General features: G+C 66.9%; 66 protein-coding genes and 1 tRNA gene (1 of these 67 only partly in view). 33 read left to right on the top strand and 34 right to left on the bottom strand.

Features of this window, described 5'->3' with window-relative positions:
- Positions 1-176: 176 nt before the first annotated feature.
- Complete coding sequence (locus tag ACLD0W_RS13755; protein WP_410308051.1) at positions 177-959, bottom strand: ParA family protein; 783 nt, start codon at positions 957-959, stop codon at positions 177-179.
- A gap of 336 nt (positions 960-1,295) precedes the next feature.
- Between ACLD0W_RS13755 and ACLD0W_RS13750 the strand changes: the two genes are divergently transcribed.
- Entirely contained in the window at positions 1,296-2,639 is a 1,344-nt protein-coding gene (locus tag ACLD0W_RS13750; protein ID WP_410308050.1) for a cytochrome P450, read from the top strand.
- 3 nt (positions 2,640-2,642) lie between these two features.
- On the opposite strand, the gene gorA is transcribed toward ACLD0W_RS13750, so the two are convergent.
- The gene (gene gorA / locus ACLD0W_RS13745; RefSeq protein WP_410308049.1) at positions 2,643-4,031 is read right to left on the bottom strand and encodes a glutathione-disulfide reductase; all 1,389 of its coding nucleotides are present in this window, start codon (positions 4,029-4,031) and stop codon (positions 2,643-2,645) included.
- A gap of 30 nt (positions 4,032-4,061) precedes the next feature.
- On the bottom strand, positions 4,062-5,627 hold the full coding sequence (locus ACLD0W_RS13740; protein ID WP_410308048.1) for an FMN-binding glutamate synthase family protein: 1,566 nt from the start codon (positions 5,625-5,627) through the stop codon (positions 4,062-4,064).
- Positions 5,628-5,827: 200 nt separating this feature from the next.
- On the opposite strand from ACLD0W_RS13740, the gene ACLD0W_RS13735 reads away from it, so the two are divergent.
- The gene (locus ACLD0W_RS13735) at positions 5,828-6,469 is read left to right on the top strand and encodes a lytic transglycosylase domain-containing protein (protein WP_410308047.1); all 642 of its coding nucleotides are present in this window, start codon (positions 5,828-5,830) and stop codon (positions 6,467-6,469) included.
- 22 nt (positions 6,470-6,491) lie between these two features.
- On the opposite strand, the gene ACLD0W_RS13730 is transcribed toward ACLD0W_RS13735, so the two are convergent.
- A complete protein-coding gene (locus tag ACLD0W_RS13730) occupies positions 6,492-6,809 on the bottom strand; it encodes a Rieske (2Fe-2S) protein (RefSeq protein WP_410308046.1) in 318 nt (105 codons plus the stop codon).
- 44 nt (positions 6,810-6,853) lie between these two features.
- Positions 6,854-9,226, bottom strand: a complete 2,373-nt coding sequence (gene ppsA, locus ACLD0W_RS13725) for a phosphoenolpyruvate synthase (protein ID WP_410308045.1) — start codon at positions 9,224-9,226, stop codon at positions 6,854-6,856.
- A gap of 209 nt (positions 9,227-9,435) precedes the next feature.
- Here ppsA and ACLD0W_RS13720 point away from each other — a divergent pair, with 209 nt between their 5' ends.
- Positions 9,436-10,254 carry a pyruvate, water dikinase regulatory protein gene (locus ACLD0W_RS13720; protein ID WP_410308044.1) on the top strand — a complete coding sequence of 273 codons (819 nt, stop codon included), beginning with the start codon at positions 9,436-9,438 and terminating at the stop codon, positions 10,252-10,254.
- A 20-nt stretch (positions 10,255-10,274) separates the two neighbouring features.
- On the opposite strand, the gene prpD is transcribed toward ACLD0W_RS13720, so the two are convergent.
- The 6 genes from prpD to ACLD0W_RS13690 form a co-directional block, all read right to left on the bottom strand.
- Positions 10,275-11,759 carry a 2-methylcitrate dehydratase gene (prpD, locus tag ACLD0W_RS13715; RefSeq protein WP_410308043.1) on the bottom strand — a complete coding sequence of 495 codons (1,485 nt, stop codon included), beginning with the start codon at positions 11,757-11,759 and terminating at the stop codon, positions 10,275-10,277.
- Between the two features lie 102 nt (positions 11,760-11,861).
- On the bottom strand, positions 11,862-13,043 hold the full coding sequence (gene prpF, locus ACLD0W_RS13710) for a 2-methylaconitate cis-trans isomerase PrpF (RefSeq protein ID WP_410308042.1): 1,182 nt from the start codon (positions 13,041-13,043) through the stop codon (positions 11,862-11,864).
- A gap of 16 nt (positions 13,044-13,059) precedes the next feature.
- Entirely contained in the window at positions 13,060-15,654 is a 2,595-nt protein-coding gene (acnD, locus tag ACLD0W_RS13705; protein ID WP_410308041.1) for a Fe/S-dependent 2-methylisocitrate dehydratase AcnD, read from the bottom strand.
- 1 nt (position 15,655) lies between these two features.
- Positions 15,656-16,783: a 2-methylcitrate synthase gene (gene prpC / locus ACLD0W_RS13700; protein ID WP_410308040.1), complete on the bottom strand. Its 1,128-nt coding sequence runs from the start codon at positions 16,781-16,783 to the stop codon at positions 15,656-15,658.
- Positions 16,784-16,811: 28 nt separating this feature from the next.
- Positions 16,812-17,705: a methylisocitrate lyase gene (prpB, locus tag ACLD0W_RS13695; protein WP_410308039.1), complete on the bottom strand. Its 894-nt coding sequence runs from the start codon at positions 17,703-17,705 to the stop codon at positions 16,812-16,814.
- On the bottom strand, positions 17,705-18,382 hold the full coding sequence (locus tag ACLD0W_RS13690; protein ID WP_410308038.1) for a GntR family transcriptional regulator: 678 nt from the start codon (positions 18,380-18,382) through the stop codon (positions 17,705-17,707). Before ACLD0W_RS13690 ends, prpB begins: the two co-directional genes overlap by 1 nt.
- Before the next feature lie 192 nt (positions 18,383-18,574).
- On the opposite strand from ACLD0W_RS13690, the gene ACLD0W_RS13685 reads away from it, so the two are divergent.
- The gene (locus tag ACLD0W_RS13685) at positions 18,575-19,726 is read left to right on the top strand and encodes an anthranilate synthase component I family protein (protein ID WP_410308037.1); all 1,152 of its coding nucleotides are present in this window, start codon (positions 18,575-18,577) and stop codon (positions 19,724-19,726) included.
- A gap of 36 nt (positions 19,727-19,762) precedes the next feature.
- Here ACLD0W_RS13685 and thrH read toward each other — a convergent pair whose 3' ends face one another.
- The 3 genes from thrH to ACLD0W_RS13670 all read right to left on the bottom strand — a co-directional run bounded on the left by thrH (position 19,763) and on the right by ACLD0W_RS13670 (position 22,533).
- Complete coding sequence (thrH, locus tag ACLD0W_RS13680; RefSeq protein WP_410308036.1) at positions 19,763-20,380, bottom strand: bifunctional phosphoserine phosphatase/homoserine phosphotransferase ThrH; 618 nt, start codon at positions 20,378-20,380, stop codon at positions 19,763-19,765.
- Positions 20,381-20,494: 114 nt separating this feature from the next.
- Positions 20,495-21,469, bottom strand: coding sequence for an HTH-type transcriptional regulator CysB (gene cysB, locus ACLD0W_RS13675; protein ID WP_410308035.1), 975 nt, complete (start codon positions 21,467-21,469; stop codon positions 20,495-20,497).
- Between the two features lie 146 nt (positions 21,470-21,615).
- Positions 21,616-22,533 (bottom strand): 5'-nucleotidase, encoded by a 918-nt coding sequence (locus tag ACLD0W_RS13670; protein ID WP_410308034.1) that lies wholly within the window; start codon positions 22,531-22,533, stop codon positions 21,616-21,618.
- 230 nt (positions 22,534-22,763) lie between these two features.
- Here ACLD0W_RS13670 and ACLD0W_RS13665 point away from each other — a divergent pair, with 230 nt between their 5' ends.
- Positions 22,764-23,435 carry a hypothetical protein gene (locus ACLD0W_RS13665; protein ID WP_410308033.1) on the top strand — a complete coding sequence of 224 codons (672 nt, stop codon included), beginning with the start codon at positions 22,764-22,766 and terminating at the stop codon, positions 23,433-23,435.
- A gap of 77 nt (positions 23,436-23,512) precedes the next feature.
- Here ACLD0W_RS13665 and ACLD0W_RS13660 read toward each other — a convergent pair whose 3' ends face one another.
- Together ACLD0W_RS13660 and ACLD0W_RS13655 are read right to left on the bottom strand one after the other, a co-directional pair.
- Positions 23,513-24,193 (bottom strand): hypothetical protein, encoded by a 681-nt coding sequence (locus ACLD0W_RS13660; RefSeq protein ID WP_410308032.1) that lies wholly within the window; start codon positions 24,191-24,193, stop codon positions 23,513-23,515.
- A gap of 175 nt (positions 24,194-24,368) precedes the next feature.
- Entirely contained in the window at positions 24,369-24,821 is a 453-nt protein-coding gene (locus ACLD0W_RS13655) for a DUF2489 domain-containing protein (RefSeq protein WP_410308031.1), read from the bottom strand.
- 112 nt (positions 24,822-24,933) lie between these two features.
- Between ACLD0W_RS13655 and ACLD0W_RS13650 the strand changes: the two genes are divergently transcribed.
- Genes ACLD0W_RS13650 through mtnC form a run of 5 tightly spaced genes read left to right on the top strand, consistent with a single transcriptional unit; the run spans position 24,934 to position 28,328 of the window.
- Positions 24,934-25,374 (top strand): hypothetical protein, encoded by a 441-nt coding sequence (locus ACLD0W_RS13650; protein WP_410308030.1) that lies wholly within the window; start codon positions 24,934-24,936, stop codon positions 25,372-25,374.
- 20 nt (positions 25,375-25,394) lie between these two features.
- A complete protein-coding gene (gene mtnA, locus ACLD0W_RS13645) occupies positions 25,395-26,432 on the top strand; it encodes an S-methyl-5-thioribose-1-phosphate isomerase (RefSeq protein ID WP_410308029.1) in 1,038 nt (345 codons plus the stop codon).
- Positions 26,429-27,058, top strand: coding sequence for a methylthioribulose 1-phosphate dehydratase (locus ACLD0W_RS13640; RefSeq protein ID WP_410308028.1), 630 nt, complete (start codon positions 26,429-26,431; stop codon positions 27,056-27,058). The genes mtnA and ACLD0W_RS13640 overlap by 4 nt, the downstream gene beginning before the upstream one ends.
- A 29-nt stretch (positions 27,059-27,087) precedes the next feature.
- Complete coding sequence (locus ACLD0W_RS13635) at positions 27,088-27,633, top strand: 1,2-dihydroxy-3-keto-5-methylthiopentene dioxygenase (RefSeq protein WP_410308027.1); 546 nt, start codon at positions 27,088-27,090, stop codon at positions 27,631-27,633.
- Between the two features lie 8 nt (positions 27,634-27,641).
- Positions 27,642-28,328 carry an acireductone synthase gene (gene mtnC / locus ACLD0W_RS13630; protein WP_410308026.1) on the top strand — a complete coding sequence of 229 codons (687 nt, stop codon included), beginning with the start codon at positions 27,642-27,644 and terminating at the stop codon, positions 28,326-28,328.
- Position 28,329: 1 nt separating this feature from the next.
- On the opposite strand, the gene ACLD0W_RS13625 is transcribed toward mtnC, so the two are convergent.
- Complete coding sequence (locus tag ACLD0W_RS13625) at positions 28,330-29,448, bottom strand: methyltransferase (RefSeq protein WP_410308025.1); 1,119 nt, start codon at positions 29,446-29,448, stop codon at positions 28,330-28,332.
- 141 nt (positions 29,449-29,589) lie between these two features.
- Here ACLD0W_RS13625 and ACLD0W_RS13620 point away from each other — a divergent pair.
- Positions 29,590-29,666 (top strand) — tRNA-Pro (locus tag ACLD0W_RS13620).
- A gap of 292 nt (positions 29,667-29,958) precedes the next feature.
- On the opposite strand, the gene ACLD0W_RS13615 is transcribed toward ACLD0W_RS13620, so the two are convergent.
- Positions 29,959-31,185, bottom strand: a complete 1,227-nt coding sequence (locus tag ACLD0W_RS13615) for a serine hydrolase domain-containing protein (protein WP_410308024.1) — start codon at positions 31,183-31,185, stop codon at positions 29,959-29,961.
- A gap of 120 nt (positions 31,186-31,305) precedes the next feature.
- Between ACLD0W_RS13615 and ACLD0W_RS13610 the strand changes: the two genes are divergently transcribed.
- Both ACLD0W_RS13610 and ACLD0W_RS13605 read left to right on the top strand, forming a co-directional pair.
- Entirely contained in the window at positions 31,306-31,623 is a 318-nt protein-coding gene (locus tag ACLD0W_RS13610) for a DUF962 domain-containing protein (protein WP_204427290.1), read from the top strand.
- Positions 31,620-32,048 (top strand): group III truncated hemoglobin, encoded by a 429-nt coding sequence (locus ACLD0W_RS13605; protein WP_410308023.1) that lies wholly within the window; start codon positions 31,620-31,622, stop codon positions 32,046-32,048. The genes ACLD0W_RS13610 and ACLD0W_RS13605 overlap by 4 nt, the downstream gene beginning before the upstream one ends.
- Positions 32,049-32,297: 249 nt before the next feature.
- Here the strand turns inward: ACLD0W_RS13605 and ACLD0W_RS13600 are convergent, their stop codons facing one another.
- Genes ACLD0W_RS13600 through trmH form a run of 3 tightly spaced genes read right to left on the bottom strand, consistent with a single transcriptional unit; the run spans position 32,298 to position 35,103 of the window.
- Positions 32,298-33,692: a DegQ family serine endoprotease gene (locus ACLD0W_RS13600; RefSeq protein WP_410308061.1), complete on the bottom strand. Its 1,395-nt coding sequence runs from the start codon at positions 33,690-33,692 to the stop codon at positions 32,298-32,300.
- A gap of 60 nt (positions 33,693-33,752) precedes the next feature.
- Entirely contained in the window at positions 33,753-34,418 is a 666-nt protein-coding gene (locus tag ACLD0W_RS13595) for a class I SAM-dependent methyltransferase (protein ID WP_410308022.1), read from the bottom strand.
- Positions 34,402-35,103, bottom strand: a complete 702-nt coding sequence (gene trmH / locus ACLD0W_RS13590) for a tRNA (guanosine(18)-2'-O)-methyltransferase TrmH (protein ID WP_410308021.1) — start codon at positions 35,101-35,103, stop codon at positions 34,402-34,404. The genes ACLD0W_RS13595 and trmH overlap by 17 nt, the downstream gene beginning before the upstream one ends.
- A 100-nt stretch (positions 35,104-35,203) precedes the next feature.
- Between trmH and ACLD0W_RS13585 the strand changes: the two genes are divergently transcribed.
- Positions 35,204-36,409: a CaiB/BaiF CoA transferase family protein gene (locus ACLD0W_RS13585; protein WP_410308020.1), complete on the top strand. Its 1,206-nt coding sequence runs from the start codon at positions 35,204-35,206 to the stop codon at positions 36,407-36,409.
- A 19-nt stretch (positions 36,410-36,428) separates the two neighbouring features.
- Here ACLD0W_RS13585 and ACLD0W_RS13580 read toward each other — a convergent pair whose 3' ends face one another.
- Together ACLD0W_RS13580 and ACLD0W_RS13575 are read right to left on the bottom strand one after the other, a co-directional pair.
- Complete coding sequence (locus ACLD0W_RS13580; RefSeq protein ID WP_410308019.1) at positions 36,429-38,036, bottom strand: hypothetical protein; 1,608 nt, start codon at positions 38,034-38,036, stop codon at positions 36,429-36,431.
- Positions 38,037-38,098: 62 nt separating this feature from the next.
- The gene (locus tag ACLD0W_RS13575; protein WP_410308018.1) at positions 38,099-39,712 is read right to left on the bottom strand and encodes a GMC family oxidoreductase; all 1,614 of its coding nucleotides are present in this window, start codon (positions 39,710-39,712) and stop codon (positions 38,099-38,101) included.
- Between the two features lie 413 nt (positions 39,713-40,125).
- Between ACLD0W_RS13575 and ACLD0W_RS13570 the strand changes: the two genes are divergently transcribed.
- The 9 genes from ACLD0W_RS13570 (at position 40,126) to pelG (ending at position 52,968) form a co-directional block, all read left to right on the top strand.
- Positions 40,126-40,704 carry an HNH endonuclease gene (locus ACLD0W_RS13570; protein WP_410308017.1) on the top strand — a complete coding sequence of 193 codons (579 nt, stop codon included), beginning with the start codon at positions 40,126-40,128 and terminating at the stop codon, positions 40,702-40,704.
- 128 nt (positions 40,705-40,832) lie between these two features.
- Entirely contained in the window at positions 40,833-43,601 is a 2,769-nt protein-coding gene (locus ACLD0W_RS13565; protein WP_410308016.1) for a bifunctional glycoside hydrolase 114/ polysaccharide deacetylase family protein, read from the top strand.
- Entirely contained in the window at positions 43,564-44,448 is an 885-nt protein-coding gene (locus ACLD0W_RS13560; protein ID WP_410308015.1) for a hypothetical protein, read from the top strand. Before ACLD0W_RS13565 ends, ACLD0W_RS13560 begins: the two co-directional genes overlap by 38 nt.
- Positions 44,445-47,216, top strand: coding sequence for a tetratricopeptide repeat protein (locus tag ACLD0W_RS13555; protein WP_410308014.1), 2,772 nt, complete (start codon positions 44,445-44,447; stop codon positions 47,214-47,216). The genes ACLD0W_RS13560 and ACLD0W_RS13555 overlap by 4 nt, the downstream gene beginning before the upstream one ends.
- 21 nt (positions 47,217-47,237) lie before the next feature.
- Positions 47,238-47,753: a hypothetical protein gene (locus tag ACLD0W_RS13550; RefSeq protein ID WP_410308013.1), complete on the top strand. Its 516-nt coding sequence runs from the start codon at positions 47,238-47,240 to the stop codon at positions 47,751-47,753.
- Positions 47,753-49,093, top strand: a complete 1,341-nt coding sequence (locus ACLD0W_RS13545; RefSeq protein WP_410308012.1) for a PelD GGDEF domain-containing protein — start codon at positions 47,753-47,755, stop codon at positions 49,091-49,093. Before ACLD0W_RS13550 ends, ACLD0W_RS13545 begins: the two co-directional genes overlap by 1 nt.
- Complete coding sequence (locus tag ACLD0W_RS13540) at positions 49,086-50,078, top strand: hypothetical protein (protein ID WP_410308011.1); 993 nt, start codon at positions 49,086-49,088, stop codon at positions 50,076-50,078. The genes ACLD0W_RS13545 and ACLD0W_RS13540 overlap by 8 nt, the downstream gene beginning before the upstream one ends.
- Positions 50,075-51,598, top strand: coding sequence for a GT4 family glycosyltransferase PelF (gene pelF / locus ACLD0W_RS13535; RefSeq protein WP_410308010.1), 1,524 nt, complete (start codon positions 50,075-50,077; stop codon positions 51,596-51,598). Before ACLD0W_RS13540 ends, pelF begins: the two co-directional genes overlap by 4 nt.
- Positions 51,598-52,968: an exopolysaccharide Pel transporter PelG gene (gene pelG / locus ACLD0W_RS13530; RefSeq protein WP_410308009.1), complete on the top strand. Its 1,371-nt coding sequence runs from the start codon at positions 51,598-51,600 to the stop codon at positions 52,966-52,968. Before pelF ends, pelG begins: the two co-directional genes overlap by 1 nt.
- A 194-nt stretch (positions 52,969-53,162) precedes the next feature.
- Here the strand turns inward: pelG and ACLD0W_RS13525 are convergent, their stop codons facing one another.
- The gene (locus tag ACLD0W_RS13525; RefSeq protein ID WP_410308008.1) at positions 53,163-53,489 is read right to left on the bottom strand and encodes a hypothetical protein; all 327 of its coding nucleotides are present in this window, start codon (positions 53,487-53,489) and stop codon (positions 53,163-53,165) included.
- Between the two features lie 84 nt (positions 53,490-53,573).
- Between ACLD0W_RS13525 and ACLD0W_RS13520 the strand changes: the two genes are divergently transcribed.
- The 4 genes from ACLD0W_RS13520 to ACLD0W_RS13505 all read left to right on the top strand — a co-directional run bounded on the left by ACLD0W_RS13520 (position 53,574) and on the right by ACLD0W_RS13505 (position 62,944).
- Entirely contained in the window at positions 53,574-59,171 is a 5,598-nt protein-coding gene (locus ACLD0W_RS13520) for an alpha-2-macroglobulin family protein (protein ID WP_410308007.1), read from the top strand.
- A gap of 40 nt (positions 59,172-59,211) precedes the next feature.
- Positions 59,212-61,518: a penicillin-binding protein 1C gene (gene pbpC, locus ACLD0W_RS13515; RefSeq protein ID WP_410308006.1), complete on the top strand. Its 2,307-nt coding sequence runs from the start codon at positions 59,212-59,214 to the stop codon at positions 61,516-61,518.
- 129 nt (positions 61,519-61,647) lie between these two features.
- Positions 61,648-62,169: a lipocalin family protein gene (locus ACLD0W_RS13510; protein ID WP_410308005.1), complete on the top strand. Its 522-nt coding sequence runs from the start codon at positions 61,648-61,650 to the stop codon at positions 62,167-62,169.
- A gap of 133 nt (positions 62,170-62,302) precedes the next feature.
- On the top strand, positions 62,303-62,944 hold the full coding sequence (locus ACLD0W_RS13505) for an SDR family oxidoreductase (RefSeq protein ID WP_410308004.1): 642 nt from the start codon (positions 62,303-62,305) through the stop codon (positions 62,942-62,944).
- 48 nt (positions 62,945-62,992) lie between these two features.
- Here ACLD0W_RS13505 and ACLD0W_RS13500 read toward each other — a convergent pair whose 3' ends face one another.
- Complete coding sequence (locus ACLD0W_RS13500; RefSeq protein WP_410308003.1) at positions 62,993-64,606, bottom strand: BCCT family transporter; 1,614 nt, start codon at positions 64,604-64,606, stop codon at positions 62,993-62,995.
- 172 nt (positions 64,607-64,778) lie between these two features.
- Between ACLD0W_RS13500 and ACLD0W_RS13495 the strand changes: the two genes are divergently transcribed.
- Positions 64,779-66,695, top strand: coding sequence for a PHB depolymerase family esterase (locus tag ACLD0W_RS13495; RefSeq protein ID WP_410308002.1), 1,917 nt, complete (start codon positions 64,779-64,781; stop codon positions 66,693-66,695).
- A 233-nt stretch (positions 66,696-66,928) separates the two neighbouring features.
- Positions 66,929-67,618 (top strand): TetR/AcrR family transcriptional regulator, encoded by a 690-nt coding sequence (locus ACLD0W_RS13490; RefSeq protein ID WP_410308001.1) that lies wholly within the window; start codon positions 66,929-66,931, stop codon positions 67,616-67,618.
- A gap of 12 nt (positions 67,619-67,630) precedes the next feature.
- Here the strand turns inward: ACLD0W_RS13490 and ACLD0W_RS13485 are convergent, their stop codons facing one another.
- Positions 67,631-69,013: a succinylglutamate desuccinylase/aspartoacylase family protein gene (locus ACLD0W_RS13485; RefSeq protein ID WP_410308000.1), complete on the bottom strand. Its 1,383-nt coding sequence runs from the start codon at positions 69,011-69,013 to the stop codon at positions 67,631-67,633.
- Positions 69,014-69,053: 40 nt separating this feature from the next.
- The gene (locus tag ACLD0W_RS13480) at positions 69,054-70,985 is read right to left on the bottom strand and encodes an ATP-binding cassette domain-containing protein (protein ID WP_410307999.1); all 1,932 of its coding nucleotides are present in this window, start codon (positions 70,983-70,985) and stop codon (positions 69,054-69,056) included.
- A 214-nt stretch (positions 70,986-71,199) separates the two neighbouring features.
- Here ACLD0W_RS13480 and ACLD0W_RS13475 point away from each other — a divergent pair, with 214 nt between their 5' ends.
- The 3 genes from ACLD0W_RS13475 to ACLD0W_RS13465 are packed head-to-tail and all read left to right on the top strand — an operon-like array spanning position 71,200 to position 74,156.
- On the top strand, positions 71,200-72,219 hold the full coding sequence (locus ACLD0W_RS13475; protein ID WP_410307998.1) for a phospholipase: 1,020 nt from the start codon (positions 71,200-71,202) through the stop codon (positions 72,217-72,219).
- A 12-nt stretch (positions 72,220-72,231) separates the two neighbouring features.
- Positions 72,232-73,536 carry a peptidyl-prolyl cis-trans isomerase gene (locus ACLD0W_RS13470; RefSeq protein ID WP_410307997.1) on the top strand — a complete coding sequence of 435 codons (1,305 nt, stop codon included), beginning with the start codon at positions 72,232-72,234 and terminating at the stop codon, positions 73,534-73,536.
- Positions 73,533-74,156 (top strand): hypothetical protein, encoded by a 624-nt coding sequence (locus ACLD0W_RS13465; RefSeq protein WP_410307996.1) that lies wholly within the window; start codon positions 73,533-73,535, stop codon positions 74,154-74,156. The genes ACLD0W_RS13470 and ACLD0W_RS13465 overlap by 4 nt, the downstream gene beginning before the upstream one ends.
- Positions 74,157-74,169: 13 nt before the next feature.
- Here ACLD0W_RS13465 and mscK read toward each other — a convergent pair whose 3' ends face one another.
- The 7 genes from mscK to ACLD0W_RS13430 form a co-directional block, all read right to left on the bottom strand.
- Positions 74,170-77,601 (bottom strand): mechanosensitive channel MscK, encoded by a 3,432-nt coding sequence (gene mscK / locus ACLD0W_RS13460; protein ID WP_410307995.1) that lies wholly within the window; start codon positions 77,599-77,601, stop codon positions 74,170-74,172.
- A gap of 61 nt (positions 77,602-77,662) precedes the next feature.
- The gene (locus ACLD0W_RS13455) at positions 77,663-78,592 is read right to left on the bottom strand and encodes a PA2778 family cysteine peptidase (RefSeq protein WP_410307994.1); all 930 of its coding nucleotides are present in this window, start codon (positions 78,590-78,592) and stop codon (positions 77,663-77,665) included.
- A gap of 13 nt (positions 78,593-78,605) precedes the next feature.
- The gene (locus ACLD0W_RS13450; protein ID WP_410307993.1) at positions 78,606-78,983 is read right to left on the bottom strand and encodes a PA2779 family protein; all 378 of its coding nucleotides are present in this window, start codon (positions 78,981-78,983) and stop codon (positions 78,606-78,608) included.
- A gap of 35 nt (positions 78,984-79,018) precedes the next feature.
- Positions 79,019-81,229, bottom strand: a complete 2,211-nt coding sequence (gene selD / locus ACLD0W_RS13445) for a selenide, water dikinase SelD (protein WP_410307992.1) — start codon at positions 81,227-81,229, stop codon at positions 79,019-79,021.
- Positions 81,230-81,242: 13 nt separating this feature from the next.
- Positions 81,243-82,346 (bottom strand): tRNA 2-selenouridine(34) synthase MnmH, encoded by a 1,104-nt coding sequence (gene mnmH / locus ACLD0W_RS13440; RefSeq protein ID WP_410307991.1) that lies wholly within the window; start codon positions 82,344-82,346, stop codon positions 81,243-81,245.
- Between the two features lie 57 nt (positions 82,347-82,403).
- Positions 82,404-83,279, bottom strand: a complete 876-nt coding sequence (locus ACLD0W_RS13435; protein WP_410307990.1) for a MaoC/PaaZ C-terminal domain-containing protein — start codon at positions 83,277-83,279, stop codon at positions 82,404-82,406.
- 142 nt (positions 83,280-83,421) lie between these two features.
- On the bottom strand, positions 83,422-84,114 hold the full coding sequence (locus ACLD0W_RS13430; protein WP_410307989.1) for a TetR family transcriptional regulator: 693 nt from the start codon (positions 84,112-84,114) through the stop codon (positions 83,422-83,424).
- 180 nt (positions 84,115-84,294) lie between these two features.
- Here ACLD0W_RS13430 and ACLD0W_RS13425 point away from each other — a divergent pair, with 180 nt between their 5' ends.
- A protein-coding gene (locus tag ACLD0W_RS13425) for a flavin reductase family protein (protein ID WP_410307988.1) crosses the window boundary here: on the top strand, positions 84,295-84,503 show its start. It continues 907 nt past the right edge of the window; only the first 209 of its 1,116 coding nucleotides appear in the window; it begins with the start codon at positions 84,295-84,297; the stop codon falls past the right edge of the window.

Here is an 84,503-nt window from a genome sequence, read left to right as displayed (position 1 = left end):
CGTTTGACAGGGAGCCTACAGGGACGTACTCGCGGCGTTCCCGGAAGGCCCCCACACAGATCCGCGTCCCGGATAGAGATCTCCCGCATCGATTTCCCACCAAAGCGTGATGAACCATGAAAAAGCCCGCGCACGATAGTACAAGCGGCGGGCTTTTACCAATCCGGAGTGGGCGTTCAGCGGGCCGCCAGTTCCCGATACAGCGCCAGGTATTCCTCGGTGAGTTTGTGGCGCGGGTTCCAGTTGACCAGCGGCGTGGCCAGTTCGTGGGACTCGCGCATGGCGACGCTGGCGGACAGCCGGCTGGCCAGCATCGGCAGGCCCTCTTCCTCCAGCGAGGCCACCAGATCCTGGGGCAGCCGCGCGCGGGGCTGGAACTGGTTGACCACGATGCCTTCCAGCATCAGGTCCTCGTTGTGGTCCTCGCGCACCTCCTGGATGTTCTCCAGCAGCGTGTACAGGGCCTTGCGGGAGAAGGCGTCGCAGTCGAACGGAATCAGCACCCGGTCGGCGGCGATCAACGCGGACAGCGTGTAGAAATTGAACGCCGGCGGCGTGTCCACGTAGATGGCGTCGAATTCCCGCCCCAGGCTTTTCAGCAGGCCGCGCAGCTTGTAGATCTTATGCTTGGACTCCAGCAGGTGCTCCATTTCGCCCAGGCCGGCGTCGGACGGCAACAGGTAAAGATTCTCGAAACGGGTGGTGTGCACATAGTCCCGGGGCGCTTTTTCCTTGAGCTTGAACGACAGGGTCTGGGAGAAAAAAGTGCCGATGTTCGGGGTCGGGGCGCTGTCGTGGCCGTAGGCCTGCATGCCGAGCAGATACTGGCTGGCGTTGCACTGCGGGTCCAGGTCCACCACCAGGGTCTTGCGACCGCCGGCGGCGCTGATCGCCGCCAGATTCACGGTGATGCTGGATTTGCCCACGCCACCCTTACGATTGAACACCACTCTGCGCATGCACTCGTCTCCGTATTGGCAATCGGACTCAATCATACACACCGGCCCGCGCCGCTCACAGGCCGGGGCGCCGCGCCGGCCGGCGGTGTCGCAAGCTCACGCCGGGGTGGGGATAGTCCACAGAAACTGTGGATAACCGCGTGAACAAACCGTTGAAGATCGTCTCCTTGCGCCGGACCACGGGCCCTTGGCGCGGATTGGTCGTTCCGTGGCCAGCGCCGGAAAAACGGGTCGGTAAATGTACAACGGAAAGTCATCTACCCCCTCTTGTGGCCCGCCCGCGCCCGGTCCACCATTCCGCTATACACGATGTTTACGTTTTCACGGAGTGATCCCATGAGCGTGGTTCCCCTCGCCCGCGTGCCCTCGGGCAGCCCTCTCAAACCGGTACCCGGAGACCCGGGCTGGCCGCTGATCGGCAATACCCTGAGCAGCATGCGCGATCCCATCGGCATGATGCGCGGTCGCTACGACCGCTACGGGCCGGTGTCCTGGACCTCCCTGTTCGGGCTGCGCATGGTGCAGATGCTGGGGCCGGACGCCAATCAGTTCGTGCTGCTCAACCGCGACAGCCTGTTTTCCAACCATGGCGGCTGGGACTTCTTTATCGGTCCCTTCTTCCATCGCGGCATCATGCTGCTGGATTTCGAGGAGCATCGCTGGCACCGGCGCATCATGCAGCAGGCGTTCACCAAGCCGGCGCTGCAGGGCTACCTGGAACGCATGGGACCACGCATCGAGGACGGCCTGGCCCGTTGGCCGGACGGGCCGGTCAAGGTGCTGCCCCGGGTCAAGCAGCTGACCCTGGACCTGGCCACGGACGTGTTCATGGGCAGTGAGCTGGGACCCCGCGCCGAACGCATCAACCGGGCCTTCGTGGACACCGTGCGCGCCGGCACCGCCCTGCTGCGCTTCCCGGTGCCCGGCCTGCGCTGGTCCCGGGGGCTGCGCGGGCGGCGCGTGCTGGAGGCGTTGTTCCGGGAGGCGATCCCGGCGCGGCGGGCGAGCCGGGGCAGCGACCTGTTCAGCGCGCTTTGCCACGCCACCACCGAGGACGGCGAGCGCTTTTCCGACCAGGACGTGGTCAACCACATGATCTTCCTGATGATGGCGGCCCACGACACCACCACCATCACCCTGTCCAATCTGTTCTATCAGCTGGCGCGCCGGCCGGACTGGCAGGAGCGTCTGCGCGCGGAGAGCCGCGCTCTTAACAAGGAACGGCTGGATTTCGAGGATCTGGAAGCGCTCGGCGGCATTACCCTGGCGATGAAGGAAGCCCTGCGCCTGTGCGCGCCGGTGCCGTCGCTGCCGCGCCGCACGGTGCGCGACGTGGACTACCAGGGCTACTACATCCCCGCCGGCACCTTCCTCACCGTGGTGCCCTACTTCACCCATTACATGGAAGAGTACTGGCCAGACCCGGAGCGCTTCGATCCGGAACGCTTCAGCGATGAACGCCGGGAAGACAAGGTGCATCCGTTCGCCTGGGTGCCGTTCGGCGGCGGCGCCCACAAATGCATCGGCCTGCATTTCGCGGACATGCAGGTGAAGGCGATCCTGCATCAGATTCTGCTGCGCTGGCGCTGGTCGGTGCCCGCCGGCTATGAAATGCCGGTGGACACCACCAGTCTGCCTGTGCCCAAGGATGGTCTGCCGGTAACGCTGACGCCGCTGTAACGGCTACTCGCCGGACTGGCTGGCCGCCGGCACGATTTCCGCCTGGCGCAACGTCACCACCTCCTCGGCGGAGGTGGGGTGGATGCCGATGGTGGCGTCGAAGTCCGCCTTGGTGGCGCCCATGCGGATCGCCACCGCGAACCCCTGGGTGATCTCCGCCGCTTCCTCGCCGGCCAGGTGCAGGCCCACCACCCGGTCGCTGGCGTCGTCGACGATCAGCTTGATCAGGGTCTTTTCCTGAATATCACCCAGGGAATAGCGCATCGGCCGGAAGCTGGAGCGGTAAACGCGCAAGGTGCCGAAGCGTTCCAGGGCTTCTTCCTCGGTGAGCCCCACGGTGCCGATGTTGGGCGCGCAGAACACGGCGGTGGGGATATCCCGGTAGTCCAGCGGCCGCGCCGGTTTCTGCTCGGCGAACAGGTGCGCCGCCAGCCACATGCCCTCGGCCAGGGCCACCGGGGTCAGTGGCACCCGGTCGATGACGTCGCCCAGGGCGTAGACACCCTTGATGGAGGTCTGGAAATAATCGTCCACCCGCAAGGCACCGCTGTCGTCCAGCGCCGGGGTCTGACCCTCGGCGAACAGCCCTTCCAGGTTAGCGTCGCGACCGGTGGCGTAGAACACCTCGTCGACGATCAGCTCACCGCCACCTTTCAGCTTCAGGCCGCGCGCCCCGTCCGGGCGGGTCTCCACCGCGTCCACGTCGGTGTTGAAGTGCAGCTGCACCCCCTTGGCGGCCATCTGTTCGGCGACGAAGGCGCGGATGTCATGGTCGAAACCGCGCAGGAACAGCTCACGGCGGTAGAGCTGATGCACGGTAACGCCCAGGCCGTTGAGAATGGACGCGAACTCGCTGGCGATGTAGCCGCCGCCCACCACCGCCACGGTCTTCGGCAGCGCCTCCAGGTAGAACAGATCGTCGGAAATGCGCACGTGCTCGTTGCCGGGAAAGTCCGGCACGAACGGCTTGCCGCCGGTGGCGACCAGGATGTGGTCGGTGGTCAGCGTGCGCTCGCCGTCCACGCTGACCCGGCCCGGCGCCTCGACGCGGCCGTGGCCCTCGAAAATGGTGACGCCGGCCTGATCCAGAATGCGGCGGTAAATGCCGTTGAGTCGTTCGATCTCGCGGCTCTTGTTGTCGCGCAGCGTGGCCCAGTCAAACTGCCAGTCGCCCAATCGGTAACCGAAGTCCGCGGCCAGTTCCAGATCGCCGGCGAAGCCGGCGCCGTAGGCGAACAGCTTTTTCGGCACGCAGCCCACGTTGACGCAGGTGCCGCCGAAAAAGCGCTGCTCGATGATCGCCACCCGGGCGCCGTGGCCGGCGGCCATGCGCGCCGCGCGCACACCGCCGGAACCGGCGCCGATTACCACCAGATCGAAATCGTTAGCCAACGGACTCTCCTCGTTACAGGTTCTTGATGATCAGGTGCCCACCCGGAAGCGGGCCACCGGCGCGTGCAGGCTGGGCCGCCCCTGGCGCAGATACAACCCCGGTTCGATGGGTGGCCACAGCTCCTCCAGGGGCATGGAGTCGCCGTTGGCGTTGACCATGCGCGCGTGGTGGCGGCGCAACTGGCGCGGCTCCCCCACCCCGCAGGCGTGGGCAATGGTTTCCACTTCCTTGACCAGGTTGGCGTGGAAGTGCGCCACCCGCCGGCCCTTCTCGGCGGGCACCAGCCCGCGCTGCAGGCGCGGGTTGTGGGTGGTGACGCCGGTGGGGCAGGTATTGCGATTGCATTGCATCGCCTGGATGCAGCCCAGGGCGAACATATAGCCCCGGGCGGACACGCAGAAATCGGCGCCCATGGCGATGGCCCAGGCCACCATGGACGGGGTGATCAGTTTGCCGGAGGCGATCACCCGGATGCGTTCCTGCAGGCCGAAGCCGTCGCGCAGGTCCACCACCAGCGGCAGGGACTCGGCCAGATTCAGCCCCACATCGTCCATCAGCGACATGGGCGCGGCGCCGGTGCCGCCCTCGCCGCTGTCCACGGTGATGAAGTCCGGCGCGCTGTCCAGGCCGCGCTCGTGGATCGCCACGAACAGGTCCTCCAGCCACTGCCAGGAACCGATCACGGTCTTGATGCCGGTGGGCTTGCCAGTGACCTCGCGCACCCGCGCGATCAGGTCCAGCAGGTCGTCGGCGCCGCGCACGCCGGGCTGGCCGTTGGGGCTCACCGACGGCTGGCCCACCGGGATGCCGCGAATGCGGGCGATCTCCGGGGTCACCTTCTCGGCGGGCAGAATGCCGCCCTTCCCGGGTTTGGCACCCTGGCTGAGCTTGATCTCGAACATCTTCACCTGGGGCAAGGCCGCCAGTTCCGCCAGCCGGTCGTCGCTGAGGTTGCCGTCGGCGTCACGCACGCCGTAATAGGCGGTGCCGATTTGGAACACCACATCGCCGCCGCCTTCCAGATGCATTTCGGTGAGGCCGCCTTCGCCGGTGTTCAGCCAGCAGCCGGCGTGGCCGGCGCCCCGGGACAGGGCGCGCACCGCCGGTCGCGACAGCGCCCCGAAGCTCATCCCGGAAATATTGTGGAAGCTGCGCGCCACATAGGGTTGCCGGGCGTGGGGCCCGATCATCAGCGGCAGGGTTCGGGCGGCGTCCTTTTCCAGGGTCGGGTAAGGCGTGTTGAGAAAGATCACCCGGCCCGGCGCGTTCTGCTTGGTGGTGCCGAACGCCACCGTGTTGCTCAGGTCCTTGGCGGCGCGGTACACCCAGCTGCGCTGGGCCCGGTTGAACGGCAGCTCCTCCCGGTCCATGGCGAAAAAGTACTGGCGGAAGAACTCGCCCAGGTGCTCGAAGAAATAGCGGAACCGGCCGATCAGGGGGTAGTTGCGGCGGATGGCGTGGGATTTCTGCAGATAGCGATCCTGAATCCACAGCACCGCGGCGGCCACCGTCAGCGCGAACACCATTAACAGTAATCCGAACGCCAACCAGGTGGCCAGATTCACCACCCAGGCGTGCAACCGATCCGACAGCATGCGTCCTCCTTTATCCTGCGGGCATGCTACCACTTTAACGGCGCCGCGACGGCAGCGGCGGGTGAAGAGCGGCCGCCGTGAACGTAAAACCTGCTCAGCCGAAACACTGAGACCCGGTCGCGATAACTGATACGAGGCACCTAGCCCCGCCCCGGCGACTGTGGTATCAAGACGGTTCGGAATCGGGCTGGACAATGATAATGACGATCACGGGGGTGATCGGCCTGACAAGGGGACTGCTGCTGGCCGGGCTGGCACTGGGGCTGTCCGCGCACGTCGGGGCCGACAATATCTACAAATACCGGGGGGCGAACGGGGAAATCCTGTACACCGACCAGCCCCAGGACCGGGTCTCGGCCAGTTATACCCTGCTGTCGGTGCGCAAGGGCTGGAGCTACCGGCCGCAGCCGCTGTCCGAATTCCAGCGCAACCGTTACGACACCCTGATCCTGGCCAACGCCGGCCAGTTCGAGGTGGAACCGGCCCTGGTCAAGGCGGTAATCCACGCCGAATCCCTGTTCGACCGCTACGCGGTGTCGCGGGTGGGTGCCCAGGGGCTGATGCAGCTGATGCCGGGCACCGCCGATTATCTGAACGTGACCCATCCCTTCGACGCCGCCGACAACATCCGTGGCGGCACCCGCTTCCTGGCCTATCTGCAGGAGCGCTTCACTTCCCTGGACCAGGTGCTGGCCGCCTACAACGCCGGCGAGGGCAATGTGCGCCGTTACGGCGGCATTCCGCCGTTCCCGGAGACCCGGGCCTATGTGCAAAAGGTGAAGGAACTGCGCCTGCGCTACCAGTTGGAAATGGCCGCGCCGGAGGCGGTGGCCAGCCGCTGATCGGGATCGATTCGGGGGGCGGTCAGTGCCCGCCGGTCGGATCCAGGGACACGCCCAGCCAGGGGCCGTCGAATTCCAGCCGATACCGCCGCAGGCAGAACGCCGGATTGTCCGGGCAGCGCCCATTGCGCAGTGAGAACGTCAGGCCGTGGCCGGGGCAGCGCAGCACGCCGTCGTGCAGGGTACCGCGCTCCAGGGGAAAGTCCCCGTGGGGGCAGCGCCGCTGCACCAGCCAGGTCTCCCCTTCCTCATGGACCAGCAGCAGCTCGTGGCGGCCGATGGTGACCGGCAGACGCAGGCCGTCATAGAGATCGAGGGTGCGGATCAGACGATGGAACATGGCGCGCTGACAAAAAAGCCCGGCGGGCGCCGGGCTTTTTTTCCTCAGTGACCGTGCTTCTCGGCCAGGTAGAACCAGGTGCCGAGCACCGAATCCGGGTTCAGGGACACGGAGTCGATGCCCTGCTCCATCAGCCACTTGGCCAGATCCGGGTGGTCGGACGGCCCCTGGCCGCAGATGCCCACGTATTTCTTGCGGGCGTTGCAGGCGTCGATGGCCATCTTCAGCAGCGCCTTCACCGCCGGGTCCCGCTCATCGAACAGGTGGCTGATGATGCCGGAATCCCGGTCCAGGCCCAGGGTCAGCTGGGTCAGGTCGTTGGAGCCGATGGAGAAGCCGTCGAAGTGCTTGAGGAACTCGTCCGCCAGCAGCGCGTTGGTGGGCAGCTCGCACATCATGATCACGCGCAGGCCGTTTTCGCCGCGCTTCAGGCCGTTCTTAGCCAGCAGATCGATGACCTGCTCCGCTTCGCCGGTGGTGCGCACGAAGGGCACCATGATCTCCACGTTGGTGAAGGCCATTTCATCGCGCACTTTCTTGAGCGCCCGGCATTCCAGCTCGAAGCAGTCGCGGAAGTTTTCGCTGATGTAGCGGCTGGCGCCACGGAAGCCCAGCATCGGGTTTTCTTCGTCCGGCTCGTAGAGGCTGCCGCCGATCAGGTTGGCGTACTCGTTGGACTTGAAGTCCGACAGCCGCACGATGACTTTTTCCGGGAAGAAGGCGGCGGCCAGGGTGGAAATCCCCTCCACCAGTTTCTCCACGTAGAAGTCCACCGGGTCGTCGTAGCCGGCGATGCGCTTGTCCGCCGCGTGCTGCACGTCGCGGGGCAGCTTGTCGTAGTTGAGCAGCGCCTTGGGGTGCACGCCGATCATGCGGTTGATAATGAACTCCAGGCGCGCCAGGCCCACGCCCTGGTTGGGCAGGGTGGCGAAATCGAAGGCCCGGTCCGGGTTGCCCACGTTCATCATGATCTTGAACGGCAGTTTGGGCATGGACTCGATGGAATTGCGCTGGATGTCGAACTCCAGCTTGCCTTCGTAGATGTTGCCGGTGTCGCCCTCGGCGCAGGAAACGGTCACTTCCTGACCGTCCTTGAGCAGCTCGGTGGCGTCGCCGCAGCCGACGATGGCCGGCACACCCAGTTCACGGGCGATGATCGCCGCGTGGCAGGTACGGCCGCCACGGTTGGTGACGATGGCGGAGGCGCGCTTCATCACCGGTTCCCAGTCCGGGTCGGTCATATCGGTGACCAGCACGTCGCCGGGCTGCACCCGGTCCATTTCCTTGATGCTGCTGACGATGCGCACCGGGCCCGCGCCGATGCGCTGACCGATGGCGCGGCCTTCCACCAGCACCTTGCCGGTCTGCTTGAGCAGGTAGCGCTCCATCACGGAGGCGTCGGAGCGGCTCTTCACCGTTTCCGGGCGGGCCTGCACGATGAACAGCTTGTTGGAGTCGCCGTCCAGCGCCCACTCGATGTCCATCGGCATGCCGTAGTGTTTTTCGATCTCGATGGCCTGGCGGGACAGGCTCTCCACCTGCTCGTCGGTGAGGCAGAAACGCAGACGGTCGGCCTGGGCCACGTCCACGGTCTGCACCGATTTACCGGCGCTGGCTTCGCTGCCGTAGACCATCTTCTGCAGCTTGCTGCCCAGGTTGCGGCGCAGAATGGAAGGCTTCTTGTTGAGCAGGGTTTTCTTGTGAACGTAGAACTCGTCCGGGTTCACGGCACCCTGCACCACCATTTCACCGAGGCCGTAGGACGCGGTGATGAACACCACGTCGCGGAAGCCGGATTCGGTGTCCAGGGTGAACATCACACCGGCGGCGCCGGTTTCGGAGCGCACCATCTGCTGCACGCCGGCGGACAGCGCCACCAGTTTGTGGTCGAAGCCCTGGTGCACGCGGTAGCTGATGGCACGGTCGTTGAACAGGGAGGCGAACACTTCCTTCACCGCCACCATCACGTGATCGAGGCCGCGAATGTTGAGGAAGGTTTCCTGCTGGCCGGCGAAGGACGCGTCCGGCAGGTCCTCGGCGGTGGCGGAGGAGCGCACCGCCACCGGCAGCTCCGCGTTGCCCTCGCCCATCTGCTCGTAGGCGTCACGAATGGCGGCTTCCAGTTCCGGCTGGAACGGTGCGTCCACCACCCATTTGCGAATTTTCTCACCGGTTTCCGCCAGGGCCACCACGTCTTCCACATCCAGCGCGCTCAGGGCGTCGTTGATCCGGGTGGTCAGATCGTTGTGCTCGAGGAAATCGCGGAATGCCTGCGCGGTGGTCGCGAAACCACCCGGCACCGACACGCCGGCCGCCGCCAGGTTGCTGATCATCTCGCCAAGGGAGGCATTCTTGCCGCCGACGTGTTCCACGTCGTCCTTGCCCAGATCCTGAAACCAGACTACGTACTCCGCCAAGGGTCGTCTCCTTAAGTGTTGCTGGCCGTGGAACCCGGGAACGGTGTTGTGCACCGTGTTTCGGCGGTTCCCGGCTTTACCGGAATGAATCGAGGCGCCATTCTACCCAAAACCACGGCGCTTTGCCCGCCCGTATTGGCGAAACTGTAACGACGTTTGTTGAACCGCGGCGCGGCCTCGCACTCGTGCCGCCGAGGAGCCTCAAGTCCATGAAAAGAACCGCTTTTTTCGTTTCCGACGGGACCGGTATTACCGCCGAGACGATCGGCCACAGTCTGCTCAGCCAATTCGGCAGTATAGAATTTGATCAGGTCACCATCCCCTATGTGCAGTCCGACGCGCTGGCCCACGAGGCGGTGAATCGCATCAACCGCGCCGCCGAGGACGACGGCGCCAAGCCGGTGGTGTTCTCCACTCTGGTGGACGGTCCGCAGCGTCAGATTCTGCATACCTGCAACGGCAAGGTGCTGGATCTGTTTACCGCGTTTCAGAAACCCCTGGAGGATGAACTGGGCGTGTCCGCCAACCACAAGATCGGCCAGACCCATGCGATCCGCGACCAGCAGGCCTACCGCATCCGCATCAACGCGGTGCATTTCGCCCTCGACAACGACGACGGCGCCCGCACCCGTGCCTATGACCAGGCGGACGTGATCCTGGTGGGCGTGTCGCGCTCCGGCAAGACACCCACCTGTCTGTATCTGGCGCTGCAGTTCGGCCTGTTCACCGCCAACTACCCGCTCACCGAGGACGACTTCGACGACCTGCGCCTGCCCGATGCCCTGGCGCCCCACCGTCACAAGCTGTTCGGTCTGACCATCAACGCGGACCGCCTCAGCGCCATCCGCAGCGAGCGCAAGGCCGGCAGCCGTTACGCCTCGCCGCGCCAGTGCGATATGGAAGTGCGCGCCCTGCAGGCGCTGTACAACAAGTTCAATATTCCCCACCTGGACGCCACCGAACTGTCCATCGAGGAAATCAGCACCCGCATTCTGGCCATGACCGGCCTGCAGCGCCGGCTGCAGTAGGCGGCTGGCGCCGGAGGCGCTTAAATCACGAACCCGTCCATGAACGCATTGACCGGCGTCGCCTCCAGCCGGTCGGCGTCGGCGCACAGGGCGAACAGGGCCTCGGCCCGGCCCGCCGGGAAGCGGGTGGCCAGGTTGCGGTGGAATTTTTCCTCCAGCAGCGGGATACCCTCCTCGCGCCGTCGGCGGTGCCCGATGGGGTATTCCACCGCCACCTTGTCGGTGTGCTCACCGTTGCGGAAAAACACCTGCACGGCGTTGGCGATGGAGCGCTTGTCCGGATCGTGGTAGTCCCGGGAATACGCCGGATCCTCCACCACCTCCATTTTTCCGCGCAGCTCGTCGATCAGCGGGTGCGCTTCGTGGAAGGCATCCTCGTAGTGCTCCGCGGTCAGATCCCCGTACAGCAGCGGCACCGCGGTCATGTACTGCAGGCAGTGGTCGCGGTCCGCCGGGTTCGACAGCGGGCCTTCCTTGGAGATGATGCGGATGGCGGAATCGTGGGTGGTGAGCACGATGCGGTCGATTTCCTCGATGCGGTCACGCACCTGGGGATGCAGCCGCACCGCCGCCTCGCAGGCGGTCTGGGCGTGGAATTCCGCCGGAAAACTGATCTTGAACAGAATGTTCTCCATCACGTAGCTGCCGAACTCCCGTTGAAAACGGAAGCGGCGCTCGTTCTCCGGCTTGAGCTTCTGATCCTTGTTGGTCTTGGCGAACAGCACATCGTAGAAGCCCCATTGCGGCGCGCTGAGCGCCCCGGGGATGCCCATCTCACCGCGCAGGGCGATGTCCGCCAGGCGCACCGCCCGGCTGGTGGCGTCGCCGGCGGCCCAGGATTTGCGGGAGCCGGCGTTGGGCGCGTGCCGGTAGGTGCGCAGCGCCTGGCCATCCACCCAGGCATGGGAGACGGCGGACAACAGTTGCTCCCGGTCGGCGCCCATCATCCGCGCCACCACCGCCGTGGAAGCCACCTTCACCAGCACCACATGGTCCAGGCCCACCCGGTTGAACGAGTTTTCCAGGGCCAGCACGCCCTGGATCTCGTGGGCCATGATCATCGCTTCCAGCACCGTCTTCATGGTCAGCGGCGCCTTGCCCACGGACAGGTTTTTCTGCGACAGATAATCGGCCACCGCCAGAATGCCGCCCAGGTTGTCGGACGGGTGGCCCCACTCCGCCGCCAGCCAGGTGTCGTTGTAATCCAGCCAGCGCACCATGCAGCCGATGTCCCAGGCCGCCTTCATCGGGTCCAGCCGGTGCGACGTGCCCGGCACCCGGGCGCCGTGGGGCACCACGGTGCCCTCCACCAGCGGCCCCAGGTGCTTGGTGCATTCGGGGAACCGCAACGCCAGCAGCCCGCAGCCCAGGGTGTCCATCAGACAATGGCGGGCGGTACGCCAGGCCTCCGGCGACGTCACCCGATAGTCGAGCACATAGTCGACGATGGCCTGGATTTCCGGATCGTAATCCGGGCGTTGGTTTTGCTCCACGTTGCCGGTCATGGTGCCTCCTTGACGATGTGTTCGGTTGGCGGCGGAGCTATCGCGACTGAAGTCGCTCCTACGTGAATTGTAGGAGCGGCTTCAGTCGCGATCCGGCGGTGCTTACGACAGCACGTCGCCGGGCACGCGCACCCAACCTTCCATCAACACCCGGGCACTGCGGCTCATGGTGGCCTTGGTCACCACCCAACCGTCGCCCTCCCGGCGCGCTTCGCCGCCCACCTTGAGGGTGCCGGAGGGGTGGCCGAAACGCACCGAGTCGCGCTCGCCGCCACCGGCGGCCTCGCTCACCAGGGTGCCCGGAATCGCGGCGGCGGTGCCGATGGCCACCGCCGCCGTGCCCATCATGGCATGGTGCAGCTTGCCCATCGACAGGGCCCGCACCAGCAGATCGATGTCCCCGGCGGCCACGGCCTTTCCGCTGGACGCCGTATAGGCCGCCGGCGGCGCCACGAACGCCACTTTCGGGGTGTGCTGGCGCTGTTCCGCTTCTTCCAGCGATTGGATCAGGCCCATGCGCAGGGCGCTGTGGGCGCGGATGGTCTCGAAGCGGGCCAGCGCCCGGGCGTCCTCGTTGATGTCGCCCTGCAACTCGGTGCCGGTGTAGCCGATGTCCGCCGCATTAACGAACACGGTGGGGATACCGGCGTTGATCATGGTCGCCTTGAGGGTGCCGATGCCCGGCACCTCCAGGTCGTCCACCGGGTTGCCGGTGGGAAACAGAGCGCCCTCCCCGTCCGCCGGGTCCAGGAATTCGATTCTGACCTCGGCGGCGGGAAAGGTGACGCCGTCCAGTTCGAAGTCGCCGGTTTCCTGCACCTGACCGTCGGTGATCGGAATGCGGGCAATGATGGTCTTCTCGATATTGGCCTGCCAGATGCGGATTTCCGCTTCGCCGTTGTCCGGCACCCGGGCCGGGTCCACCAGGCCGTTGCTGATGGCGAAGGCGCCCACGGCGGCGGTGAGATTGCCGCAGTTGCCACTCCAGTCGATAAAGGGTTTGTCGATGGAGACCTGGCCGAACAAATAGTCCACGTCGTGCCCGGCGCGGGCACTGGCGGACAGGATCACCGTCTTGCTGGTGCTGGAGGTGGCGCCGCCCATGCCGTCGGTGTGCTTGCCATAGGGGTCCGGGCTGCCGATCACCCGCAGCAGCAGCGCGTCCCGCGCGGCGCCGGGTTCCCGGGCCGCTTCCGGCAGGTCGTCCAGGCGGAAGAACACGCCCTTGCTGGTACCGCCACGCATATAGGTGGCGGGGATGCGGATTTGTGGTGCGTGGCTCATGGTTGTCTCGCTCGCTTCAGGCCGCGGAATCCGCCATGAATTCCTTGGCGAATTTCTGCAGGATGCCGCCGGCGGAATACACCGACACTTCCTCGGCGGTGTCCAGGCGGCAGATCACCGGCACCCGTTCCACCTCGCCGTTGGCGCGATGGATCACCAGGGTCAGGGTGGCGCGCGGGGCCGGGTCGCCTTCCACGTCGTAGACCTCGGTGCCGTCCAGGCCCAGGGTCTGGCGGGTGGTGCCTTCCTGGAACTGCAGGGGCATCACGCCCATGCCGATCAGGTTGGTGCGGTGGATGCGCTCGAAGCCCTCGGCGACGATCGCTTCCACTCCGGCCAGCGCCACGCCCTTGGCCGCCCAGTCCCGGGACGAACCCTGGCCGTAGTCGGCGCCGGCGATGACGATCAGCGGCTGTTTGCGCTGCATGTAGGTTTCGATGGCCTCCCACATGCGCATCACGTCACCGTCCGGTTCCACCCGCGCCAGGGAGCCCTGGATCACCTCACCCTTCTCGTCCCGCACCATTTCGTTGAACAGTTTGGGATTGGCCAGGGTGGCCCGCTGGGCGGTGAGGTGGTCGCCCCGGTGGGTGGCGTAGGAGTTAAAGTCCTCCTCCGGCAGCCCCATCTTGTGCAGGTAGGCGCCGGCGGCGCTGTCCAGCAGGATGGCGTTGGACGGCGACAGATGGTCGGTGGTGATGTTGTCCGGCAGGATCGCCAGGGGCCGCATGCCCTTGAGGGCGCGGGCCTCGGCCATGGTGCCTTCCCAGTACGGCGGACGGCGGATGTAGGTGCTTTGCGGGCGCCAGTCGTAGAGCGGACTGGCGGCACGCTCGTCGCCGCCTTTTTTCTCGAACATGGGAATGTAGGTGGCGCGGAACTGATCCGGCTTGACGCTGGCCTTGACGATGGCGTCGATCTCGCCGTCGTCGGGCCAGATGTCCTTGAGCCGGATCGGCTTGCCGTCCGCGTCGTGGCCGAGCACATCCTTCTCGATGTCGAAGCGGATGGTACCGGCGATGGCGTAGGCCACCACCAGCGGCGGCGAAGCCAGGAACGCCTGCTTGGCATAGGGGTGGATGCGGCCGTCGAAGTTGCGGTTGCCGGACAGCACCGCGGTGGCGTACAGGTCCCGGTCGATCACTTCCTGCTGAATGTCCGGATCGAGCGCGCCGCTCATGCCGTTGCAGGTGGTGCAGGCGAAGGCCACCACGTCGAAGCCCAGGCTCTGCAGCTCGGGCAGCAGATTGGCCGCTTCCAGATACATCTTCACGGTCTTGGAACCCGGCGCCAGGGAGGATTTCACCCAGGGCTTGCGGGTCAGGCCGAGCCGGTTGGCGTTCCGCGCGATCAGGCCGGCGGCGATCATATTGCGCGGGTTGGAGGTGTTGGTGCAGGAGGTGATGGCGGCGATGATCACCGCGCCGTCGGGCATTTCGCCCTCCTTCTGTTCCCATTCACCGGACACGCCGCGCTTCCGCAGCTCCGACACCGGCAGCAGCGCATGGGGATTGGAAGGCCCGGCCAGATTGCGGCCCACGCTGGACAGGTCGAACGTCAGCACCCGCTCGTACTCGGCGTCTTTCAGATCGTCCGCCCACAGGCCGGTTTCCCGGGCAAAGGTTTCCACCAGGGCCACCTGGTCGTCGTCCCGGCCGGTGAGCGTCAGGTAATCGATGGTCTGGCCATCGATAAAGAACATGCCGGCGGTAGCGCCGTATTCCGGCGTCATATTGGCGATGGTGGCGCGGTCGCCCACGGACAGGCTGTCGGCGCCCTCGCCGTAGAATTCCAGGTAGGCGCCCACCACCCGTTCGCGGCGCAGGAACTCGGTGATCGCCAGTACCATGTCGGTACCGGTGATGCCCGGTCGCAGCTTGCCGGTGAGCTCCACGCCGACGATGTCGGGCAGACGCATCATGGAGGGATTGCCGAGCATCACGTTCTCGGCTTCCAGGCCGCCCACTCCCACGGAAATCACGCCCAGGGCGTCGACCATGGGGGTGTGGCTGTCGGTGCCCACGCAGGTGTCCGGAAACGCCACGCCGTCCTTGACCTGCACCACCGGCGACATCTTCTCCAGATTGATCTGGTGCATGATGCCGTTGCCCGGCGGGATCACGTCCACGTTGTCAAAGGCGGTCTTGGTCCAGTTGATGAAGTGGAAACGGTCCTCGTTGCGGCGCTCCTCCACCGCCCGGTTCTTCTCGAAGGCGCCCTCCTCGAAGCCCGGGTGTTCCACCGCCAGGGAGTGGTCGACGATCAGCTGGGTGGGCACCACCGGATTGACCTGGGACGGGTCCCCGCCCTTCTCGGCGATGGCGTCGCGCAGACCGGCCAGGTCCACCAGGGCGGTCTGGCCGAGAATGTCGTGGCACACCACCCGGGCCGGGTACCAGGGAAAATCCAGATCGCGCTTGCGTTCGATCAACTGCTTGAGCGAATCGGTGAGCGCCGCCGGCTCGCAGCGGCGCACCAGTTGCTCCGCCAGAATGCGCGAGGTGTAGGGCAGTTTGGCGTAGGCGCCGGGCTGGATCGCCTCCACCGCCGCGCGGGTGTCGAAGTAATCCAGCTCGGTGCCGGGAAGGCGTTTACGGTATTCGCTGTTCATCTCAACCCCGCTCGGCGATCGGCGTGACCTTGCGCAGCTCCGGACCGGTGTATTCGGCACTGGGACGGATAATGCGGTTGTCCGCGCGCTGCTCGAACACATGGGCGGCCCAGCCGGTCAGGCGGCTCATCACGAAGATCGGCGTGAACAGCTTGGTGGGGATGTCCATGAAGTGGTAGGCGGAGGCGTGGAAGAAGTCCGCGTTGCAGAACAGCTTCTTCTCGCGCCACATCACTTCCTCGCAGCGCACGGAAATGTTGTAGAGGTTTTCGCCGTTGACGTCCCGGGACAGCTTTTCCGACCAGTGCTTGATGATGGCGTTGCGCGGGTCGGACTCGCGGTAGATCGCGTGGCCGAAGCCCATGATCTTTTCCTTGCGCTCGAGCATGCCGAGCATGCTTTTCTCGGCGTCGTCCGGGTCCTTGAAGTTCTCGATCATCTCCATGGCCGCCTCGTTGGCGCCGCCGTGCAGCGGGCCGCGCAGGGTGCCGATGGCGCCGGTGATGCAGCTGTGCAGGTCGCTCAGGGTGGAGGCGCAAACACGGGCGGTGAACGTGGAAGCATTGAACTCGTGCTCCGCGTACAGGATCAGGGAAACGTGCATCACCGCTTCGTGCAGGTCGTTGGGCTTCTCGCCGCGCAGCAGGTGCAGGAAGTGGGCGCCGATGGAATCGTCATCGGTTTCCGTTTCCACGCGCACGCCGTCATGGCTGTAGCGGTACCAGTAGCAGATGATGCTCGGGAACGCCGCCAGCATGCGGTCGGTGGCGTCCTGCTGCTGATCGAAGCTGGTTTCCGTTTCCAGATTGCCGAGCACCGAGCAGCCGGTGCGCATCACGTCCATGGGGTGGGCGTCCTTGGGAATCCGCTCCAGCACTTCCTTGAGCGCCTGGGGCAGACCACGCAGACCCTTGAGCTTCTTCTTGTAGGCGTCCAGTTCCGCCTGGGTGGGCAGCGCGCCTTTCAGAATCAGGTGGGCCACCTCCTCGAACTGGCAGTTCTCCGCCAGGTCCTTGACGTCGTAGCCACGGTAAGTGAGGCCGGAGCCGCTTTTGCCCACGGTGGAAAGGGCGGTTTTACCGGCTACCTGGCCGCGCAGGCCAGCGCTGTTGGGTTGCTTCTCTGCCATCGTCATCGTCCTCGTATTGACGGGTCGTTTATTCTCCGCGCTGCTTGGCGAAGAGCTCGTCGAGTTTTTGTTCGTAGTCGTGGTAACCCAGGAAGTCGTACAGTTCCATGCGGGTTTGCATGGTGTCGACCACGTTCTTCTGAGTACCTTCCTCGCGGATCGTCTGGTACACGCGCAGCGCCGCCTGGTTCATGGCGCGGAACGCGGACAGCGGGTACAGGATCATGCCGGCGCCGGCGTCGCGCAGTTCTTCGCGGGTGAACAGCGGCGTGGCGCCGAATTCGGTGATGTTGGCCAGCAGGGGCGCGCCGCCCAGCCCGTCGGAGAATGCCTTGTAGTCCTCCAGGGTGTGCACCGCCTCGGCGAAGATGCCGTCGGCACCGGCTTCCAGGCAGGCCCGGGCCCGGTCCACCGCCGCGTCGATCCCTTCCTTCTGGAAGGCGTCGGTGCGGGCGATGATAAAGAAGTCGTCATCGGTACGGGCGTCGGCGGCGGCCTTGATGCGGTCCACCATCTCTTCCTTGGAAACGATTTCCTTATTGGGCCGGTGGCCGCAGCGCTTCTGCGCCACCTGGTCTTCCAGGTGCACGGCACCGGCACCGGCGCGGATCATCTCCTTGACGGTGCGGCCGATGTTGAAGGCGCCGCCCCAGCCGGTATCGATGTCCACCAGCAGCGGCACCTCCGAGGCCGCGCTGATGCGGCGCACGTCCTCGAGTACATCGTTCATGGTGGTCATGCCCAGGTCGGGCAGTCCGTAGGAGGCATTGGCGACGCCGCCGCCGGACAGGTAGATGGCGCGGTAGCCGACCTTCTCGGCCATCATCGCGGTGTAGGCATTGATGGTGCCCATGATCTGAAGCGGTTGTTCTTCCGCCAGGGCTTGCCGGAAACGGGCACCGGCACTGATCGGACGGCTCATTACGGACTCCTTTGCTGGGCCTGGTGTTCGATGTTTTCCCGTGCGCGACCGATATGGCGGCGCATCAGGAGTTCAGCCATTTCCGCGTCGCGGGACTCGATGGCCTCGACGATGCGGCGATGTTCGTGCAGGGCTTTCTGCGGCCGGTTGGCCGTGGTGCTGAACTGGTAGCGGTACATCCGCACCAGGTGATACAGCTCGCCGATCAGCATGCGGATCAGCGTCTGATTGTGACTGCCCTGGATGATGCGATAGTGAAAGTCCAGGTCGAATTCGCGCTGGAAGTAGGCGGTGTCCTCGCGCAGGTCCTGTTGCTGCTCGTGCTGGGCCAGCAGCTGATACAGGCCGGCTACCTCCTGCTCGCTCATGCGCTCGGCGGCAAGCCGGGCGGCCTGCCCTTCCAGGGCCTCGCGCACGTAGTAGATTTCGATCAAATCGGTGAAGCTCAGGGACGCCACCCGGGTGCCCACGTGCACCTCGCGCTCCACCAGCTTGCGCGATTCCAGCCGGCGGATGGCTTCGCGCAGGGGGCCGCGGCTGACGCCGTAGCGACCGGCCAGCTCGGTTTCGCTGACCTTGCTGCCGGGGGCGATGACACCGCGCACGATGTCGTCCTGCAACCGGGCGAAGACCCGGTCGGCCAGGGTGCGGGCGCTGTCGTCGGCCAACTGTTCCATGAAGCATTCCGCCTGTCATTGTCGACAATGAAAAAGACTGGTCGGCACTTTACCCTCCAAACCTCCATCTTTCAATGTGGATTGTCGACAATAGCCAGAGCCCCGCCGATGGCTTTGCCGGCCCCCGGGCCCGACGCTACACTACGCCCTCCCCGGCGCACCGCGCCGGTGTCCACGCTCACCGGAACCCCGATGACCGACACGCAGCCCCTCGACGACGACCTGCCTGGCCGCCGGCCCCATGCGGTGTTCATGGCGGATGGCCGGCCCATGGCCCTGGGCACGCCGGCGCGCACCCTGCGCGCCCGCGACCCGGCCGCCCTGCGCGCCCTGCCCGACCAGGTCCAGCGAGCGCTGGAGGAAGACTGCGTGTTCGCCTGCGGGCTGCTGCCCTACGACGCCGGCCCGGCCCTGCACGGTCTGGCCGGCGCCCCCGCCGGCGCCGACACCGTGGTGCATCTGTTCCGCGAGCCGCCGCGCCCGTTCCAGGCCCCCGCCCTTGACCGCTTCCGGCTCACCGCCCCATTCCGCCCGGACCAGGACGCCGCCGACTATCGCCGGGCACTGGCCCGCATCCGCGACTATCTGCGCGCCGGCGACTGCTATCAGGTGAATTACGCCCAGCGCTTCCAGGCGCGCTGGCGGGGCGACCCGCTGGCCGCGTTCGCGCGGCTGCTGGCCGCCCACCCGGCTCCCCATGCCAGCTTCTTCCGCGACGGCGACGAGGCGGTGTTCGGCGTGTCACCGGAACGTTTTCTGAGTATCGATGGCGGACGGGTACGCACCGAGCCGATCAAGGGCTCCCGCCCCCGTGGTCGGGATGAGCTCGAGGACCGGACCCTGGGCGAGGCGCTGCGCCGCCACCCCAAGGACCGGGCCGAGAATCTGATGATCGTGGATTTGCTGCGCAATGATCTGGGCGCCTTCTGCACCGCCGGCTCGATCCGCGTGGACCCGCTGTTCGAGCTGCGCCGCTTCAGCAACGTGCAGCATCTGGTGTCCACGGTGACCGGCACCCTGTGCCCGGGCATCACGCCGCTGGGCGCCCTGCTCAGCGCCTTCCCCGGCGGCAGCATCACCGGCGCCCCCAAGAAGCGGGCCATGGAAATCATCGCCGAGCTGGAGCCCCACCCCCGTGGCGCCTACTGCGGCAGCCTGTTCTGGCAGGACCGGGCCGGCCGCTTCGACAGCACCATCCTGATCCGCACCCTGCAGACCGACGGCGACCGCCTCTACTGCCACGGCGGCGGCGGCATCGTCTACGACTCCGACCCGGAGGAGGAATACGAGGAAAGCTGGTTCAAGGTGCGCAAGCTGATGGAAGCGCTGGGCACGACACCGTAGGAGCGGCTGAAGCCGCTCCTACAAATAACAGAGGGGTTACAGGGGCAGGTCGCGGTGACTGGCCTTGATGATCTCTTTCTTGAGGTCTTCGTAGCTGTGCACCGCCGGGAACTGAGGGAATTCCGCGATCACATTGTCCGGCGCGTGGAACAGGATGCCCTGGTCCGCTTCGCTGAGCATGGTGGTGTCGTTGTAGGAGTCGCCGGCGGCGATGATGCGGTAATGCAGGGTGTGCAGCGCCTTCACCGAGGCCCGTTTGGGGTCCTTCTGCCGCAGCAGGTAATCGGTGATGCGGCCGTTTTCGTCCACCGCCAGCTTGTGGCAGAACAGGGTCGGCGACCCCAGCTTGCGCATCAACGGACGGGCGAACTCATAGAAGGTGTCCGACAGGATGATCAGCTGGAAATGCTCGCGGGCCCACTCCACGAACTCCACCGCGCCGTCCAGGGGCTCCAGGGTGTCGATCACTTTCTGGATGTCCGGCAGGCCGTAGCCGTGCTGGTCGAGGATGGCGAGCCGCATTTTCATCAGCTCGTCGTAGTCCGGGATGTCCCGGGTGGTGGCGCGCAGTTCGTCGATGCCGGTGCGCTCGGCGAAGTTGATCCAGATTTCCGGAATCAGCACCCCTTCCAGGTCCAGACAAAGCAATTCCACGGTGATCCCCTTAAACGGTCAATGCTCGGTAATCGGTAAGTGCCCGGTAAAAGGCGGGCACAATGTAGCCGCGCCCCGGAGGCTTTGCAACGGCGCCCGGCGCGGTGCCGGGCGTCAGCGGCTGGGCAGCTCCAGGTCGGCGAACAGCGCCTCGCGCTCCTCGCGGCTGCCGGCCTGCACGGCGGCGTCGATGCGCTCGCGGGTCAGGTGCGGCGCGAAGGTCTGCAGGAATTCGTACATAAAGCCGCGCAGGAAAGTGCCCTTGCGGAAGCCGATGCGGGTGGTGCTGGGCTCGAACAGATGGCCGGCGTCCAGGTTCACCAGCCCTTTGTCCTGCACCGGATCCACCGCCATATGGGCGACGATGCCCACGCCCATGCCCAGCTTCACATAGGTTTTGATCACGTCCGCGTCGGCGGCGGTGAACACCACCCGGGGCTCAAGCCCCTGCTCGGCGAAGGCGTCATCCAGTTTGCTGCGGCCGGTGAAACCGAACACATAGGTGACCAGCGGGTATTCCGCCAGGGCTTCCAGTGTAAGGGGCTTCACCTGCGTCAGCGGGTGCCCTTCCGGCACCACCACGGTACGGTTCCAGCGGTAGCAGGGCATCATGATCAAATCGGTGAAATGCTCCAGGGCCTCGGTGGCGATGGCGAAATCGACGCTGCCGTCGGCGGCCATCTCCGCGATTTGCATGGGCGTGCCCTGGTTCATGTGCAGGGACACATCCGGAAAACGGCGGGTGAACTGCTGAATCACCGGTGGCAACGCGTAACGGGCCTGGGTGTGAGTGGTGGCGATGCTCAACTCGCCCTTGGTCTCGTCGCGGAATTCCTGGGCCACCCGCTTGATCGATTCGGTCTGCTGCAGAATCTCGCCGGCGATGCGCAGGATCGCCTCGCCGGCGGGGGTGATGTGGGTCAGGTGCTTGCCGCTGCGGGCGAAAACTTCCACGCCCAGCTCGTCCTCGAGCATGCGAATCTGCTTACTGATGCCGGGCTGGGAGGTATACAGGGCCTGAGCCGTGGCCGAGACATTGAGATCGTGGCGCGCCACTTCCCAAATATAGCGGAGTTGCTGCAGCTTCATTAACGCTCCTTGCCGGAGACGCCCCACCCGCGGGGTCGCCAAGGGTTCCGGACCCGGGCTTGGTTATAAAAATGCGGGCGATTATGCGTTCCAAGCATAGTAGTACGTGAAGAAGCTGGCAATGCCGGGGCCCGCCGGCGGCGCGGTTATTGGCCGGATTCGCGACGCGGGTTGGAAATGCCGTGGGGCACATGGCCGGCGGCCACGTGACGGCTGGCGGATTCGCAGTGGCCCTGCTGGTCGTCGAAGAACACGTCGGCGCCGAAGGCACGCAGGAACTCGCCCTTGGGCAGACCGCCCAGAAACAGGCTTTCGTCGATGCGGATGCCCCAACTGCGCAGGGTGCGCACCACCCGCTCATGGGCCGGCGCCGAACGGGCGGTGACCAGGGCGGTGCGGATCGGGCAGCGGGCCGGGGTGAATTCCCGCTGAATCTGGTGCAGCGCTTCCAGAAATCCACGGAACGGGCCGTCGCTGAGCGGCTGGCGGGCGGCGCTTTTTTCGTTGGCGGCGAACGCCTCCAGGCCATCGCTCTGGAACAGCTGCTCGGACTCGTCGGAAAACAGCACGGCGTCGCCGTCGAAGGCGATGCGCAACACCGAGTCGGTGGGGTCCAGGCTGCCGCGGGACAGAATGGTGGCGGCGGCGAACCCGGCGTCCAGCACGCTGCGCACGTCCTCCGCGTCGGTGGACAGAAACACATGGGCGCCGAACGCCGGCACATAGCGGTGCGGGCTCTGTCCGCCGGCGAAGGCGGCGCGGGTGATCGGCAGCCCGTAATGCTCGATGGAATTGAACACCCGCAGACCGGTGTCGGAGCTGTTGCGCGACAGCAGGATCACTTCCACCCGGCCGCGCCCCTCCTCCATCTCATTGATGGCGAGCAGCTTCTTGACCAGGGCGAAGGCGTCGCCGGGGGCCAGCAGGTCATCCTCGTGGGCGACCTGATAATCCTGAAAGGCGTCCAGCCCTTCCTGCTCGAACACCTGGTGACTGTCACTGAGATCAAACAGCGCCCGGGAGCTGATCGCCACCACCAACTTGCCATCGAAGGAAACCGGCATAATCGATCCGTCCGTTGATGAGGCGCCCAGTATCCCCGTTCACCGCGCAAACCACAATTCGCCGGCACCGCCGTGACCGGCCACCGGGCGGTTACACGATTGCATCATAAAGCCGCCGTCCGGCGGCGCGACGGCGGTTGTCCAGGGCAAAAATGTGACATACAGTTTCAAGCGGATCGGTAGTCCGGCGATCCGCACCGCCAATCAATCAAGGGGAAAGGGAGTCATCCATGGCCGCTAATAAGGTAAGAGACCGCCTCGACGAACTGCAGGGTCAGATCCGCAAGCTCGCCGAGCGCTTCGATCAGGAACGGGACAAGCAGATCGCGCAGTTGGAAACCCAGTTGGAAAAGGCCCGCAAACGGGTCAACGAAGAGATGCAGCGACGCCGCGAGCGCCTCAACCGGCTGGAGAAACTGCAGGCGGAGTACCGGAACAAAGCCACCTCCACGGTGCAGCGGCAGGTGGACCGGGCCCGCAAGGCGGTGGACGATGCCCGTCTGCGCGTGGATGACTCCGAGGCCCGCAAGCGCTTTCTGGAAACCGAGGTGCGGGTGCTCAAGGCCACCGCCAAGCAGGCCAACAGCCTGGCCAAGGTGATCAACCAGTATCAGAAGGATCTGGAAAAACGCGCCCGCGATATCGAGAAGAAGGTCGCGCCGAAGAAAGTCACGGCAAAGAAAGCGGCCGCCAAGAAGAGCACCGCCAAAAAAGCCACCACCAAGAAAGCCACCGCCAAAAAGGCGGCCAAGAAGTCCACCGCCAGGAAGACCCCCGCCAAGAAAACCGCCAGTAAAAAAGCCACGGCTCGCAAAGCGACAGCCAAGAAAGCGGCGACCTCCGGCGGCTCATCCACGGCCAGCGGCGCCCCCTCCCCGTCCTCGGACTCCGGCACGAACTGAGCCGGCCTTCGCGCGACGCCCCAACGAAAACGGGCCGCTTCGCAGCGGCCCGTTTTCGTTGACGGTGATGCCGGGGCTCAGGTCGCCGGCCGCAGGTCCAGCAGCAGGGATTCGAAATAAGCCACCACCGGCTGGCGGTGTTCCCGGTCCATGGCCGGGATGCCTTTTTCCACGGACGACGCGGACGCTTTCTTGATAGTGGCGCGGGCGCCGGCCACCAGGCCACGGTTGATGCGGCCCAGCTCCAGATTGCCCACGGTCTTGTCCAGGTAATTCTCAATGGCGCCGGCGCTGATGCCGTCCATCACTTCCACCAGACGCTTCATTTCGCCCTGGCCGTCGGCGAACTCCTGGAACACCAGGCTGGCCCGCTCCGCCAGGGCCGGCGTCAGCGGGTAACCGATAAACACCTGGCCATCCTTCTCCAGACGCAGGGCCGCGAAATGGGCGGCCAGGGCCTGCTGTTCCTCGACGCTGGTCTTGCGCATCAACCGCCCGGCCAGCCCGTGGGCGGCCTTGCTGATGACCTTCATGGCGCCGAGGATCACATTCACCGCCGGGCCCTTGGCGTTCACCGCGTCGATGGGGCCGGTGAAATAGGTGTGCAGGACCTCGTCAAGAAACGGGTCCATGATCGCGTCGAGGCTGTCCACGTGACTGCGCCCGGGTTCCCGGGCGGTGGCGGCGATAAAGGTGTCGATGCGATCACGCAGGGTATCGGAGGCCGGAAAGGCCACATACAGGGAGGATTGGCTCATAATTCTGAGTCGGCTTCACTGCGAAAACGGAGGCGCGATGATACTGCATGGTCGCTCGCGCCTCGCCGCTTTCGAGACTGGCGGGCGCGTCTGTAGAGCCAGTGCTCGCCACCACCGCCGGATCGCGGCTGAAGCCGCTCCTACGGGCCAGGCGCAGGAGCGGCTTGCGCCGCGGTCAAGCCGATAACCGGGTCCGCCACTCGCCGATCACCTCCTGCAGGCGGCCGGCGGCGGCCAGCACCGCCGGGTTCTGATCGTCCTCCAATTGCAGCCGCGCCAGATCCTGGCGATTGCGCTCCGCCGGCGTCAGCCGTTGCCGCGCCTCGCCCCGGTCGAAGTCGTCGCAGGCTTCGGCGAGCTGGTGAATCGCCGCCAGGTCCACCTTCGGCGCCACGTCCGCGGGCAGGCAATCGAGCAGCACCGCCATGCGGATGCTGGCCTCGCTGCTGTCCACCTGCCCCTGCAACAGGGCGCGGCTCAGCACATCCAGGCTGTCCACCAGCTCACGGTAACGCGCCGCCTGGCGAGCCCGTTCCTGGCGGCGCGCCATCCAGCGCCACACCAGAGCGCCCAGGGCGGCGCCGATGGCCAGCCCCACCAGTACCGCGAGAATCAGTTTCCAAACCATCGGGTCTCTCCTGCCGCAGAGCGATTGAATTGCCGGTCCAGTGCCGCCATTGTACGCCACAGGGCGGCGGCGGCGATAAAGCGCGGCGTTCGCCACGATCTGGAGACGACGTTTGAATTTCCAATGGCCCGCCGGGCTGGCACCGCTGATCGATGCCGTGGAACCCTGGCTGCCGGCACTTACCGTGGCCGGCGTGATCATGGCGCTGGCGTCGATGCTGGCGATCCCCTGGCTGGTGGTGCGCATGCCGGTGGACTATTTCCATCAGCCGTCGCGGCCGGTGCGCTATCGCGGGCCGCTGGCCTGGATGCTGTGGGTGCTCCGCAACGCCCTGGCGCTGGTGCTGCTGGCCGCCGGAGTGCTGATGCTGGTGCTGCCCGGCCAGGGAATTCTGACCATTCTGATCGCGCTGATGGTCAGCACCTTCCCGGGGAAATACCGGATCGAACGCGCTATCATGCGCCGCCCCGGCGTGCTGCGCTCGGTGAACTGGATCCGGCGCCGCTACCGTCGCCCGCCCCTCAATCCGCCGAGTGATCACCAAGCCGGGTGATCAACAAGTAAGGGACCCTGATGCCGATTGAAAGCCCCGCCATTCACTGGCTCGACGATCATCTGCTGCTGCTCGACCAGCGCCGGCTGCCCGCCCACACCGAGTGGCTGGAGGTGCGTGATGCCGCCGGCGCCGCCGACGCCATTCGCCAGATGGCGGTGCGCGGCGCGCCGGCCATCGGCATCACCGCCGCCTACGGCCTGGCCCTGGAAGCCCTGCGGCTGGGCGCCGGCGCCAGCGCCGCGCGGCTGGCGCCGGCGCTGGAAATCCTGGCCGCCAGCCGCCCCACCGCGGTGAACCTGTTCTGGGCCCTGGACCGGCTGCGCGCCCGCTTCGACGGCGAGCCCGGGGCCGCCCTGGGCAAACGGCTGGTGCGCGAGGCGGAACGTATCCACCAGGACGACCAGGCCGCCAACCAGCGCCTGGGCGAACTGGGCGCCGCCCTGCTGCCGCCCAACGCCTCCCTCTATACCCATTGCAACACCGGCGCCCTGGCCACCGGCGGCCACGGCACCGCTCTGGGCATCGTGCGCTCCGCCTGGCGCAACGGCCACCTGAAGGCGGTGTTCGCCGGCGAAACCCGGCCCTGGCTGCAGGGCGCCCGCCTCACCGCCTGGGAACTGATGCAGGAAAACATTCCGGTGACCCTGGTGGCGGACAGCGCCGCCGGCCTGCTGATGGCCCGCGGCCAGGTGGACGCGGTGGTGGTGGGCGCCGACCGCATCGCCGCCAACGGCGACACCGCCAACAAGATCGGCACCTACAATCTGGCGGTGCTGGCCCGCCATCATCGTCTGCCGTTCATCGTGGCGGCGCCGGATTCCACCCTGGACCCGGCCATGGAGAACGGCGCCGGCATCGTTATCGAGGAACGGGACCCGGACGAGGTGCGCCGGTTTGGCGGCACCGCCATGGCGCCGGAGGGCTGCCCGGTCTACAACCCGGCCTTCGATGTGACGCCGGCGGAACTGATCACCGCCATCGTCACCGAGAGCGGCGTCATCCACGACCCGGACCGGAGCGCCCTGGCCGACCATTTCGCGCGGAGACCGTCATGACCGAACGCCCCTACTCCACCAGCGCCTACCGGGAAGCGGCCCGCACCCTGGCCGCCACCGGGCGGCGCCTTTATGAACACGGCTGGTCGCCGGCCACCAGCAGCAATTATTCCCTGCGCCTGAACGCCGACCACGCGGCGATCACCCGCTCCGGCCGCGACAAAGGACTGCTGCGGGAAACCGACATCATGGTGGTGGACCTGGACGGCCAGCCGGTGGGCGACGGCAAACCGTCGGCGGAAACCCTGCTGCACACCGGCCTGTACCGCCGCGACCCGGCCATCGGCGCGGTGCTGCACACCCACAGCCACGCCGCCACCGTGCTGACCATGCACTGGCCCGCCGACCACCTGACCCTGGAAGGCTATGAACTGCTGAAGGCCCTGGACGGTGTGCAAACCCACGAGACCCGGCTTACCATTCCGGTGTTCGACAACAGCCAGGACATCGCCGCCCTGGCCGCGGACGTGGACCGCCAGCTGGACGCCGGGCGCATCACCCACGCCTATCTGATCCGTGGCCACGGCCTTTATACCTGGGCGGCGGACATGCCCGCCTGTTACCGGCAGCTGGAAGCCCTGGAAACCCTGCTGGCGGTGGAACTGGACCGCCGCCGGCTGGGCTGACCCGGGCCGCGACCTGAACGAGGACCGCTATGAGCAACCTGAAGATCTACCGCGACGGCCATCCGGAAAGCCCGGAGATGATCGTCAACGACAAGCTGGCCATGGCCGAGGAACTGAACAAGGTGGGCGTGCGCTACGAGCAATGGGCCGCCGACGCCGAGCTGGCCGACCAGCCCACCCAGGAACAGGTGATCGAAGCCTACAAGGACGACATTCAGCGGCTGATGCGCGAGGAAGGCTACCAGACCGTGGACGTGGTCAGCATGACCCCGGACCATCCGCAGAAGGACGCGGCGCGGGTCAAGTTCCTGGACGAGCACCGCCACGGCGAGGACGAAGTGCGCTTCTTCGTGGACGGCCAGGGCCTGTTCACCCTGCACATCGGCGAGCGTGTCTACGAGGTGCTGTGCAGCAAGGGCGACCTGATCTCGGTGCCGGCCAACACCCCGCACTGGTTCGACATGGGCCCCAACCCGCGCTTCACCGCCATCCGTCTGTTCAACAATCCGGATGGCTGGGTCGCCCACTTCACCGGCGATGACATCGCCCTGCGTTTCAACCGTCTGGAAAACTGAACCCCCCGATGACCGTCAACGCCATTCTCACCGACATCGAGGGCACCACCAGCAGCATCGCCTTCGTCAAGGACGTGCTGTTTCCCTACGCCGACCGGCAGATGGAGGCGTTTCTGGAGCGCCACTGGGATGACCCGGCGGTGGCCGCCGCCGTGGGCGAGGCCGCCGACCAGGCCGGCGCGGCGCTGGATACGCCGGCGGACGCCGCCCGCGTGCTGCGCCGCTGGATCGCCGAGGACCGCAAGATCACGCCGCTGAAAACGCTGCAGGGGCTGATCTGGCGGGCCGGCTACGAACAGGGCGATTACCGCGCGCATCTTTACCCGGACAGCGCCCCCCAGCTGCGCCAATGGCACGACGCCGGGCTGCCGCTGTACGTGTACTCCTCCGGCTCCATCGCCGCCCAGAAGCTGTTCTTCGGCTACTCGGAAGCGGGAGATCTGACGCCGCTGTTCAGCGGCTTCTTCGACACCACCAGCGGTGGCAAGAAAGAGGCGGACAGCTACCGCGTGATCCAGAAGGCCATCGGTCAGCCGGCGGAGACCATTCTGTTTCTGTCCGACGTGGAAGCGGAGCTGGACGCGGCCCGCGCCGCCGGCCTGCGCACCGTGCTGCTGGACCGGGACGGCGCCATCAAGGACAGCTCCCACCCGAAAGTCTCGTCGTTCGATCAGATCGACCCCACCGCGCTTTAGCTCAGCCGCCGGCGGCCACACAGCGGTAAATCACGAACTTTTCGTTTTGCGCCAGAATATCGGCCTGCCCGAACAGTTTCGCCAGCGGTCGCCGGTACGGCAGATGCCGGTTGGCCACCACCCGCAGTTCTCCGCCGGGCGCCAGATGCCGGTGGGCATGGCGGAACAGGGTGCGCGCCACCCGGTCGTCCACCGCATGGCCACGATGGAACGGCGGGTTGAGCACAATACAATCGAACGCCTCTTCCACGCCGTCCAGCCCGTGCCCGAGATGAAAGCGGTGGCCGTGCTCCGCGCCGAACAGCGCCTCGGCATTGTGCCGGGCGCTGTCCACCGCCAGTGACGACACATCGCAGAAGGTGACCCGCGCGTCCGGGTTGTCCGCCGCCAGAGCGAGCCCCAGCACGCCGTTGCCGCAGCCCAGGTCCGCCGCCCGGCCGGTCACCTCCCGGGGCAGATGGGCGAGCAGAAAGCGGGCGCCGATGTCCAGATGTCGGCGCCCGAACACGCCGGGCCCGGCGCTCAGCGTCCAGCCCCGGGCCGGCAGCGCCACCGTGGCCGGCTCCGGCATCGGCGCCAGCGCCTCGCCCGGGGCGCCGGCCCGGAATACCCGCGCTTTTTTCCAACCCAGGCCGGCCTTGGTCTCGCCCAGGTAGCGTTCCATCAGCGGCACCAGCTGCGGCGGCAGGTGCTTGTCCATGCCCGCCGCCAGAATCGGCGTGCCGGCGGGCAGCCATCCGGCCAGCCAGGCCAGTTGCCCTTCCAGCAACGACAGGCTCTTGGGCAGGCGCAGCAATACCTGGTGCGGTGATTCCGGCGGCGTCCGCCACGGCCACAGCCAATGGGCGGTGTCCAATGGCCGTTGATTGTCCTCGCCATTGGCCAGCGCCGCCCGCCGCGCCACCCAATCGTCGCCGGCACTCCAGGTCGGGCCGTGTTCGCCGGCCCCCAGCCACAGAGCGCCGCACTGGTCATTGATCACCAGGGTGCGTTCGCCCACCGCTTCCTCGGCGAGCAGCCGCAGCAGATAGCGGTCGGCGCCGTCGAACGCCTGCAGGGTGTCGCCGCGCTGACGGGGCCAGCGGCGCAGGACCAGATCACCAAGGCGGGTTTCAGGCATGACGGGCGTCTCCGGGGGTGTCGAGGGGGCCGGCATTGTGCCCTTTGGGGGGCGGGCTGGCCAGAATATCGGCAGTTGATTCAAGGTGGGGTTTAAAACGGTGGTATTCTGAAATTTCGCTGCTAGAATACGCCGCACATTCGGAGTATAGCTCAGCCTGGTAGAGCACTACGTTCGGGACGTAGGGGTCGCAGGTTCGAATCCTGCTACTCCGACCAAATTAAAAAGCCGGCCCTCGCAAGAAGGCCGGCTTTTTTTTGTTCGTCGTTTTCGTCGTCGAATTTGTTAGCTCCTGTCGGGGGCGCGGAGGCTCACTGCTAAGCGGCTCAGGGCGCGACGCCCTTCCGGGACCCTTGAGAACAGGACGTTCGAAAGGGAGCCTACAGGGACGTACTCGCGGCGGTCCCGGAAGGGCGTCGCGCCCTGAGTCGCGCCCCGGCTGGAGCGAGACTTCCCGCTAAACTGCGATGAACCTTTTTTATCCATGTTTTATCGAGAGATCGGCCGCGATCAGTCGCCGGCGGTGACCCGGTTGATGGTGTATTGCAGATTGAGCAGCGCCGGCAGGTGCGGGCCCACCAGGCCCTTGCCGGTGGTCAGCAGGGCGCCGCTCAGCGCCCGGTCCGGGTCCGCCCAGCAAAAGATGGTGATAAAGCCCAGGTGACCGAAGGCCCGCGGCGCCGCCGGGCCGAACAGGCCGATGCCCGGGTTGCCCAGCATGAAGCCGGCGGAAAAGGTCAGTGGCAGCATCAGAGTGCGGTCCAGCCGGGGCCGCCGGGAGGCGGGCCGGCGCGCTTCACGCACGGTCTCCGGCCGGAACACCTGCCGGTCTTGCCAGCGGCCGTCGTCCAGCAGCATCTGGAAAAAGCGGCTGGCCTCCTCGGCGGTGGCGTACAGATTGCCCGCCGGCACCACGGTATCCTGGAAGCGGTCGTCGTTGGTAACCCGCACCACCTCGCCCAGGGTGCCGCCCACCGCATGGTTGAGAAACAGATCCACCAGTTTGGTGGGACGCCCGGTGGCCACGTCCCGGGCCCGTTCCGGGCCGGTGCCGCCGAAAGTGAAATGGCGCATCCCCAGTGGCTGGCGCACCACCCGGTCCAGGGTGGCGTTGAGCGACTCGCCGGTGACCGCTTCCAGCACCGCGCCGAGCACGAAACCGGCGGTGATGGCGTGGTAGGCCTGGGTGCCCAGGGTGGCCGGTTCGGCGCGGCAAAGGATGTCGAGAATGTCGTCCGGACGATACAGGATGTCGGGATCCACCGGCCGGTCCGGGCGTGGAATGCCGGCCCGGTGGGTGAGCATCTGGCGTATCGTGGTGTGCTGCTTGCCGGCGCGGCCGTAGGCTGGCAGGTAATGGCTCACCGGCCGGTCCAGGTCCAGCAACCCCTGTTCGGCGCCATGGTGGACCAGCATGGCGGTGATGGATTTGGACGCGGAAAACAGACAAACCGGAGTTTCCGGGGTAAGCAGGCGCTCGCTGACCGGGTCCGCGTAGCCGATCGTCCGGTCCACCACCACCTGGCCCCGCCGGCGCAGACACAGCGCGATGCCCGGGCTCATGCCGGTGCGGTACAGGCCGCGCAGCGCCCGGCGGATGGCCGCCACCCCGTCCTCGTCCAGGCCCGCCCGGGCGGGCGCCACCTCGGCGCCGGTGTGGGTCAGGCGGCCCAGATCGCGGGGAATCGGCGTGCGGGTCTCGCACAGCAAACGGTTCAGACGGGGACTGAAAATCATGATATATCCTGTATACCGAACAGCAGCCGGCCATTGTCCGGCGTCGCCAGACGTGGACAATGGCCGAAGGAACCCGGCACCCGGTGCGCGCCGTCAGTAGCGACCAGAAAGGTGAACAGTATGAACAGCGTCAAACAATCGGATTTTCAGAGCTTCGAGGAGTTCTACCCCTACTACCTGCAGGAACACAGCGACCCGACCTGCCGCCGGCTGCACTTCTTCGGCACCCTGGGCCTGTTCGCGGTGCTGGTGGGCGTGTTCCTGACCGGCAACCTGTGGGGCCTGCTGCTGCTGCCGGTGGTGGGCTATGGCTTCGCCTGGGTGGGGCACTTCTTCTTCGAGAAGAACCGCCCGGCCACCTTCAAGCATCCCTGGTACAGCCTGGCCGGCGACTTCGTCATGTTCAAGGACATGCTCACCGGTCGCCTGCGCTGGTGAGCGCCCCGCAACGGTTCGTCCCGGGCCTGGCGCCGCGCCCCCGGGACAGCGACAAACCGGACCTGGACAGCCCGGAACGGATCGACCGCATGGTGCGCCTGTTCTACGACCGGGTGCTGGCGGACCCGCTGCTGGCGCCGGTGTTCCTGGAGGTGGCGCGCATCGATCTGGACACCCATCTGCCACTGATCGCCGCGTTCTGGAAAAAGCTGCTGCTCAACCAGCCCGGCTACAACCGCCATATGATGGCCAGGCACCGCGCCGTGCACGCCCGGGAACCGCTCACCGGCGCCCACCACGAACGCTGGCTGGTGCTGTTCCACGCCAACCTTGACGACCACTTCGACGGCCCGCAAACCGACCGCGCCCGCCTGCTCAGCGCCCGGGTGATGGACAACCTCTACCGCCAGCTCTCCCGCCTCTGACGCCGGGCTTCACCACACCTTCGCGGTTTACCTCGAAGCGCGTCAGGGTTAGGCCCTTTCGGGACCCTTGAGAACAGGACGTTCGAAAGGGAGCCTACAGGGGTGAGGCAAGCGTGTTGCGAAGCACTGCTTCGCGCGCCGCCGAACGCCGCCCATCTGTGATGGGTGGCCGGGCCCGCTTGCGGGGGTTCACGGCGTTCCCGAAAGGGCCTAACCCTGACGCGCGCCTCGCTGGAAACACCGCACTTCCTACCGCACCACGACGAAGAAAATTCCCCCGTCCCGGTTCACCCGCAACAACAGCGCCGCTTTCTTGTCGGTCACCGCGCCCTGCAGCTCGCTCATGTTGGCGATGTCCTTGCGGTTGGCGTTGATGATCACATCGCCCCGGCGCAGACCGGCCCGCCAGGCGGCGGAGTTACGCTCCACCTTCTCCACCAGCACGCCCTTGTCGGCATGGCTCAGCTCGCCCTCGCGCAGATTGCGCAGATCCGCGCCTTCCAGGTACTGGGAAATGGCATTGCCGGCGCTGGCCTTCTCGCCGGACTCGGTGATCACCGCCGTCACCTGCCGCTCCTTGCCGTCGCGCAGGATATTCAGCTCGATCTTCTCGCCCACCGGCGACAGACCCACCTTGTTGCGCAGGTCCGAGGCCCGGTTCACCGGCACGCCGTCCACCGCCTGCACCACGTCGCCGGCTTTCAGCCCGGCCTTGGCGGCGGCGCTGTCGCCCACCACATTGGTGATCACCACGCCCTTGCGGGCCTCCACGTTAAGGGCCTCGGCCAGTTCGTCGGTGAGGTCCTGCACGGTGACGCCGAGCATGCCCCGGCGCACCTCGCCGTGCTCGATCAGCTGGGTCATCACGTTCTCGGCCATGCTGGTGGGAATGGCGAAGCCGATGCCCACATTGCCGCCGGCCGGCGCCAGTATGGCGGTGTTGATGCCCACCAGCTCGCCATCCAGGTTGACCAGGGCGCCGCCGGAGTTACCCGGGTTAATCGACGCGTCGGTCTGGATGAAATTCTCATAGCCCTCGATGCCCAGGCCGGTGCGGCCCAGCGCCGAGACGATGCCGGAGGTAACGGTCTGGCCGAGCCCGAAGGGGTTGCCGATGGCCACCACGAAATCGCCCACCCGCATCAGCGAGGAATCCGCCAGGGTCACCTGGGTCAGGTCGTCGGCGGATTCCAGCTTGAGCACCGCCAGGTCCACTTCCTGGTCCAGGCCGACCAGCTCCGCGGACAGCTCGCGCCCGTCGGTGAGCGTCACCTCGATCTTGTCGGCGTTGCGCACCACATGGGCGTTGGTGAGCACATAACCGTTCTTGGCGTCCACGATCACCCCGGAGCCGGCGGCCACCGCGCGGCGGGTGGGCGCCTGCTCCGGCAGATCGAAGAAGCGGCGGAAGAACGGGTCCTGCATCAGCGGGTTCTGGGCCTGGCGCACCTGCGCCTCCACCGCGATGTTGACCACCGCCGGCGACACGCTTTCGATCATCGGCGCCAGCGACGGCATGGCGCCACCGCTCGGCGTGCGGTCGGGCAGGGTGGCCCCGGCGGTCTGCGAAAACGCCAGCAGCAGGGCGGCGGCCCAGGCCAGCAGAGCGGAGTGTTTCGAGGCAGTGAATGATTTCAATGGGATGTACAAGGTCAATCCTCCTTACCATTGAGGCGTAACGAGGCTTTCGACCGAAAACCGTGATCAGGGTTCCAATTCGAAAATCCGCACGCGGTTGTAGTCCTCGGATTCGCCCAGGTCCGGCCAGGTGGTGGCCCGCCAGTGGCCGAGCAACGTAAAGCCCGGCGGGTCCAGATCGGCGATGCGCGAATCCGCCAGCCATACCGGCATGCCGGCGGCGCGGAACCGTTCCAGCAGCGGCAGGTTGTCCCGGTCGTAGAGAATGTCGGCGGCGGTGAGCCGGTCGGCCACCGCCAGGCAGGCGTCCAGATCGTCGCTCAGTTCCACGCGAACGTCGTTGAGCACGGCGTTGGCCTCGGTGGCGGCCAGCGCGTCCGGGTCCAGGTCGCAGGCGATCACCCGGGCGGCGCCGGCGCGGGCGGCGGCGATCGCCACCACGCCGGAGCCGGGCCCCACGTCCACCACGCAGCGGCCCCGCACCCGCTCCGGGTGCGCCAGAAGGTGCCGCGCCAGCACCTGCCCGGAGGCCCAGCACAGGGCCCAGTAGGGCGGCGCTTCCATCAGCGCGTTGGCCACCGCCTGGTCGAGCCGCTCGTCCACCAGCCGGTCCAGCAGCCACAGGGACAGCGACGGCACCAGCGGCAGTGGCGTGGCCAGCAGGCGGATGTCCGGCAGCAGCCGGTTGAGCCGCGCCTGCAGGGCGGCCGGGGGGTTACTGCATGGGGCCACGGCGGATCGCCTCGCTGAGCTGGAAGTTGAAGCGCCCCGGGTCGGCGAGTTCGCCGTCCTCGCGCAGCGCCGGGTAGGGCACGCCGAAGCGCCGGCAATGTTCCGCCAGTTTCGGGTACGCCCATTTGAACAAGGTGTCGTGGTGCTGGGCCTCGCTCAGCCGCGAGCGGTCGTACAGGCCGACGGCGCGCCGTTGCTCGCAGGCCTCGGCGAGAATGATGGCCGCCGCCACGCTGACGTTGAACGACGACACCATGCCCATCATCGGGATGAACACATGGCGGTCCGCCGCCGCCGCGCTGGTGGCGTCGACGCCGGTGCGCTCGGTGCCCAGCAGCAGGGCGGTGGGGCGGGTGTAGTCCACCTCCCGGTAGGGCACCGCCTGCTCCGACCAGTGCGCCGCCAGCACCTGCAGGCCGCGCTCGCGGGCCGCGCGGATGGCCTCCTCGCCGTCGTGGTGCTCGCGCACGTTGACCCAGCGTTGCGAGCCCAGGGCGGTGCGCACCGTGTCGCGGGCCCGGTTGTTGGGCAGCGCGGCGTGCAGCTCCAGCACCCCCACCGCGTCGCAGGTGCGCACCACGGCGGCGATGTTGTGCGGCTTGTGCACGCCATCCATGATCACGCTCAGGTCCGGCTGGCGGCGGGCCAGGGTGGCCCGCAGGCGCCGCAGACGTTCCGGGGTCATGCTGTCTCCTGTCCGGGGGGAAGCGCGATTGTACCGTGTTCGTGGACGACGGCGGGAACAGCCCGGACAATAGCGGCCCTGGCGAAGCAAAGGAACGGACATGAGCGAACGCGCGCTGCCCCTGGCCGGGGTCAAGGTGGTGGAACTGGGACAACTGATCGCCGGGCCCTTCGCGGGCACGCTGCTGGCCTACTTCGGCGCCGAGGTGATCAAGGTGGAGCCCCCCGGCGGCGACCCGATCCGCGGCTGGCGCAAGCTGGACGACAGCGGCACCTCGTTCTGGTGGCGCAGCATCGGCCGCAACAAACGTTCGGTGACCCTGGATCTGAAAAGCGACGCCGGCCGCGATCTGGCCGCCCGGTTGATCGACGGTGCCGACGTGCTGATCGAGAATTTCCGCCCCGGCACCCTGGAAAACTGGGGCCTGGGCCCGGACCGTTTCACCGACAGCAATCCGGGGCTGATCTACACGCGCATTTCCGGCTACGGCCAGGACGGGCCCTACGCGGACAAGCCGGGCTATGCCTCGGTGTGCGAAGGCATCGGCGGCCTGCGTTACGTCAACGGCTTCCCCGGCGAGCGGCCGGTGCGGCCCAATCTGTCCCTGGGCGACACCGTGGCCGGCCTGCACGCCGCCCTGGGCATTCTGCTGGCCCTGTTCGAGCGGCGCGGCAGCGGCCGGGGGCAGGTGGTGGACGTGGCGCTCTACGAAACCGTGTTCAATCTGCTGGAGGCGGTGATCCCCGAGTTCGACGGCGCCGGGCTGATCCGCGAGCCGGCCGGCTCCACGGTCACCGGCATCGTGCCCACCAACACCTACCGCTGCGCCGACGGCAAGTACGTGATCATCGGCGGCAACGGCGACTCCATCTTCAAGCGGCTGATGACCACCGCCGGCCGCGCCGACCTGGCCGGGGACCCGCGTCTGGCCCACAACGCCGGCCGGGTGGAACACGAAGCGGAAGTGGACGGCGCCATCGAGGCCTGGTGCGCCACCCTGGACAGCGCCGAGGTGCTACGTCGTCTGGAAAAGGCCCGGGTGCCCTGCGGGCCGATCTACAGCGCCGCCGACATGATGGCCGACCCGCACTTCCAGGCCCGGGGCCTGTTCCAGCAGGTGGAGATCAACGGTAAACCTCTGAAGATTCCCGCCATGGCGCCGCGCCTGGCCGGCACCCCCGGCGGCACCCGCTGGCCCGGTGGCGAGGCCGGCGGCCACACCGAGGCGGTGCTGCGCGAGGAACTGGGCCTCGGCGAAGAGGAATTCCAGCGCCTGAAGAACGACGGCGTGTTCGGTCCCTCTTGATCCCGCTCGGGGGCGTCCTTTAATTCAGCGGAAAGTCGGTCCAGCCGTCCACCCAGGTGCGCGCCGCGCCGGGCCGCACCGCCCCCAGGTAGAGCGCGCCCTCGTCCCAGAATTCCCCCTGGGGGGGCGCCACCGCCCCGTCCTTGAGCGGCGAGTTGCGCGCCGGCGTGTAGTCGGGCCGGACCAGATCGGTGGCGTTGCGCGTGTACATCGGGTCCTCGCCGAAGCGCAGGCCGGGCAGGGCGCGGAAAAAGTCTTCCTCGTCCAGGCCGCCGTCGTCGTCGCCGTCGCCGGCCTCGCGCTCGAACCAGCTCACGCCACGGGCGCCGACGCCGTGCACCACCACCGCGTCAAAAGTGAGCCGGCCGGCGTTCAGATTGGCCACCGTGCTGGCGTCCTGAATGTCCAGGGTCTCGCCGGAGAACCCGCTGATCACCATATTGTGGAAGTGACCGCCGGTGCCCTCGCGCAGGGTCATGGCCCGGTGATGCCGGCCGTGGCTGCGCGGGCTGATCAGGCTGACGTTGTACATCACCGGTTCCGACCCGGGTTCGGCGTCGTGGCGGTCGCCGTTGTTGTCCGCTTCGAAGCCGTTGTCGCCGACGCTGCTGTACTGCTGGGCGATGAGAAACTGCACCCGGCCGCGCCAGCCCCAGTCCCAGTCCAGGGAATCGTCGCCGGCGCCGGTGATCAGCACATGGCGCAGGTCGGCGTTGCCGCCGAACAGCTCGATGCCGTCGTCCAGCGCCCGGTGCACCTGCACATGACGCACGATGGTGCCGCCGCCGCAGCCGCCCAGGGTCAGTCCGTTCAGTTCGTTGTTGGCGTAGACCTCGAAGCCGGCGAACTCGATGCGCGCGTATTCCAGCACGCCACAGCTGCCGTCGGCGTCGCGGCCGCCGAAGGCGCCCCGGGGATCGTTGTCCGGCACCCCTTCGATGTGCGCGTCCGGCTGGTTGACCGGCGCCTCGCCGAGCAGCACCAGGCCACCCCAGTCGCCGGCCTGGCGGGTCCCTTCCGGTTGGTTGCTGGTGAACAGGATGGGCGCATCCGCCCGCCCGGCGGCGTGCAGCCGGGCGTCGCGGGTCACCACCAGGGCGGCGCCGGGCCGGCCTTCCACCCGGGTGCCCGGCTCCAACGTCAGGGTGCCGCTCTGCACATAAACGATGCCGTCCAGGATCCAGGTGCGGTCCGCGCCCCAGGTGGTGTCCCCGTCAAGGACGCCGCTCACCACCTGCTCGCCGGCCACCATCACCAGAAGCGGCCGATACAACAGGGCACCGGCGGCCACCAGCAGCACCGCCAGGGCGGTCAGCCAGACCCGGCCACCGACGGCCCGCCGGGAGACCGCCGGCGCCGGCGGCGGGCCGCCCACGGCGGTGTTCGGCTGGCGGCCCAGCAGCACGCCCTGGCGATTGGCGGTTTTCAGCTTCCGCGCCAGCTCCCGGATGCGCGCATCGTCGCTGGTCAGCGCCTGCTCGATCACTTCGGCGCGGTACTCGGAATCGTTCAGCAGGGTATTGAAATGAACAAAGCGCGGACCGCCGTCGCCGCCACGGTCGTAGTTCTGCTTCAGTTGCCACAGCAATTCCACCAGCCGCGCCCGCGGCGATGACTCCGCGCTCATGGTCCACTCCCCCGGAACATCTTCGTCGTTACAGGGGAGTGTGGGGCGGGGGGATGACGGCTTTATGAAGGAAGCGGCATACCCTGTTCGGCGAGGATCTTGTCGGCGGCTTTTTCCGCGATCATCACCGTGGGCGCGTTGGTGTTGCCGCCGATCAGGGTCGGCATGATCGAGGCGTCCACCACCCGCAGGCCCTCCAGGCCGTGCACTTTCAGGTCCGGGTCCACCACCGCCTGGTCGTCCACGCCCATCTTGCAGGTGCCCACCGGGTGATAAATGTTGTCGCACTTGCGCCGCAGGAAGTCGCGGATCTGCTCGTCGCTTTGCACCGCGCTGCCCGGGGCGATTTCCTCGCCGCGCCAGGGCGCCAGCGCGTCCTGGGCCATGATTTTGCGCATCGCCTTGACGCCGCGCACCATGCCTTCCATGTCGTCCGGGTCACTCAGAAAACGCGGATCGATCAGCGCCGGCGAACGGGGGTTGGCATCGGCCAGACCGATGGTGCCCCGGCTCTTCGGCCGCAGAATGCAGACGTGCCCGGAATACCCATGGCCAAAGCTGAACAGCCAGTTGAGCCCGTGGTTGTCGAGCTTGGCGGCGGTGAGGTGCAGCTGCAGATCCGGACGCGGTTCCTCCGGGCGGGATTTGATAAAGCCGCCGGCCTCCGCCACGTTGGAGGTCAGCTGGCCCTGGCGCCGGGTGAAGAACTGCCACAGCGCCCGGGCGCCGGTGAACGGCAGCTCCCAGGAGCCCATGGTCAGGGTATCGCGGCGCCGGTTGCGGTGAATCACCAGCACGTCCGGGTGGTCCTGCAGGTTCTCGCCCACGCCGGGCAGGTCATGGACCAGCGGAATGCCGTGGCCGGCCAGCTCGTCGCGGGGGCCGACACCGGACAGCTTGAGCAGTTGCGGTGAATTGATGGCGCCGCCGGACAGAATCACCTGGCCCGCTTCGATCACCTGACGCTGGCCGCGCCGTTCCACCTCCACGCCGGTGGCCCGCTTGCCGTCGAACACCACCCGGTGGGCGAGGGTGTCGGTCATCACCGTCAGATTGTCGCGCTCCAGGGCCGGATGCAGATAACCCCGCGCCACGCCCCAGCGCTCACCGTCCTTCTGGTTCACCTTGTAGAGCGCCACCCCTTCCTGGGTGGCGTTGTTGAAGTCGTCGGTGGCCGGATGGCCGGCCTGCACGCCGGCCTGCACGAACCCCTCGCTGACCGGATGGCGGAAGCGCAGCTCGGCGATGTTCAGATTGCCCCGGTCGCCGTGGAACTCGTCGGCGCCGGGTTCGTAACGCTCCGACCGTTTGAACAGCGGCAGCACGTCCTGATAGCCCCAGCCCGGGTTACCGAGTTCCTGCCAGTGGTCGTAATCCCAGGGATGGCCACGGGTATAGCACATGGCGTTGACCGCCGAGGAACCGCCCAGGGTCTTGCCGCGGGGGATATAAATCTGGCGGTTGTTGAGCGCCTTCTGCGGCACCGTGTAGTAACGCCAGTTGCGGGCGTTGGAGCGCATCAGCCAGATGATGCCGGCGGGAATGCGGATGAACAGACTGTTGTCGTCCGGGCCGGCCTCAATCAGGCACACCTTGTTGTTCGGGTTTTCCGACAACCGGTTGGCGAGTACACAACCGGCGGAGCCGGCGCCCACGATCACATAGTCAAACGGCATGACGCCCCCTTACTTGGGTATTCACTGGGGAACAAAGACGATGAGTGAACCGAAATTGTCATCGAACAATGGCACTATATGCCTCGCGGGTGAAGGCCGTGAATGGCCAGCCACCGGTGCGCCCCGGCCAATGCGTGCCGGCGCCGTGGTTGCGGACCCGCGTCCGGGCTGTTTATGATTTGTGCAATTCTGTTTCTGGTTAGCCGGTCGCGGTCGGTTAACCAGAGACCAGGGCAGACGCGCTCCGCGAGGGCGCGCCGTCGAGAAGCGCGGACGTGCCGACAACTTTCCCGCCTTCCAAGACACCGTCACCGAATCGTCAGTTTTCGGGGTCCGGCCCGCCGCCGACGGCGGGCCGGACCTCCAAGAGCCCGCACGGCGGGCGGACTATCGTCGTAGGACGAGGTGGGCGGATGAGTGAAGGTATCTTAAGGTCGGACCGGATTCTGCGGCTGGACAAGGCGGGCACGCCGGTGGAGTGGCTGGACTGGCAGGCGGCGGCGGTGCTGTACGCCCGCGGCCTGGTGACCTGGACCCTGGGCGACGTCATCTATCAGCTGCGTGGCGGCACCTGCCGCCACACCGGCGATCGCTCACGCCTGTCCCTGCACTCGATCATCGCCTGCGACGGCCTGGCCAGCCCGCGCCGCCGCACCCGGCCGCCGCTCACCAACCGGGCCCTGTTCCGCCGCGACCAGCACCTGTGCCTGTACTGCGGCAAGACCTTCCCCGAAGCCCAGCTCACCCGCGACCATATCCGCCCCACCTCCCGGGGCGGCGGCGACCACTGGCTGAACGTGGTGGCCGCCTGCCGGCGCTGCAATCAGCACAAGGGCGACCGCCTGCCCGAGGAAATCCATATGGAATTATTGGCGCTGCCCTATGTGCCGAACATGGCGGAATATCTGGCGCTGATTAACAGCCACCGCATTCGCGGTGACCAGATGGATTTTCTGCGCGGTCAGTTTGGCAAGGACAGCCGGTTTCTGTGAATTTTTCGTGAATTGTAAAAAGACGCGTTAACGACGTCCGGCTTTGCCGCTTTCAGCGTAAACAACGGTTTTTCTTATGCTGTATTGTTATCCTGAATGCCTGGATAACAATAAGGACGCTCGCCATTTTGATCCGATCATTCCTGTTTGTGCTTATGCTGGCCCTGGCTGGCGTGGCGCGGGCATCCCCGCCGTCCGCGGCCTTCTACTACGGACCCGATATCCCCTGGCGCGAGTTGACGCTGTTTGATCTGGTGGTGGTTGAACCGGCGCAGACCGATTCTCCGCCGCCTGACCAGGTGGGCCGGGTCTACGCCTATGTGAGCCTGGGGGAGGTGCTGCCGTCCCGGGACTATGCCGCCGGTATTCGCGCCGACTGGGTATTGGGTGACAATCCGGACTGGCAAACGCGGGTGCTGGATCTGTCCAACCCTGAATTGCGTCGCTACCTCATGGATCGCGTGGTCGAGCCTCTTTGGGACCAGGGCTACCGCCATTTCTTTTTCGACACCCTGGACAGCTACCGGTTGGCGGCCACCGGCGAGGCCGCTTTGACCGCCCAGCGCGGTGGGCTGGAAACCCTGATACAGGACATCGCCGAATCGTTCCCCGGCGCGCGTTTTATCCTCAACCGGGGTTTTGAGTTGCTGCCCTCGGTGCACGACCACGTGGATGCGGTGGCGGCGGAGTCCCTCTACCAACGCTGGCGTCCTGATTTACAACGTTATCAGCCGGTCTCCGAGGAGGACCGGCGATGGTTGCTGGATCGCTTCGAGGAAGTGCGCCGGGACTACGGCATTCCCACCATCGCCATCGATTACGCGGCGCCGGAAGACCGCCAGCGGGCCCGGGAGATCGCCGACCTCATCGCCCGCCACGATGTCATTCCCTGGGTCAGCAACCCGGCGCTGGATATGCTGGGCGTGGGGCGCCGCGAGGTGCTGCCGCGCCGCGTGCTGATGATTCACGGTACGCCACCGGGGCAGATCTGGGAACAATCGGAACTGGTCCGCTTCGCGGTGATGCCGGCGCAGTATCTGGGGCTGGTGCCGGATATCCGCTACCACGAGGACGCCATGCCCGCCGGAACCCTGCGTGGTCGCTATGCGGGCATCATTACCTGGCTGGACGAACCGGAGCGGGTCGGTGAGGGATTTCGCCGCTGGTTGGCCGAGCAGGCCCGGGCGGGCGTGCCGGTGGTCATGCTCGGCCGGCTGCCGGTGACCGCGGGCGGGCGCGAGGCCAGCGTCTTCGGTCTGAGTCCGAGCCCTCAGCCCACGACACCACCAAGGGTGGTCCATCAGGCACCGGGCATGGCGTTCGAGGCACCATTGCCCGGATTGCTGGACGTGGCCGATCCGGTGTTTCTGGAAGGGCAGAGCCGACAGGATTGGCTGACCCTGGCCGCCGGCAAGGAGCGTTATACGGTGGCGGCGGTGACCGATTGGGGGGGCTTCGCATTGGACCCGTTCGTGGTGCGTTCGGTGCTGCCTTCACTGGACAGCGAGGAAATTACCGATCGCTGGATGTTACAGCCGCTCGACTTTCTGCGTTCCGCGCTCAAACTGCCGCCCATGCCCACCCCGGACGTGACCACCGAAAATGGCCGCCGCCTGTTTTTCGTGCATATGGACGGGGATGCTTTTCCCAGTCTGGCGGAAGTGCGGGGCTACCGCAATCAGGCCGCCGGCGAGGTGTTGCTGCAGGAGATCCTCAAACGGTACCGGGTTCCCACCACCATTTCGGTGGTCGAGGGCGAGGTGGCCCGGACCGGCCTCTACCCTGATCGCGCCGGGGAGTTGGAGGACATTGCCCGCCGTATTTTCGCATTGGACCATGTCGAAGCGGCCACCCACACTTATTCGCACCCCTTTTACTGGCGCGAGGCCCTGCGCCATCCGGGGCAGGCCAGCAGCCCGGACGGCGCGTCGCTACGGCTGCCGGTACCTGATTACAGTCTGGACCTTGAACGTGAACTCTCCGGTTCCGCTCGCTATATGGAGAAGCACCTGCTGCCGGAGGGCAAGTCGGTGAAGATGGTGCTCTGGAGTGGGGACACGGTGCCGACCGAGGCGGCCTTGGCAACCGCTCGGGAAAACGGGCTGTTGAACATGAATGGTGGTGACACTCTGATCACGGAGAGCGCGCCCAGTTGGACTCTCATCAAGGCTCTGGGTCTGCCCAAGGGTGACGAATATCAGGTGTTCGCCCCCAATCAAAACGAAAATGTATACACCGGTAGCTGGCTCGGCCCCTACTATGGCTTTCAACGAGTAATCGAAACCTTCCGCCTTACCGAATCGCCAATTCGTTTCAAGCCCATCGACATCTACTACCACACCTACATTGCCAGCAAGAACGCCTCGTTGACCTCGTTGAGAAAGGTCTACGACTGGGCGCTTGCTCAGCCGGTGCATCCGGTATTCGCCTCGGAGTACGTCTCCAAAGTGCTGGATTTCAACCGTATGGTGGTGGCCCGGGAAGGCAATGCCTGGGTGGTGAGCGGCGGGGGAGACCTGCGCACCTTGCGTTTGCCGGAGGGAGTGGCGCCCCCGGCCCTGGCCGACAGTGAGGGGGTGGCCGGCTACCGGGATGATGCGCCTGGTCCTTATGTACACCTCTCTGGTGGGCGGGCCCGCTGGCGACCCGGTCCGGACGCCGCGCCCGGACTCTGGGAAGCCAACGGTCGTCTGACCGCCTTCCAGCGTCATGAGGAGGGTTTGATGTTCTCCCTGCGTGGCTATGTACCGCTTACCTTTACTCTGGTGCAGCCCCCCGGTTGTCTCCTGCGGCATCAGGGGCGCACGCTGAACCCGGTGGACCGGGCTGGCACCCATTACCGTTACAGGAGTGAACGGCGTGAGCTCGACGAGCTACGGCTTCAGTGTCGCCCATGAACGGTGGCGGGTGATCGGACCGCTGGAATTACTGGTGCTGGGCCTTCTGGTGGTACTGGTGGGCTGGTTGGTATTTCCCCGGGACCTGTCCAGTGGCCTGCGCGCGGCGCGGATGGACGCGGTAACGTTGTCCTATGCGCAAACCTGGCTGCGTGCCGAGCCCGATGACTACGATCTGCGTTTGTTGATGGCGCGGGATCTGATCGAGCTGGGCCTGTTCGGACAAGCCCGGGAGCAACTCGACTATCTGGCCGATCATGCGCGGCAGCCTGACCTGCTGAATGCTCAAGCCTGGCTGCGTTCGCGTCTGCCGTTCGTGGCGCTGATGGGGTTACCGCCTGAAGAGAGAGCGAGCAGCGCGCTTCAGCAACAGGCGGTCGTGGCCTTCCGCCAGGTGGACCCGGCCGGGTTGGATAACGAGGACGTGCTGCGCTACGCGGACATGGCCCTGTTGTTGGGGGATCTGGACGCGGCGGTACGTGCCTACCATCTCCTTGCCGCCCGTCAGCCATCGCCGTCCGCCTGGTACCGGCAAGCGGCTCGCTCGCTGCTGGCGCAGGGCCGTTACCAGGCCGCCGCCGATGAATATCTCCGGGCGATGGAGAATCAGACTGATCCGGCTTTGCGCCGCGCCGATTTTCTACGCGCGTTGACGACCCTCCAGGCCGGTGGTTTGCTGGATCAGGCGCTGGCTGTTGGTGGGCGGCTCGGTCCCGAGTTTTACCATCAGCCGGCTGTTCTTTACCGCCTGATGACCCTGGCCCGCGCCGCCGGTGACCACGGGCAGGCTCAGTTTTACGCGGGTCGGCTGTTGCGACTCGATGGCGCCCATGGAGGTGACGGGTGAGGCGCCGGGTCCTGGTCCCGGTGTTGCTGGGGGTGGCTTTGAAGGGGTGGGCCGGGCCGGTCCCCTATGAGCACCGCTATTACGACGGCGGTTATCAGGTGTTCGTGGAGGCGGGCAATTTGCCCCGTGCTCGCCAGGTCGTGGAAGACGCGCTTTTTTGGCGACCGGATGACCCCCTCTGGATTGAGCGGTTGGGCCGGGTGGCCGGTTGGCAGGGCGACCTGGAAATCTCCCTGGCCGCCTGGCTGAAACTGGCGGAATCGCGTGACGATGAAGAGGCCTGGCGGCGGGTTCTGGTTCTGTCGCCACTGACCTACCACGATGAATTGACGTTGCGGGCACGACGCCGCCTATTGGCACGTAATCCTTCCGATCCTTCCTTGATCGAACAGGTCGCGGACGAATACGAGCGGCTGGGACGTCCCGAGGATGGCCTCGCTTTTCTGGATCAATGGCGGCAGCGTTATCCAAGCCGGTCGGTGTTCCGCGCCTTGCAGCGACTGGCGGAGAACACCGGGCAGGATCTTCGGGCGGCACGCTATTATCGGGCCTACATGGCACGCTATGGGGTGGAACCCGAGGCCGCCATGCGCGCCGCCGATCTGACCTGGTTGCGCGGCGACCGCGATCAGGCGTATCGGAACCTCCAGCATGACGCGGGCGCTTTGGAGTATCACGCCGGCATTATGCGCCGTCTGGCGGTGATGGCCACCGAATTGGGTGACCTGGACGCCGCCCTGGCACATTACCAGCGGTTGGATGAAGGGGGCGGGGCGGAGGTGAAGGACTACTACCGCTATGCGCAACTGGCCCGCTATCACGGGCCGGCTCTGTTCGCCCGGGTGCTGGACCGCCTGTGGCGGGCCACCGGTGATTCCGGTGTGGCGCTGAGCCGTCTCTCGCTGCTGCGGGAATTGGGCGACGAACGGGCGCTGACCGAATTTTTCCAAGGTCTCGATGATGCGCAGCGCCGGACCTTCATGGAACGGCCCGACTTTCTGCGTGCCTATGCCGATTACCGGCTCTCCCGGGGCGACCTCGCCGGTGCCGAGCGACTGCTGCGCCAGGCCCTCGCCCTGGCGCCAGGGGATACCGATACCCGGCTCGCCTGGTTGTGGTTTCTGATTGCCACCGGTAACGACGAGAGGCTGATTCCGGTGATGGCGCGCTGGGAGCCGGTTCACCGGGACGAGGTGGTTTACCGGCAAGCGCTGGCGGCGGCCAATCTGGCCCTTGACCGGCCGGAGCCGGCACTACGGTATCAGCGGGCGCTGTTGCGGGAAGCGCCGGGAGACTGGCGTCGCCGCTGGGCCTATGCTCAGACACTGCTTGCCGCCGGACGTGAGCGGCAGGCCTGGCCGGTGATGCGCTCGCTCTGGCGCGACCCTCCCGCCGAGTCAGGGATTTCGCCGGAGTGGCGTTCAGCGTACCAGGAAATGCGTTCCGCCCTGGTAACTCGCTTCGAGGGTGGCGACCAACAGCTTCGCTTTCAGCAGCGGGCCTGGGCGGAAACTTCCAAGGCGGAGCGGTCCGACCGGGCCGAGTGGTTGGCCCAGTGGGCGCTGGCCATTGATGCGCCGGAGCTGGCCAGGCGTTGGTACCGGCAGCAGCGTCATTGGCGGGGTGGCTTGCCGGCGGGGTCGGCGCTGGCTCTTGCCAATCTGGAAAGCGATCAGGATGGCATCCGGTCCTTGCGCGCGGAGCAAGCCGGAGCGCTTACCGCCGGCGAGCGTCTCGAAGCGGACAACGCTCTCGGCCGCAAACGTCTGGCCGCATCGGAATTGGCGGAACAACAACGCTGGTCGCCGGAGCAGGCGGACCATCATCCGCAACAGGAAAGTCTGTTGCTGCCGGCCTCCCGACACGTGGAGGTCAACCTGGAGCGTCGCCGCCTGGGCCCGCTGGCGCTGGATGATGAACGCCTGGGACTGGCCTTGCCGATGGGGGACCGCTGGCGCTGGGGCTGGGAAGCCTCCTGGCGGCGTTTCTCCAGTGAGGACGAGACCCTGCTGCGAGTGGACGAGACCGCCCGCCGTCTGGAGCTGATGGCGGGGCGTCAGGGACGCCGGCTGGATGTCCGCTTGAAGGCGGGTTGGGAGACACGGTTTGACCGCGACAATACTGATCTCTCGCTGGTACTTAACGACGATCCGGTGTCGCGGTGGGGCTGGCGTTTCGAATATCAATGGCGGGCGCTGGCCGACGAAAGCTCCGAATTGCTGCTGGCCGGCCGACGCAGTGGGCCGGCCCTGAATCTGGAGTGGCGCCCGGGCAGTCATTGGAGCAACGGTCTGTCGATGGGCCATTACCAATACCAGGATCTGGATGGCGGGAGCCTCGGCCAGGGTTGGCGTGCCAGTGCTCAAAGCAGCTGGCGACCCTGGCGTTCGCGCTGGTCGCCGGGAGTGCGGGTCCGTCACACCCGAGCCGGTTTCTCCGGCCAGCGGCCGCTGGCTCTTGAGGCGGATCTGACCAGGCCCGGGGCGGAAAGCTCGGCGGCGGTGCCCGAGAGCTACCATGAAACCGAACTCGCGCTGTTGCTGGGCTCACCGGATCCACATATCCGGCCCCACCGGTTGCAAGCCTGGGCGGAGCTGGGAGTCACCGACAACAGTCTTTCCGGCGTCGGTTTCAATGGCCGTCTCGGGGCGGAGGGACCGTTGTTGGGCCGTGACGCCTGGCGCCTTTACACGGAGCGCGGGTTGAACACCGGCGGTGCGGACGAAGACGGTTATCGAATCGGATTGCAATACGAGTTTTACTACTAGGCACGGCTGAGGAGAACCACCATGAAACTGCCACTGCTGATCCTGTGCGCCGCCGCATTGACGCTGGCCGGCTGCAGCACGCACGTGCGAACCGCCCAGGACGTGCGGCTGGAACGGGACGCCACCTGGCTGGTGTTGCCGCTGGTCAACCGTACCAGCACGCCCCAGGCCGGATTGCGCGCCCAGGCCATTACCGAAGCGGTGCTGGCCCGGCACGGCGCCACGCGGGTGGAAAGCTATGTCCAGGATGAAGAGGGCGCTCTGTTCGAGGCCTCCTCCCGGGAGAGCCGACAGGCCATGCGCGATTGGGTCGCGACCCGAAAAGGCCAATATGTGGTCTCCGGTGTGATCCATGAATGGCGCTATAAGACCGGCGTGGATGGAGAGCCGGCGGTGGGCGTGATGCTGGAGATCCGGGATGCCTCTGGCCAATTGCTCTATACCGGCACCGCCGCCCGCGCCGGCTGGGCCCGCCAATCGCTGAGCGAAACCGGGCAGCGCGTCATCGATAAGCTGATCGCACCGGTGTTGGATTAATGCCGGGTCGATTTAGCAGGTACTGGCTGACCGGGTTGTTGTCCCCGGAGCGGGTCAGTGCCCTTGCCTGGCTGGAAGCACCACTGCTGGTAGTGGCGGCGGTGACCGTGGGTTTCGCCGTCAGGCCGGAGGACCCGCTGATCTTCACCGGCGGGATTCGCTGGAGCATCGTGGTGGTGCTGGTGGTGGCACTGCGCTATGGCTCACTGATCGGGTCCGCGGGCATGTTGACCCTGGTGGGGTTGTGGTTCGTCTGCAAGGCCGTCGGCCTGTACCCCGACATGGCGTTCCCCGAGCTCACTTTCCTGGGTGGCTACATCATTATTCTGATCACCGGTGAGTTTGCCGATATGTGGCGGGTGCGGCTGATGCGCGCCGAAAGCCAGGCCGGCTATGCGCTGGATCGGCTGCAGAACCTGACCCAGCGACACGTGCTCCTGCGTTTGTCCCACGACCGTTTGGAGGAAAACCTCTTGGTTAAGCCTTATACGGTGCGTGACGCGTTGCTCCGCTTGCGTGATGTGATGATGGACGACAGCCATCATGAAGTGCTGCCCGGCGGGGAGGAGTTGCTGAATTTGCTGGCGGAGTATTGCCAACTCCAGCGCGGCGGGTTCTACCCGGTCAAGAATGGTCGCGTGGACCCCGAGCCGGTGGCTTTGCTGGGCCTTAACCGGCCTTTGCAGATCGACGACCGTTTGCTGCGCCATGCTATTGATCAGCGGGAACTCGCTCATGTGCAGATGGGTGACAGCTCGGAGGACTATCAGGGTTTTTATTGGGTTTGCGCGCCGGTTATGAACAGTGGCGAGGAGCTGATTGGCGTGGTCGTGGTGGAAAGAATGCCCTTCCTGTCCATCCACTATGAGAACCTGCAATTGTTCGGGTTATTGCTGAACTTCTACGCGGATGTGGTTCAGCACGGCCCGGTGGTGGACAAGTTGTGCGAGCGCTGGCCTGGCATGCCACCGGTATTCGGCAGGGAATTCGAGGCGTTGCGTCGCCTGGCCGAGGGCAAAAAGGTGGATACCACCGTGCTGCTGCTGATTCCCGATGACTCGGATCAGGCCCGCCAGATCGTGGCTTCCCTGAATCGGGACCGTCGCACCATGGATGGGTACTGGTGGGTGGATTGGGATAACTATGTGCTGATGTTGATCATGCCGATGACCGGCCGATACGGCTTTGAAAGCTACCTGCGTCGTGTGGAGGACTGGCTCAGGGAAGACTATGCCTTCGAGAGCCTGGCTCAGGCCGGTATTCATTACGCCCACCGATTCCTTGACGAGCGGCCTGCCAGAGAGCAAATCGAAGAGCTTCTGGAGGGCGCGGGTGCTTGAAGTTCGGCTTTTGTTTTACGCATTGCTGGCCGAGGCGGGTGCCATCGCGCCGCTGCTGGCTGGGGAGCATGGACCGGCGTCTTTCCTTGCCTATCTGTTAATTCATGGTTTTGCCGCGGCGCTCATGGCGACCGCTATGTGGATGTGGTTCCCGCGTGGATTTCGTTCTCCAAGAGTGCTCTCCTGGATGCTGACGTTCTCGTTGGCGTTGTTCGTTCCTGTCCTGGGCTTGGTAGGTATCGTGGGTGGCGTCCTGGTGGGTTATTTCCTGCCAGCCCCGCGTGGTCCGGAACCTTTTGAAACGGTGCCCGCTCCAGAGTTCACCCCCGTCCCGGTGGCCGCTGACCGCGGCTTTCGGCAAGAAGATCTCAAGACATTGCTGTTGTCATCGAGCAGTTCAACCGAGCTCAGGCTGCAAGGCATGTTGACTGTTCGCAATATGCCCGCGAGAGCCACCAGTGGGGTTCTTCGCGAAACACTGGGCGATCAGGTGGACGATGTTCGACTGCTCGCCTACGGAATTCTGGATCAGAAAGAGAAAGCGCTAACCCGGCAGATTGACCGGGCTCTGACTCTGATTGAGAGTGCCACGCCGGCTCGCCTCTATCGCCTCTATCGGCGGCTCGCCGAGTTGTATTGGGAATTGCACTTTCAGGATCTGGTCCAAGGAGACATTCGGGCGCTCGCATTGCAAAGAGCCTTTGATTTCGTGGAACGGGCATTGAATGAAAATGATCAAGATGGCGGTATGTGGTTGTTGCGTGGCCGCATCATGATGAACCATGAACAGCTGGAAGATGCCTGGAGCAGCTTCGACAAGGCGCTGGCCGTCGGATTGGCGCCTTCACGGGTGAACCCCTGGTTGGCGGAACTGGCGCTGTGGCAGCGCCAGTATGGAAAAGTGCGTGTTCTGATGGCGGAAATCGCCGAGGACACCCAGTTCACCAATTTGAGCCCCTCGGTGCGATATTGGAGTGCGCCATGAATTTTCCCCGGGCCAAGGACGCGGACATCTGCCTGTTGCTGGAGGGTACTTTCCCCTTCGTGAGTGGAGGCGTGTCGAGCTGGGTCAACCAGATTATTCGCGGGTTCCCGGAGTACCGTTTCGCCTGTTGTTTCGTGGGCAGCAAGTCCAGTGACTATGGCGACATGAAATATGATCTTCCGGATAACGTGGTGCATCTGGAGACGCATTTTCTGCATGACCCTTCCCCCCCCAGCGATGGACGGCCTCCGCGTGGCGATACCGGCGCATTCAAGAAGTTGGAGCGTTTCCATGCCCTGGTACGAAAAGGCACGGTAAGCGATGAACGTAACCGGCTGTTCGCGGAGTTGGTGTCGCAGTTGGGGGACGACGGCGCCTTGTCTGAACAGGCTTTTCTGCATGGCAGGGAAAGCTGGGACATGATCGCCGAACACTACCGGCGGTATTCCAGGGATCCGTCGTTCGTGGATTACTTCTGGACGGTGCGGATTATGCACGCACCGATCTGGACGCTGCGGCGCATCGCGGATAATTTGCTGCCGGCCCGTTTATATCATTCCATTTCCACCGGCTATGCCGGTTTCCTGGGTGCCATGCTCAAGCGCCGTACCGGGCGGCCACTGTTGCTCTCAGAACATGGTATTTATACCAAGGAGCGCAAGATCGACCTGTTCCAAAGCGAATGGGTCAGCGACAACCGTGGTCTGGTGGAGAGGAACAATACGGAAATGGCCTATTTCCGGGAGAAATGGATCAATTTTTTTCAGGAGCTGGGCCGCGAGTGCTATCAGTCATCGGACCAAATCGTGGCGCTCTACGAAGCCAATCGGCAACGTCAGATTCAGGATGGCGCCCCTCCTGAGCGCACTTGTAATATTCCCAACGGCATTAACCTGCCGGCCATGGAGGCGGTACGCGCGGCGCGCCCGGAATCAATTCCGAGGGTGGCATGTTTGATCGGCCGGGTGGTGCCGATTAAGGACATCAAGACCTTTCTGCGGGCCATGCGAACCCTGGCTAACCGCCTTCCCGATGCGGAGGGCTGGATTGCCGGACCGGAAGACGAGGATCCTGAGTACGCCGCCGAATGCCACGCGCTGATCCACAGTCTTGGCCTGGAAAAGCATGTTCGTTTTCTTGGCTTCCAGAAGATCAGCGAGTTATTGCCTCAGGTGGGGGTGGTGGTTCTCAGTTCCATCAGTGAGGCCTTGCCTCTGGTTCTGCTGGAGGGGTTCGCCGCTGGCGTGCCCGCGGTCTCCACCGACGTTGGCTCCTGTCGACAGCTGATCGAAGGCTTTGAAGAGGAAGATCGTCGGCTGGGCAAGGCGGGGGACGTGGTACGCATCGCCAGCCCTGAAGCCCTTGGCAACGCCGTGGCGGACCTTCTGGCGGATCCTGAACGCTGGCGGGCGGCCAGCCGGGCGGGCATCCAGCGCGTCGAGCGGTATTACACTCAGGATGGAATGTTTTCCGCTTACCGGTCGCTGTATCGGTCGCTGCTCAAGGGCGGGGAGGGCTGATGGCCGGTATTGGCTTTGAACTGCGCAAGTTAATGCGTCGTGACAGCCTTCTTGGCATGTTACGGGCTTACGCCTATGCGGGTGTCATCGGATCCGGCCCCTGGGTGCTGTCCATTCTCGGTATTCTGGCAACTGGTCTGCTCACCATATCGGTGGTCTCCCCGGTTGGCGCGGTCACTCAGTTTCAGGTAACGGTGACTTACATCATCGCGTTCAGCCTGATGCTGACCGGTACCCTGCAATTGGCTTTCACCCGCTTCTGCGCGGACCGCCTCTTCGAAAAGCGTGATGATCTTATTCTATCGAATTTTGGTGGCGTAACGCTGCTGGTAACGATGGTGTCCGGGGTGCTGTCGGCCATCGCCGCCCTGTTTCTTTTTCCGGCACAGAGCGTGCTGTTCCAGGTGACGCTTGTGGCCGCGTTCACCGTGGTGAGCAATATCTGGATCGCTACTATTTTCCTGTCCGGCATGAAGCAATATCGAGCTATCGTCCTGCTTTATTCCGTAGGTTACGCGCTTACGGTGGGGGCCGCTTTTCTGCTCCGTGGTTTCGACCTTGAAGGGCTGCTGATGGGGTTTTTGATCGGGCAGGTCGCGTTGCTGGGCGGTATGCTGGTGCTGATTACCCGGGCCTACCCGACACGCCGTTCAGTTTCCTATGAGCTTTTCCGGAGGGGATGGTTTTATCCGAGCCTGGCGTTGGTGGGTTTGTTTTTCAACGTCGGTGTCTGGGCGGACAAACTGATGTTCTGGTTCGATTCGTCCACCGGCAGCCCGGTGATCGGCGCCCTGCGCGCCTCCTTGATCTACGATATCCCGGTGTTCCTGGCTTACCTGTCGTTGATCCCGGGCATGGCCATTTTTCTGGTGCGAATGGAAACCGATTTTGTCGAGTACTACGGCAATTTCTATAGTGCGGTACGGGAGGGCGGATCTCTGTCCTACATTGAGGATATGCGGAACCGCATGGCGGCGACCATTCGTGTCGGCGTCTTCCAGATCATCAAAATCCAGGCCATGGCGGCGCTGTTGATCATGGTGGTGGCTCCGGACATCTTTGAGGCTCTGGGTATCTCGTCGCTGTATCTGCCGTTGTTGAGAGTGCAGCTGGTGGCGGCGGGTTTACAGGTGGTCTTCCTCGCCATCATCAATGTCTTCTGCTATCTGGATCAGCGATGGATCCTGGTCGCGCTGACGGCTCTGTTTCTGGCGCTCAATATTGTCTTCACCGGCCTGAGCCTGGCCTTGGGTCCGCAGTTTTTCGGGTATGGTTTTCTGGCCGCGCTGGCGGTGTGCGTACTGCTCGGATTGTGGCTGGTGCAGCGCAGCATGGACCGGCTGGAATACCAGACTTTCATGCTGCGCTAAGCGGGCGGATTGCCGGCCAGCCGCCACAAAAAAAAGCGGCGCCCAGAGGGCGCCGTGGAATCGTTTGGCTCGGGAGAGCTATCGAGGATAAATCCCCGGTGTTGACGGATGGGACTTCGCCAACACGGGAAAAGTATGTTTGTGACCCGTTTCAAAAACATTCGCTGTACAGCCGTTCACATGCGCTTCGTTGGTCAATATGTGTCCGTCCCGGTTTTTTCGCCGCCAGGCATCAGTCCGCACGCGCCCATCAGATCCTGCCAGCGGTCGGTGTGGTGGCGCAGGGCCCGCTGTAGACCGGCGCGCAGATCCGGCAGCGGCCGGCGCGGCGCCGCGTTGCCGGGGTAGGGGCGCAGGTCCAGCGGTGCCGCCGGCGGCACCGCCTGGCGGCTGAGCCGGGCCAGCCGGTCCAGGTAGCCGTCCCAGCGTGCCCGTTTCGGATCGCCGGGCCACGGCAGCACGGCCAACATGGTCAAGGCGGCCAATGCCAATGCCAGCGTGAGGGCCTTGCGGAGGGTCATTTTTTCAAAGGCGTCGCCGAATCGGAAAGGGCAATTATGCTAGGTTAGGTGCCCCCCCAAACAATCACAAAGGCGGTCAAAGGAATGCGATGTTTTCAGGCTGGCGTGCTGTTGTTGATGGCTCTGGTACTGGCGGCCTGTGGCCAGGAACCGCAATCGGATAAAGAGGCCGCGGCCCCGGTGGCAACGGCGCCGGCCGACGACGGCGCGGCCCCGGCGGAGCCGGATGCCCGCTGGCGTGAACATCTGAGCGCCTGGCCCCGGGGGGAAATCGGCGCGCGGGCGCCGCTGATCGTGCGCTTTACCCACCCGGTGGTGGATGAGGACGCCCTGGACCGGCCCGCCAAGGGCGTCGCCCGGCTCGATCCGGAGCGGCCCTTCAAGGCGGTGTTCACCGCCCGTGACCGGCTGGAAATCCGGCCCGGCGCGCCGCTGCCCGCCGGCCAGACCCTGCGCCTGACGCTCTATCCCCAGGGGCTGTCCGGGGTGGACGATGGTCTGCCGCCCCTGGAAACCGACGTCACCGTGATGCGGCAACGGCTGAGCCTGCAGGTGGATGCCCTGGCCCCGGACCCGGATGGTGAGGAGCGCATGCGCCTGAGCGGCCGCCTGCAAACCGCCGACCAGGCGGACCCGGCGCAGGTGCAGCCGGTGCTCGAGGCGTTCCAGGGCGACCGCGCGCTGACCCTGGAATGGCGCCACGACGCGGCCAGCCTCAATCACGATTTCACCGTCACCGGCATTCAGCGCGACAGCGACGCGCCGGTACGGCTGCGCTGGGAGGGCGAGAGCCTGGGCGTGGACGACCGGGGCCAGCGGGAATACCCGGTGCCGGCGCCCGGCGCCTTCCAGGTCACCGACGCGCGCACCCGCGGCTATCCGGAGCCCCAGGTGGTGGTGCAGTTCTCCGAACCGCTGATGGGCAGCCAGGATCTGGCCGGTCTGGTGCGGGTCAATGGCGAGGACGCCCGGGTCCGTATCGATGGCAGCCGGCTGCTGATCTATCCCCCGGACCCGGACAAACTGGAGGACGGCCAGCTCACCCTGAGGTTGGAAGCTGGCCTGCGCAGCGCTGCCCGGGCGCGGCTCGGCGAAGCCTTCGAGCGCACCCTGACCCTGAGCATGGCGAAACCGGGCGTGCGCTTCGTCGGCGACGGCGTGATCCTGCCCGCCGGCGACACCCTCAGCGTGCCGTTCGAGGCGGCCGCCGCCAGCGCCGTGCGGGTGCAGGCCTTCGAGGTGTTCGAGGACAATATCGCCGGTTACCTGCAGGGCTATGACCTGGACACCGCCTACGCGGACACCCGCGGCGGCCGCTACCTGTGGCAGAAGACCCTGACCCTGCCGCCGGGGGGCGGCGATGACTGGCGCCGTTACCGCCTGGACCTCAGCGAACTGATGGCCAAACACCCGGATGGTCTGGTGATCCTGACCCTGAAGCTGGACGGCGAGACCATCGACTACCGCTGCGAGGGCCAGAGCCCGTCCCGGGTCGCCGAGCTGCCCGACAACTACGAGGGCCCGGACCAGGGCGACGACGGCGACCGCCTCAGCCGCTACTACCGCGACTCCGGCTATCTGAGCTGGAGCGAACGGGACAACCCCTGCTCCGACGCCTATTACCGCTACAACGACCGGGCCGAATCCAGCCGCGCCTTCCTGGCCTCCAACCTGGGGATGATCGCCAAGCAGGGCGCCAGCGACCGGCTCACCGTGTTCGCCACCCATCTGGACAGCAACACGCCGGCCACCCAGGTACGCGTCAGCGTGCGCAACTACCAGCACCAGGAGCTGGCCAGCGGCACCACCAACAACGCCGGCGAAGTGACCCTGGCCCTGGACGGCACGCCGTTCTACCTGGTGGCCCGTGACGGCGACGACCAGGGCTACCTGAAGCTGGCCCGCAACCGGGCGCTGGCCACCAATCAATTCAACACCGGCGGCGAGAAGGTACGCGACGGTCTCAAGGGGTTCTTCTACGGCGAGCGGGATGTGTGGCGCCCCGGCGACGACATCCACCTGACCTTTATTCTGGCCGACCCCCGCGACCGCCTGCCCGACGACCACCCGGTGACCCTGGACTGGTTCGACCCCCGTGGCGACAAGGTGGCCAGCTACAGCAACGCGGACCCGGTGGGGCAGTTCTACACCTTCACCCTGAGCACCGACGAAGACGCGCCCACCGGCAACTGGCGGGCGGTGGCCCGGGTCGGCGAGCGGCGCTTCGACACCGCCCTGCGGGTGGAGGCGGTGAAGCCCAACCGCCTCAAGATCGAGCTGGACGCCCCGGATCCCCTGAAGACCGGCCAGGCGGAGCCAGTCACCCTGCACAGCCAGTGGCTGAACGGCGCCCGCGCCGGCGGCCTCAAGGCCGACGTGAAGGCGCGCCTGTTCAACGCCGGCACCCCGTTCCCCGGCTTCTCCGGGTTCACCTTCTCGGACCCCACCCGGTCCCTGGGCGCGGAGCCGTTCACCGCCTTTGAAGGCAGCCTGGACGGCCAGGGCGACGCCCGCTTCCCCCTGCAGGTGCCGGACATCACCCCGCCCGGCGCCGCCGCCATGGTGCTCACTACCCGGGTGTTCGAGCAAAGCGGCGACTACAGCACCCAGGTGAAGCGCCTGCCGGTGTCACCCTATGCCCACTGGGTGGGCCTGCGGGTGCCCAAGGGCGACGGCTGGGGCGACTCCCTGGGCCGCGACCAGGACCATGAAATCGGCCTGCTGACCCTGGATCGGGACGGCAAACCGGAGGCCGGCCGCGCCCTCACCCTGAGCGTCTACCGCATCGACTGGCGCTGGTGGTGGGACCGGGGTGGCGAGGACCTGACCCACTTCATCAGCGATCCGCACACCGAGAAACTCGGCCAAAGCGCCCTGACCAGCGACGCCGAGGGGCGCGCCCAATGGACCCTGGCCGGCGCCGACTACGAATGGGGCCGCTACCTGTTGCGGGTGTGCCAGGACCAGGGCCGGCACTGCGCCGCGCAAACCGTCTACCTGGGCTGGGGCGGCGACCGCGACGGCCAGGGCGACGCCGCCACCCGGCTGTCCCTGTCCAGCGACAAGACCGACTACCAGGTGGGCGAGACCGCCCGCGTGCAGGTGCCCGGCAGCGCCAGCGGGCGTCTGCTGGTGAGCCTGGAAAGCGGCGACCGGGTGCTCGACCACTATTGGGTGAATGACCCGGGCAAACCCGGTGAAACCCTGACCCTGGATATTCCGGTGACCGCCGCCATGGCGCCCAACGTGTACGTGCACGTGGCCCTGCTGCAGCCCCATCGGGAGCGGGACAACGACCGGCCGATCCGCCTCTACGGCATCCTGCCGCTGCTGGTGGAGGACCCGGCCACGCGCCTGTCGCCCACCGTGGAGGCCCCGGCGGAGGTGAAACCGGGCGGCACCCTGCCGGTGACCGTGTCCGAGGCCGGCGGCCAGCCGATGACCTATACCCTGGCGGTGGTGGACGAGGGCCTGCTCGGCATCACCGACTTCGCCACTCCCGAACCCCACGATGCGTTTTATCAGCGCGAGGCCCTGGGCGTGCTCACCTGGGACCTGTTCGATCAGGTGGTGGGCGCCTACGGCGGCGAGCTGGACCAGTTGCTGGCCCTGGGCGGCTCCGACGCCCTGCGCGACGGCAACGAGCAACAGCGCCGGCGCTTCCCGCCGGTGGTGCGCTTCGCCGGCCCGTTCCCATTGAAGGCCGGGGAAACCCGTCGCCACGACATCGAGCTGCCGCCCTACATGGGCCAGGTGCGGGTGATGGTGGTGGCCGGCAATCAGCGGGCCTACGGCCACGCCGACCGGGACGTGACCGTGACCCAGCCGCTGACCCTGCTGTCGGCGCTGCCCCGGGTGCTTGGCCCCGGCGAAACCCTGGACCTGCCGGTGACCGTGTTCGCCGCCGAGGACGGTCTCGGCAAGGTCACCGTGAAGGCGGAAGCGGAGGCGCCGCTCACGGTCACCCGGGGCACCGCCACGCTGAATTTCGCCGAGAGCGGCGACCAGCTGGCGGCCCTGGCCCTGAAGGCCGGCGACCGCGCCGGCGTCGCCGAGGTGACGGTGCGCGCCGACGCCGGGGATCAGCACGCCGAGGAAACCGTGCACCTGCCGGTGCGCAGCGCCAACCCGCCCACCGTGCGCGACACCGGCAAGCTGCTGGAAGCCGGCGCCACCTGGAACCTGACCCATCGGCCCCACGGCCTGCCCGGCACCAACCAGAGCCGGCTCACGGTCAGCAGCCTGCCGGCCATGGGCCTGGAACGGCGCCTGGAATACCTGATCGATTACCCCCACGGCTGCATCGAACAGACCGTATCGTCGGCGCTGCCGCAACTGTACCTGGACCGCCTCACCGCCCTGAGCGAGGCCCAGCGACGGAAGGTGCAGGACAATGTGGAAGCCGCCATCCAGCGGCTGCGCCGCTTCCAGCTCGGCGGCGGCGCCTTTGCCTACTGGCCCGGCGCCGCCACCGCCAACGACTGGGGGACCTCCTACGCCGGCCACTTCCTGTTGGAAGCCCAGCGCCAGGGCTACGCGGTACCGGCGGACATGCTGCGGCACTGGCGTGACTATCAGAGCCGGGTGGGGCAGGACCCGGGCCGCTACCCCTGGCAGTGGGCCTCCCAGGCCTACCGGCTGTACACCCTGGCCCTGGCCGGTGAACCGGAAGTGGGCGCCATGAACCGCCTGCGCGAGGCGTTCCAGACGCGGGCCGCCGAGGGCGGCGAAGCGGACCCGGGCTACCGGGCCGGCCGCTGGCTGCTGGCCGCCGCCTACCAGCAGATGGGGCTCACCGAGGTGGCGGGCGAACTGCTGGCCGCCGCCCGCGACAGCGACGCGGACTACCAGCGTCCCGGCCCCACCTACGGCTCGCGCCTGCGCGACCGGGCCATCGAGCTGATGGTGCTGGATGCCCGCGGTGACAGCGAGGCGGCCTGGGGCCAGGCCCAGGTGATCGCCAACCAGCTGGCCTCCGGCAACTGGTATTCCACTCAGACCACCGCCTGGGCGTTGATGGCCATGGCCCGGTTCGCCGGTAGCCGGGGCGACGTGGGCTATTCGTTCGCCTGGCGCCGTGGCGACGGCGACTGGCAGACCATCACCAGCCAGACCCCGATGTTCCGCCAGGAGCTGGATCTGGCGATCGACGGGGAGGCCCTGGCGGTGCGCAACGACAGCGAGCGCCGGCTGTTCGCCTCGGTGAGCACCCGCGGCACGCCGCCCCCCGGCACCGAGCAGGCGGCCAGCCAGGGGCTCTCCCTGAGCGCCGACTTCCGCACTCTGGACGGCCGCCCGCTGGACCCGTCGAGCCTGGCCCAGGGCACCGACTTTCGCGCCACGGTCACGGTCCGCAACCTCAGTGGCCGGCCCCTTGAAAACCTGGCCCTGACCCAGGTAATGCCGTCCGGCTGGCAGATCACCGACAGCCGTCTGGCCGGCGACGAGGAGCAGGCGCCGGTGGATTACCGGGACCTGCGCGACGACCGGGTGCTCAGTTATTTCTCCCTGGGCGCCGGCGAAAGCCGCACCTACCGGATCGGCCTGAACGCCACCTTCGCCGGCCATTTCTACCTGCCCGGCTGGCAGGTGGAAGCCATGTACCAGGGCACGGTACGGGCCCGCAACCAGGGCCAGTGGGTGACGGTGAAGGCGGACGCCGGGGAGGGCGATGGCCGCTAAGCGCGCCGCCGTGAGCCGGCGGCGGCCGGCGCGGAGGGCCTTGGCGGCGGTCGGGCTGGCCCTGGCGATGCCGGTGCTGGCGGTCCTGGCCGCGCTGCAGTGGGCGCCGCTGCCGGCGTCGCTGCACCAGCAGCCCTATGCCACCTTGATGCTGGACCGCCAGGGGCGCCCCCTGGCGGCGCGCATCGCCGCCGATCAGCAATGGCGGTTCGCCCCGGTGGAGCGCCTGCCGGACAAATACCGGCGCGCTCTGATCACCTTCGAGGACCGGCGCTTTTACGCCCACCCGGGGGTCGATCCGCTGGCCATCGCCCGCGCCGCCGTGGCCAACGCCCGCGCCGGCCGGGTGGTCAGCGGCGGCTCCACCCTGACCATGCAGCTGGCCCGGCTGCTCCGTGACGACCCGCCCCGTACCCTGGCGGAAAAGGCCCGGGAAGCGCTGCTGGCGCTGCAACTGGAATGGCACCTGAGCAAGGACGATATCCTGGTGGAGTACGCCAGCCGGGCGCCGTTCGGCGGCAACACGGTGGGGCTGCGGGCCGCCGCCTGGCGCTATTTTCAGCGCCCGCCGGAGGCCCTCAGCTGGGCCGAGGCGGCGTTGCTGGCGGTGCTGCCCAACAGCCCGGCGCTGATCCACCCGGGCCGCGACCGGGCGCGGCTGCGCGCCAAGCGGGACCGGCTGCTGGAGGTGCTGCGGCGGCGCGGTGACCTGGATGGCGCCGATCTGCGGCTGGCCAAACTGGAGCCGCTGCCCCGCGTCCACGAGCTGCCGTCCCTGGCGCCGCGCCTGCTGGATACGCTCAGCGCCGGCGGCGGCGATCCATTGCTGCGCACCACCCTGGACGCGGACCTGCAGCGCCGGGTGCGCGAGCTGGCCGACCGCCACGGCCGGCGCCTGGGCCGCCAGGGCGTGCACAACCTGGCGGTGGTGGTGATCGACCACCGGGATCTGGAAACCCGCGCCTACCTGGGCAATGTGCAGCACGGCGACGCCGACACCTACGGCGCCGCCGTGGACATCGCCGGCCGGCCGCGCTCCACCGGCAGTGTGCTCAAGCCGTTGCTCTACGGCCTGGCGCTGGACGCCGGCGTGATCCTGCCCGACACCCTGATTCCCGATTTGCCCACCAACTACGGCGGCTACAGCCCGGAGAATTTCGACCGGGAATTCCGCGGCGCGGTGCCCGCCCACGAGGCCCTGGCCCGCTCCCTGAACGTGCCGGCGGTGCGCCTGCTGCGCCGCTACGGGGTGGGGCGTTTCCACGATCAATTGCGCGAGCTGGGCATGACCACCCTGTTCCGGCCCGCCGACGACTACGGCCTGACCCTGGTACTGGGCGGCGCCGAGGGCACCCTGGAGGAACTCACCGCCATCTATGCCCGGCTGATCGCCACCGCCCGGGACGGCCAGGCGGCGCCGGTGACCCGGCTGGCCGGGGCGACGCCGGTGGCGGCGCCGTTCCCGATCAGCCCCGGCGCCGCCTGGCTGACCCTGGACGCCCTGCGCGACGTGGCCCGTCCGGGCACCGCGCGGCAATGGCGGCTGTACCGTTCCAGCCAGCCGATCGCCTGGAAAACCGGCACCAGCTACGGCCTGCGCGACGCCTGGGCGATCGGCAGCAACGGCCGCTACACGGTGGGCGTCTGGGCCGGCAACGGCAACGGCGAACCGGCGCCGCACCTGGGTGGCGCCGACACCGCCGCGCCGTTGATGCTGGACGTGTTCAGCCTGCTTGGGCCGGCGCCCTTTCCCGAGCCGCCGCTCAACGACCTCAAGCGGGTGCGGGTATGCGCCGACGACGGCTACCTGGCCGGCGGCCGCTGCCCGGCGAAAACCGCCCTGGCGCCCCTGCACAGCCACTTCCAGACGGTAACGCCGCACCACCGCCGGGTGCACCTGGACCGCAACGGCCAGCGCGTGCACGGCGGCTGCCAAGCGGTGGCCGGCATGGCCAGCCGCAACTGGTTCGTGCTGCCCCCGGCCCAGGCCTGGTTCTATCGCCAGCGCCACCCGGACTACCGGCCCCTGCCGGCCTGGCGCTCGGACTGCCTGGCCGGAGCCCGGGCTCTGGACCCGTCGCCGCCGATGGCGATTCTCTACCCCCACGCCGGCGCCGGCCTCTACATCCCCCGGGAACTGGGCGGCCAGCGTGGCCAGGCGGTGTTCCGGGTGGTTCACGAACGGGACGGCGCACGCCTGTTCTGGCACTTGGATGACCGCTACCTGGGCGTCACCGAACACTTCCACCAATGGGCGATCCGCGCTGAACCGGGCTGGCACACCCTGACCCTGGTGGACGACCACGGTTTCCGCCTCCAGCGCCGCTTCAAGGTGCTCGGCGACTGAAGCCGCTCCTACGGACAGTGGGGTGGGCAAGGGCAGGGGGCTTTCACGCGCCATTGGCCGGCCAGCGGTCACGCTTGCGGTGGCGATGCTTCGCGTCCCGGGAATGTACCTTTTGCCAGGAGAGCCTCCATGCGTTTTGCCCTGATCGGAACCCTTGCCCTGCTGATGGCGGCCTGCCAAAGCCAGCCGGAACACCCGCCCATTCGCACCGTGGAAAATCTGGACCTGGATCGTTTCATGGGCGACTGGTACGTGATCGCCAATATTCCCACCCCGCCGGAGAAGGACGCCCACAACGCGGTGGAAAGTTATGAACGGCTGGGGCCGAACAAGGTGGGGGTCACCTTTACCTTCAACGAAGGCGGCTTCGACGGTGAGCGCGAAAAAATGACCCCTACCGGCTTCGTCAGCGACCACAGCAACGCGGTCTGGAAGATGCAGTTCTTCTGGCCCCTGCGCGCGGATTACCGGGTGGTGTACGTGGACGATCAGTACCAGACCACCCTCATCGGCCGGCAGAAACGGGACTACCTGTGGATCATGGCCCGCGACCCGAATCCGGACGAGGCCACCCTGCGCCGGCTCTACGACATCGCCGCCGACGCTGGCTACGACACCAGCAAGATTCAGCGCGTCCCGCAGAGATGGTGAGGCAGCTGCAAGCTACAAGCTTCAAGCCGCAGGCAGGTCCGTGGGCCGGTCGGCATGTAGCGTGTAGCTTGCAGCCCGCACCTTGCGGCCCTAGGGTGGAAATCTGTCCTTATCGACCCTTAGGAGAGCTTCCATGCGTATTCTGATCGCCGGGGCCAACGGCAAAATCGGCCGGCATCTGGTGCGGTTGCTCGGTGAGAGCGACCATATCTGCCGGGCCATGGTGCGCGACCCGTCCCAGGAATGGGAGCTGCGTCGGCTGGGCGCCGATGAGGTGGTGGTGGCGGATCTGGAAGGCGATTGCCGGGCGGCGCTGATCACCTGCGACGCGGCGGTATTCACCGCCGGGTCCGGGGCCCACACCGGGCCGGAGAAGACCGTGGACGTGGACCAGAACGGCGCCATCAATCTGATCGACCTGGCCGGGGAAATGGGCGTGCCCCGTTTCGTGATCGTCAGTTCCATGCGCGCCGACGACCCGGACAGCGGCCCGGAAAAAATGCGCCATTACTTCGTCGCCAAGCAGAACGCGGACAATCACCTGCGCGCCAGCGGCCTCAACTACACCATCGTGCGCCCGGGCAAGCTCACCGATGAAGCGGGCACCGGCAAGGTACGGCTGGCGGAGCGCATCGATCAGTTCGGCGAGATTCCCCGCCAGGATGTGGCGGCGGTGCTGCGGGCGGTGCTCGACCGTCCGGGCGCCAGCAAGCGGGAGTTCGACCTGATCAGCGGCGACACCGCCATCGATCAGGCGGTGGCGTCGCTGGATTAGACCGGCCTCGGATGATCGCGGTGGCGCCACCGCGATCGCACCTGGCGCTCAACGGCGCTTGACCGCCATGCGGCGGCGGATGCGCTGCTCGGTGGGCAGATCGGTGAAGTCGTCGGCCTCGAACAGGTCGGCGCCCACCGGCGTTTCCTCGTTGCGGTGGTAGAGCTCCAACAGCATGGCGCGGCGGTCGTCGCGCAGCTCCCGGTACAGCACCCCCATCATCAGAAACAGCACGATGGCGAACGGCAGGGCGGCGACCAGACTGCCGGACTGCAGCCCCTTGAGGCCGCTGGCCACGATCAGCGTGATGCAGATCGCCGAGATCAGCACGCCCCAGGTAAGCCGCTTGTAGAGCGGCGGATTCAGAGAACCCTGGTCGGTCATCTGCGAGACGATGTAGGAGGCGGAGTCCGCCGAGGTAACCAGGAACACGAACAGAATCACCATGGTGACGCCGGACAGCGCCTCGGTGAACGGCAACTCCTGGTACATCAGAAACAGGCCGGTGGCCACGTCGTCGCTGACCGCGCCGGCCAGATCGGCGCCGCCGTTGAGCTGCAGATCCAGGGCGGTGGTGCCGAACACGGCGATCCAGGCGCAGGCCAGCAGCGGCGGCACCAGCAGCACCCCGAGCACGTATTCGGTGATGGTGCGGCCTCGGGAAATGCGCGCCACGAAGGTGCCCACGAACGGCGACCAGGCGATCACCCAGGCCCAGTAGAACAGGGTGAATTTGTTCATCCAGTCCGACTTTTCGAACGGCGGAATGGTCAGCGCCATGTCGATGAAGTTACCCAGGTAGGCGCCCAGGCCGTTGACGAAATTCTTCAGGATCAGCACCGTCGGCCCGCTGAACAGCATGTAGGCCATGAAGCCGAGACAGAGGGCCATATTGAAGTTGCTGAGCCAGCGGATGCCCTTGTCCAGGCCGCTGTAGGACGAGGCGGTGTAGCACAGGAACATGGCGCCCAGAATCGCCGCCTTGGTCCAGAAATTGTCCGGCCAGTCGAACACCGTGTGCAGGCCGCCGTTCATCTGCAGCACGCCGAGCCCCAGGGAGGTGGCCACGCCCATCACCGTGGCGACCACCGCCAGCACGTCCAGGGAATCGGAAATCAACCGGCGCTGTGGCAGTTCCTTGATGGCCGGCTCCACCATGGTGGACACCAGCCCGGGCCGGTCCTTGCGGAACTGGAAGAAGGCGATGATCAGCCCCACCAGACTGAACGCCGCCCACTGGCTCAGGCCCCAATGGAAGAAGCTGTACTGCATCGCCACCTCGGCGGCCCGGGCGGTGCCGGGCTCGGCCAGCCGGTGGGGCGGCTCCATCAAATGCTGGATCGGCTCGGCCATGCCATAGAACACCAGCCCCACGCCGAACCCCGCCGACAGCAGCATGCTCAACCAGGAAAACACCCCGTACTCCGGACTGCAGTCCTGGGGCCCGAGCCGGATCTTGCCGTAGCGGCTCACCGCCAGCACCAGCAGGAACACCACGAACACGAAGGTGCTGATCAGATAAAACCAGCCGAAGTAATGGCCCAGCTCATCAAGCAGGGTCTCCGCCACGCTGCGGAAACGTTGAGGAACGGTGGCGCCGATGATCACCAGCGCGCCCACGAAGGTAGCGGAGAGGGTGAAGACCCGGTGTTTTCTTAGCATCGGCTCAGGCTACCAGCCCGCGCCGGTGGCGCCACCCCGATTGTGCGTTTGTTCAAAGATTATACATTTCGACACCCTGCCAAGGGTGGACCCGGGATATTCAACGGTTGTAGAGTTTTTATTCATCGGCCGATGAATATCAAAAAAACAATGCATAATCAGGAGAACCACCATGATCAAGACGGCCCTCGGTGCCCTCGCGGGTACCCTGCTGCTGCTGGCGGGTCCGGTCCAGGCCGGTAGCTGGCAGGACAACCTCTCCCTGGGCGGCTTCAACAACGTCCACCTCTACACCCCCGACACCGATTCAGCGGTGGGCGCCGGCAAGGCGCTGCTGATCGTCCTGCACGGCTGCACCCAGTCGATCAACGCCTACAAGACCGCCAACCTGGAAGTGGCCGCCGAGGAATACGGCATGGTGGTGGCGGTGCCGGACGCCATGAACAAGGCCGGCTTCAGCTGCTGGTCCTACTGGCAGGGCACCAAGTCGCGCGGCGCCGGCGACTACAAAAACCTGATCGACCTGGCCAACGAGCTGTCCGGCGACGCCGCCCGGGGCATTGACCCCAACCAGGTCTACATCGCCGGCCTGTCGTCCGGCGCCAGTTTCGCCAACACCACCGCCTGCCTGGCCCCGGACGTGTTCGCCGGTGTCGGCGTCAGCGCCGGGCCCAGCGTCGGCACCAGCTCCAGCGGCGCCATCGGCGTCTGTGAGCAGGCCAACGTGGAAAGCCGTTGCCGCAACCTGGGCGGCGCCTACCAGAGCGCCTTCGACACCCAGGTGGCGTCCATCGCCCACGGCGACGCGGACACCACCGTGGACACCTGCTACAACCGCCAGAACGCGGAAGGCATGGCCGGCCTCTATGGCGTCAGCGAGCTGCCCGGCAGCACCGTGATCAGCCAGGACGGCGGCAGCGCCGAGGAATTCCTGTGGCAGGACGGCCGCGTCTCCATGCTGTGGCTCAACGGCCTGGACCACTCCTGGTCCGGCGGCCAGGGCGCCAGCGGCAACTACATCGGCAGCGCCAGCATCAACTACGCCCGCTACCTGGGTGAATTCTTCAGCCAGAACAACGCCCGGGTGAACCGCAACCTGCCGCCCAGCGTCGACGGCCTGACCCTGGCCGCCAACGGCGACGCCATCCAGATCAGCGGCCAGGCCGCCGACGAGGACGGCACCGTCACCGCCATCACCATCGTTATCGAAGGCCTGGCCGGCGGCGGCGACACCCTGACCACCAGCGTGGGCGGCGGCGGCGCCTTCCAGACCACCAGCGGCAGCCTGGCGGACGACCTCTACACCGTGGCGGTCACCGCCGAGGACAATGACGGCGGCGAAAGCGCCCCGGCCATCGACACCGTACGGGTGGGCCCGGCGCCGCCGCCCAGCGCCCCGGTGCTCAGCGACATTGCGGTGAGCGTGGACGGCCAGTGCGCCACGGTCAGCGGCCAGGTGGTGGATCAGAACCAGGATCTGGCCTCGGTCACCGTCACCTTCGCCAGCGGCGCCATCGCCGCCGACCTGGACGGCGTGCACTACAGCGCCCGTGCCTGCGACCTGCCCGGCGGCGCCAACAGCGCCAGCGTGGAAGCCCTGGACCAGGGCGGCCTCGCCGACAGCGACCAGATCGCCTTCCAGATCGACGCCGGCCAGGTGGCCACCCTGGACCAGCACATCAGCGCCGGCCGCCTGGACTACACCAACTACGCCAACTGCTACCTGGAATACGGCACCGCCACCTTCAAACTCACCGAGCATTCCACCAGCGGCGACCAATGCCAATGGCAGGACGACGACGCCAGCTGCACCGGCCCGATCCAGGCCTGCACCGGCGGTGGCAATGATGATGGAGGGAACGACGGCGGCGACAATGGCGGCGGCGACCCGCAACCGGGCTGCCAGCAGGAAAGCGCCTACAACTACTACCACAAGACCGCCGGCCGCGCGTACAGCACCGGCAACTACCTGGCCCCGGACTACTTCGCCCAGGGCAGCGACCAACCCATGGCCGGCTCCACCTGGGGCATGACCACCCTGTACAGCACCAACGGCGGCGCCCTCTGGCAGGTCGGCACCTGCCCCTGACCCACCATCCCTCCGCGCGTCGCGTCACCCGCGCGCGGAGGATCACCGCCAAGCGGTTCCGGGTCAGGCCCTTCCGGGACCCTTGAGAACAGGACGTTCGAAAGGGAGCCCCCAGGGACGGGTTCACGGCGTTCCCGGAAGGGCCTGACCCGGAACCGCGCCCCTGCTGGAGGGTCCTGACAAGCCAAACGCCACTGCTTGTTGTCCCAGCGGCGCTTGCGTACTATCCGCGCATGACGAAAAAGACCGTGGGCCGCCCCCGGGCCCGCGCCGGCGAAGGCGATCGCGGCGCCACCATTCTCGATGTGTCCGAACGTTTGTTCGCCCGCCACGGCTACGACGGCGTCACCCTGCGCACCATCGCCCGCGAAGCCGGCATCGACGTGGCCCTGATCAACTACTACTTCGGCCCCAAACAGCAACTCTTCGACACCGTCTTCCAACGCCGCGCCCGCGTTCTCAACGACGACCGCCTGGAAGAACTCAACCGTGCCCGCGCCGAGGCCGAGCCCGACCCGGTGCCCCTGGAACGCATCATCGAAGCCTACCTGCGGCCCCTGGAAATGGCCCAGGAAAGCGAGGACCAGGGCTGGCGCAACTACTGCGCGCTGCTCGCCTACGTGAACACCTCCCCGGTATGGGGCCCGGTGCTGATGAGCCGCCACTTCGACGCCCCCATGGACGCCTTCGTGGAAGCCCTGTCACGGGCCCTGCCGCACTGCGACCGGGGCGACCTCTACTGGTGCTACCACTTCATGTCCGGCTCCATGACGCTGACCTTCGCCAACACCGGCCGCATCAACGCCATGTCCGGCGGCCTGTGCCGCTCCGACGACTTCCAGACCGCCTACGACCGAATGATCCCGTTCGTGGTGGCCGGCTTCGAGCGGGTGTGCGGGCCGCTCAAAACCGGGCGCGGCTGAAGCGGGACGCCGCTATTCGGTATCGCCATCCGGGCGGTCCGGTTCCTCCGCCGGTTTGCTTTCGTCGCCGCCCGCTTCCGGGGCGCTCCGTTCCTGGGCCTGCTCCGCCTTGGCTTCCACTTCCTCGGCGCTCTTCTCCTCGCCGATCCGGTAGGCCGCGAAGCCGGCATGCACCACCTGGTTCACCGCCATGCCCAGCACCCGTCCGTCGTAGGGGGCGATGATGGCGCTGCCAGTGTTGCTGATCGGGTCGGTGACGGTGCCGAGAATCTGGCCCTTCTTCACTTGCTCGTTGAGCTCCACCTCGGACAGCAGAATCCCGCCCTGGCTGGCGCGAATCCACTCGGACTCATAGAACACCGGCTGCGGCGCGCCCCAGAAGCGGCTCGCCTTGCGCATGTCCAGGTTCTCCAGCAAGGTCTCCAGCGCCTGCACGCCGTAGTCCACCGCGTCGTCCTCCAGCCGGTTGGGGCCGCCGGCCTCCATGGTCACCGCCACGATGCCTTCGTCCACGGCGGCGGCGCGCAGCATGCCGCTGGAAGAGGGGCTGTGCAGCACGGTCATGCCGCCGAAGTGCTTGGCGAACGCCACCACCTGGGGGTTCTCCAGGTCGGCGCGCAGCTGCGGCTGGTTGACGCGCTTCTGGGAGCCAGTGTGCAGATCCACCAGGTAATCACAGTGGCGCACGATGTTCTCGAACAGGGACCAGGCCACCCGGCTGGCGGCGCTGCCGTTCTTGCGGCCGGGGAAATAGCGGTTCAGGTCGCGCCGGTCGCTCAGGTACCGGGACCCGTTGCGGAAGCCGTCCAGGTTGACGATGGGCACGCCCACCACGGTGCCGGCCAGCTCGTCCGGTTCCAGCTCGTACATCAGCCGCCGCACCATCTCGATGCCGTTCAGCTCGTCGCCGTGGACCGCGGCGGTGAGGCACAGATGGGGGCCGGGGCGGGTGCCGTGGGCCACCAGCACCGGCACCGGCGTGGCGATGGAGCGGAACGACTGGTCCGGGGTCCAGTAGAGGGTATCGAAGGTACCCACCGGCACGGTCTTGCCGAGCAGTTCCAGCGGCGCCACCGGGTCCGGGGCGGCGGGGGCCCCGGTGTCGTCGGGCGGGGTGCCGGTGTCGCCGGTCTCTTCCCGGGCGGTCTCGTCGTTGGCGGGCGGGGTGTCCCCGGTCGGGACATCGGCGGGGGCGGTCTCCGCGCCGGCGTCGTCCGCCGGCTGGTCGGAGGCCGCCGGCGGGCCATCCGGATCTTCCGGGCGCGGCGCCGCCTGGTCGGCGCTGGCCGGGGCGGTATGGCGGCCGTCCTCGTCCTCACGTTCGTTGGCGGCCAGGGGCGAGGCCAGGGCCACCAGGGCCAGGGCGATCAGGGTCCGGTTGAGAGTGGGTGTCACGAAACGCGTCCTCCTCGTCGGCCCGGGATCGCCGGGCCGGTCATGACGGCCTCTGGTCGAGTTCCTCCCAGCGGCCATAGTGGTCGTTCAAGGTCTGTTCCAGCGTTTGCAGTTCACGCTGGGCGGTGGCGATGTCCTCCGCCGGGCCCTTGTAGAAGTCCGGGGCCGCCAGCCGGTTTTGCACCGCGTCCAGTTCCGTCTCCAGGGCTTCGATCTTCTCCGGCAGCGCTTTCAGCTCCAGCTGCTCCTTATAGGTCAGCTTACGCGCAGCGGCGCCCGTCGGCCCGTCGGCGGCCACGCTTTTTACCTTGGTTTCGGTTTGCGTGGTGTCGGTTTTGGCGCCATCAACGCCGCCTTTGACGTCGCGCTCGCGGGCGGGTTCCGGGCGCTGGCGCAGCCAGTCCTGATAACCGCCCACATAGCTGTTGGGATCGCCGTCGCCCTCGAACACCAGGGTGGAGGTCACCACATTGTCGATGAACTCCCGGTCGTGGCTGACCAGCAGCAGGGTGCCCTGGTAGTTCACCAGCTGCTCTTCCAGCAACTCCAGGGTTTCCACGTCCAGGTCGTTGGTCGGTTCGTCCAGCACCAGCAGGTTGAACGGCTTGCTGAACAGCTTGGCCAGCAGCAGCCGGTTGCGCTCGCCGCCGGACAGGGAGCGCACCGGCTGCCGGGCCCGGGCCGGTTCGAACAGGAAGTCCTGCAAATAGCCCATGACGTGCTTCTTGCGGCCGTTGATCTCCACCACATCGGAGCCTTCCGCCAGGTTGTCGAGCACGCTTTTGTCGCCGTCCAGGGTGTCACGCAGCTGGTCGAAGTAAGCCACCTGCAGCTGGGTGCCGGTCTTCACGGTGCCCTGGTCCGGGGGCAGCCGGCCCAGCAGCAGCCGGATCAGGGTGGACTTGCCGCAGCCGTTGGGGCCGAGCACGCCGATGCGGTCACCGCGCATCACGGTCAGGGAAAAGTCGCGCAGAATCCGTTTGCCGCCCACCTGGCAGGCCAGGTGCTCGACCTCGATCACCACCTTGCCGGAGCTGTCGCCCTGCTGGATTTCCAGGCCGGCGGTGCCTTGCCGGTTGCGGCGCTGGGCGTACTGGTCACGCAGGCTCTTGAGGGCGCGCACGCGGCCCTCGTTGCGGGTGCGCCGGGCCTTGATGCCCTGGCGGATCCAGCGTTCCTCCTGGCTGAGCTTCTTATCGAACTCGGCGTTGGCCCGCTCCTCGTTCTCCAGGGCGGCCTGCTTGCCGGCCAGGTACTTGTCGTAATCGCCGGGCCAACTGGTCAGCTTGCCCCGGTCCAGCTCGATGATGCGGGTGGCCAGGGCGCGGATAAAGGCGCGGTCGTGGGAGATGAACACCAGGGTGGCGGGGTAGCCCTTCAGAAAGGTTTCCAGCCAGCGGATGCTGTCCAGGTCCAGGTGGTTGGTGGGCTCATCGAGCAGCAGGATGTCCGGTTCGCGCACCAGTGCCCGGGCCAGCAGCACCCGCCGCTTCATGCCACCGGACAGGCCGGCGAAGCCGGCGCCGCCGTCCAGATTGAGTTTCGAGAGCACCGTCTCCACCCGGTTGAACAGCTGCCAGGCGCCGTGGGTTTCGATGCGTTCGCTGAGTGCCTCGAAGCGCGGCATGGCGTCGTCGTCGCCGGCGGCCAGGGCGCGGGTCAGGCGCTCGTGCTCGTTGAGCAGTTCGCCCAGTTCGCCCAGGCCGCCGGCCACCATTTCATGCACGCTGTGGTCCTGATCGTCGGGCACTTCCTGTTCCAGGCGCGCCACGGTCAGTTCCCGGGCGGTTTCGATCTGCCCGTCGTCGGCCTGCTGTTCGCCGGTGAGCACCTTGAACAGGGTGGACTTGCCGGTGCCGTTGCGCCCCACCAGGCACAGTCGTTCGCCGGGTTCGATGGCCAGGTTCACCTGGTCGAGCAGGGGCTGCTCGCCGTAATGGAGATCGAGATCGCGTAGGGTAATCAGAGGCATGAAGAAAGCGGGTCGTGGTAGCCGGGAAGGCGCCCAGTGTACACCCGCAGGGGCCGGGCGAGCAGCCCCGCGCGTACCCCCGGGCCGGGGACCGGGGCGTATTTAATGTCCGTGGAAGTGGCGGATGTCGTGGATAAACAATTGAAGCGACCTCGGAAATGTTTCTGTATAGGACGGACATACCAAAAAAACGAAACATCCCAGGGAGGGAGTCATGAAACGGATCCTTATCGGCTTGCTGGTCTCCACGGTGCTGTGCCCCGCCGCCCAGGCGTTCAAACAGGAAACCCATCGGCGTCTGGTGGAGGACGCGGTCACCTACATGCAGAACCATCCCACCACCACCGGCTACGCGGACCTGCAGGCGGTGGCCGCCGCCGGCGGTTACACCGTGGCCCAGTTCGCCCAGGTGCTGGGGCAGAGCGCCTACGACGTGGATGACTTCCAGGACACCTACTTCTGCGGCGCCGTCACCGGCGACTGCGTCTACGCGCCGGTGTTCAATGCCGGTGCCTCTCTGGTGAACTACACCTCGTACTGGCATTTCCAGAACCACACCCAGGGCCCGGACGTGCACGGCAACGACCTGGGCGGCTACAACTATGAGCTGCTCACCGTGTGGGGCGACATCGACAACCTGGCCGCCACCTGGCTGGTGGGCGATTACATGGACGACGGCCCCGGCGGCATGACCGGCTGGTGGTCCAGCGACGATTCCGAATACAACACCTACGGCATCACCGAGGCCAACTACCGCCAGGGCACCACCTCCACCAAGTCCATGTACGACGACTTCGAGGAGATGCCGTTCCAGCCCCTGGATAACCTGGCCCAGTACTGGTACGACCAGTTCCTGGCCAATCCCACCGCCCAGAGCCTGGGCTATGCCCTGCACGCCACCGACGTGGTGCAGCCGCACCATGTGTGGACCACCTCGGCGCTCAACCACAGCGGCTGGGAAGGCTGGGTGGCCGACTACTACGACAGCGAGGACCTCAACGACGACACCCTGGTGACCCAGGCCCTGAGCGCCTTCACGCCCCTGGCGCCCAGCGCCACCGACATCCGTCCGCTGCTCACCGAGGGCGGCCAGATCGCCTACGCCAACGGCGCCCTGGTGCTGTCCAGCACCGACCACGTCGATCGGGTGCAGGTGGCGCGGGTGGTGGTGCCCCATGCGATTGCCATGGTGGTGCACCTGCTCGGCCACGCCAGCGCGCAAGTCACCGACTGAGCGGAGCCCGAGATGAAAGGCGCATGGATGGCCCTGATTCTGGGCGCGGCCTGCCTGTGGACGGCGCCGGTGGCGGCCACGCCGACCGACCCGGCGACGGTGGCACGGGTGGACGGCAAGGCTATTTCCCGCCAGGTGCTGGCGGTGTTCGTGGCCGCCGCCCGGGTGCACGAACCGGACATCGACGAGCGGCGGGTGCTGGAAAACCTGGTGGACGTGCACCTGATGGGCGAATGGTTCCGGGAGGTGTACGCGGCGAACACACCGCCCTCTCGGGTGGGCTATGACCGGGCCGCCCTGGCGCGCCGGGATCTGGCGGCCCTGACCCGGGTGGCCTGGCGGGAAGGCCTGGCGGAGACCCTGGCCGCCTGGGAGTGGCCGTCCCCGCTGCGCGCCCTGAGCGCGCCGCCGCGTCTGGACGACCCGGCCCTGGCGGCGATCCTCACCCCGCAGCCGGGCCTGCGGTTGGGCTTCGACGCCGCGCAACAGGCGGCGGCGGAGCAATGGGTGTTGGCCCGCTACCGCTTTCCCGGCGCGGCGCCGCGCACCCTGACCCTGGCGCGGCTCTACCGGGCCCAGAACGTGGCCCTGAAAACCCGTTTCCACAATCTGGACCGGGCGGCCATGAACGGCGCCGTGGAGGACTATGTGCGGCGTGCCTTCGTGCTGGACTGGTTCGAACGGCGGGCGCCGCTCAGTGACGCCGACCGGGCCTGGATCCGCCAGTTGGTGCTGGACCGCCAGGACCAGCGCGCGCTGCTGCTGGCACTGGGCCTGAGCGACGACCCCCATGACGACAATCCGCTGCTGGCCGAGGTGGCGGCGGCGATCCCGGCCCGGGAGATCCGGCGCTATTACCAGTATCACCGCGATCAGTTCGTGCGCGTGGAGAAGGTGCGCGCCGCGCGGCTGTGGCTGCCGACCCCGGCCCTGGCGGAGGACGCCCGTCGCCGGCTGCTGGACGGCGCCACCCTGGAGACCCTGGTGGCCGCCTATGGGGAGCGTGACGGCGTGCGCTATCAGGCGCCGGCCTGGCTGGCCCGGGACAGTGACGAGAACGCCTGGCTCACCGGCTTCGCCTTCGCGCAGACGCCGGGCCTGACCGCGCCGCCGATCCGCGCCCCCGGCGGGCCGGACCGCTGGGTGGTGGTGCGCGTGGAAGAGCGGGTCGAGGACTATCAGGCGGCGGACAGCGAGAGCGTGCGCTACCAGGCGTCCCGAGCGCTGGCGCGCACCCGCCTGCGGCAGCATCTGGAGACCGGGCTGGCGCGCCGCCAGAACGCCGCCGCCGTGCGCTTTTATCCGGAGGCCCCGTGAAAGGCATGCTGCTGATGGGCCTGGTGCTGGCCACGCTGGCCGCCGGTGCCGGCTGGTGGCCGGCCCCGCCGCCGGAGGCGCGGCCCCCGGCCGGCGTGGACCGGGTCGCCGGGGACGATCCCGAGCCGGCGGCGAGCGCGCGTCCGTCGGCGGCGAGGTGGGTCGCGGAGGACGGCGCCGCGCGCCGCCAACCGGAACCACCGGCACCCGCCGGAACACCGCCACCGGTGGCCGCCGGCGCGCCCCGGGTGGCGCCGGCGGCGGCCGCCTCCCTGGCCCGGGCCCGCCGGGACGGGGACCCGCGCACGCCGCCCCTGGCGCCGGCCCGGGAGGCGCGTACGCCGCCGCCGCCGGAGGTGCTCGACGATCCGCTGCGCTACCGGCGTTATGAGCAGGGCGAACAGATGGCGGTGTACGCCTCCTTTCTGGCCGCTTCGCAGCGCAAGATCCGGGAACTGGAAACGCTGGTGGCCCGGGGGGAACGGGAGGGCCTGCCGGCGGCGCAACTGGCGGAGGGGCGGCGCAAACTGGAAGGCTTGAAGGCGCGCCGGCGGGAGCTCGGAGAGCGTTACCCGGAACTGGCGCCGCCGTCACCGCAGGCGCCGGACGGGGCGCGCTGACACGGCACCGCCGTCAGTCGTCCTCGCCGGTGCCCTTGGGGCGCGGCTTGCCGTCCGCGCCCGGCTCGTCGTTATCGTGTTCCTCGTTATCGTTATAGTGGCCGCGGGTATTGCCGTAGTGGCCGCGCACATCCCCTTTGCCGCGCTTCGGCGGCGTCGGTTGGTCGTCGCCGTCCACGCCGGCGATGCGCACATCGTCGGTGGTGGAGCGCAGGTGCACGTCGATCTGGTTGAAGGCGATTTCCACGCCCCGTTCCCGGCACGCCTTGTCGATGGCCCGGTTCAGCTCGTCGGTGGCGAACAGAATGTCGCCGATCTCGCCGAGATAAACCCGCAGCTCGTGGTCCAGGGTGCTGGCGCCGAACGCCATGAACAGAATCAGCGGTTCGGGATCGCGCAGTACCCGCCGATTGTCCTTGGCCACCTGCACCAGCAGGTCGTGGCAGGTCTGCAGGTCGGAGCCGTAGGCGAAGCCCACTTTCAGGGTCAGGCGGGTAACGGTGTCGCTGAGGGTCCAGTTGATCAGCCGTTCGGTGACGAACACCTTGTTGGGAACGATGATCTCCTTGCGCTCGAAGTCGATGATTGTGGTGGCGCGGATGCGGATACGGCTGACGGTGCCGGACAGATTGCCGATGGTGATCACGTCGCCGATGCGGATCGGCCGCTCGAACAGAATGATGATGCCGGAAATGAAGTTGGCGAAGATTTCCTGCAGACCGAAGCCCAGCCCCACGCCCAGCGCCGCCACCAGCCACTGCATCTTGCTCCAGGACAGCCCCAGGGAACCCAGCGCCACCATCACGCCGACCACGATCACCAGGTAGGAGAGCAGGGTGGTGACCGCGTAGCTGGAGCCCTGGCGCAGGTTCATGCGTGACAGGAACAAGACCTCCAGCAGGCCGGGCAGGTTGGCCACCAGCATGAAGGTACCGATGCCGATGGCCAGCGAGGTGATCACGTCGCCCAGGCTGATCGGCGTGTTGGTGGCGTTCAGGCCGCTGCCTTCGGTGCTCTGCCAGAGCACGATGTTGTCGGTGTAGGAAAAGGCGTTGATGACGTCCGCCCAGACCCAGTACAGCAGCACGCCGAACAGGCCCAGCACCGCCAGCCGGATCAGCCGCAGGGATTGCTGGTTGACCTGTTGCAGGTCCAGCTGCGGCTCCTCCACCTCCACGCCTTCCACGTTTTCCTTGGGTTCCGCTTCGCGCTCCGCCACCGCTCGTTTATAGGCCAGACGCTGGGCGGCCACCGCCAGACCGCGCACGGCGGTGGCATCCAGCAGCAGCCACAGCAGCGACAGATAAAAGGTATCGATCATGCGCCCGGACAGGCGCACGGCGGTGAAGTAGTAGCCGATCACGATCAGCGCCACCAGCACCAGCGGCACCCCGCAACACAGCATCACCGCGCCGCCCTTCACCGCCTTGGAATAGCGGTGGGCCTGGTAGGCCAGGGCGGCGCGGCTGAGGGTGGCGCTGATGATCAGCAGACACCCGATCATCATCACCAGGCCGATACGATCATTACTGAGCTGGGCCGGCCACTCCTCGCCGAAGGCGATCACCAGGGTCATCGGCACCATCGCCAGGCCCACCACCAGCAACCGCCGACGCAGCACCAGATTGGCGTCGGCGCTCCAGCGGAAATGCCGCTGGGCGATGCCGTCCCGGGCCAGCAGCCGGTAGCACAGCTCGAACACCAGCCACAGCAGCGCGATCTTGGCCAGGGCGGCGCCCAGCACCGTGCTCAGGGTGCCTGGCTGCGCCCACAGACCCCAGCCCAGCAGGCTCAGCACCAGCGGCACCGGCGCGGCGAGCAGGGTGGTATAGATAATGGCCAGCGGCGTGTGCCGCTGGCTGTCGCGTTTGAGAAAACCGATGTCACCGTTGAGCGCGCGGATACGCGCGCGCAACTTGCGGCGCCACAGCCACAGCAGGCCGGCCAGCAACAGCGGCGCGAACAGCCAGGGCCATTTGCCTTTCACCAGATTGGCGGCGTCGCCGCCCATGCGTTGCCAGGGGATATCCTTCAGCTCCTGCAGGGCCTGGGCCGGAAAGTCCTGGATCCAGGACGGCAGCGGCTGGGTACTCGGCATCCAGAAGGTTTGTTCGGAAATGGTGTCGTGCAGATCCTCGGTGATGCGCTGCAACTGCTGCTGGGAAAGATTCAGACGCACCAGCACATTGAGCTTGCGGCCCAGTTCCTGGTCCAGTTGATTGAGCAGTTCCAGGCGCGCGTCGCGCAGGCGGGCGAGGGCGCCGCGCAGCTGCCGGCGCTGGTCCTCGTCAAGCTCATCGGCCTGATCGAGCTCCGGCTTTTCGGTTTCCAGGGTCTGTATCGACTGGCGGATATCGAACTGGGCCAGGCGCGTGTCACTGATCAGCTTGTCCAGGCCGGGGCGCGGCTTGTACTCGGGCAGACTTTTCTGTTGTTCGTACAGAATGCGCGACAGCAGCAGGCTGCCGTCGAGCATGCGGATCTGGTCGTTGACGGTGCTCGACAGGGAGCGGGCGCGGTCCAGCCGGGTTTCCGCGTTGATCACCTCGCGGATCAGCTCGTTGACGTCGTTGCTGGTGGTCTTGAGCTGGTCACGCAGGCCATCGTTGCGCTGGCGCGCTTCTTCCAGCCGTGGGTGGTCGGCCAGGCTGGCGGGCAGGTCCGGGGCGTCCTCGTCGATCTCCGCGTTCAGGGATTCGTCGCGCCGTTCGTTGATCATCGGCTGCAGCACATCGAGGCGCGCCTGGATCACCGCTTCTTCCGCTTCCAGCACCCGTTTGCGCAACCGCGACAGCTCTTCCAGGGCGCTGGCCACGGCCAGCTCCTGATTGCGCAGTTGGATGCGCGTGTCCAGGGTGGTGAGTTCGGTCTGCAGCTTGGTGCGTTCCGCATCGCCCAGACTCTCGTCCCGGCGATTAAGGGTCTGGCGGATTTCGTCCATGCGCGACAGGCTGTCGCTGATGGTGGTCTGGGCCCGCTCCGGCAGCGTCTGGGCGCGGGTCAGTTCACTGCTGACCTGGGCCAGGGTTTGCTGGTTTTCCTCCAGCGCATCCAGTTGCCCGGTGAGCTCGTTGGCAAGGGCCGCCAGGGACAGATCACTGTAACGCTGGCGCCAGTCCTGCTGCTGTTCGCGGCGGGCGCTTTCCAGCTTCTTTTGCAGTTGGTTGCGCTGTTGCGGGGCCTGATTCTTCTGCTTCTTCAGGTCCTCGATGCGCTCGCGGTTGGTGTCGATCTCCTGGCGCAGGGCCAGGGTTTGTTCCAGGATTTCCCGGTGTTCGTCATTGCCGTCGGCGGCGGCCTCACTGTTGCCGGCCTGATCACCGCCGCCGCCGGCCAGTTGTTTTTCCAGATCGCCGATGCCGGGCAGGGTGAAGCTCCCGGCCGTCTGGGCCTGGCCTTGCCCCGCCACGCACAGCAGCGTCACTAGCAGCAGTCGAATCCACACCGGTGTATCGCCTTCCGTTTCCCTCGCAGGGAGAGAGCTTAGCAGGCCGCCGCCCGCGCGGTCAGCATCCGCCTCCGCCGGTGATCTCCGCCACGCTGTCGCGGACGTTGTCGCTGTCCGGCGCCAACGCGTGGGCACGGCACACCGCCTGGCGGGCGCCCGGCTCGTCACCGGCGTCGCGGCGGGCGTAGGCCAGGTTGTTCCAGGCCGGCGCCAGCTCCGGGGCCAGCGCCACGGTGCGCTCATAGGCGGCCAGCGCGTCCTCCCGCCGGTCCGCCGCCCACAGGGCGTTGGCCAGGCCGAAACTCAGCCGCCCGTTGTCCGGGAAGCGGGCCACCGCCGCCTGCCAATGGGGCAGGGCGCCGGTTTGCATCGGCGCCAGGGCCCGCAGCAGCGGTTCCGCTTCCACCCGGGCCGGCAGCTCGCCGGGGGGCAGCAGCACGAAGCCCCAGTAATCCGCCCGCGCCCAGGTGCGCACGAAGCGGTTCCAATGACTGGTGGTGGCTTCGTCGGTGCCGCTGTGCAGGACGATGCGCTTGCCGTCGTCGCGGTAGCCGATCACCACCGCGAAGTGCCACACGGGCCAGCGTTTAAGCGCCAGGTTCTGCAGCACCAGCACCGGGTGGCCGGCCTGAATCTCACTGAACAGCGCTTCCGGGCTTTCCACCGGATAGGGCAGCAGGCCACGGGCGCGGCCGGCGGCTTTCAATTCGATACCGAGGGCGCCCTGACGCTCCGGCAGCCACACTTCGTGGACCAGCTCGTCCTTGTCGCCGGGCAGCCCGTTCCATTGCAGCATCATGCCGAGGGCGGCGGGCCCGCACTGGTAAGCGTCCTGGGCGATAAAGGGAACGTCCAGCCGCTGCCGCGGTGGCGTTTCGGCGCGCTGCGGTGGGGGCAGCGTCTGGCAGGCGCTCAACAGCAACGCCAGCAGGGGGGCAAGAAACAGGGCGGTGACCGTGCGGCCACCGCCCTTTTTGGCGTGGGTCATCCGGCGCGGGTCGTTAAATCGCCGGGAACACGTTGGTGGCGCCCAGCAGGTCGAGCAGCACCAGAATCAGAATCACCGCCAGGATCACGCCCAGTACGCTACCGCCGGCGGGCATCTGATCGGCCTTGGTGGCCAGTTTCTGCAGCTCTTGATTGCTCAGGCGGTCGAGCCGCTTCTGCACGTCCTGCGGGGTCACGCCGTTCTGAGCCAGTACCTTGGCGGCGGCGTCCTGTTCCATCAGGCGCATGACTTTTTGTTCCATGGCGGCCCGCTGCTCATTGGCGACCATCCCGTCGGTGGTGACCATGGCGGCCTGGGCGGCGGGCACGAACAGCCCCTGGGTGAACAACAGGACGAAGGCGGTCAGAACGCCGGTGATTTGCTTTTTCATTGGGCATCGCTCCACTTCAAGAAGATGCCAGAACACTAGCATGAAGCCCGGACGCGCAAACTCAGGCCCGGCAAAGCTTTGTGATTTTTTACAGTCACCCGGCCGATCACGGCGGCCTTCACGCCGGCCCGACGCAGCGCCGCCAGGGCCGCGTCGCCGTCGGCGCAGGCGAACAGCAGGCCGCCGCTGGTCTGGGGGTCGGTGAGCGCCACCCGCCGGGGATCGGTTTCGTCCAGGTCCCCACGGCAGCGCGCCAGCACCTGGTCGTTGGCGGGTTTGAGGGTGCTGGTGATGCCCCGCTCCACCAGCGTCAGGGTGCCGGGCAGCAGCGGCACCGCGTCCACCCACAGCTCCGCGTCCACGCCGCCGTGCTCGCACAGTTCCAGCAAATGGCCGAGCAGGCCGAAGCCGGTGATGTCAGTGCAGGCGTGGGGTGGCAGTCCGGCCAGGGCGTCCCGGGCGTCGCCGTTGCCGGTCAGCATGGTGTCCAGGGCGGCGTCCAGCCAGGGGCCCCGGGCGGCGCCGTGCATCAGCGATGCCAGCTGGATGCCGGTGCCCAGGGGCTTGGTGAGAATCAGGGCGTCGCCGGGGCGGGCGCCGTCCTTGCGCCACAGCGCCTCGGCGGGGGCGGCGCCGTTCACCGTGAAGCCCGCCGCCATTTCCGGGCCCTCGATGGTGTGGCCGCCCACCAGCGTACAGCGGGCCCGGTCCAGTTCCGCCACCGCGCCGGCCATCAGGCGCTTCAGATCGCGGCCCTGCAGCCGGGGGTGGTGGCGGGGCAGGCACACCATGGCCAGGGCCGAATGGGGCGTCGCGTTCATGGCGTACAGGTCGCTGAGGCTGTGCAGGGCGGCGACGCGGCCGAACAGCCGGGGTTCATCGATGAAGGCGGGGAAATAATCCAGACTTTGCACCAGCCGGTGGGAGGCGGGCCAGCGCAGCACGGCGGCGTCGTCGGCCTGGTCGACACCGGCCTCGATGCCCTCGCGCACCCACGGACGAAGGTCCGCCAGGGCCTCGGCCAGCGCCCCGGCGCCCACTTTGGCGCCACAGCCGGCGCAGTATGGGGCGTCGGCGGACACCGGCGCCGGCGCCATGGTCGGCAGGTGTTCGTCGAAGCGCGCCATGAAGGCGCGGTCGATGCGGTCCTTCCAACGCCAGACCCAGCCGCCGGACAGGGTGGGCCCCGGGCCCCGGCTGCCCACCGCGTCGCGGCCCCCGGCGGACAGCAGCGACAGGAAGCGCCGCTGCGGGCGGTAGTCCTTCAGGGGGCGGCCACGCACCGAAGCGGCCAGATTGCGGGCCAGGGTGGCGGCCTCGCGCACCGCGTACACGCCGGCCTTGGGCAGGCCGCCGGGAAAGGCGGCGCAATCGCCGGCGGCGAACACGCTCGGGTCCGCCGGGCTGCGCAGGGTGGCCTGCACCCGCAGGAAGCCGCCGGCGTCGCAGGGCAGCCCGCTGGCGGCCAGCCAGGCCGGTGCCCGCACGCCGGTGCACCAGAGCAGAAAGTCATGGGGGATCGATGGCGGATCCGCGCCTTCCCCTGCGGCCAGCAGCAGGCGGTCGGCGTCCACCCGCCGTGCCCGGGCGTGTTCGCGCAGGGTCACGCCGGCGTCCGCCAGGCGCCGCGCCAGACGCCGCCGCACGCCCTCGGAATAGCCGGGCAGCAGCCCGCCGGCGGTGACCAGGGTCAGGGTGGCCGGGCGGTGCCGGCGCCGCAGGGCGTGGGCCACCGCCAGCGCCATTTCCGTGCCGCCGGCGCCGCCGCCCACCACCGTCACCGCCAGCGGGCCGGGGCGAGCGTCGAGTCGCTCGAGCAACGCCTGCCAGCGCCGATGGAAATCGCTCACCGGCTTCACCGGCACGGCGTGCTCGGCGGCGCCGGGGACCGCCGCCAAATCCGGGGTGGCGCCCACGTCCAGGCTCAGCCAGTCGTACTCCAGGGTGCCGCCGTCGTCCAGCTGGAGCTGCCGCGCCGCCGGCGTCAGCCCGGTGACCCGGGCGCGTACGTAACGGGCGCCGGTGGCCTGGCACAGCCGGCGCAGGTCCACATGGGTCCGCGCCACGTCGTAGTGGCCGGCCACCAGCCCGGGCAGCATCCCCGAATAGGCCGCCAGGCTGTCCGGCGACACCAGCGTCAGGCGCAGGCCGGGCACCGGCTTCATGGCCAGCCGGCGCAGCACCAGGGCGTGGCTGTGGCCGCCCCCCACCAGCACCAGATCCTGTTCGGCCGGGCGGATCATCATGTCAGCGTCTCCTTCACTCCGATCCGATGTTGGCGCGCAGAAAGGCCAGCGCCGCCTGGCGGTCGCCACGGAACAGAATCTCTCCTTGCCGGTGCGTGCGCAGGGTGTATTGGTACAGGGGATCGTAGTAACCGGCCAGCAGTTCGCGAATCCAGCCCCGGTGGGCGTCGCCGTCCCCGTGGCGGCGCTGGTGCGCGAGGGCCTGGTCCAGGGCCTGGCGCAGTTGCTGGTGGCGGGCGCCGCCGAGCCGGCGGCGGATGCGGTCCATGGCCGCCTGCAGGTCGGTGGCCAGACGCTCGAACGCCTGGTCGGCGCCATAATGGGCGGCGTATTCCCGCAAGGGCGCCCGCACATAGTCGTCCAGGGTCACCCGCACCCGTTCTTCCAGCGGTTCCTCGATCACCACCCGGGGCGCCTGGCGTAACCGGGCCTGCAGACGGGGCGGAAGAAAGCAGCGGCCGATCAGCTTGCTCTCGTCCTCCATCACCACCGGCCCCGGGCCGAGGTCGGCCTGCTTGAGCAGGGCGATGCCGAGGGCGTTCTCGAAATCGATCTGGGTCGGCTGACCGCCGGGGCGCCGACCGAAGGCGGAGCCGCGATGGTGGGCCAGGCCCTCCAGGTCCACCGCCCGCCCCAGGCGCTCGATCACCCGGGTCTTGCCGCTGCCGGTGGGCCCGGCCAGCACCCACAGCGGCAGGCGTGCCAACTGCCGGTCCAGATTGTCCAGCAGGAAGCGGCGCATCGCTTTGTAACCGCCGATCACCAGCGGTACCGAGAGCCCTTCTTTCGCCAGCCAGGCCTGGGTGGTACGGCTGCGCAGACCGCCCCGGAAGCAATACAGGTAACCGTCCGGGTGCGCTTCGCGCCACTGCCGCCAGGCGTCCAGACGCCGGCGCTTGAGGGCGCCGCTGACCAGCTGGTTGCCCAGATCGATGGCGGCTTCCTGGCCGGCTTCCTTGTAGCGGATGCCGATGCGGCGTCGCTGGTCGTCGTCCAGCAGTGGCAGATTGGTGGCGGTGGGAAAGGCGCCCTTGGCGAATTCCACGGGGGCGCGCACGTCCATCAAGGGCGTGTCGTTGAGAAAAAGGGCGGAAAAATCTCGTGTGTCGTCGGCCATATGGCCGGATTCTACGGGTGCCACCGGCGCGGGGCGATAGCCCGCGCCGACGGCCGGTCACTCACCGAGACGGCGCAGCTGGCCGGTAAGGTGTGGTTTGACGCCGTCCCGGGCCAGCACCCGGAAGTCCAGGCCGTCGTCCGCCGGCTGCTGTTCGAACTTGACGGTGGCGGGGATGAACATGGGCAGCTTGAACTGCACGTCCACCCGGAAGGCTTCCTCCGGCAGTTGCGATTGCAGCTGCGCCAGGGCGCGGGCCTTGGACCACATGCCATGGGCGATCTGCCGCTTGAAGCCGAACAGTTTCGCGGTCAGCGGATACAGGTGGATCGGGTTGCGGTCCCCGGACACGGCGCCGTAGCGGCGGCCGGTGTTGCCGGGCACCTTCCACTCGATGGTGTCGGTGGCCGGGACCGGTTCGCCGGAGGCTTTCTTCTCGTCCTTGCGACCGTGGCCGCCGCCACGGAAGAAGTTGATCGATTCGCTGGACCAGACCCGCTCGCCGGCGGTGGTGATCACCGTGAAGATGGAAAACTCCCAGCCTTTCTCCACCTGGTTCAGGTTGCCCAGGGAGCATTTGATGTTGAGCTGCTCGCGCTCGGCGATGGGACGGTACTGGGTGATGCGGTTGCGCACGTGCACCAGGCCCATGGCCGGGAACGGGAAGCCGTCTTCCATCATCAGCGCCATGTGCAGCGGGAAGGCGTGGATGTGCGGGTAGGTGATCGGCAAACGACCGTCGGCGCTGAAGCCACACACCTTGCGGTAGGCTTTCAGGTGTTTGCTGTCCAGGCCCACGTCGTTGAGGCGCAACCCCACGTTCGGCAGGGTCGGGTTCTTGCCGGGTTTGACCCCGGCGCGCATCACCGCCTTGGCGAAATTGACCGGCATGGCCGGCGCGTGGCGCAGTTCGCGGAACTGGACATCACTCATAACAGCGTCCTTCTACCTGCCTTTAAAAAGGGACGGAAAACAATGGGGACAGTATAGGCAGGCGGCCGGGGGCCCTGATTGGCCGTGCCGCCTGAAAGTTTGCTGCAAGAGCCTATCGGCGGGAGCCGCCTGTTTGCCCGGCTTATTCGGCGCCCGGCGGCACCCGCTCCAGGCCGAGGGGCTCCGCCGGCTGGTCGCTGTCGGAGCGCCACTGGGCAACGCCGAAATAGATCAGACGCACCTGCTTTTCCGCGACGATCAGCATCTCGTGCTGGCCCGCTTCGTCGTCCTCGTCCAGCTCCAGCATTTCCTGGGTCAGGGCCACCACGCCGTTGACCACCAGCGACGCCATCATCTGCAGATCCTGGGCGCTGACCTGGGTGAGAAACGGAAAGCGGGCCATGTCCATGGCCAGTTCGCTGACGAACAGGCGGATTTCCCGGCGGATCGCCTGGCGCATGGTGGCGGAGCCGCCGTACAGCTCCTTGGAGACGAACAGGAAATGGGTGCGGTTGTTGCGCACATAGGTGAAGAACGTCTCCATGGAGCCGCGAATCATGCGCTCGTTGGGCAGCTCGTGCTGGCGCACCTCGCGCATCATCTGGCGCAGGGTACGGAAGGACTCGTCCAGCAGCGTCAGGCCCAGGGCGCTCATGTCCGGAAAGTGCCGGTAGAAGGCGGTGGGCACCACGCCGGCGCGCTTGGTCACCTCACGCAGACTCAGGGAGGAAAACGGCGCCTTCTTGGCGACCAGATCCAGGGCGGCGTCCATGAGCGCCTGCCGCGTGCGCCCGCGCTTGGGGCGCCGTCCGCGGGCCGCCGTCTCTCTGCTCATGGTTTTGCTCCCCGTTGATGATTATTTATACAGTCCGAAGGCGCCATGTTATTCAATTTTCTCTCCCGGATACATACAACTGGTTGATTTTCCTATGTAAAAAATTATTTGTGAACAGGTGTTGACTAAAAGCTGGCGTCCGCGTAAAAAGTGCACAAGTGTAAACTTATGGAGTGCGCCATGCAGTCGCAGGTTTCTTCACCGCGGGACGGCCTGATGCGCCGGCTGGGCCGGGCCCTGACCACGCCCTTCGATCCGGAGGACTATCTGGCCCTGTTCGACGCCCGCCATTCCGCCCGGGAAATCCGTGCGCGGGTGGCGCGCGTGCGCCGGGAAACCGAGCAGGCCGTGACCCTGGAACTGGCACCCAATCGCCTTTGGAAACCGCA

The organism is Alloalcanivorax sp. C16-1 (assembly GCF_046507805.1).
Taxonomy (GTDB): Bacteria; Pseudomonadota; Gammaproteobacteria; order Pseudomonadales; family Alcanivoracaceae; genus Alloalcanivorax.
Note: the sequence above shows the minus strand (reverse complement) of the source record. Positions and strands in the feature narration are given on the sequence as shown.

Bases quoted from the DNA above. Each gene is read 5' to 3' on its own strand.
- ACLD0W_RS13735 (WP_410308047.1), top strand. From the start codon at position 5,828: ATGACGATCACGGGGGTGATCGGCCTGACAAGGGGACTGCTGCTGGCC.
- cysB (WP_410308035.1), bottom strand. From the start codon at position 21,469: ATGAAGCTGCAGCAACTCCGCTATATTTGGGAAGTGGCGCGCCACGAT.
- ACLD0W_RS13660 (WP_410308032.1), bottom strand. From the start codon at position 24,193: ATGAGCCAATCCTCCCTGTATGTGGCCTTTCCGGCCTCCGATACCCTG.
- acnD (WP_410308041.1), bottom strand. From the start codon at position 15,654: ATGAACAGCGAATACCGTAAACGCCTTCCCGGCACCGAGCTGGATTAC.
- ACLD0W_RS13500 (WP_410308003.1), bottom strand. From the start codon at position 64,606: ATGCTAAGAAAACACCGGGTCTTCACCCTCTCCGCTACCTTCGTGGGC.
- ACLD0W_RS13750 (WP_410308050.1), top strand. From the start codon at position 1,296: ATGAGCGTGGTTCCCCTCGCCCGCGTGCCCTCGGGCAGCCCTCTCAAA.
- ACLD0W_RS13685 (WP_410308037.1), top strand. From the start codon at position 18,575: ATGACCGACACGCAGCCCCTCGACGACGACCTGCCTGGCCGCCGGCCC.
- ACLD0W_RS13525 (WP_410308008.1), bottom strand. From the start codon at position 53,489: ATGACCCTCCGCAAGGCCCTCACGCTGGCATTGGCATTGGCCGCCTTG.
- ACLD0W_RS13570 (WP_410308017.1), top strand. From the start codon at position 40,126: ATGAGTGAAGGTATCTTAAGGTCGGACCGGATTCTGCGGCTGGACAAG.
- ACLD0W_RS13480 (WP_410307999.1), bottom strand. From the start codon at position 70,985: ATGCCTCTGATTACCCTACGCGATCTCGATCTCCATTACGGCGAGCAG.
- ACLD0W_RS13575 (WP_410308018.1), bottom strand. From the start codon at position 39,712: ATGCCGTTTGACTATGTGATCGTGGGCGCCGGCTCCGCCGGTTGTGTA.
- selD (WP_410307992.1), bottom strand. From the start codon at position 81,229: ATGATGATCCGCCCGGCCGAACAGGATCTGGTGCTGGTGGGGGGCGGC.
- ACLD0W_RS13455 (WP_410307994.1), bottom strand. From the start codon at position 78,592: ATGACCCACGCCAAAAAGGGCGGTGGCCGCACGGTCACCGCCCTGTTT.
- pelF (WP_410308010.1), top strand. From the start codon at position 50,075: ATGAATTTTCCCCGGGCCAAGGACGCGGACATCTGCCTGTTGCTGGAG.
- ACLD0W_RS13625 (WP_410308025.1), bottom strand. From the start codon at position 29,448: ATGCCTGAAACCCGCCTTGGTGATCTGGTCCTGCGCCGCTGGCCCCGT.
- ACLD0W_RS13690 (WP_410308038.1), bottom strand. From the start codon at position 18,382: ATGGAACAGTTGGCCGACGACAGCGCCCGCACCCTGGCCGACCGGGTC.
- ACLD0W_RS13550 (WP_410308013.1), top strand. From the start codon at position 47,238: ATGAAACTGCCACTGCTGATCCTGTGCGCCGCCGCATTGACGCTGGCC.
- ACLD0W_RS13635 (WP_410308027.1), top strand. From the start codon at position 27,088: ATGAGCAACCTGAAGATCTACCGCGACGGCCATCCGGAAAGCCCGGAG.
- ACLD0W_RS13610 (WP_204427290.1), top strand. From the start codon at position 31,306: ATGAACAGCGTCAAACAATCGGATTTTCAGAGCTTCGAGGAGTTCTAC.
- ACLD0W_RS13475 (WP_410307998.1), top strand. From the start codon at position 71,200: ATGAAACGGATCCTTATCGGCTTGCTGGTCTCCACGGTGCTGTGCCCC.
- prpF (WP_410308042.1), bottom strand. From the start codon at position 13,043: ATGAGCCACGCACCACAAATCCGCATCCCCGCCACCTATATGCGTGGC.
- ACLD0W_RS13615 (WP_410308024.1), bottom strand. From the start codon at position 31,185: ATGATTTTCAGTCCCCGTCTGAACCGTTTGCTGTGCGAGACCCGCACG.
- ACLD0W_RS13580 (WP_410308019.1), bottom strand. From the start codon at position 38,036: ATGAGCGCGGAGTCATCGCCGCGGGCGCGGCTGGTGGAATTGCTGTGG.
- mtnA (WP_410308029.1), top strand. From the start codon at position 25,395: ATGCCGATTGAAAGCCCCGCCATTCACTGGCTCGACGATCATCTGCTG.
- pelG (WP_410308009.1), top strand. From the start codon at position 51,598: ATGGCCGGTATTGGCTTTGAACTGCGCAAGTTAATGCGTCGTGACAGC.
- ACLD0W_RS13670 (WP_410308034.1), bottom strand. From the start codon at position 22,533: ATGCCGGTTTCCTTCGATGGCAAGTTGGTGGTGGCGATCAGCTCCCGG.
- ACLD0W_RS13755 (WP_410308051.1), bottom strand. From the start codon at position 959: ATGCGCAGAGTGGTGTTCAATCGTAAGGGTGGCGTGGGCAAATCCAGC.
- trmH (WP_410308021.1), bottom strand. From the start codon at position 35,103: ATGACCCCGGAACGTCTGCGGCGCCTGCGGGCCACCCTGGCCCGCCGC.
- mnmH (WP_410307991.1), bottom strand. From the start codon at position 82,346: ATGGCCGACGACACACGAGATTTTTCCGCCCTTTTTCTCAACGACACG.
- ACLD0W_RS13495 (WP_410308002.1), top strand. From the start codon at position 64,779: ATGATCAAGACGGCCCTCGGTGCCCTCGCGGGTACCCTGCTGCTGCTG.
- ACLD0W_RS13655 (WP_410308031.1), bottom strand. From the start codon at position 24,821: ATGGTTTGGAAACTGATTCTCGCGGTACTGGTGGGGCTGGCCATCGGC.
- prpB (WP_410308039.1), bottom strand. From the start codon at position 17,705: ATGAGCCGTCCGATCAGTGCCGGTGCCCGTTTCCGGCAAGCCCTGGCG.
- ACLD0W_RS13640 (WP_410308028.1), top strand. From the start codon at position 26,429: ATGACCGAACGCCCCTACTCCACCAGCGCCTACCGGGAAGCGGCCCGC.
- ACLD0W_RS13510 (WP_410308005.1), top strand. From the start codon at position 61,648: ATGCGTTTTGCCCTGATCGGAACCCTTGCCCTGCTGATGGCGGCCTGC.
- ACLD0W_RS13490 (WP_410308001.1), top strand. From the start codon at position 66,929: ATGACGAAAAAGACCGTGGGCCGCCCCCGGGCCCGCGCCGGCGAAGGC.
- mtnC (WP_410308026.1), top strand. From the start codon at position 27,642: ATGACCGTCAACGCCATTCTCACCGACATCGAGGGCACCACCAGCAGC.
- ACLD0W_RS13470 (WP_410307997.1), top strand. From the start codon at position 72,232: ATGAAAGGCGCATGGATGGCCCTGATTCTGGGCGCGGCCTGCCTGTGG.
- ACLD0W_RS13545 (WP_410308012.1), top strand. From the start codon at position 47,753: ATGCCGGGTCGATTTAGCAGGTACTGGCTGACCGGGTTGTTGTCCCCG.
- ACLD0W_RS13430 (WP_410307989.1), bottom strand. From the start codon at position 84,114: ATGAGCAGAGAGACGGCGGCCCGCGGACGGCGCCCCAAGCGCGGGCGC.
- ACLD0W_RS13720 (WP_410308044.1), top strand. From the start codon at position 9,436: ATGAAAAGAACCGCTTTTTTCGTTTCCGACGGGACCGGTATTACCGCC.
- ACLD0W_RS13740 (WP_410308048.1), bottom strand. From the start codon at position 5,627: ATGCTGTCGGATCGGTTGCACGCCTGGGTGGTGAATCTGGCCACCTGG.
- ACLD0W_RS13665 (WP_410308033.1), top strand. From the start codon at position 22,764: ATGGCCGCTAATAAGGTAAGAGACCGCCTCGACGAACTGCAGGGTCAG.
- ACLD0W_RS13730 (WP_410308046.1), bottom strand. From the start codon at position 6,809: ATGTTCCATCGTCTGATCCGCACCCTCGATCTCTATGACGGCCTGCGT.
- ACLD0W_RS13585 (WP_410308020.1), top strand. From the start codon at position 35,204: ATGAGCGAACGCGCGCTGCCCCTGGCCGGGGTCAAGGTGGTGGAACTG.
- ACLD0W_RS13505 (WP_410308004.1), top strand. From the start codon at position 62,303: ATGCGTATTCTGATCGCCGGGGCCAACGGCAAAATCGGCCGGCATCTG.
- ACLD0W_RS13520 (WP_410308007.1), top strand. From the start codon at position 53,574: ATGCGATGTTTTCAGGCTGGCGTGCTGTTGTTGATGGCTCTGGTACTG.
- ACLD0W_RS13435 (WP_410307990.1), bottom strand. From the start codon at position 83,279: ATGAGTGATGTCCAGTTCCGCGAACTGCGCCACGCGCCGGCCATGCCG.
- prpD (WP_410308043.1), bottom strand. From the start codon at position 11,759: ATGACCGGCAACGTGGAGCAAAACCAACGCCCGGATTACGATCCGGAA.
- ACLD0W_RS13450 (WP_410307993.1), bottom strand. From the start codon at position 78,983: ATGAAAAAGCAAATCACCGGCGTTCTGACCGCCTTCGTCCTGTTGTTC.
- prpC (WP_410308040.1), bottom strand. From the start codon at position 16,783: ATGGCAGAGAAGCAACCCAACAGCGCTGGCCTGCGCGGCCAGGTAGCC.